The organism is Veillonella sp. AF13-2 (genome assembly GCF_003603295.1).
In the GTDB taxonomy this organism is placed as follows: Bacteria; Bacillota; Negativicutes; order Veillonellales; family Veillonellaceae; genus Veillonella; species Veillonella parvula_E.
Window position 1 is genome coordinate 1 of record NZ_QTMT01000002.1, and the last position, 115,343, is coordinate 115,343.

The 115,343-nt window shown below is 39.4% G+C and carries 96 protein-coding genes, 8 tRNA genes and 1 riboswitch (1 of these 105 running past the window's edge); of the genes, 23 read left to right on the top strand and 81 right to left on the bottom strand.

What is annotated here, in order from left to right:
• Positions 1-226 precede the first annotated feature (226 nt).
• The 15 genes from DWV85_RS03930 to hcp all read right to left on the bottom strand — a co-directional run bounded on the left by DWV85_RS03930 (position 227) and on the right by hcp (position 11,800).
• Positions 227-303: transfer RNA gene (locus DWV85_RS03930), tRNA-Met, on the bottom strand.
• Between the two features lie 5 nt (positions 304-308).
• Positions 309-384: transfer RNA gene (locus DWV85_RS03935), tRNA-Thr, on the bottom strand.
• Between the two features lie 31 nt (positions 385-415).
• Positions 416-491 (bottom strand) — tRNA-Met (locus DWV85_RS03940).
• Between the two features lie 5 nt (positions 492-496).
• Positions 497-581: transfer RNA gene (locus DWV85_RS03945), tRNA-Tyr, on the bottom strand.
• A 10-nt stretch (positions 582-591) separates the two neighbouring features.
• Positions 592-667 (bottom strand) — tRNA-Thr (locus DWV85_RS03950).
• Positions 668-1,113: 446 nt separating this feature from the next.
• The gene (gene brxF / locus DWV85_RS03955) at positions 1,114-1,578 is read right to left on the bottom strand and encodes a BREX-3 system P-loop-containing protein BrxF (RefSeq protein WP_004695092.1); all 465 of its coding nucleotides are present in this window, start codon (positions 1,576-1,578) and stop codon (positions 1,114-1,116) included.
• Positions 1,579-1,606: 28 nt separating this feature from the next.
• On the bottom strand, positions 1,607-3,028 hold the full coding sequence (locus tag DWV85_RS03960) for a hypothetical protein (protein WP_123138066.1): 1,422 nt from the start codon (positions 3,026-3,028) through the stop codon (positions 1,607-1,609).
• On the bottom strand, positions 3,025-3,678 hold the full coding sequence (hypB, locus tag DWV85_RS03965) for a hydrogenase nickel incorporation protein HypB (protein ID WP_123138067.1): 654 nt from the start codon (positions 3,676-3,678) through the stop codon (positions 3,025-3,027). The genes DWV85_RS03960 and hypB overlap by 4 nt, the downstream gene beginning before the upstream one ends.
• A gap of 15 nt (positions 3,679-3,693) precedes the next feature.
• The gene (locus DWV85_RS03970; RefSeq protein WP_008602471.1) at positions 3,694-4,035 is read right to left on the bottom strand and encodes a hydrogenase maturation nickel metallochaperone HypA; all 342 of its coding nucleotides are present in this window, start codon (positions 4,033-4,035) and stop codon (positions 3,694-3,696) included.
• The gene (locus DWV85_RS03975; protein ID WP_123138068.1) at positions 4,028-4,855 is read right to left on the bottom strand and encodes a bifunctional 5,10-methylenetetrahydrofolate dehydrogenase/5,10-methenyltetrahydrofolate cyclohydrolase; all 828 of its coding nucleotides are present in this window, start codon (positions 4,853-4,855) and stop codon (positions 4,028-4,030) included. Before DWV85_RS03975 ends, DWV85_RS03970 begins: the two co-directional genes overlap by 8 nt.
• Positions 4,856-4,973: 118 nt before the next feature.
• Positions 4,974-6,941, bottom strand: a complete 1,968-nt coding sequence (locus tag DWV85_RS03980) for a penicillin-binding transpeptidase domain-containing protein (RefSeq protein ID WP_207798794.1) — start codon at positions 6,939-6,941, stop codon at positions 4,974-4,976.
• On the bottom strand, positions 6,941-8,359 hold the full coding sequence (locus DWV85_RS03985) for a CCA tRNA nucleotidyltransferase (RefSeq protein ID WP_123138070.1): 1,419 nt from the start codon (positions 8,357-8,359) through the stop codon (positions 6,941-6,943). The genes DWV85_RS03980 and DWV85_RS03985 overlap by 1 nt, the downstream gene beginning before the upstream one ends.
• Positions 8,360-8,428: 69 nt before the next feature.
• Positions 8,429-9,301, bottom strand: coding sequence for an L-serine ammonia-lyase, iron-sulfur-dependent, subunit alpha (gene sdaAA / locus DWV85_RS03990; protein ID WP_081094595.1), 873 nt, complete (start codon positions 9,299-9,301; stop codon positions 8,429-8,431).
• An 11-nt stretch (positions 9,302-9,312) separates the two neighbouring features.
• Entirely contained in the window at positions 9,313-9,975 is a 663-nt protein-coding gene (gene sdaAB, locus DWV85_RS03995; RefSeq protein ID WP_060919016.1) for an L-serine ammonia-lyase, iron-sulfur-dependent subunit beta, read from the bottom strand.
• 259 nt (positions 9,976-10,234) lie between these two features.
• Positions 10,235-11,800: a hydroxylamine reductase gene (gene hcp, locus DWV85_RS04000; protein ID WP_123138071.1), complete on the bottom strand. Its 1,566-nt coding sequence runs from the start codon at positions 11,798-11,800 to the stop codon at positions 10,235-10,237.
• Between the two features lie 272 nt (positions 11,801-12,072).
• On the opposite strand from hcp, the gene DWV85_RS04005 reads away from it, so the two are divergent.
• Positions 12,073-12,798, top strand: coding sequence for a Crp/Fnr family transcriptional regulator (locus tag DWV85_RS04005; RefSeq protein ID WP_123138072.1), 726 nt, complete (start codon positions 12,073-12,075; stop codon positions 12,796-12,798).
• A gap of 165 nt (positions 12,799-12,963) precedes the next feature.
• Here the strand turns inward: DWV85_RS04005 and DWV85_RS04010 are convergent, their stop codons facing one another.
• The 4 genes from DWV85_RS04010 to DWV85_RS04025 form a co-directional block, all read right to left on the bottom strand.
• On the bottom strand, positions 12,964-14,727 hold the full coding sequence (locus DWV85_RS04010) for an LPO_1073/Vpar_1526 family protein (RefSeq protein WP_123138073.1): 1,764 nt from the start codon (positions 14,725-14,727) through the stop codon (positions 12,964-12,966).
• 9 nt (positions 14,728-14,736) lie between these two features.
• Complete coding sequence (locus DWV85_RS04015) at positions 14,737-15,288, bottom strand: TIGR01440 family protein (RefSeq protein WP_123138074.1); 552 nt, start codon at positions 15,286-15,288, stop codon at positions 14,737-14,739.
• A gap of 171 nt (positions 15,289-15,459) precedes the next feature.
• Entirely contained in the window at positions 15,460-16,020 is a 561-nt protein-coding gene (locus DWV85_RS04020) for a Fe-S-containing hydro-lyase (protein WP_004695073.1), read from the bottom strand.
• A gap of 19 nt (positions 16,021-16,039) precedes the next feature.
• Positions 16,040-16,882 (bottom strand): fumarate hydratase, encoded by an 843-nt coding sequence (locus DWV85_RS04025; RefSeq protein WP_004695072.1) that lies wholly within the window; start codon positions 16,880-16,882, stop codon positions 16,040-16,042.
• A gap of 740 nt (positions 16,883-17,622) precedes the next feature.
• Between DWV85_RS04025 and DWV85_RS04030 the strand changes: the two genes are divergently transcribed.
• From DWV85_RS04030 to DWV85_RS04045, 4 genes are all read left to right on the top strand, one after another.
• A tRNA-Asn gene (locus DWV85_RS04030) sits at positions 17,623-17,698 on the top strand.
• 4 nt (positions 17,699-17,702) lie between these two features.
• A tRNA-Glu gene (locus DWV85_RS04035) sits at positions 17,703-17,777 on the top strand.
• 5 nt (positions 17,778-17,782) lie between these two features.
• Positions 17,783-17,858: transfer RNA gene (locus DWV85_RS04040), tRNA-Val, on the top strand.
• A gap of 109 nt (positions 17,859-17,967) precedes the next feature.
• Positions 17,968-18,876, top strand: a complete 909-nt coding sequence (locus tag DWV85_RS04045) for a hypothetical protein (RefSeq protein WP_123138075.1) — start codon at positions 17,968-17,970, stop codon at positions 18,874-18,876.
• Positions 18,877-18,920: 44 nt separating this feature from the next.
• Here DWV85_RS04045 and atpC read toward each other — a convergent pair whose 3' ends face one another.
• The 16 genes from atpC to DWV85_RS04125 form a co-directional block, all read right to left on the bottom strand.
• Positions 18,921-19,328 carry an ATP synthase F1 subunit epsilon gene (gene atpC / locus DWV85_RS04050; protein WP_120056085.1) on the bottom strand — a complete coding sequence of 136 codons (408 nt, stop codon included), beginning with the start codon at positions 19,326-19,328 and terminating at the stop codon, positions 18,921-18,923.
• 3 nt (positions 19,329-19,331) lie between these two features.
• Positions 19,332-20,756 (bottom strand): F0F1 ATP synthase subunit beta, encoded by a 1,425-nt coding sequence (gene atpD / locus DWV85_RS04055; RefSeq protein WP_123138076.1) that lies wholly within the window; start codon positions 20,754-20,756, stop codon positions 19,332-19,334.
• 18 nt (positions 20,757-20,774) lie between these two features.
• Positions 20,775-21,629 carry an ATP synthase F1 subunit gamma gene (gene atpG, locus DWV85_RS04060; protein WP_120056081.1) on the bottom strand — a complete coding sequence of 285 codons (855 nt, stop codon included), beginning with the start codon at positions 21,627-21,629 and terminating at the stop codon, positions 20,775-20,777.
• Positions 21,630-21,632: 3 nt separating this feature from the next.
• On the bottom strand, positions 21,633-23,171 hold the full coding sequence (gene atpA / locus DWV85_RS04065) for a F0F1 ATP synthase subunit alpha (RefSeq protein WP_012864785.1): 1,539 nt from the start codon (positions 23,169-23,171) through the stop codon (positions 21,633-21,635).
• Positions 23,172-23,187: 16 nt separating this feature from the next.
• Entirely contained in the window at positions 23,188-23,739 is a 552-nt protein-coding gene (atpH, locus tag DWV85_RS04070; protein ID WP_120056077.1) for an ATP synthase F1 subunit delta, read from the bottom strand.
• A 4-nt stretch (positions 23,740-23,743) separates the two neighbouring features.
• Complete coding sequence (gene atpF / locus DWV85_RS04075; protein ID WP_123138077.1) at positions 23,744-24,241, bottom strand: F0F1 ATP synthase subunit B; 498 nt, start codon at positions 24,239-24,241, stop codon at positions 23,744-23,746.
• An 18-nt stretch (positions 24,242-24,259) separates the two neighbouring features.
• Positions 24,260-24,487: a F0F1 ATP synthase subunit C gene (gene atpE, locus DWV85_RS04080; RefSeq protein WP_004695064.1), complete on the bottom strand. Its 228-nt coding sequence runs from the start codon at positions 24,485-24,487 to the stop codon at positions 24,260-24,262.
• Positions 24,488-24,507: 20 nt separating this feature from the next.
• Positions 24,508-25,206 (bottom strand): F0F1 ATP synthase subunit A, encoded by a 699-nt coding sequence (gene atpB / locus DWV85_RS04085; protein ID WP_123138078.1) that lies wholly within the window; start codon positions 25,204-25,206, stop codon positions 24,508-24,510.
• A gap of 170 nt (positions 25,207-25,376) precedes the next feature.
• Complete coding sequence (locus tag DWV85_RS09370; protein ID WP_243632523.1) at positions 25,377-25,613, bottom strand: hypothetical protein; 237 nt, start codon at positions 25,611-25,613, stop codon at positions 25,377-25,379.
• A gap of 142 nt (positions 25,614-25,755) precedes the next feature.
• The gene (locus tag DWV85_RS04095) at positions 25,756-25,950 is read right to left on the bottom strand and encodes an AtpZ/AtpI family protein (RefSeq protein WP_012864790.1); all 195 of its coding nucleotides are present in this window, start codon (positions 25,948-25,950) and stop codon (positions 25,756-25,758) included.
• Position 25,951: 1 nt separating this feature from the next.
• Positions 25,952-27,094, bottom strand: a complete 1,143-nt coding sequence (gene wecB / locus DWV85_RS04100) for a UDP-N-acetylglucosamine 2-epimerase (non-hydrolyzing) (protein ID WP_123138079.1) — start codon at positions 27,092-27,094, stop codon at positions 25,952-25,954.
• 57 nt (positions 27,095-27,151) lie between these two features.
• Positions 27,152-28,303 carry an MraY family glycosyltransferase gene (locus DWV85_RS04105; RefSeq protein WP_123138080.1) on the bottom strand — a complete coding sequence of 384 codons (1,152 nt, stop codon included), beginning with the start codon at positions 28,301-28,303 and terminating at the stop codon, positions 27,152-27,154.
• Between the two features lie 34 nt (positions 28,304-28,337).
• Positions 28,338-29,696, bottom strand: coding sequence for a PFL family protein (locus tag DWV85_RS04110; RefSeq protein WP_123138081.1), 1,359 nt, complete (start codon positions 29,694-29,696; stop codon positions 28,338-28,340).
• A 9-nt stretch (positions 29,697-29,705) separates the two neighbouring features.
• Entirely contained in the window at positions 29,706-29,981 is a 276-nt protein-coding gene (locus tag DWV85_RS04115) for an ACT domain-containing protein (protein WP_012864794.1), read from the bottom strand.
• A 147-nt stretch (positions 29,982-30,128) separates the two neighbouring features.
• Positions 30,129-31,766 (bottom strand): phosphoglucomutase, encoded by a 1,638-nt coding sequence (locus DWV85_RS04120; RefSeq protein WP_123138082.1) that lies wholly within the window; start codon positions 31,764-31,766, stop codon positions 30,129-30,131.
• Positions 31,767-31,937: 171 nt separating this feature from the next.
• The gene (locus DWV85_RS04125) at positions 31,938-32,882 is read right to left on the bottom strand and encodes a YitT family protein (RefSeq protein ID WP_123138083.1); all 945 of its coding nucleotides are present in this window, start codon (positions 32,880-32,882) and stop codon (positions 31,938-31,940) included.
• Positions 32,883-33,087: 205 nt separating this feature from the next.
• Between DWV85_RS04125 and ispE the strand changes: the two genes are divergently transcribed.
• From ispE to DWV85_RS04145, 4 genes are all read left to right on the top strand, one after another.
• Complete coding sequence (gene ispE, locus DWV85_RS04130) at positions 33,088-33,984, top strand: 4-(cytidine 5'-diphospho)-2-C-methyl-D-erythritol kinase (protein ID WP_123138084.1); 897 nt, start codon at positions 33,088-33,090, stop codon at positions 33,982-33,984.
• Positions 33,981-34,673, top strand: coding sequence for a GntR family transcriptional regulator (locus DWV85_RS04135; protein WP_004697535.1), 693 nt, complete (start codon positions 33,981-33,983; stop codon positions 34,671-34,673). The genes ispE and DWV85_RS04135 overlap by 4 nt, the downstream gene beginning before the upstream one ends.
• Before the next feature lie 135 nt (positions 34,674-34,808).
• A complete protein-coding gene (locus DWV85_RS04140) occupies positions 34,809-36,269 on the top strand; it encodes an alanine/glycine:cation symporter family protein (protein ID WP_004697527.1) in 1,461 nt (486 codons plus the stop codon).
• Between the two features lie 353 nt (positions 36,270-36,622).
• Positions 36,623-37,879, top strand: a complete 1,257-nt coding sequence (locus DWV85_RS04145) for a Glu/Leu/Phe/Val dehydrogenase (protein WP_004695052.1) — start codon at positions 36,623-36,625, stop codon at positions 37,877-37,879.
• Positions 37,880-38,049: 170 nt separating this feature from the next.
• Here the strand turns inward: DWV85_RS04145 and DWV85_RS04150 are convergent, their stop codons facing one another.
• From DWV85_RS04150 to DWV85_RS04185, 8 genes are all read right to left on the bottom strand, one after another.
• The gene (locus DWV85_RS04150) at positions 38,050-38,541 is read right to left on the bottom strand and encodes a QueT transporter family protein (protein WP_123138085.1); all 492 of its coding nucleotides are present in this window, start codon (positions 38,539-38,541) and stop codon (positions 38,050-38,052) included.
• Positions 38,542-39,003: 462 nt separating this feature from the next.
• A complete protein-coding gene (queC, locus tag DWV85_RS04155; RefSeq protein WP_123138086.1) occupies positions 39,004-39,693 on the bottom strand; it encodes a 7-cyano-7-deazaguanine synthase QueC in 690 nt (229 codons plus the stop codon).
• Positions 39,694-39,859: 166 nt separating this feature from the next.
• Positions 39,860-40,615, bottom strand: a complete 756-nt coding sequence (locus DWV85_RS04160; protein WP_123138087.1) for an exodeoxyribonuclease III — start codon at positions 40,613-40,615, stop codon at positions 39,860-39,862.
• A 137-nt stretch (positions 40,616-40,752) separates the two neighbouring features.
• Entirely contained in the window at positions 40,753-40,980 is a 228-nt protein-coding gene (locus tag DWV85_RS04165; protein WP_123138088.1) for a hypothetical protein, read from the bottom strand.
• Between the two features lie 13 nt (positions 40,981-40,993).
• Positions 40,994-41,812: a sulfurtransferase gene (locus DWV85_RS04170; RefSeq protein ID WP_123138089.1), complete on the bottom strand. Its 819-nt coding sequence runs from the start codon at positions 41,810-41,812 to the stop codon at positions 40,994-40,996.
• 179 nt (positions 41,813-41,991) lie between these two features.
• Positions 41,992-43,032 (bottom strand): LPO_1073/Vpar_1526 family protein, encoded by a 1,041-nt coding sequence (locus DWV85_RS04175; RefSeq protein ID WP_123138090.1) that lies wholly within the window; start codon positions 43,030-43,032, stop codon positions 41,992-41,994.
• 12 nt (positions 43,033-43,044) lie between these two features.
• On the bottom strand, positions 43,045-44,334 hold the full coding sequence (gene dcm / locus DWV85_RS04180; protein WP_123138091.1) for a DNA (cytosine-5-)-methyltransferase: 1,290 nt from the start codon (positions 44,332-44,334) through the stop codon (positions 43,045-43,047).
• Positions 44,335-44,479: 145 nt separating this feature from the next.
• Entirely contained in the window at positions 44,480-45,865 is a 1,386-nt protein-coding gene (locus DWV85_RS04185; protein ID WP_123138092.1) for a Sau3AI family type II restriction endonuclease, read from the bottom strand.
• Positions 45,866-46,141: 276 nt separating this feature from the next.
• Here DWV85_RS04185 and DWV85_RS04190 point away from each other — a divergent pair, with 276 nt between their 5' ends.
• On the top strand, positions 46,142-47,071 hold the full coding sequence (locus DWV85_RS04190) for a DUF3829 domain-containing protein (protein WP_123138093.1): 930 nt from the start codon (positions 46,142-46,144) through the stop codon (positions 47,069-47,071).
• Positions 47,072-47,138: 67 nt separating this feature from the next.
• On the opposite strand, the gene DWV85_RS04195 is transcribed toward DWV85_RS04190, so the two are convergent.
• The 11 genes from DWV85_RS04195 to DWV85_RS04245 form a co-directional block, all read right to left on the bottom strand.
• Entirely contained in the window at positions 47,139-48,692 is a 1,554-nt protein-coding gene (locus DWV85_RS04195; protein ID WP_123138094.1) for an ABC transporter substrate-binding protein, read from the bottom strand.
• 403 nt (positions 48,693-49,095) lie between these two features.
• Positions 49,096-49,911 carry a dipeptide/oligopeptide/nickel ABC transporter ATP-binding protein gene (locus tag DWV85_RS04200; protein ID WP_123138095.1) on the bottom strand — a complete coding sequence of 272 codons (816 nt, stop codon included), beginning with the start codon at positions 49,909-49,911 and terminating at the stop codon, positions 49,096-49,098.
• A complete protein-coding gene (locus tag DWV85_RS04205; protein ID WP_123138096.1) occupies positions 49,904-50,701 on the bottom strand; it encodes an ABC transporter ATP-binding protein in 798 nt (265 codons plus the stop codon). Before DWV85_RS04205 ends, DWV85_RS04200 begins: the two co-directional genes overlap by 8 nt.
• 12 nt (positions 50,702-50,713) lie before the next feature.
• Positions 50,714-52,282 carry an ABC transporter substrate-binding protein gene (locus tag DWV85_RS04210; protein ID WP_123138097.1) on the bottom strand — a complete coding sequence of 523 codons (1,569 nt, stop codon included), beginning with the start codon at positions 52,280-52,282 and terminating at the stop codon, positions 50,714-50,716.
• Positions 52,283-52,435: 153 nt separating this feature from the next.
• Positions 52,436-53,257, bottom strand: coding sequence for a nickel transporter permease (gene nikC, locus DWV85_RS04215; protein ID WP_123138098.1), 822 nt, complete (start codon positions 53,255-53,257; stop codon positions 52,436-52,438).
• On the bottom strand, positions 53,257-54,195 hold the full coding sequence (nikB, locus tag DWV85_RS04220; protein WP_123138099.1) for a nickel ABC transporter permease: 939 nt from the start codon (positions 54,193-54,195) through the stop codon (positions 53,257-53,259). The genes nikC and nikB overlap by 1 nt, the downstream gene beginning before the upstream one ends.
• A gap of 144 nt (positions 54,196-54,339) precedes the next feature.
• Positions 54,340-54,527: riboswitch (cobalamin riboswitch) on the bottom strand.
• Between the two features lie 403 nt (positions 54,528-54,930).
• Positions 54,931-56,262 carry a putrescine-ornithine antiporter gene (potE, locus tag DWV85_RS04225; protein WP_123138100.1) on the bottom strand — a complete coding sequence of 444 codons (1,332 nt, stop codon included), beginning with the start codon at positions 56,260-56,262 and terminating at the stop codon, positions 54,931-54,933.
• 589 nt (positions 56,263-56,851) lie between these two features.
• Positions 56,852-58,279, bottom strand: a complete 1,428-nt coding sequence (argH, locus tag DWV85_RS04230) for an argininosuccinate lyase (RefSeq protein WP_123138101.1) — start codon at positions 58,277-58,279, stop codon at positions 56,852-56,854.
• Positions 58,279-59,490 (bottom strand): argininosuccinate synthase, encoded by a 1,212-nt coding sequence (locus DWV85_RS04235; protein ID WP_123138102.1) that lies wholly within the window; start codon positions 59,488-59,490, stop codon positions 58,279-58,281. The genes argH and DWV85_RS04235 overlap by 1 nt, the downstream gene beginning before the upstream one ends.
• 344 nt (positions 59,491-59,834) lie before the next feature.
• A complete protein-coding gene (locus tag DWV85_RS04240) occupies positions 59,835-60,536 on the bottom strand; it encodes a hypothetical protein (protein ID WP_123138103.1) in 702 nt (233 codons plus the stop codon).
• A gap of 123 nt (positions 60,537-60,659) precedes the next feature.
• Positions 60,660-61,466, bottom strand: a complete 807-nt coding sequence (locus tag DWV85_RS04245; protein ID WP_123138104.1) for a biosynthetic peptidoglycan transglycosylase — start codon at positions 61,464-61,466, stop codon at positions 60,660-60,662.
• Positions 61,467-61,797: 331 nt separating this feature from the next.
• Between DWV85_RS04245 and DWV85_RS04250 the strand changes: the two genes are divergently transcribed.
• Positions 61,798-62,076 carry a metal-sensing transcriptional repressor gene (locus tag DWV85_RS04250; protein ID WP_004697521.1) on the top strand — a complete coding sequence of 93 codons (279 nt, stop codon included), beginning with the start codon at positions 61,798-61,800 and terminating at the stop codon, positions 62,074-62,076.
• 93 nt (positions 62,077-62,169) lie between these two features.
• Here DWV85_RS04250 and DWV85_RS04255 read toward each other — a convergent pair whose 3' ends face one another.
• Both DWV85_RS04255 and ptsP read right to left on the bottom strand, forming a co-directional pair.
• Complete coding sequence (locus tag DWV85_RS04255) at positions 62,170-62,430, bottom strand: HPr family phosphocarrier protein (protein WP_004695032.1); 261 nt, start codon at positions 62,428-62,430, stop codon at positions 62,170-62,172.
• Positions 62,431-62,566: 136 nt separating this feature from the next.
• Positions 62,567-64,294, bottom strand: a complete 1,728-nt coding sequence (ptsP, locus tag DWV85_RS04260; protein WP_123138105.1) for a phosphoenolpyruvate--protein phosphotransferase — start codon at positions 64,292-64,294, stop codon at positions 62,567-62,569.
• A 318-nt stretch (positions 64,295-64,612) separates the two neighbouring features.
• On the opposite strand from ptsP, the gene dapF reads away from it, so the two are divergent.
• The 5 genes from dapF to DWV85_RS09335 all read left to right on the top strand — a co-directional run bounded on the left by dapF (position 64,613) and on the right by DWV85_RS09335 (position 73,488).
• Complete coding sequence (gene dapF / locus DWV85_RS04265) at positions 64,613-65,446, top strand: diaminopimelate epimerase (protein WP_123138106.1); 834 nt, start codon at positions 64,613-64,615, stop codon at positions 65,444-65,446.
• Position 65,447: 1 nt separating this feature from the next.
• Positions 65,448-66,845: a Na+/H+ antiporter NhaC family protein gene (locus DWV85_RS04270; RefSeq protein ID WP_123138107.1), complete on the top strand. Its 1,398-nt coding sequence runs from the start codon at positions 65,448-65,450 to the stop codon at positions 66,843-66,845.
• A gap of 28 nt (positions 66,846-66,873) precedes the next feature.
• The gene (gene pfkB / locus DWV85_RS04275) at positions 66,874-67,788 is read left to right on the top strand and encodes a 1-phosphofructokinase (RefSeq protein WP_123138108.1); all 915 of its coding nucleotides are present in this window, start codon (positions 66,874-66,876) and stop codon (positions 67,786-67,788) included.
• Between the two features lie 33 nt (positions 67,789-67,821).
• Positions 67,822-69,816 (top strand): fructose-specific PTS transporter subunit EIIC, encoded by a 1,995-nt coding sequence (locus DWV85_RS04280; protein ID WP_123138109.1) that lies wholly within the window; start codon positions 67,822-67,824, stop codon positions 69,814-69,816.
• Positions 69,817-70,263: 447 nt separating this feature from the next.
• Positions 70,264-73,488, top strand: coding sequence for a subtype B tannase (locus DWV85_RS09335; protein ID WP_207798795.1), 3,225 nt, complete (start codon positions 70,264-70,266; stop codon positions 73,486-73,488).
• 272 nt (positions 73,489-73,760) lie between these two features.
• On the opposite strand, the gene cysK is transcribed toward DWV85_RS09335, so the two are convergent.
• The 15 genes from cysK to DWV85_RS04365 form a co-directional block, all read right to left on the bottom strand.
• Complete coding sequence (gene cysK, locus DWV85_RS04295) at positions 73,761-74,696, bottom strand: cysteine synthase A (protein WP_012864824.1); 936 nt, start codon at positions 74,694-74,696, stop codon at positions 73,761-73,763.
• Between the two features lie 15 nt (positions 74,697-74,711).
• Positions 74,712-75,161: an Rrf2 family transcriptional regulator gene (locus tag DWV85_RS04300; protein ID WP_004695020.1), complete on the bottom strand. Its 450-nt coding sequence runs from the start codon at positions 75,159-75,161 to the stop codon at positions 74,712-74,714.
• 377 nt (positions 75,162-75,538) lie between these two features.
• A complete protein-coding gene (gene ahpC, locus DWV85_RS04305) occupies positions 75,539-76,102 on the bottom strand; it encodes an alkyl hydroperoxide reductase subunit C (protein WP_004695016.1) in 564 nt (187 codons plus the stop codon).
• Positions 76,103-76,290: 188 nt separating this feature from the next.
• On the bottom strand, positions 76,291-76,506 hold the full coding sequence (locus tag DWV85_RS04310) for a hypothetical protein (RefSeq protein WP_012864825.1): 216 nt from the start codon (positions 76,504-76,506) through the stop codon (positions 76,291-76,293).
• Between the two features lie 9 nt (positions 76,507-76,515).
• Positions 76,516-78,126, bottom strand: coding sequence for a CTP synthase (locus DWV85_RS04315; RefSeq protein ID WP_123138110.1), 1,611 nt, complete (start codon positions 78,124-78,126; stop codon positions 76,516-76,518).
• A gap of 15 nt (positions 78,127-78,141) precedes the next feature.
• The gene (argS, locus tag DWV85_RS04320) at positions 78,142-79,875 is read right to left on the bottom strand and encodes an arginine--tRNA ligase (protein WP_123138111.1); all 1,734 of its coding nucleotides are present in this window, start codon (positions 79,873-79,875) and stop codon (positions 78,142-78,144) included.
• Entirely contained in the window at positions 79,841-80,299 is a 459-nt protein-coding gene (locus tag DWV85_RS04325) for a DUF1934 domain-containing protein (RefSeq protein ID WP_004695011.1), read from the bottom strand. The genes argS and DWV85_RS04325 overlap by 35 nt, the downstream gene beginning before the upstream one ends.
• A gap of 51 nt (positions 80,300-80,350) precedes the next feature.
• Complete coding sequence (locus DWV85_RS04330; protein WP_012864827.1) at positions 80,351-80,602, bottom strand: GIY-YIG nuclease family protein; 252 nt, start codon at positions 80,600-80,602, stop codon at positions 80,351-80,353.
• 124 nt (positions 80,603-80,726) lie between these two features.
• The gene (locus tag DWV85_RS04335) at positions 80,727-81,368 is read right to left on the bottom strand and encodes a peptidylprolyl isomerase (protein ID WP_123138112.1); all 642 of its coding nucleotides are present in this window, start codon (positions 81,366-81,368) and stop codon (positions 80,727-80,729) included.
• A 226-nt stretch (positions 81,369-81,594) separates the two neighbouring features.
• The gene (locus DWV85_RS04340; RefSeq protein ID WP_004698282.1) at positions 81,595-82,503 is read right to left on the bottom strand and encodes a DUF3829 domain-containing protein; all 909 of its coding nucleotides are present in this window, start codon (positions 82,501-82,503) and stop codon (positions 81,595-81,597) included.
• Between the two features lie 136 nt (positions 82,504-82,639).
• A complete protein-coding gene (locus tag DWV85_RS04345) occupies positions 82,640-83,416 on the bottom strand; it encodes an HAD family hydrolase (RefSeq protein ID WP_004698247.1) in 777 nt (258 codons plus the stop codon).
• 8 nt (positions 83,417-83,424) lie between these two features.
• Positions 83,425-83,661 (bottom strand): DUF1653 domain-containing protein, encoded by a 237-nt coding sequence (locus tag DWV85_RS04350; protein ID WP_004698254.1) that lies wholly within the window; start codon positions 83,659-83,661, stop codon positions 83,425-83,427.
• A gap of 44 nt (positions 83,662-83,705) precedes the next feature.
• Entirely contained in the window at positions 83,706-84,779 is a 1,074-nt protein-coding gene (locus tag DWV85_RS04355; RefSeq protein ID WP_004698178.1) for an iron-containing alcohol dehydrogenase family protein, read from the bottom strand.
• A gap of 149 nt (positions 84,780-84,928) precedes the next feature.
• Complete coding sequence (gene brnQ, locus DWV85_RS04360) at positions 84,929-86,260, bottom strand: branched-chain amino acid transport system II carrier protein (RefSeq protein WP_004698182.1); 1,332 nt, start codon at positions 86,258-86,260, stop codon at positions 84,929-84,931.
• Between the two features lie 208 nt (positions 86,261-86,468).
• Positions 86,469-88,472, bottom strand: a complete 2,004-nt coding sequence (locus DWV85_RS04365) for a molybdopterin-dependent oxidoreductase (RefSeq protein WP_123138113.1) — start codon at positions 88,470-88,472, stop codon at positions 86,469-86,471.
• A 580-nt stretch (positions 88,473-89,052) separates the two neighbouring features.
• On the opposite strand from DWV85_RS04365, the gene DWV85_RS04370 reads away from it, so the two are divergent.
• From DWV85_RS04370 to DWV85_RS04380, 3 genes are all read left to right on the top strand, one after another.
• Positions 89,053-90,192 (top strand): Ldh family oxidoreductase, encoded by a 1,140-nt coding sequence (locus tag DWV85_RS04370; protein WP_004698291.1) that lies wholly within the window; start codon positions 89,053-89,055, stop codon positions 90,190-90,192.
• 295 nt (positions 90,193-90,487) lie between these two features.
• On the top strand, positions 90,488-92,125 hold the full coding sequence (locus DWV85_RS04375) for an L-lactate permease (RefSeq protein WP_123138114.1): 1,638 nt from the start codon (positions 90,488-90,490) through the stop codon (positions 92,123-92,125).
• Positions 92,126-92,514: 389 nt separating this feature from the next.
• Entirely contained in the window at positions 92,515-93,702 is a 1,188-nt protein-coding gene (locus DWV85_RS04380) for a multidrug effflux MFS transporter (protein ID WP_123138115.1), read from the top strand.
• A 709-nt stretch (positions 93,703-94,411) separates the two neighbouring features.
• On the opposite strand, the gene DWV85_RS04385 is transcribed toward DWV85_RS04380, so the two are convergent.
• The 8 genes from DWV85_RS04385 to DWV85_RS04420 form a co-directional block, all read right to left on the bottom strand.
• Positions 94,412-98,668: an acyl-CoA dehydratase activase-related protein gene (locus DWV85_RS04385; protein ID WP_123138116.1), complete on the bottom strand. Its 4,257-nt coding sequence runs from the start codon at positions 98,666-98,668 to the stop codon at positions 94,412-94,414.
• 514 nt (positions 98,669-99,182) lie between these two features.
• Positions 99,183-100,016, bottom strand: coding sequence for a MetQ/NlpA family ABC transporter substrate-binding protein (locus DWV85_RS04390; RefSeq protein ID WP_123138117.1), 834 nt, complete (start codon positions 100,014-100,016; stop codon positions 99,183-99,185).
• A 372-nt stretch (positions 100,017-100,388) separates the two neighbouring features.
• The gene (locus tag DWV85_RS04395) at positions 100,389-101,702 is read right to left on the bottom strand and encodes a DUF389 domain-containing protein (RefSeq protein ID WP_012864837.1); all 1,314 of its coding nucleotides are present in this window, start codon (positions 101,700-101,702) and stop codon (positions 100,389-100,391) included.
• Between the two features lie 9 nt (positions 101,703-101,711).
• Complete coding sequence (locus DWV85_RS04400) at positions 101,712-102,749, bottom strand: nicotinate-nucleotide--dimethylbenzimidazole phosphoribosyltransferase (protein WP_077707660.1); 1,038 nt, start codon at positions 102,747-102,749, stop codon at positions 101,712-101,714.
• Positions 102,750-103,038: 289 nt separating this feature from the next.
• Positions 103,039-104,358 carry a dicarboxylate/amino acid:cation symporter gene (locus DWV85_RS04405; RefSeq protein WP_077707661.1) on the bottom strand — a complete coding sequence of 440 codons (1,320 nt, stop codon included), beginning with the start codon at positions 104,356-104,358 and terminating at the stop codon, positions 103,039-103,041.
• Positions 104,359-104,555: 197 nt separating this feature from the next.
• Positions 104,556-105,422, bottom strand: a complete 867-nt coding sequence (locus DWV85_RS04410) for a hypothetical protein (protein ID WP_123138118.1) — start codon at positions 105,420-105,422, stop codon at positions 104,556-104,558.
• Positions 105,423-105,463: 41 nt separating this feature from the next.
• On the bottom strand, positions 105,464-106,294 hold the full coding sequence (locus DWV85_RS04415) for a hypothetical protein (RefSeq protein ID WP_123138119.1): 831 nt from the start codon (positions 106,292-106,294) through the stop codon (positions 105,464-105,466).
• A gap of 24 nt (positions 106,295-106,318) precedes the next feature.
• Complete coding sequence (locus DWV85_RS04420; RefSeq protein WP_123138120.1) at positions 106,319-107,491, bottom strand: iron-containing alcohol dehydrogenase; 1,173 nt, start codon at positions 107,489-107,491, stop codon at positions 106,319-106,321.
• A 148-nt stretch (positions 107,492-107,639) separates the two neighbouring features.
• On the opposite strand from DWV85_RS04420, the gene DWV85_RS04425 reads away from it, so the two are divergent.
• The 3 genes from DWV85_RS04425 (at position 107,640) to DWV85_RS04435 (ending at position 112,992) form a co-directional block, all read left to right on the top strand.
• Positions 107,640-109,199: a hypothetical protein gene (locus DWV85_RS04425; RefSeq protein ID WP_123138121.1), complete on the top strand. Its 1,560-nt coding sequence runs from the start codon at positions 107,640-107,642 to the stop codon at positions 109,197-109,199.
• 282 nt (positions 109,200-109,481) lie between these two features.
• Positions 109,482-111,764 (top strand): ribonucleoside-diphosphate reductase subunit alpha, encoded by a 2,283-nt coding sequence (locus DWV85_RS04430; RefSeq protein WP_004694965.1) that lies wholly within the window; start codon positions 109,482-109,484, stop codon positions 111,762-111,764.
• 199 nt (positions 111,765-111,963) lie between these two features.
• Positions 111,964-112,992, top strand: a complete 1,029-nt coding sequence (locus DWV85_RS04435) for a ribonucleotide-diphosphate reductase subunit beta (protein ID WP_123138122.1) — start codon at positions 111,964-111,966, stop codon at positions 112,990-112,992.
• 380 nt (positions 112,993-113,372) lie between these two features.
• Here the strand turns inward: DWV85_RS04435 and DWV85_RS04440 are convergent, their stop codons facing one another.
• Entirely contained in the window at positions 113,373-113,831 is a 459-nt protein-coding gene (locus DWV85_RS04440) for a DIP1984 family protein (RefSeq protein ID WP_101928504.1), read from the bottom strand.
• Positions 113,832-113,932: 101 nt separating this feature from the next.
• Positions 113,933-114,349, bottom strand: coding sequence for a GNAT family N-acetyltransferase (locus tag DWV85_RS04445; RefSeq protein WP_004694957.1), 417 nt, complete (start codon positions 114,347-114,349; stop codon positions 113,933-113,935).
• Between the two features lie 473 nt (positions 114,350-114,822).
• Here DWV85_RS04445 and aroF point away from each other — a divergent pair, with 473 nt between their 5' ends.
• Positions 114,823-115,343 carry the 5' portion of a 3-deoxy-7-phosphoheptulonate synthase gene (gene aroF / locus DWV85_RS04450; RefSeq protein ID WP_101928505.1) on the top strand. Its footprint extends 493 nt past the window's final position, so only the first 521 of its 1,014 coding nucleotides appear in the window; it begins with the start codon at positions 114,823-114,825; its stop codon lies off the right edge, out of view.

A 115,343-nucleotide genomic window follows, 5' to 3' on the forward strand; every position in this document is an offset into this window, starting at 1 on the left:
CGATGTTAACATGCGGTTTCGTACGTTCAAATTTTTCTTTTGCCATTAGGATTATATCCTCCTTCACAAAAACAAATTACATTCTAGTATTAATATAATATATTAACCCTAATTTATCAATGGAATATAAGATTTCCTTACCTATTATTATACCATATATACAAAGTCTTAGAATAGCATGTCATATGTAAAGAAATAAAAAAATCCCCACCAAGGTGAGGTTTAATGGTGGCGGCACACGGATTTGAACCGCGGACACACCGGGTATGAACCGATTGCTCTAGCCAACTGAGCTATGCCGCCATGTATGGAGCTAGTGACCGGGATTGAACCGGTGACCTTATCCTTACCAAGGATACGCTCTGCCGACTGAGCTACACCAGCACAATGAACGATCATTTCACTGTGGTTTTTATGGTTGCGGGGACAGGACTTGAACCTGCGACCTTCGGGTTATGAGCCCGACGAGCTACCAACTGCTCCACCCCGCTATGAATGGTGGAGGGAGAAGGATTCGAACCTTCGAAGTCGAAGACGGCAGATTTACAGTCTGCTCCCTTTGGCCGCTCGGGAATCCCTCCATAAATAAAATGGAGCTGGCGATAGGAATTGAACCCACAACCTGCTGATTACAAGTCAGCTGCTCTACCTATTGAGCTACGCCAGCATCATTACGACAAGATGAATTGTATCACCTAGCACACTAAGTGTCAAGAACCTTTTAAAAACTTTTTTGAAGTTTTTCGTTCACTGTGGTCACCCTTAGTGCTTAATCATAATAACATGAAACGATACCCTATGCAAGTATTTTGTCAAAAAAAATTTATATTTTATCAATCCTCTATAAAATGCCTTGTTTTCAGAATATATCTAGCAATCAACTTTTATTTACTAGTATATTCTTTATATACCTTTACATAGTTGCATTCCTTGCTAGTCCATACTAACTACCATCCATATTTCAGGTTTAGTAGAATCAAATAATAGGAAGTTACAGAACTATATTTTTACCTAATAACTGTAATTATATAACTAAAAAAGGAGATAGACCGCTATCTCCTTCTATACATTTATAGTTTTTTCTATATTCAACCAATATGTTCAAACATACCTTTAGTCGATTGCAATAACATGATCTGGATGTGCAATACTAACTACAGCATGTTTAGGATTATTGTTATGTTCTAAGTACAACTGGTCCCCTTCAATATGTCCACGCCAGCCAACGACAATAGGATACTTCTTACTAATAGTTTTTAACAACTCAAATGGTTTTAGATTTAAGATAGGTGCAAAGAATACATTAATACCATCTAGCAGAACTACTTCCGTATCGCTACGGCTAAGAGCACGGCAAATAACTTCTTCCGCTAATTGAGGCCGTTCATCACGAGGCACGAGCAAAAACTCTTCCTCGATGAGTTGCTTAGCTTCCAAGTATTTCCAGCCCTTCTGCTCAGACAGCTCACGAATTAGCAAACTTTTACCAGAACCTGGACCACCAACGATAAACAATATACGTTCATCATCACCTTGAATCTTTTCCCAACGTTCTTTTACATCTTGTACAGTAACCATACCCTTTGCCTCCTCGCTGTGACCTATCCTATTTTACAGGACGGTCAGATAACATAACGGATTTGATATATTGGTTTTTATCATCTAGGGCAAACTGTAAATAAGAGTTGCTTGCCGCTGGATTTTTATATTCATATACGGTAGACGTCCCCGCCTTTGTTGTAGATTCAACAATACGAGTTGGCATACCATACACAAAGAGCAATAAATATTTGGTATCACCCATTGCGATTCCACGACGTGTAGGCGTATACACATTTAATAATACGCGATTGATAAGATCTTTTTTATCTACACTCACACCGTATTCATTATAGCCAATAAAAGTGGAACCAAACAATATGCCTTGATGTTTCCAATCATTATTAGGATCATTAACAAAATGGTCATTCAACTTGAACCCACGCAATACAAAATCATCAGCCGTAAGTGTACCAGCTTCAAAATCATACACTTCAGCTTTCGGCAATCCAAATCTAGGCCATACTTGTCCACTAATAATGTCTACAGCCTCTATATTGCTTTGTTTAATGGTGAAAGCAATATATTCTTTTTGCTGACCAAGCATAGATTGTTGTTGGCTATTACTATTTGTATTCTCTACGGGACTCTTAAACTCCTTTTTTTGAGGCAATGAATTTTCGGAATGCCCCTCATAAAGGAAAATATACGTCTCATTTTTCTTATCACGCCACATCGCATTAGGACTGCCATAGGCAAATATCAATTCCATCCGTGTGCTACCAGGGCCAATGTCACGTACTGTATTAGCGCCTTTTTTCGTACTATGAATATTTGTAATAGTATTTGGTTCAAAGAAGTAAGTCGCCCCTTGACCGCGCAATTGATTATTAACCAACAATTCTTGAGCAGGTCCAGTATATACAGTTACTGCTACATCTTTCATGTAATACGTAGTAAAGTTATCACGTACCTCAGTTTTTTCTACATCTTTTGGAACTTCAAACTGATCTTCCAATCGGTATGTGCCGATAGCATAGTCATCCTGAGAACCTAAAGGCGGTAAACTGTTTGCCGTATAAGACTTACCAATATCAGCTAAATTATTCTGAGTGATACTCGGCAAAGGACCTTCGTTCTCACTAGCCGCTTGCCAGAATTGTATAGAATCACCAAATTCAGTTACAGCCATTTGCTCTGCGAGCCATCCAGTTTTAGAACCTTCCTGTTTCGTTTTTGGGTCTAGCTTAACAACTCTAACTGGTGCATTATCAAGGTAAGACAAGCTATCAACCTCACCAGTTCCATCTACACTACCATCATTGCTCGCATTAGCGGAATCTTGAGCTACAACGTTAGTGTCATCAGTAGTTTCTACTGCAACTGGGTTAACAGTGGAAATGGCAGGCTCTGCTGCATAACTGATTGTAGTAGCACACAAGCCCACAAGGAGGGCTGCTACAATACGGCTCTTCATAGAATAGTTCATCGATTATTCTCCAACTGTGCACGCAACCAATTCAACCATGTTTCAAGACCATTGTGGGCCGTGCAACTTACTTCAAAAATTTCTCCATTTGGATTTAAATTACGGATATCTTGTATTGCCTGCTCCTTTTTGAAAGGCACATAGGGCAATAAATCAATCTTGTTAATAAGGATGGCCTTAGACTCTTTAAAGATTAACGGATACTTAAGGGGCTTATCTTCACCTTCGGTAACAGATAAAACCGTTACTTTCATGCTTTCACCAATCTCAAATTCCGCAGGACACACTAAATTGCCTACATTTTCGATAATAATCATATCGAGGTCATCAAGATTCAGATCACCTAAGGCATCTTGAATCATCTGTGCATCGAGATGGCACCCACCAACCGTATTAATCTGGATAACAGGCACACCCAACTCATGAATGCGCTTGGCATCCTTTGCCGTAAATAAATCGCCTTCAATAACGGCTAAGCGATACTCCTTTTTTAAATCTTGTAGGGTTGCCTCCAAAAGGGAAGTCTTACCTGCCCCAGGTGAACCTAACAGATTAAATACAAATATATTCTTTTCCTTAAACAACTGTTGTAAAGCCTCTGCAATAGCATCGTTTTTTGCCAGTACATTAGTTTTAACTTGAACTTGCATGCCCTAACCTTTCTATCAATCGATATCCATAGAGGTCACTTGTAACTCACGACCGCCTATAGTTTGTACGAAATGGCTGTCACAATAAGGACAAATAAACGTATAATTTTTTACAGAAAATATTTTATCACAATCTAAACACTTTCCTTCAATAGGAATAGTATTGATTTCTATGCGTGAGCCTTCCGCAGGGGTTCCCTTTGTAATGGCTTCCCAACAAAATAACAATGAATCAGGTTCTACCCCACTCATTAACCCTAAGTCTAGTTGAATAGAATGAATGACTGTCGCATCGTGTTGACGTAAGGTATCGAGCGCTACATCAAGAATACCTTCTGCTATAGACATCTCATGCATGGTATGCCTCATATACCGCTTCTAGCATCATTGTCGTTGTTACGGATCCAACACCTCCTGGTACAGGAGTAATGGCAGATGCAATATCTTTTACCGCATCATAATCAACATCACCTACAGTTTTGCCGTCCAGTTCATTAATACCTACATCAATAACAACAGCACCAGGCTTAATCATATTAGCAGTAATCATATGAGCACGACCAGCCGCAGCAATAATAATATCACCACGCTTTACTTGCTCTACTAGATCAGAAGTTCTAGAATGGCACATTGTAACAGTACCATGTGCAGCGAGTGACATAAGCGCTACAGGTTTACCGATAACTTGGCTACGACCGACTACAACCACATGTTTTCCTTCTAAAGGAATATTATAGTGATTTAAAATAGCCATACAAGCCTTAGCCGTACAAGGAGCAAAGCCACCCTTACCAGCTGTTACTAAACCGATGTTATATGTTGTAAGACCATCAATATCTTTTTTAGGATCTAACATATCGATAAGAGCTTCTGTATCAATGTGTTTAGGCATTGGCATTAGCGGTAAAATTCCATGAATAGATGGATCAGTATTTAATTCATGCAACGCCGCTACTACTTCATCTTGCGTTGCCGTTTCAGGCAATTGCTTTAGCACAAAACCATAGCCAAAATTTTTAGCTGTTTTTTCCATAAATGTAGCATACATATGAGCACCGTGGTCTTCACCAACGAGTAATACTGCCATAGTAATTACAGAGTCGCCAACTGCTGCAACTTTTTCTTGTAAAATCGCCTTGTGAGCGTCTGCTACTGCTTTACCGCGTAATTCGATCATAAGTATCTCCATTCATTCAAACTATCTATAAAATAAGGTGCCTCCGGAGAGGCACCTAAGTCTCTTATTCTATTATATAACGAACTGTCTATAATTTCTAATTATGACCGAATTCGTTTTATCTACGGAAATGAACAGTAATTGCTGTACCAGCCTGAACAGTTGTACCGCTACTTTCATCTTGAGATGTAGCCGTACCAGTTCCATCCGGTTTAAAGGCAAGTCCCGCCTTATGTAACCAATCACGCACTTCACCATAGGTAAAACCAGTAAAGTTAGGCAATGTAACAGAACCATCACTTCCCGGTTTTGGTTCAGGTAATGTATTAGCAGCTTTAACAGCTACTGGTGTACTTTCTTTAACATACGGACTCATTTGGTAATACCGTACAAGTTGAGATACGATGTCCTTAAATACAGGGGCTACAATTTGACTACCATAAAAAGAACCCTTTTGTGGGTCATCAATAACGACAAGAACTACAAATTTTGGATCCTCTACAGGGCCAAAGCCAATAAAGGACGCAATGTATTGTCCGTCGAGATAACCGCCATGTTTGGTATCTAGTTTTTCCGCCGTACCAGTTTTACCGCCGAAGTGATAACCTTCTACCATCGCTTTTGTACCGCCACCTTCGGATACTTCTTTTTCTAGAATATCTACAATGGTTTTAGCGGTTTCCGCCGGAACTGGTTGTCCCACAACAGATGTTTCAGTCGTACTTGTAACATCGCCTTGAGAGTTACTATAAGACTTGATGATATGTGGTTTCATCATAGCCCCACCATTAGAAAGTGCACCAAAGGCGCGAACCATTTGTAATGGTGTAACCGCAATACCTTGACCGATGGACATAGTCGCAACGTCTAGCTTACTCATATCCTCTGGATTATACAAAATACCTGCTCCTTCACCAGGCAATTCAATACCTGTTTCAGAACCAAAGCCATAATCACGTACATATTTCGAGAGAATATCTGCGCCTGTTAATGTACCAATTTCAGCCATACCAGTATTAATAGAGTACTTCAAAATATCTAGCAAACGAACAGGACCATATCCCTCACCATTCCAGTTTCTAATGATATGTCCATTGGCAGCGAAGGCCCCTTTATCGTTATACACAGTGTCTAACTTCCATTTGCCTGCTGCAAGAGCTGCAGATGCAATGATAGGTTTGAATGTAGAGCCTGGTTCATATAAATTGGTAACCGCAATATTTTTGAAATCCTCTTCACCACTTTGGTTATAATTGTTAGGATCATAGCTTGGACGATTTGCCATCGCAAGAATTTCACCAGTCTTAGGATCCATAACGATAACGCTAGCATGTTTAGCCCCTGTATCAACCATCGCCTTATCAAGAGCGCGTTCTGCAATAAATTGAATTGTTGCATCGATGGTTAAGGTTACACTTTTACCCTTATCTGGTAAAAATTTAGATAGTACGGAACCAAAGATGGCATTCCCTTTATTATCAGTAGCTACAATTTCTTGTTGTACGCCCCCCTTTAATTCGTCATCAAGAACCATTTCTAGCCCATCAAGGCCTTTATCATCAGTACCGACAAAGCCTAATACTTGTGCCGCTAAGACACCATTTGGATAATAGCGCTTAGATTCTTCAACGAAATTAAGGCCTGCAATATTATTATCCTTAATAACTTGTTGTACCCCTTTTGATTTGTCTGCATCCATCATACGATTCAACCAGACAAAGGCGGTATCCTCTTGCAAAGCTTTCACAATATTCTCTTTTGACATCGTTACGTACGGTGAGATGAGATCCGCAATCTCTTGAGGAGACTGTTTAATCATCTTCGGATCCGCATATAAAGATTTTGTAACTACACTCATCGCCAAAGGCTTGCCATTACGGTCATAGATTGTACCGCGCGGCGATTGTAATTTTCTATCTACTTGAACTTGTAATAAGTTTTTCTTCTCTAGGTCAAAGGTATCAAAGACCTGTAACTGTGCTAAACGCCCGATAAGGACGAAGGCAACGGTCATGAGTATGGCAAGGCACCAAGTAGTACGACTCCAACCACTCATGCGTCGCAACGCTTTATTTAGTAAATTCATCATTTCTCCAATGGACGGCGTAACTTATGGTCTAATGCGTCATATAGCGCATCTGGTTTATTAGGAATCACCCCATTTTGAACCTGACCTAATAAATACTGCAATCCTTCCCCTACTTGTTTCCCAGCGAGCTTAATCACTCGTTCGTCATAATTTAAGTCCTTGGTATGTACAGGCATCTCTAAACTAAGATCTGCCATACATTCTCCAAAGGCTAATGTTCCGTCTGTAGACGAGTAAGGTTTCCCACAACCTAATACATCGGCAGCACAAACCTTAGCTAATTGCTCCCATGCAGTGCGCATAATTTGGCTATCTCGGAATTCACCACTACGGGCTTCCTTGCGAAGCCATTTTTTCTCATTTGCATCGCCATTTTGTACAAAATAGTGAAAGCGCATATGGTTTTTCACAATCCACGCCACGCGTTTTACAAAGGCCTTCGGATATCCTAGTCGGGTTAATAACGTTTCTGCCATCTCCGCTCCTAGTGTATCATGCCCACGATCCGTAAGGCGTCCATTGATAACAGCACGTACCGCTGGCATTCCCTTTGCCACATCATGTAATAAGGCCCCCCAACGCAACACCAAATCCGGCTCCGTATGGGACACAACGGCTAATGTATGGTACCAACCATCGAATTCGTGAAAGTCCTTTTCTTGGGGCAAATTCACGAGATGATATAGTTCAGGCAAAATGGGAACCTCCCGAGCCGTACCATTTTCTACAACACGACAAGAGCATTCTGCCAAGCGGGATTGAACAAGGACATCAAGGCCTTTAGCCACCGCAGGCTCTAACATGAGACGATTAATCTCATTTCGTACACGTTCTAAAGACAAACCAGGTACGCGATGAAAAGCCTTAGGCATAGCCTCTAATAGATCTTTACTCGGCAAGAAATCCAACTTCGCCACAAAGCGGCACGCCCTAAATAATCGCAATGCATCTTCTTCAAAACGTTCCTGCGCATTACCAATGGTGCGTAACGTTTTATGTTTGATATCACGTCGTCCACCTACAAGGTCTATAACCTCACCGTAACGATTCATAGCCATGCCGTTAACAGTAAAATCACGACGCAACACATCTTCTTCTAAGGTATCCGCATAGGTAATTTCTTCGGGACGATGGCTATCCGCTCCATATCGCTCCGTCCTATATGTAGCAATTTCGTATTGCTTGCCCTCTAATGTAGCCACCACTACACCAAAAGATTTGCCTACGAGGTCTGTCGTTTGAATATCATGTCCACGTAATACCTCAATTACCGTATCGGGACGTGCAGATGTCACAATATCAAAGTCATGTGGCTTTTGATGCATTAAAATATCGCGCACAGCGCCGCCTATGATATAAGCTTCATAACCGGCTTCTTCTAATACGGTCAATATTCGATTTGCTTGTTCCATCATACACGCTCCTTTCTGAACTAGTCTAATCTTTATTTTACTACAAATGAAAGCATGAAAAAAGTGCAATCCTTATAAGGATTGCACTCGTTCTGCAATAGCTGTACCTGTCGGTGTCACCGCAAGACCGCCATCACTTGTTTCACGCAATGCTGCCGGCATAGCACGGCCTATATTATTCATCGCTTCAATGACTTCATCTGGTGGAATTTGGCTTTCAATATTCATTAACGCCATTTCAGATGCAGTAATAGCATGGACTGCATAAAAGCCATTACGCTTAACACATGGCACCTCTACGAGCCCTGCTACCGGATCACAAGCAAGCCCCAATAGATTTTTCATGCACAATGCGATAGCATGACCTACTTGACGTGGTGAACCGCCCATCATTTCGACAATCGCTCCTGCTGCCATACACGCAGCCGTACCAATTTCCGCTTGGCAACCGCCAACAGCACCAGCAACACAAGCGCGATTTGCTACTACATTACCAATACCGGACGCAGCTAAGAAGCCTTTTACAACTGTAGCTCTATCTAATTGGTAGTGGTCCGCTACGGCTTTCACAGCACCAGGCATAACACCACAAGAGCCAGCCGTAGGACAAGCAACAATACGGAACATCTTTGCATTTGCCTCATTTACAGCAATAGCATACGTCATTGCCTTATACGCAATATCGCTCATAAAACGAGGTGTTTGCCCATTAAGCTGTGCCGCTTGACCACCGGACATACCAGAAGCCGTTTTCTCCGCATAAGCTATGCCATCTTGAATGGAGCTTTCAAAAATATCTAAGCGCTTCTCTATTTCACTAACAACCGCCGCTTCATTACGATCATAATTTTCTAATTCATAACGCAAAACTACTTCGCCAAAGGAGATATTATTTTCCTCACCTAGGCGAATAATATCTGCAATTGTATCATATGCATAACTCATCATTCGCCCTCCTATAATGCTTCAAAGGTCATAACATCTTGAATGCCTGGACATTCGCGCATAAACTGAACCGTAATAGGATTTACCACTGTATCCGTAGTAATAACCATGACTGCATCCTTATGCTTGCCCTTACGGAATACACGCATCGTAGCGATGTTAATATCGGACTCGCTCAATGCTTGGCTCACAAGAGAAATCGCACCAGGTCTATCCTCATGGAACACAACGAGCGTAAACTCATCTCCTGTAATGGACATATCATTTCCATCTACTTCGGTAATCATAATCTGGCCACCGCCGAGAGAGCGACCAATAACAGTCATATGACGATTATGTTCATCATACATATCAAAACGCACCACATTCGGATGCCCTACATCAAGAGGAGACTCAATAAAAGAAAACTCCATCCCCTCTTTTTTCGCTAATTCATGGGCAACTCGGATGTTCGCATCATCCTCTTTATAACCTAATAAGCCGCCAATCAAAGCACGATCCGTACCATGCCCTTTATAAGTTTTTGCAAAAGATCCATATAATGTTAAATCTACCTTTTTAGGAGTAGCACGAAAAATACACCGCGCCATCTTGCCTAGTCGCGCAGCACCCGCTGTATGCGAACTAGACGGACCAATCATAATAGGCCCTATAATATCAAAAATACTGTTCATACATACCTCTATATACACACAAATAATGTGAGAAATCTCTTACTTACCTATAGTATAACAATCAATATCGAGCCTTGTCTATATGCACATTAGAGGCATCTTTGTGCGTCTATGAAGGACTACTATTTATATGAAAACTATCAAAGAATAGTAAAAAAACGCACCTAAGGATAACCCTAGGTGCGTTATTTATAACAACAGTCCTAAATCATAAAAGAGAGGGGACGTAGGACTGTAGTTAACAGATTAATAGATCCTATTAGCCCAAGATAGCTTTCATGTCAGCTTCTGGAGTTGTAATTGGATGTAATTGGAATTTTTCTACCAAAATGTTCAATACATTGCTGGAGAAGAATTTAGGCAAGGAAGGTCCGATGTAAATGTTACGGATACCCAATGCCAACAATGTTAACAAGATACATACCGCTTTTTGTTCGTACCAGGACAATACCAATGTTAATGGCAAGTCGTTTACATCACATTCAAATGCACCAGCTAAAGCTACTGCTACTTGAATAGCGGAGTAAGCATCGTTACATTGACCCATATCAAGGATACGAGGGATACCACCAATTTCGCCGATGTTCATGTCGTTGAAACGGAATTTACCACAAGCCAATGTCAATACTACAGTATCATTTGGAGTTTGTTTAACGAATTCAGTGTAGTAGTTACGGCCTACTTTAGCACCGTCACAACCACCTACCAAGAAGAAGTGTTTGATTGCGCCAGCTTTTACAGCATCAATTACTTTATCAGCAATACCCAATACTGTACCATGACCGAAACCAGTAGTTACTTCATGCCCACCGTTGATACCAGTGAATTCTTGAGCTTCTTTGTAGCCGCCCAATTCGATAGCACGGTTGATAACTGCGGAGAAGTCTTTAGTACCATCTTCTTTTTCTTCAATGTGTGCACAACCATCGAAACCTACCATATCTGTAGTGAAGATATTAGATTTGTAGTTTTCTTTTGGTGGCATAATGCAGTTTGTAGTGAACAAGAATGCGCCAGGAACATCAACAAATTCTTTTTGTTGGTTTTGCCATGCTGTACCGAAGTTACCTTTCAATTGAGGATGTTTCTTCAATTCAGGATAAGCGTGGCAAGGCAACATTTCACCATGAGTATAGATATTTACACCTTTACCATCAGTTTGTTCCAATAATTGTTTCAAGTCATGAAGGTCATGACCAGTTACAACGATGAAAGGACCTGGTTCTACAGTCAAAGGAACTGTAGTTGGTACAGGGGTACCATATGTTTCAGTATTAGCTTTATCAAGAACAGCCATACATTTCAAGTTAATTTGACCAAATTCCATCAAAAGATCAAGCCATTCTTCAGCGCTGTGAGCTTTAGCGAATTCTACCATGCCTTTAACGAACCAAGCGTCAACATCAGCATCGTGGAAGCCAAGGCGAGCAGCATGCCATGCGTACGCAGCCATACCACGCATACCTAACAATAATGTGGAGCGAAGGGATACGATGTCTTCTTCACCTTTCCACAATTGTTCCCAATCAAAGTTTTGTTGAGCGCTATCCACTTTTGCATGGTAAGCATTTACTTCGTCAATGAATTCTTGAACGCGGTCTTCAGAGAAGTTTACGTTTGTTACACACATGAACAAACCGCGCATAATATAATCGATACCTTCTTTAGTATGACCCTTTACGTCTAAAGCGCGAGCCAAACCAACTAAGGCAGCAGTTAATTCGTCTTGTAAGTTAGCAACTGGTGCAGTTTTACCACATACACCTTGTACAGTACAGCCACCTGGTGCTGCAGATTGTTCGCATTGATAACAGAACATGCTCATTTGAAAATCCTCCTTTGCGAGACTTCCTCGCAGTCAATCTAGATAATATAAAACCTATACATTACACTGATGTTTTATCAGTTGTCTGATTGATTACATTTGAAAGTATAACGTAAAGATGATACAATTTCTGTAGCTTGAGCAACAAATAAAAACTTTTTCAAAAATTTTCCTGACTCCCCTTATGGAACAGGTAGACCATTTGGTCTTATACTTTTATTATACAATAATCATTTTTAATTGCTATAGACTTTATCACACCGGAGGTGCCTATGAAACAAATACTTTCAAACGATATCATTAATCAATATATGCCCACCCTCGTGAAATGTCCTTTATTCAATACATTAGGAGAGCCAGAGCTGCGTGGCTATTTAAATAATGCCAAAGTTATCATCCACAGTTACAAAAAAAACGATTTTATAGCCCTCGCTGGAGATCCTATGGAGGGTATCGGCGTCATCCTTGAGGGCAGCACTTTACTAACTCGTGAAAATGTAATAGGCCAACGGGTTATTATGGCAAACTTAGAGCAATCAGATATTTTCGGAGAAGCACTATTATTTAGTAAACAACCTTTATGGCCTGCTACCATTAAGGCGACAAAAGCAACTAAAATTATGTTTATTCCGCTTGAAACCTTTATTAAAACATTGCCGGATTGTCATCAATGCCAAACTAAAATCCTATCTAATCTATTAGAGGATTTATCTGAAAAAGCAATTCTATTAACCAGAAAAGTCCACTACCTCACATTAAAAGGGATGCGCGAAAAGATTTTTGCGTACTTAACAGATATTTATAAACGTCAGCATTCTAACACAATTCAATTACCCCACAACCGCGAGCAAATGGCTGAGGTACTCAATGTATCTCGCACAGCCCTTAGCCGTGAACTAGGACGCCTTCGCGATGAAGGTCTCATTGATATTACAGGGCGTACCGTAACAATTAAAAACATTGAAGACATTGAAGAATTCGGCTTTAACACCTTTTAATACTTAATGGCTATTAAATTTAACAAACTAAAAAGTCTCTCAAGATTATCTTGAGAGACTTTTTTATTACACGACTCATAAAGTATATAACGGTTTTAAATATATACCCATATTAATAACTATATTATATAATTTTTCAAACTATATAGTGCTTAAAATTATACATTAGAACCAATGAGACAAATCAAATTCTTCACCAATGGTTGCTTTCACATGAGCACGGCCTAAGTAAAGGCCTAACAATGTTAAGCTAATTTTAGACATTGACGTGCTATCAAAGACATCAGCTAAGTCCAATAGAACCGGTGAAATATCATCCATAATATCACGCGCCTCTTGGCCCCTGAAAGCAGTAGGTTTGCTCTTCATCAGAGCTAAAAGATCACGTTGAACCATAGCATTAGAAATTCGTGTTTGTCTAAAGAATTGTGGTGCCAAAGACTCATCTACCAAGGCTAATTTATAAAGATTGGAGTTCAAGCTACGCACCACATAACGTGGATCTACACCATGACCATCTGTAGCACGGAAGAGTTCTTCCTTAGAAAAACCACGATAGTTAAATACAAACGGATATGAATTAGATAACACTTGGCATAAAGTGATAGGCTCTTGTTCTTCTTGTGTACAGCGTAAATAGTCTAGCTGGCGATAGAAGGAATCATTTCGAGGCAAATCAGAGATGAATGGCTCAATATATTTTTCCACATAATGTTGGAAATGAATCAATCCATAGTTATTAGAGTTTCTAGAATATTGTAACAATAATGTTAAGGCCATAACTTGGAAGTGACCTAAAGTTAAATGAGGTAATACACGTAATGCATCAAAAGCTACGAGGTATGGCGTACTAGATTTAGGAGATTGAACCACATCTAGAAAAGCACCTAACGCAGCGGACTTCATCCACTCTGTATTTGTAGCGGCATATGCCTTTTGCATACTCATCAACGCTTCTTGAATAACAATATTCTCTAGTAATGCATTCACTTCAACAATTTTTCTAATATTGAGAGCTGCTAAAGCATCTCTTGTAATAGATTCTACATAGTGTTGCGTATCACCATGTAACACCCCAAAGGAATGAGCAAATGGTGCTATAGCCAACTCAACGCATTTATCCTCATGCGCCGCTTTTGCCCATTGACCATGCGGTTCCTCCTCTTCAGTTAAACTTGTTGCCGCCAATTGTGCTTCAATTTCAGAAGCATCAAACAAACGCGTTTCATCTAATACCGATGGACCTTCCGCGGTTTGTATTTCGTTCGCACCACCTATCATCTGCGTAGCATCTATGCTATCCGCTTCATCAGCTTCAAAGGCTTCCACAGATTCACCCATAGCAATTGTATCTTCAACAGAGTTTGCGTTATTGAGAAGTTCATCTGTAACAACATCGAGGACAATAGTTTTATCCACCAACGGAGTAACACCTTGATTAGCTTGATTAGCTTGCTTAAGATCTGATACGGCTGTCATCACAATGGTTTCATCCCCTATTGGTTTGCCATTATCCGAACCTATTGGTGTTCCATTATCCGAACCTAATGCTAACGCATATTCTCCCTCTGAAATATGACTTGAATTAGACTTTAGAGTACTTCTTCTATTATAAGAGGTATCTATAGGATCAACCAGAGGTTCAGCCGGTTCTCGCTCTTCACCGACCACCGTTTCAACTGTATCCGGAATTGATGCAGTATATACATTAGTCCCACTCGTATGTGTGATTGTTACATTGCCCTCTTGCGACTCCGTTGCAAATATAACATCATGATGCTCTTTAAGATTATTTTTATTACTTATGTTTTTATAGGATTTTTCTTTTGCCTTACTTTCACCATCACCACCGCTAAATACAGCATAGCAAACAGCAAAGAATCCCAATGCCACGACGGCTAATACAAAATACGGTATTAGGTTTGACATACTATCCCCCTACATCAATGCTTCATTATATGCAGCACGCTCACCGCCAATGCTCTTCGGACGAACACGACAAGCGGTCACATGTGCTTTCCCAATTTCTTTCACACAAAGACGTACAGGCACTGCAACGTGTTTCATGTGCATACCAATGAAAGTATCTCCAATATCGATGCCTACATCAGCTTGAATAAATTCAACCATCACAGGATCATCAAAATGTTCGTACGCCATCACAGCCAGGGCACCACCCGCATGACGTTGAGGGACAACATTAACTTCCTCCTCCCATGTCATAGCGCTACGGTCCATAACAAGTGCACGATTAATATGTTCACAACATTGAATCGCCAAGTTAAGTCCTTTAGCCTTAACAGCATTGTATATTTCATCAAATACGACCTGAGCCACATCAAGGTGAGAGTCAGTGCCGATTTTTTTACCTACAATTTCGCTAGTGGAACAGCCAACAACGAATAATTGACCTTCGCGAACCTTTGCTAAATCAAGTAATTCAGCCATCGCGTTGCGAGCTGACTGACGAATAGTTTCTACAGAAGTCATGTTATCGCCTCACTCAAATTGAATGTATAAAATCTATATGTATATTATCATAAAACCGACAGAATCGATAGACTAAACTCTACACGTAACGGATGAACGTCTTATGATTATGGCTTAACAACAAAAAGAGGCTTGCTAAAGCAAGCCTCTTTCAATCACTCAATGGTGATATTAGATTTTTCTGTAAGGTTTTTGGCCTAATTCGTAGAAGTTATTACCTTCAGTATCGCCAACTACGATGCAAGGGAAATCTTCAACAGTCAATTCAGCCAAAGCTTCTGGTCCAAGTTCTCCATAAGCAAGAACTTCGTATTTTTTGATGGATTTTGCAATCAATGCTGCAGCGCCACCAACTGCTGCGAAGTATGTGCAACCATTTTTCTTCATGGATTCAACTACTTCTGGTTTGCGGGAACCTTTACCAATCATGCCTTTGATACCTTGATCAAGCATTGTTGGTGTGTAAGCATCCATACGACCGGAAGTTGTAGGACCAGCGGAACCAATTGGATCACCAGGTTTTGCAGGTGTTGGTCCAAGATAATAAACAAACTTATTTGTCCAGTCGATTGGCAATTTTTCACCACGCGCTAAAGCTTCAGTCATAACTTTATGAGCAGCGTCACGAGCGGAGTAAATTTTACCAGTGATAAGAACGCTATCACCAACTTTTAATTTACGGGAAAACTCTTCATTATATTCTTCAGTATTAATGCGAATTGATTCAGCCATTGTTTTTACCTCCTATCGATTAAAGTACTACGTGAGCATGACGAGCAGCATGGCACATGATAGTAACTGCAACAGGAAGACCTGCGATGTGAGTTGCACCCCATTCGATGTTTACACCGATACAAGTTGTAGTGCCACCCAATTGTGGTCCAATACCAGTTTTGTTAACCATTTCCATAATTTCTTCTTCTAATTTTGCATAGTCTGCATCTTTATGAGGTACACTAATGTCACGAAGCAACGCTTTTTTGGACATAACAGCTGCTTGGTCCATAGTACCGCCAATACCTATGCCGAGTACGATTGGAGGGCATGGGTTAGGGCCTGCATGTTTTACGATTTCAAGGACTGCATTTTTAACACCTTCCACACCATCAGCAGGTACGAGCATAGCTACATCGGATTTATTTTCAGAACCGAAACCTTTTAATTCCACTTGAATATCTACTTTATCGCCAGGAACGATTTCAGTGTAGATGATTGCAGGTGTGTTATTTTGTGTATTTTTACGATTGAACAATGGTTCAGCTACAACGGATTTACGAAGATAACCTTCAACATAACCAGCTGCAACACCAGCATTGATAGCTTCTGTAAGGTCACCACCAACGAAATGAACATCTTGACCAACTTTTAAGAATACCATAGTCATACCAGTATCTTGGCAGTATGGACGATCTTCAGCATCGGCAATTTCTGCATTTTTAATAATTTGATCAAGAACGATACGACCTACTGAAGACTCTTCTGTTTCACGGCCTTTTTTCAAACCTTCATAGATGTCTTTTGGCAAGTGGTAAGCTGCGTCCATACACATTTGACGGACTGTTTTTGTGATTTCAGATACTTGAATCTCGCGCAAGATAATCCCTCCTCAGGAAAATAGTTGAATATTAATTCTAATACCGATGAGATAAATTAAAATTCTCAAACATATGAAAGAATATCTATCTCAAACCGATGAGATTAACTCTATACATAAATCGTAGCACACAATATAGGGGGATTCAACGCCCCACCTATACAGTTTTCTCAATGCTTTTTCGATTTTTGAGAATTGTTTTCATGAATATTTTTGTATATATTTCGGTTTTTCAATAGGCTATATAGACCTTATTTTCTAGTCACTAAAATAGCCCTTCATTGTGATAAAAGTCATAGTCTATCATATATCAATAAGATTTTTATATCTTATATTTTTACCTACTTTCTTATATATAGATTTGGTTTAAAATTAACCACAAACATAGGCTATATCTAATAAGATAAATACACTTCTCTTTTAACTGATACTACTTTTCAACTAAATCTTATAAACTTTTCTATAATGCATATGTATACCGATTATCTTCAATATACTTATATTGCTAACTCCCATGCATTTGGAGTCATACAATCACCTTAGAACACAGTAAATACCTATAGTTAATAAGCTCCATAGATTTTATTAATTTTAATGACTTTCTCATCAAAATTATTGATAACTAATTTTATCTATAAAGTTATGTCTTTTAGTCATAATTGACAGTATCTATTTTATAGTGTTTTAAAAAAAATGCTTGCTTTTATAATTAATCTAACATATAATAACAATCGTACCATTCCTCGATAGCTCAGTCGGTAGAGCAATCGGCTGTTAACCGATCGGTCGTAGGTTCGAGTCCTACTCGAGGAGCCATTCTGGCCCGTTGGTCAAGCGGTTAAGACACCGCCCTTTCACGGCGGTATCCCGGGTTCGATTCCCGGACGGGTCACCACATATGGACGATTAGCACAGCTGGGAGAGCGCCTGCCTTACAAGCAGGATGTCGGCAGTTCGATCCTGTCATCGTCCACCAGACTAAAGGAGCAAGCTGTTAAGCTTGCTTCTTTTTTTTATATATATGATATAATAATATAAATTGTATAATTTGTAATTTTAAAAGAGTTTTATTAAGAGGAGGAATTATGTTACATAACTTCGGACTCTATAAACGTCCACTACTTACAGTACTTGCTGTACTACTCACAACTGCATTTACAACAGCTAGTGCCGCTATGATCGATTTGAGTCAGCTAACACCAAATACAACGCAACCTGTGGCTCTTAGCACTATACAAAGTAATACAAGTAATGAGGCTTCTACATTGACCCCTAAAACAAATATGGAGCCTGTCATAAAAGTAGCTGCAACACCAACATCTACACCAATTTCTGGAGCTTCAGAAAAAGCAACTGTTAATGCTACTAGTACAAGTCATGATGGTCACTTGGAAAACTTTCCAAGCCGCAAAGTAACTATTGTTGTACCAGCAAATTTGCGCAATGAAAACACAGCTCAATTTGGTCACTACATGACAGATCGCTTATCAAATACACTTAAATATCCTTACTATGATACAACCATTGTAAGCACTAACACACCAACTGCAGAAATTAAAGCCGCTGATCTTGCTCAAATTGCAGAGGCCCAAAATTCTGAAATTGTTATTATGCCTGTGCCATTACAAGATGTATATGTACAAGTTAATACTATTAACAGCTCAGATTCGTACAATAATGATAATCATGAAATTTATATCGCTGCAAAGGTTAATGCCCTTTTATACTATTATGATGTAAACGATAAGATAATCCATACTGTTCGTACGGGCTTCAACCAAACTGATGACTCTTTAACTATGCCAACACATAAATCAGTTTGGAACAAAGTTATGACTATATTACTTGATAAATTACCATACAAACGAATTCCAACAGACCATGACCGTTACCAAGCACCTGGTATTAATTCTGAGGCACCTGTTGTACTCGATTTCCAAGTAGAACAACCTAAGAATACTGCATACTCCTTAAAAGGTGTGAGCGTCTTGTAGATAAATTTCTTAAAAAAAGGCTAGCCATCTGGCTAGCCTTTTTCTTATAACATTTTTGTAACATGCAAGCGCAGTAAAGCACGTTGCAATGCTGCTTCTGCTCTTTCTACATCAATATCAGGTGTAGGATTTGATAACCGACCTTCAGCACGCTCTTTAGCACGCTGTGCACGATCCACATCAATAGATGTAGGATCTTGACAGTCAGGGGTTACAATACTCACCTTATTATGTTCAATTTCACAGAAGCCACCAAATACGGCAAATTCACGAGATGTTCCATCTGGTTGATCAATGCGTAAAGGTGCTAAGTCTAATGCAATAATCATAGGCGCATGATTTGGCAAAATACCAAAAGCACCATCGATAGCTTTACCTACAAAGAATGTAGATTGGCCTTCGAATACGATTGCATCAGGTGTAATTATCTGTAGGGTCATAGGTTCCGCCATGGATTATTCCCCCTTCTCTTGCATTTCCTTTGCTTTTTGAACGGCTTCATCAATGGTACCAACCATGTAGAATGCACCTTCTGGCAATTCATCATATTTACCATCTAAGATTTCTCTAAAGCCTCTCAATGTTTCGGACAATGGCACATATTTACCAGGAGAACCAGTAAATACTTCTGCTACGAAGAATGGTTGACTCAAGAAACGTTGAATCTTACGAGCGCGAGATACAGTGAGTTTATCTTCGTCAGACAATTCTTCCATACCGAGGATTGCGATAATATCTTGAAGATCGCGATATTTTTGCAATACTTCTTGTACGCCACGAGCTACTTCGTAGTGCTCTTCACCAAGTACATGTGGGTCCAAAATACGGCTTGTAGAATCGAGTGGATCCACCGCCGGATAGATACCAAGTTCCGCAATGGAACGAGACAATACTGTTGTTGCATCCAAGTGAGCGAATGTCGCTGCTGGAGCAGGGTCAGTCAAGTCATCGGCAGGTACATATACAGCTTGTACAGAGGTAATAGAACCTTCTTTAGTAGATGTAATACGTTCTTGCAATGCCCCTACGTCATTAGCCAATGTAGGTTGGTACCCTACGGCAGATGGCATACGACCTAAGAGGGCAGATACTTCGGACCCCGCTTGGATAAAGCGGAAGATGTTATCGATAAACAAGAGCACGTCTTGTTTCTTCACATCACGGAAGTATTCAGCCATTGTAAGGCCAGTAAGACCTACGCGCATACGAGCCCCTGGTGGCTCATTCATTTGGCCGTATACGAGAGCTGTTTTGTTGATAACGCCGGACTCTTTCATTTCGTTCCACAAGTCATTACCTTCACGAGTACGTTCACCTACGCCGGAGAATACGGAGTAACCGCCGTGCTCTGTAGCAACATTGTGAATCAATTCCATAATCAATACGGTTTTACCTACACCGGCACCACCGAAGAGACCAATTTTACCACCTTTTACGTATGGAGCGATAAGGTCAACGACCTTAATACCTGTTTCCAAGATTTGTGTATCCGGAGAAAGGTCATCAAATTTAGGTGCTGGACGATGAATAGGCCACTTTTCATCAGCCACAACTGGAGCTGGATCATGGTCTACCGTTTCACCAAGTACGTTAAAGATACGACCTAATACGCCTTCCCCTACAGGGATGGAGATTGGAGCGCCAGTATCTTCCGCTTCCATATTACGTGTCATACCGTCAGTAGAACTCATGGCAACGCAACGAACTGTATCGTCGCCTAAGTGTTGCATAACCTCTACTACGATTTTTTGTCTATCGTGTGCCTTGTGGTCATGGTAGATGTGGATGGCGTTGTAGATAGCTGGTAAATGACCAGCATCAAAGCGCACGTCTACAACTGGGCCGATGACCTGCACAACTTTACCAATATTATTACTCATCGACAGATGTCTCCTTATCTATTGCAAGGCATTAGCGCCACCAACGATTTCAGAAATTTCGTTTGTAATACTAGATTGACGCAACTTGTTGTATTCAAGGCCTAAGGACTCAATGAGTTCCCCTGCATTATCTGTAGCAGATGTCATGGCCGTCATACGAGCGCCCAATTCACTAGCTGCAGATTGCAACAATCCATTATAAACTGTAATTTCTAAGTATTTTGGCAACAACGCCTCCAAGACGGATACAGCAGATGGCATGAAATCATACTCTTCTCCTTTTACCTCATCTTGTGGTTGCTCTATTGGCAACAAGCGCTCAGCCTGTGCAATTTGCGTCATAGAATTTACAAAACGTGTATAGATCATGATGACTTCGTCAACTTCATGACGTTCGTATAGTGAAAGTGCTTCATGCATAATGGTACGCGCATGTTCATAGGATGGTTTATCAGAAAAGCCCGCATAGGACTTATCGATATGAATACCTCTAGATTTCATGCTATCTCTAGGCTTTCTGCCTGCCGTGATAACACGGTACGTGTCAGAAGATTTACCATGTAATTGTTCCATGGCAAATTTCAACACATTAGACGAAAATGCCCCTGCCAGACCTTTATCTGCACCTACTACAATATAGCAAGTACGCTCTACAGGTCGCACATCTAAGAGAGGACTTTCAAAGCCTTCTAAATCACTATTAGACATATGACGCAAGATTTGCCCTATCTTCTCTGCGTAAGGACGAGTAGCTTCCGCTTTTGTTTGTGCCCTACGAAGACGAGCAGAAGCTACCATCTTCATCGCTTTTGTAATTTGTTGCGTATTGGTAACACTTTTTATGCGTTTTCGCAAATCTTGTGCACTAGCCATACATTACGCCTCCTTACGAGACACTAATGTATGTGTAGAGCCAAATGCTTCAACACATTCTGGGATTGCTTGCTTCAATAGATTTTCAGTTTCTTCGTCAATTTTCTTAGACGTTTCAATGTTAGTGATGATTTCAGGGTAATTTGCTTTTACATAGCGTAAAAGTTCAGCTTCAAAGGACAATACATCTGCCACTTGAATATCTGCTAAGTACCCTTTTGTACCAGCGTAAAGGTTAATAACCATTTCCGCTACGCTCATAGGCTCATATTGACCTTGTTTTAACATTTCAGTTAAGCGTTCACCACGATCAAGTTGAGCGCGTGTAGCCGCATCAAGGTCGGAACCAAACTGAGCGAAAGCAGCCAACTCACGATATTGAGCAAGGTCCAAACGTAATTGACCCGCTACTTGTTTCATCGCTTTAGTTTGAGCACTACCACCTACACGAGATACAGATAAACCTACGTCAACAGCTGGACGAATACCAGAGTAGAACATATCTGTACCCAAGAAAATTTGACCATCGGTGATGGAAATTACGTTTGTTGGGATGTATGCAGATACGTCACCTGCTTGTGTTTCAATGATTGGCAACGCTGTAATGGAACCTCCACCAAGTTCAGGTGAAAGTTTCGCAGCCCGCTCTAATAGACGGCTGTGTAAGTAGAATACGTCGCCTGGATATGCCTCACGCCCTGGTGGACGGCGCAATAATAGGGACATAGCACGGTATGCAGCCGCTTGTTTTGTTAAGTCATCATATACGCATAATACGTGTTTACCTTGGTACATAAAGTATTCACCCATGGCAACACCAGCGTATGGGGCAATGTATTGAAGAGGTGCACCAGTGGAAGCACTCGCAGAAACTACGATTGTATATTCCATAGCCCCTGCTTCTTCAAGTTTTTGTACTACACGAGCAACCGTAGATTCTTTTTGACCAATAGCTACATAAATACAAATAACATCTTTGCCTTTTTGGTTCAAAATAGTATCTAAGGCAATCGCAGTTTTACCTGTACCACGGTCACCGATGATAAGCTCACGTTGACCACGGCCGATTGGTACCATCGCATCAATCGCTTTAAGACCTGTTTGCAATGGTTCATTTACGGATTGTCGATCCGCAATACCAGGTGCTGGATGTTCGATAGGACGACGTTCTGTAGCTTGGATAGCACCCTTGCCATCAAGAGGTTGACCAAGAGGGTTTACTACGCGACCAATCAAGGCATCTCCAGCAGGAACGTCCATAATTTTGCCAGTACGGCGCACTTGGTCTCCTTCTTTAATCAAGAAGTCATCACCTAATAGTACGGCACCAACATTATCTAATTCTAAGTTCAAAACCAAGCCATATACGCCGTGTGGTAATTCTAGCAACTCACCGGCCATGGCTCTTTCAAGACCATAAATATGGGCGATGCCATCCCCTACGTCGAGAACAGTACCCACGTCATCGACATTGAGGTCAACATCATAGTCCTGAATCTGCTGTTTGATTATAGCAGTGATTTCTTCAGGCTTCATTTTCATATATACCCATTCACCCCTATCTAATAGAGTTCGTTCTTAATAAAGATTTTTCTAATTCCTCTAAACGACGAGATACAGAGCCATCAATGCGTTTATCCCCTACTTGGATAACGATACCACCCATAATAGATGGATCTTGACGCACAGATAAAATAACATCTTTCCCTGTTACTTCTCGTAATTTAGCTTGTACAGATGCTTCTACATCAGCTGTGATTGGTTCTGCTACAGTTACAGTAGCTTCCAAAATACCACGAGCCTCTCGTGATTTTTGAATAAACGCTGCAATGGCCTGCGCAATATAACGATGGCGACCGCGTTTAATCATCACATAGATAAAATGTAAAGCAACTTTGTCGATACTAGATTCAAAAATAGAACCAACTAACTTAATCTTTGCATCTTCTGTAACGATTGGATTTTCAAGGAATGAACGAAGTTCAGGCTGTTCCGCCATAACGGACGCTACATAACCTAATTGCTCCTCCATGAGTTCCAAATTATTTTGTTCTTGAGCTAATTCAAACATAGCCGAACCGTATTTATCTGCTACAATTTCTATGCTCATCGTATCACAACCCTATCGTTTTACTATCAAGTTGACGAATAGCGTCTTCGATCAATTTTGTATTAGTTTCGCTGTTCATATCTTTAGCAACAACTTTACCAGCCATAGCTACAGACAAAGAAACAACTTCATTGCGTAAACTATTCATAGCACGATCACGTTCGATTGCAATATCTTGGCGAGCACGATTTTTTTCTTGTTCAATTTGTTCGCGTGCTGTCACTAATTGTTCGCGTGTTGTATTTTCTGCTTCTTGAACTGCTTTTTCAACAATTTGTTGTGCTTCTTGACGTGCTTTAGCAATTTGAGCAGCATAATCAGCTTTAAAGCCCTCTGCCTCTACACGAGCTTTTTCTGCAGCTTTTAAGTCTTTAGCAATTCGTTCTTTACGTTCTGTCATCATCGCCAATAATGGTTTATATGCAAAACGAGCTAATAGCCAAACTAATATAAAAAAGTTCAACATTTGAGCAAGAATCGTTCCAAGGCTTAAGTCAACCAAGGTTATTCCTCCTCGTTATTATCTGAATAACAAAATAAATGCTACTACTACACCGATGATAGGCATCGCTTCGATCAAACCAATCGCTACGAACATAGTAGACATCAATTGACCACGCAATTCAGGTTGACGCGTAATGCCTTCAATTACTTTGCTAGATACAAGACCGTCACCGATACCTGCACCAATGGCACCACAACCTACTGCGATTGCTGCTGCTAATGCGAATAAACCTTGAGCTTCCATAATATATCCTCCGTAAAAAATTAATGTTCCTCACTAAGAGCCATCCCCAAGTAGGAGGCAGTAAGAACGGTAAAAATAAAGGCTTGAATAATACCAATAAATAAACTAAAAGCAATCCATACCCATGGTGCCGGTACAAACCAAGGCAAATTGTACAATACTTCTAACAGAATTTCACCAGCTACGATATTACCAAATAGACGGAAGGCAAGTGTAACAGGTCTAGCAATCTCTTCAAAAATATTCAGTATTAGCAAAGCCTTATAAGGTCGTACGAAATGCTTGAAATAGGATAAGCCTTTAACTTTAATCCCCATAACCCATACTACTAATGTGCTACATAGAGCTAATGCAACAGTAGTATTAATATCGGATGTTGGTGATGTTAAAGCCTTAAACGTAGGCATTAAACCTAATTCGTTTCCTACAAAAATAAATAAGAAAAACGTAAATAACAAGGAACTCACCATCGGCCAATGACGACCTAAGTTCGGAGCTAATTGCCCCTCTAAGCCTTCCAATATAGATTCAACTATATTTTGCAAGCCTACAGGCACCAATTTTCGTCCCCGGGTGGCTAGTACTGTTATCAGTATTACAATAGCCATAGTAACCCATGTAGCAATTAGAGTATCCATATTAAATGTCAACCCTAACCACTGCACGACTTCATGGTGTCCCGCATGTAATTCCACGTTCTCAACCCCTTCCATAGACATAATAAAAAACTAATATATTTACAATAAATATAAATATAATATATATGTATCATCATACATCGTTATAGATATATAATCAACACTTGAAAGGTAAACAATTCTAATTACTCATGAATGTATTGTGTATAATGCATTATTGGAATATATCTATAATTTAACACATCATAAGATTAGAAATGTCGACTAAGCCACCAGTAAACAACATATAATGCAGGCTGAATAAGTGCCACACCAACAAACACGCTAATAGCCTCTATGCCGGGAATCTTTAATCCTAAGACTACTAATGAACCTACTAACATAAGACGCCATATCATCTGTCTACGAGCTTTACGAACGGCTTTGTAAGGATCCCCTGATACAATGGATTGACCATGCAAAGCTAAACTTAACAAGTAGAGCACCATTATAAAAATGCCCCACAACCAGCCCCATACATATTGTTGCAATCCGCATGCAATCTGTATTATTACTCCGAAAAAGGCAATAAAAAAACAAGTCAGTAACACGCACACTATGAATTTTATATATTGATTCATACATACCTCACTACTTAACTTGTTTATATAACATATAAAACCCTGTTATAGCGCCTATTAGACCAAATATGACCATACAGAGTGGTTCCGTTTGAAGCCAAGTATCCAATTTATAACCTAGCCAAATAAAACCTCCAATACAGGAGACCAGTGTGACCCCCGCTGATGTTGCCATGGCGAGGGCTTTCACAAGATCCTTATCCATATTATTTACCAAAACGTTCAGGACGACGCGCATCACCTAAGAATTCATGTCGCAATGCTTGGATAATACGTTCAGATGCTTTCCCATCACCATAAGGATTGACGGAGTTAGACATCAATTTATAAGCCTCTGCGTTGCTCAACAATTCATGAGCCGCTGCGTGTACTGCATCTTTATTAGTACCTACTAGACGAACTGTACCAGCTTCAACAGCTTCAGGGCGTTCCGTTGTATCGCGCAATACAAGAACTGGTTTACCAAGAGCTGGGGCTTCCTCTTGAATTCCACCTGAATCAGTCAAAATCAAATAAGATTTAGCCATTAAATTAGCAAATGGTTCATAATCAAGAGGGTCAATTAATGTAATACGTTCTACAGAACCAAGTTCTTCTTGTACAACTTGTCGAACCTTAGGATTCTTATGTACAGGGAAAACAACTTGAATATCTTCAAATTCATTAATTAAATCTCGAATAGCTTGATATACATGACGCATAGGTTCGCCTAAGTTTTCTCGACGATGTGTGGTAACAAGGACCGTGCGTTTTTCAGAATCAAGAGCATTAATAGCTGCATCATCGAATACATAGTTGTCTTGCACCGTCGTATCAAGAGCATCAATAACAGTATTACCCGTTACATAAAGATGTTCTGTATTAATATTTTCTTTTTTTAAATTGCTTTCAGAACTAGAAGTAGGCGCAAAGTGATACGTCGCAATAGAGCCCGTCAATTTGCGATTCATCTCTTCAGGGAACGGAGAGTAAATATCACCTGTCCGTAATCCTGCTTCCACGTGACCTACAGGAATTTCTTGGTAGAAAGAAGCCAAGGCCCCAGCAAAGGTAGTTGTAGTATCACCATGAACGAGTACCACATCAGGTTTTGCTTCTTCTAATACATCTTTAAGGCCCATCAAAGCACGATTAGTTACATCATATAGTGTTTGACCTTGACTCATAATATTTAAATCATAGTCTGGGGTAATATTAAACAAGTTTAGTACTTGATCGAGCATATCTCGATGCTGTGCCGTAACGGTTACGATAGGTTCCATATCTGGTGCTGCTTGTAACGCTTTTACAAGAGGAGCCATCTTGATAGCCTCAGGTCTTGTACCAAAGATTGTCATAACTTTTAACATAGTTGCCTCCAACGTAGTAGGATAGAAAAAATGGGGCGCCAAGCACCCCACAGATGGTTATTCCTTATGAGAATCATCAGTATTCTCCAAAGCTTTAGCCAATTCATCGCGATCAAAGGATATGGTATCATCCGAGTCGCTGCGTTCAATTGTAGGACGTGGTAACGGATGCCCTGCCGCATCACTATGCATGATAACACCAAGGCGTCGTGCAATATAGATACTACACAAGAAAATTACTAATACTAAGGTCGCACCGACCCAAGCATTAACCTCTGCAACGATAACAGATACACCACCGAAAAGAGCTGTTACTGCATACATCAACAATACAGCTTGCTTTTGTGTTAATCCTTGTGCCAATAAGCGATGGTGAACATGACCTTTATCAGGTTTAAAGATGGGACGTCCACTGATTTTACGGCGCACAATGGCAAATAAGGTGTCCAAAATAGGCAAGCCTAACACAATGGCAGGTACCACTAAAGCAATCATAGCAGCTGTCTTTACAGCCCCCATAACAGAAATAGCCGCTAATGTATAGCCGAGAAGCATAGAGCCCGTATCACCCATAAAGATCTTTGCAGGGTTAAAGTTATACCGTAAGAAGCCTACCGTTGCACCTGCCAAGGCAAGAGAAATACAAGCGAGGTCGGTTTGACCAAGTTGCAAAGTCATCGCACAAACAGCGATACATGCGATAAAGGAAATACCTGCAGCCAAGCCATCAAGTCCATCAATTAGGTTTACAATATTTGTAAAACCAACTATCCAGAAAATAGTCAATGGAATAGCCCAATACTTGAGATATACTACACCCCCCCAAGGAAGGTTAATGAAGTCTACTCGAATATCATAAGCCACCAGAATAGCAGCTGCTATAATTTGTCCCATTAACTTAGTTTTTGGCTCAATTTGTTTAATGTCGTCCCAAATACCAACTAGCACCAAAATGACCGTACCAAGGACAAACCCAAACAATTTATGATCATGCGGGATAGAATTGTTAAAAAGAACCGATCCCACATAACCGAGAAAGATTGCTAATCCACCAAGTCGTGGAATCGCACCATGATGCACCTTTCGAGCATCAGGCTTATCTATTGCCCCAACAGCAACGGCAAAGCGTTTTACCAATGGGGTAAGTGCAAAGGTTATGATGAGCGCTAGTGCAAAGGCCCACACATAATCGAGCACATATTCACTCATAAGACACCTCCAACAAGTAGGTTGTAAAAACGGATTAATTCGTTAAGCTACGAATAGGAGCAGGAATTCTTCCACCACGGGCAATGAACTCGGCTGCACTATATGGACTCACTTCAATAATAGGAGCATAGCCTAATAATCCACCAAACTCGACAACCTCTCCAACAGTCTTACCAGGTACAGGAATTACACGAACCGCAGTTGTCTTATTATTAATCATACCAATTGCTGATTCATCTGCAATGATAGCAGAAATGGTATCAGCAGTAGTGTCACCAGGAATAGCAATCATATCAAGACCTACAGAACATACACATGTCATGGCCTCTAATTTATCAAGCGTCAAACTGCCACAGGATACAGCATCAATCATGCCTGCATCTTCTGAGACAGGAATGAATGCACCACTAAGCCCACCTACGTGAGAGGAAGCCATAAGACCACCTTTTTTCACCGCATCATTAAGTAATGCTAGTGCTGCTGTAGTGCCATGACACCCACAAGAGGACAAGCCCATTTCTTCAAGAACATGAGCTACAGAGTCACCTACAGCTGGTGTTGGCGCCAAAGATAAATCGATAATACCAAATGGTTTACCAAGACGACGAGATGCCTCTTGCGCTACCAATTGACCTACGCGCGTGATTTTGAAAGCAGTACGTTTAATCGTTTCTGCTACAACGTCAAAGGATTGTCCTCGAACGGATTCAAGCGCATGTTTTACAACACCCGGGCCAGATACACCCACAGAAATAGCACTATCCCCTTCTGTTACCCCGAAGAAAGCACCCGCCATAAACGGATTATCCTCTACAGGATTACAGAAAATAACGAGTTTAGCACAACCAAGAGCATCATTATTCTTTGTAAGTTCTGCGGTTCTCTTAACGATGATACCCATATCGCGCACTGCGTCCATGTTGATACCAGTTTTAGTTGAACCCACCGCAACAGAGCTACAAACAATATCCGTAGTTGCCAGCGCTTCAGGAATAGAGTCAATCAAAATACGATCAGCTCGTGTAGCGCCCTTTGTTACAAGCGCAGAAAAGCCGCCGATAAAATTAACACCTACAGTTTTTGCAGCACGATCCATAGCTTCCGCCACAGGAACATAGGATGTTAAATCACTACCACCTGCTACAAGAGAAATAGGTGTTACAGAAATACGCTTGTTGATAATAGGGATTCCAAACTCGCGTTCAATATTTTCACCCGTAGATACAAGGTGTTCTGCCTCTTTTGTAATACGGTCATAAATACGGTCACACAACTCTTTACCAGAACTAGATGCGCATTCGAGCAAGCTGATCCCCATCGTAATAGTACGCACATCAAGCTTGTTATCATGAATCATCTGATTCGTTTCTAAAATATTGTCGATAGATAACATAAGTGCCTCCTATCCTACACGGTGCATGCTCAAGAAAATATCAGCATGTTGTGCACGGATTTCAACACCTAGTTCTTTACCTTGAGTCGTTAAAGCCGCTTGGATAGCTGTAAGATTTTTCATATCTTCAGACTTGGTTTCACACATCATAATCATATTGAAAACGCCATCAAGGATGGTCTGATTAATGGACATAATATTTACACCGTAGTTAGCGAGCACGGTACTAACCCCAGCAATGATACCAACGCGGTCTACGCCGACAACGGTAACAACTAATTTCATAACATCACCTTCTCTAAGCACTACAAACTATATAGCCAGTATAGGGCATTCATATAAGGCATTCAATAAACTATATTAATATATTATAACACATTTATTATTTTTCATGAGTGAAATCTTTATGAGTTTTCTAGTGAAAACAACATGTTACACTTCGTCAGACAAAGCACTTGTTACAATCTCTTCACCAGCAGTTAACAATGCGATAAGACCTTTGTCCCCTTTATAGCTTTCACCATAAATTTTATATAAATCTTCAGTACCAGATGGACGTGCTACAAACCAGCCTGTTTCTGTTTCTACACGAACACCATCGATAGGCATATCCTTGTACAAGGATGTCGTGCGTACATTCGTAATAGCATCACCATCGACCTCTGTAGCTGTAATAGAGCTAGCATTTAACTGTTTCAACTTAGCCTTGGCCTCCTTTGTACAAGCCGCATCAATACGACCAAATCGAGGATCTCCACAGCCTTCCACAATATTGTTATACAGTCTCTCAACAGTGGCGCCCATTACAGCGTACATCTCCATCGCTAAGAGAGCCATTACCATGCCGTCTTTATCTGTGGTCCATACTGTACCATCTTTTTTGAGAAAGGATGCCCCAGCAGATTCTTCGCCTCCAATGCCAATTTCCCCATCGAATAATAGAGAGCTAAAGTATTTAAAGCCTACTGGAACTTCATACACGGGAATTTCTTTAACGGATGCCCACTTATCAATCATGGTTGTACAAACAACCGTTTTACCTACCCCTTTATCCTTCCAACCACGAGTTGTGAATAGATAATCAGCAGCAGCTACGAGGAATGCATTTGGTGAAGCAAGCCCTTCTGCACTAACAATACCATAACGATCGTAATCGGGATCGTTACCAACAGCCAAATCGTAATTACCTATTTGCTTAATAACATCGGCCATAGCGTATTCTGAGGAACAATCCATGCGGACCTTACCATCATGGTCATACGTCATAAAGCTAAAGGTAGGATCATATTCATCATTGATAATATCCATATTGAGATTATAGCGCTCTTTAATAGCTTGCCAATAACCTAGTCCACTACCACCAAGGGCATTAACGAGAACCTTAGGTTTTGCACTTTGTATTGCCTCCATATTAATGATAGAAGACAGTTCTTCAACATACAGGCCTTTATAGTCATACGGAACTTGTTGATCAGGTTCAATATTGTCGATGCTAATACGTTTAAACCCTTCTAGTTCACAATATGCACGAACATATTCATTAGCTCGAGTTTCAATCCATTTTGTAACAAGAGTATCCGCCGGACCACCATTAGTAGCGTTATACTTGATACCACCATTATCTGGAGGATTATGAGATGGCGTAATCACGATACCATCCGCTTTGTCATCGTGGCTTTCATTATAACGAATAATGGCACGAGATATAGATGGTGTCGGCACGAAATCCATATCGGAATCAACCATTGCCGTTACGCCATTGCCAGCAAGAACCTCTAGAATTGTTACAAGGGCTGGCTGAGATAAAGCATGTGTATCTTGACCGACAAAAATCGGACCTGTAGCGCCGAATTGGCCACGGCCATCACAAATAGCCTGTGTAATAGCGGCCACATGTAAATCTGTAAAAGTACCATTTAAAGAAGTACCGCGATGGCCAGATGTACCAAAGGATACGAGTTGTGTCGGATCTGTAATATCCGGAGCATTATCAAAATAGGCATCCACAAGGGTTTGCACATCGATAATATCTTGTTCTTGTACAGGCGTACCTGCTAATTTGTGAGTCATAGAAACCTCTAATCTTATCTTGAGGGCAAGCCCTCTCATTTTACAACCTTGATATTCGATCAATTACATTAAATTATTTTCAAAATGTATGTATCATTCATAAAATATTATATTTACACATAATTAATATAAGATGACAACAGCCAGAGATTTTATCATAATTCTTTATTTTTATCTGTTACAACTATTTTCATCTATTACAACATTATTGTTCGCTTCGGTAGTTATATCTTGTGATTTTAGCTGATTAGATATTTCCGCAGGAACAATAGGTTGAGTAAAACCTTGACCGATAACCTCTTGAGCATCAGTAATCAAAATAAACACATTTGGGTCCGCTTCTTGAATAACCTCTTTCAATTTATTTACCTGCAGCAAGTTAACTGCAACCATCACAATCTGCTTAGGCGTCCGAGTATAAGCGCCAATGCCATTGATAATAGTAGCGCCACGACCGACTTTATTAATGATACATTCACATACTTCATCAGTCCGATAGGTAATAATAAAAGCAACTTTGCGTTGATTAAAACCAATTACCACCTTATTTGTAATAATAGTATATACATACACACTGATAAGAGTTACGGCTACCGCTTCAAGTCCAACAACGCCGACAGCAACTAAGAGGATAGCACAGTTGATGGCACTATTAATAGATCCCATTTGAAGGCCATAATATTTGCGAACGATAAGTGCAATTGGATCAAGGCCACCTGTATTACCACCTACACGGTAGACGATACCAAGCCCCAGTCCAGTTGTGATACCCGCCATCATAGAACTGAGTAGCGGATCCTTAATAATCATGTCATATTGTAAGAAACTAAACAGATCAATCATCCACGATAGCATGAGCGTGCCATACAAGGTATTAAGTACAACACGTTTGCCAAGCCACTTCCAAGCAGCCCAAAAGATAGGGACGTTCAAAATAACGTTCCAAGAACCAACAGATAATCCCGTTAGATAATACAGAATCAATCCTACCCCACTAATACCAGTACTAACCAGTTTATGAGGTAGTACAAAGGCGTCTAGACCAGCACCAAAAATTGCACAACCAATAGCAACTATGACACATTGATAGACAACATCTTTATACTTGGCGAACATAGCTCCCTCCAAATTGCCATTTCACTATAAATATTCTATAATGAACTAATTAAAACATACGCTGTTTACAATGCTTTTAATAATCAAACAACAGGTATATACAAAATCATCATAAACCACTTAATGGTTATTTTCAATCACTTTATAACAGTATAAAATAAACATATTAACTGCATATAATTTGTACATTACAAACGAGGCTATTATGAGTAAAAGTTTTGAGCAACTTGGTTGCAGCAAAATTAATATTGGGCTTGCTATTACAGATAAGCGTGACGATGGATACCACAACATCGATTCCATATTTCAATCGATTCGCCTTAGTGATTCTATTTATTTCGCTAAGCATCATTCCGTAGTATTTTCTGGTGGCGCTCCCGAATTGCCCGATTACATGCAAAAGCTCGTAAGCTATGGAGAAGATAATCTCGCACTCAAAGCTTTACGCGCCATACAGGCCTATACGGGTTGTAAAGCCGGTGCCGCCATCCACCTATTAAAACGCGTTCCTATACAAGCGGGTCTTGGTGGCGGTAGTGCAGACGCAGCGGCCATGTTATTAGGTCTCAACCATTTTTGGGACTTACGTCTTACGCAAGAGGAACTTTTAAACATCGGTACCTCACTCGGATCTGATGTACCGTTCCTACTACAAGGTGGTACAGCTCGCGGAACAGGTCGTGGTGAAGTGTTAACCTATAGTCAATCGCCAGAAGCACATTGGCTATTATTAGTAAAGCCAAAGGTATCTATTTCTACAGCGGTTGCTTATGGTCGTTTCAGCGGTAAATCTAAAGCCACCACAAAAACAATCGATACCGTTCTGAATCATCTTAAGAATAATGATTTACAATCTGCTTTCACCAGTAGCGCTAATACCTTCGAGGAATTATTATTCCCAGATTACGACGAACTACCAATATGTAAGGAGTTCTTCACTAGTCGTGGTTACTCAACTATCATGACAGGAAGCGGTCCTACAATGGTGGTATTACTCAACAAACCAATGGAAGCCTTGCAGTTGCAAGAGGAGATTAAAGCAGCTGATCACGATTGGCTATCACTCATTACTAAAACATGTACACAGGAGGACTTAGTATGACAAAACGGTTACAACCTATACGACTCGATGCGTATAAACCACTAAGAGAAGTTGTAAGTGAAACATTGCGCCAAGCCATCCAAGATGGAGTGTTAAAACCCGGGGAACGTCTTATGGAAATCCCTCTCGCCGAAGAGTTGGGCGTAAGTCGTACCCCAATTCGTGAAGCCATACGCAAACTGGAACTAGAAGGCTTTGTCGTTATGGTTCCTCGCCGCGGCACTTACGTTGCCAATATTTCTTTAAAGGATATCACTCAAGTATTTGAAATCCGCTCTGCCCTTGAAGAACTTGCTGCAGGCCTTGCGGCAGAACGCATCACGGAAGAGGAAATCGAAACCTTAGAGAGAATGCTCGTAGAAATCGGCGATCATATGGAAAACAAAAATATGGAATCCGTCGTCGCTGCGGATGTAGAGTTCCACGAAGTCCTCTACCGCGCTTCTCGTAACGAAAGATTAGCAGACATCGTTCACAACTTGCGAGAGCAAACCTACCGCTTCCGCAGTTTTTCTATGAACCAACCAGGTCGACTTAGAAAAACTTGGGAGGAGCATCGCCAATTAGTAGAAGCCATTGCCTCTCACAATGCAGCGCAAGCTCGAAAACTAGCTCGAATTCACATGGAACATTCCGAACAAACCTTGTTGCAAGGAATGGAAGAATCGCAAGAATTTACTAAAGCATAAAAAACATCCTACAAAAATATTATATAAAGTAAAAATCCTTCCTATTTGTGAAGGATTTTTGTTTTACATAGTCTATAGAAATTGATACAATATCATTGATTATTATATGAATTTTTTATAGGAAAGGGAGTTTTTATGGAAGCAATGCTCAATGATGCTATATCTACCATAAACGGTTATTTATGGAGTTATTTCATCATTTTTATTCTCATCGGTGCAGGTCTCTTCTTTACGATGACAACGAATTTTGTACAAATTCGCATGATTAAAGAAATGATTCGCCTCGTAATTAACGGCGCAGGTAGTTCTACAGAAAAAAATCATGTATCCTCATTCCAAGCATTCTGTGTCAGTACCGCATCTCGTGTAGGTGTTGGTAATATCGCAGGTATAGCTATTGCCGTTGTACTTGGTGGCCCTGGTGCCATTTTCTGGATGTGGGTTATCGCACTTATCGGTGCTGCCACTGGCTTCATCGAATCTACATTAGCACAAATCTACAAAGAACCTGTTGCTAAAGGCGGTTTCTACGGTGGACCAGCTTACTACATTCGCTATGGTCTAAACAATAAAGCATTATCTGTTCTATTCGCTATCTTAATCAGTATTACATATGGTTGGATTTACAATTCTGTACAAGCCAATACATTGGCTGCATCTCTCCAGGTTTTCAACCTTGATGTATCCTATACAGGTGCCGTAGTAGCAGTCCTTCTTGGCATTATCATTTTTGGTGGTATCAACCGCGTTGCAAAAGCATCTGAAATCATCGTTCCTATCATGGCGATTCTATACATTGCTACTGCATTATTCGTGGTAATTATGAATATCACTCAATTCCCACATGTAATCTATACTATTTTCTCCTCCGCGTTTGAGCCTGTTGCAGCAGGTGGTGGCTTATTAGGTGCGACTGTCATGAATGGTATCAAACGGGGGCTCTTCTCTAACGAAGCCGGTGAGGGTTCTGTTCCAAACGCAGCCGCTACTGCAGCTGTTAACCACCCTGTGGAACAAGGGCTTGTACAAGCATTCGGCGTATTTCTTGATACTTTCATCATTTGTACAGCTTCTGCTTTCATCGTACTCATCGTGGGTGATTACAGCACTACAGGTCTAACAGGTATTGCTCTTGTACAACATAACCTAGCTCAACAGCTTGGTTCTTGGGCTCCTACAGCCGTAGCCATTTTCATCGTTATGTTCTCCTTTAGCTCCTTAATTGGTAACTATTACTACGGTGAAATCAATATTAGCCACTTAACAAATAAACGATTCTACCTACATTTGTTCCGTATCGGCGTAATTCTTATGACATTTGTGGGCTCTATTGCCTCTCTAGATCTTGTATGGAATCTAGCCGATTTATTTATGGCTTTCTTAGTATTAACTAACGTAAGTTCCATCGTACGTATGGGGCGCACAGCAGGTCTTGCTCTTGATGACTATATTAAACAACGTAAGGCAGGTATTGAAACGCCAGTATTTAACCGTTCTATTCTAAATCACACGTACGGCATCGTATGGTGGGGTGATGGTCAAACAACAGACTCCTCCGTACCTCCTACTCCGATTGAAGATACTGTGGAAAAATAAAATATATCGACGTATGAGGCTGGTGAAAGTATATTTCACCAGTCTTTTTCGTATAATCTTTAAAATAGTTTATTAGTACATACATAAAGGTCTATATTGTTCAGAATATAGATCTTTATTTTTTTTGTAAAAGTATCCATTTTCATAGATAAAAATATCGTTCACTAGCAGATTGTACTGTGATAAAGATCATAGTAATTATCTATATTTTTACAACTTTCAACGGTCAAAAACTATAGAATATATTTATGAAAATATAAAGGGTATTCTGTTTACCATGTCGAATACTTAAGTATGCGATAAAATTAGCACTAATTAAACTATTAATTTACTCTATTATCCAGGAGGTAATTATGAGCGGTTATAACCCATATGAAAACATGTTAAATACGTTAGACGTAGCAGCTGAAAAGCTCGGCTATACTCGTAGTGAATACGAAGTGTTACGTCACCCAGAACGGGAACTAAAAGTAGCGGTTCCTCTTCAACTCGACAATGGTGAAGTTCGTGTATACGAAGGTTATCGTTGCCAACATTCCACATTGCGTGGTAGTGCTAAAGGCGGTCTTCGCTTCCATCCGGATTCTGATGAAAACGAAGTGCGTGCACTTGCGGCTTGGATGACTATTAAAAACGCTATCGCTAACATTCCTTATGGCGGTGGTAAAGGGGGCATCAAAGTCGATCCAAAAACTTTAAATCCTCGTGAATTAGAGCGCTTAACTCGTAACTTCGTACGCCGTATTGCACCTATCATCGGTGTTAATACAGACGTTCCTGCACCAGACGTAAATACAAATGCTCAAATCATGAGCTGGATTGCTGACGAATACAGCACATTAAAAGGCGAATGGAGCCCAGGTATCGTTACAGGTAAACCTATTGAAGTTGGCGGTTCCTTAGGCCGTAATGAAGCGACTGGTCGCGGTTGCCTCATTGCATTGCAAAGCTACCTCGCTAAGAAAAACTTGGATATCAAAAACCTTACGGTAGCAGTTCAAGGCTTTGGTAACGTAGGTTCCGTAGGTGCTCGTCTCATTGCACAAGCAGGTGCAAAGGTTGTGGCTATCGGCGACGTAAGCGTTAACATCTACAATCCTAACGGTCTCGATGTTGAAAAAGCATACGAATATGCTAACTCCCATGGTCGTTCCCTCGAAGGTTACAGCGAACCAGGCATGACTACAATTGGACCTCAAGAGTTATTGGCTCAACCAGTTGATGTATTATACATGGCAGCCCTTGAAAACCAATTAAACAAAGACAACATGGAAAATATCCAAGCTAAGATCATCTTGGAAGGCGCTAATGGCCCTACTACTAATGATGCGGATAAATACTTCTATGAAAAAGGCATCGACATCATCCCTGACGTTCTTGCTAACGGCGGCGGCGTAGTTGTATCCTACTATGAATGGGTACAAAATAAAGCAAGCTTCTACTGGACTGAAGAAGAAGTTAATGAAAGATTAACTAAGAATATGCAAAATAGCTTCGAAGCTGTTTGGGAAATGCAACATAAATACAATGTACCTCCTCGTCAAGCAGCGTACATGGTTGCTCTTGAACGCCTCGTAGTTGAAACTAGATGGCGTGGCTATAATTGCTAAACTCCTATACCTCCATACATTTTAGCCATAAAAAAGGCGTAAGCTCGATTTGAGCTTACGCCTTTTTGTTTGCCTATAAACCTTTTTATTTACCTGCAAGTCCCAGTTGAAAGATCTAAAGATGTTCAATTACTTACTTAGTTTTATTAGCAAACTACTTATTATTAGTTTTATTTGAAAGCACCTAACAAAGCTGCCATGCTAGGACGACTGATTAAAGCTTTCACCAATACAAAACCAAGAATAGCTGGAATAGTTTGACCAACGATAAGATTCAACACTAATGGCCAGTACGGTAGCCCAAGTAATGGGCTGAGCCACAATGGAACACATAATGCAGGCACAAAGACGATTGGAAGTATTACCCACCAAGCGCTGAGGCCAAGCTTGCGCATTCCTACGATGATGCCAGTCGTCAATACGCCCACACCAAAGCCTCCCATCATATCAAAGATGCCAAGACCACCGAATAGGAAGTTAGAAATGAGGTTGCCAATCCCCATGGGAATCACCAAGAACGGAAAGGCATAAGCAAGTGCATATAATGATGTTGCTATACGAATTTGATAAGCCCCGAAGGAAACGCTTTGCGTTACATACAAGACAACGATGTACAATGCCACAACCATGGCAGAAATAGTCAATTTGCGTGTAGAAATCATAACACTCACCTCCTCAAAATAAAAAAAAGCATGGCAAAACTACCATGCTATAAATGCTTATGAATTTCCGTAGTTTTGTTTAGAGACAGGATGGTTTCAAACTGTCTTATTTAGTTGTGCGCTTATATTATCATATATTTTCGATATTTACAAGTCACGGGAAAATTAAAGTGGCCTGTGACAGTAACTACTATCAGTGCAATATTGGCAAGGATGGGGTGTCAGAAAATACCTTTCCTCATCGCTCCACTGGCGAACCGGTCATCGGCCGAGGGCCTCGACCTGCCAAAGTCGCTCTTTGAAAAGGTATTTTCTTCCACTTCGAATTTAGCAAATCAACATTACAGTTATGTAGTGACTCAAAAGGCCACTTTAAATCAATATACTTCTATGTATTATTTAATATCTACACTATATTATCTTACAGCCTGCCCACAACTTGTCTAAGCCAGTTTATGGGAGTTATAGTGCAGGGTCTTCGACTCCGTTTGCGTGGAAGGCTTTAGCTCTGTCGATGCAGGTACCGCAGTGTCCGCATGGTTTGTCTCCGCCTTCATAGCAGGACCAGGTTAAGTGGTATGGTACTCCGAGGCGTAGGCCTTCTTTTACGATGTCTGCTTTATTGTGGTTAATGAATGGTGCTTCTAAGGAGCATTCTTTACCGGATCCTTCAAAGATGGCGTCGCCCATGGATTTGTAGAAGTGTTCTGTACAGTCAGGGTATGCATTGCCAGCCGCATCATCACTGTGAGCACCGTAGTAGATATAGCCACAGTCTAGAGATAAAGCCAAGGATGCTGCCGCAGATAGGAATAGACCATTTCTAAACGGTACATAAGTGCTCACCGTACCTTCCCCTTCTAAATCTTGTTGTTCTTTGTAGGAACCTTGCGGAATGTCTTCACTAGATTGTGTTAATAAAGAGCAGTTACTAAAGGCAAATAGCTTGGTAACATCCATCGTTTTACCTTCCATACCATAGTACTCTAAAATAGCTACGGCAGCTTCTAATTCTTTACTATGTTTTTGACCATATTGAATCGATAAGGGCACTACATTATCTTTGTCAAATCGTTCAATGGCAAGGGCCAAACAAGTAGTACTATCTACGCCACCGCTAAAAAGAACGACGGCCTTTTGTTTTTGAGCCATATTATCTCCTTATTCTGAATAACAGTTTTCAAAATATCTCGAACAATAAAGAATACAAACATAGATATATATTTCAACAATATATGTATTTCGATAGTAAAAGTCCTAACGCTATTACAACAGCCTCATCCGTAGATGAGGCTGCGCATTTACATTCGCTGAAATTTTATAGATCAATAACCAATTCTACTGGACAGTGATCAGAGCCAAAGATTTGTTGGTAAATCTTAGCTTCTTGGATTTTATCGTCAAGACGTTTAGATGTGATGAAATAGTCAATTCTCCATCCTGTATTTCGTTCACGAGCTTTCCCCATGTAGGACCACCAGCTGTATTCTTCAATCGCATCTGGATAGAGATGGCGGAATGTATCTGTAAAGCCTGCACCTAAGAGCTCAGTCATTTTAGCACGTTCTTCATCGGAGAAGCCCGCATTTTTACGGTTTGTCTTAGGGTTCTTAAGGTCTATTTCCTGATGAGCTACGTTCAAATCACCGCAAAGAATCACTGGTTTCTTCTTATCTAGTTCAAGCAAATAATTACGGAACGCATCTTCCCAAGTCATACGATAGTCAAGGCGTGCCAATTCTCGTTGGCTATTAGGTGTGTAGCAGCATACTAAATAGAAATTATCGTATTCAGCAGTGATAACACGGCCCTCTTGATCATGCTCTTCAATGCCGATACCGTTAGTTACAGACAAAGGCTTAACGCGCGTGAATACGGCAGTACCACTATAACCCTTTTTCACAGCGCTATTCCAATATTGCTCATACCCTGGCAGCTCTAAAGAAATTTGGTCAGGTTGTAATTTAGTTTCTTGCAAACAAAAAATATCAGCATCTAATTCGTTAAAGGATTCCATAAATCCCTTTGTTACAGCGGCGCGGAGGCCGTTTACATTCCAAGAAATTAATTTCAATTCTTACTCCTTTGCGATCATTCGCATCAATCTAATAGTATTCACCGTATGTAACTTGGTAAAAGTCTCTTTCACATAAAATATAAGCAAAGTATTTGCTTAATGTAAGCTAATCTAAAGATTATATATTAGCGATATTACTGCTTTTTATGTTTCTTAGCATGTCTTGCTTCAGCACGAGCCTTACGAGCGTTTTCGTTGGCCTTAAGGTCGCTTTCACGTTTTTCACGGAAATAATTAGCCATTGTTGACAAGATAAGAATCACCAATACTGTTACATTAAACATACCTGGTCCAAAGGTATAGATATGATAACACATATAGCCAAAGGCAACGACCGTTAATAGTTGTTTTAAAAGATTCATTTGCCCTCCTATATTAGTTTAATGTTTCTACGCCAGTATTAAGTGGGAAGCCTTCATAGGTTACCCAGTCACTAGAACTACCAACATATAAAGCAGACTCAAGGCCTACTTCGCTCATGGTTAACAACGCATTACAAGCCGTTACACCAGAGCCACAGTACGTTACAACTGGTCGATTTTGGTAAATTTCGTTGTAATACTCAGCCTCTAAGTCTTTCAAAGACTTAGGACCATCTACAGTATAACCGCTTTCAAAAAAGTGATTAACAGCGCCAGGGATATGGCCTGTCATGCCATCCATCGTATCTACTTGAGATCCATCATAGCGGAATGGCGCACGAGCATCAATGATAACATGATCTCCGCTTTCACTAGCCTTGAGAACCTCATCACGGCTCATAACCATATGCGTTTGCAACTCGTAGTTAAAGATAGATGGTTCAGCAGGTAATGGAGTAGGCTCTTTAGTTAAAAGATGGCCCTCTCTAACCCAACGTTCAACACCACCAGACAATACACGTACATCAGTTAAACCCATGTAGCGTAGCGTCCACCAAAGACGGCCCGCTAAAAATAGCCAAGAATCATATACTACAACCTTGGAGTTGCGAGTAATGCCATAAGACTCAAAGGTATGAGCCAATCGTTCCATGTCTGGCAACGGATGACGACCACCATGCTCGCCCAAAGGACCGGTTAAATCCTTATCCAAATCCACCGCATAAGAACCCTTAATATGGCCCTTTTTATAATCTTGATACCCTCGAGCATCTAAAATGATGACTTCATCGAGACAAGCTAATAATTCTTTAGGAGTGATAAAATTTGACATGTTGTACTCCTTTCATTGATTATATCGAAAAATACAAATCTGATAATATTATTATATAACGATTCATATTTTAGAAACAACATATAAGACGCTAATATGTAAAGTACTAATTCAAAAAAGGTGGTACTTGATTTTAGTAAAACAACCAAAACCAAGTCCACCTTAACTTTATATACCTTTTAAAATAAACAATCATAATTAAATTTATTATCTTTATTTTTCAGATTCCATTGTGATAATGCTATAATTCTACCTACACTATTTAGGGATAAATGACTTAAAGGATGGTTGTTCCATATTATCTCCATTTCTTTTAATCCAGGATTTCCAGCGACATAACTCTCATAATCATTATCATCATTCAATTTTATATTATTGCTTTCTATAGTAGTTTCCAAGAAACCAGAAAAAGCTGTAATTCCTACTCCATAACTAAAAACACATCCGGTATACAACAAATGAGCTATATCCATATTGGTAATGCTCAAAAGTTTTAAATCATTAATCACTTTTTCATAATAACTTATAATACTTTCTAAATCACTATTTTTTGGTCTCATAAAAGTCATCTCTAATAATATTCTTAATGCTTCTATTTGATTTGATGTTATCAACCCAAGTTTATCTATAGCTTCAGATAATAGTATTTGTTTTAACTCATTATCATTAGTATTTAATTTTTCTTGTAATAACTCTATTAAATACGCCTGATTAAGTTCACCATTTAACACATATGCACGTTGCGCCAAATAAATTGCATTCTGCATTGAAGGATTTTTTAGATTCTTAACATGTAATGAGCTCTTTATATCAACAATTGGTAAAAATAATGTAATAAATTCATCAACTCTATCATTTACAGTTTGTAATGCTTCATCTCTTAATTTAGTAAAATTATCAGCCATTAGTTCTCTACAAAGAGCTTTTATTGCATCTTCGGAAGGCCCCAATTGAATTATAGAGCCTTGAAAATTATAAGTATCTGCCGCAGAAGAGCTAGCAATCCGATTTGAACCATCAATATAGTTACCCTCATTCAATTGAATATTATTAGATTTTTCTCCTGCTGTTATCTTTAGACTTTTGTCATTACTATTAGCTCTTTTATTCTCATAATACTTCCACCCCCAAAAAATGATAATAATAGCTAATAAAAAAATGATGGAAGGGATTTTATATTCACCTTGTATATCAAGCAGTAATCTTGAAACAATATCCATATCGCTATACTCCTAAATTATTTTTTGAAGCTCATCTCCAATACGTTTTACGATACCAGTCACCAATGCATTTCCCATAAAGAACATACGCATACGATCAGATACTTCTACTACTTCACCTTTCCCATTACGTTTATAACGCGTCCAATCATCAGGGAAGTCTTGCAAACGCTCTGCTTCAATCGGTGTAATGAGTCGATATTTACCATCAATTTTCAGAAGATGTGTAGAGCGATTTACACTACCTTCAGAAGTAAGCATTGTCCGCCCAGGTAGCTCAAGAGAGTCATATTCACTCATACCACCCTCAGAGAAGGTATATGTATGTCCATTCGCTGCTGTCCGTGTAATTTTCTTGGGTCCACGAAGGTATTTAAACTTTTCTAATTTTTCACCATCGATATAATATTCTTCTGGTACTTGATAAGGTTCAACTACAATTTCTTTCATTGGAATTGGTTCTTCATCACCTTTAGGTTCAGTTTCAATCGTATAATAGTACCCATTTGTCATGAGTCCAGAGTTCCACATTTTACCATCTGAGAAATTTGCAGAAACTTCAGCAATATCTTCGTCAAGCTTATTTGCATTAATACGTTTTTTCACAGCTTTACCCTTAACGGGGAACTGACGGCCAAAAAGTCCATCTTTAAAAATATATGGTGCATAACAATCTAAACGAGCATTTAAGTCTGCATCAATAGGTAAAGCAGATTCATATTTAGTATGTACTCGTTTTCCCCACTTTGTATCATTTCTAAAAGCAAAGAAGAATACACGACGTCTACGTTGAGCACGACCATAGTCAGCAGCATTAATAACACGCCATTCAACAGAATAGCCTAATTGATTAAAAGCCGCCAGCATGATAGCAAAGTCACGACCACGTTGGTTAGATGGAGCTTTCAATAAACGGTCAACATTTTCTAATACTAAATATTTAGGCTTAATGACCTCAGTAGCACGGATAATTTCCCAGAAAAGAACTCCTTTTTTCCCTTCAATACCAAGCTCATTCTTTTTACTACGTGCAACAGAATAGTCTTGGCAAGGAAAGCCTCCAACAATCATATCTACACCGTTGGCTTTCATTTCCTCAAACTTTTCATTAGGAATTAAAGCTACATCGGTTGGGATATGTTCCATATTAGGAAATCTATATAAGCCTACCTCATAGGCATCTTGTGTCTTACGAGATGGCTCATATTGGTTAGAATATAGCGTTTTAAAAACCTCTTTAGATGAGTTTTCTAGCCCTACTATAAATCCACCTACACCATCAAACATAGAGAATATTTTCATTACTTTACCCCTTAATTTATCACATTCATAGATCTTTATTATAGCAAAAATAATAAAAAAGATCAAGATCAAAATTAATTACTTTAATGCAAACCCTTAGGGTATTCTTATAATTAGACTCTAATAGTACGATTTATTTCTAGCTCTATTTCACGTCTTTAACTATTTCCGCTATATACTCTCTATTTAACCAATAGCACTGTTTTGTTATCGCTTGACCATCTGGCAATACAACCTTATCTGTTCCATCTTTCCCCTTAGGTCGTATATGGCAAACACCATTGAATTTAGTTCCTGGCAAATTATTTGATACACCATTGCGTACAGATTTGAGTTCAACGCCAGTTTTCAAAATTGATTTTGTAGTTTTCCAAAAATCTTTTAGTTCATGTTCTATAACTACTTCTGGCATATTCCAGAGCATAATTCCTTTTAAGTAAGGCTCTCTGTTTTTATTTTGTGCCATTGTTTCATCATATTGGAATACTACAAATAGATATTTTGTATACTCAAAATTCTCATAAACTTGAGACTCTTCCCAATTATCTCTAACCCAACGATTAAAATCGATTTGTTCAAAGGACATATGTTCACGAGGAACTCCATTAGGCTCGAGTCTTATAGTCTTAAATTTAATATTTGCTTTATTAAACTCTCTAAGGGATTCTAACTTAGTTCCTTTTACGCCTAATACGGCACTTATAAGGTTAGCATTAAAGGCTTTATTTTTGGTAACTGGAATATCCATAAGTCTAGCAATCTCAGACACTCTTTTACCAATATATGGAGCAAATCGCTCTTGCAATAGCTGTAAGGTACTCTTACTTTTAAGCTCATCAACGTTAAAGAGTGAAGGAATTGACTGCTTATCAATAACACGTCGAGCAAAGGCAGTCATATAGGAGTTTTTAAGGGAAAAAGCACGTTGTTTTGCTGGTATATCTGAAAACGGCTGTCTTCTTACCGATTTGGCGTTAATCCCCTTAGTGCATGCTGCTAAATACATTGTGTCACTCTCAGAAATATTATGTGCTTCCCCTTGCTTAATTTTATCTATAATTGTTTCCCAATCCTGTTTTATGATTTCCAAATCAGCTGGATCAAATTCGTGTAAAACAGATTTAACAATAGGAAATTCCTTTTTATCTACTTCATCCTTATATAGATAAAATACAACTAATAAGTTCTTATTTTTTTGCCAAAAGGAAGAATCGTAAAATGAGTCCTTATAATCCTCTTCGTAATTAATTATATTAAGCACTAGTCGTTCTTTTGCTGAGAACTTATTCTTCTTATTTTCTTTTATAGCAGTTACTTTTAACTCTAACCCCAAATTTACAAAATCAGCTTCAGCACGACTATTCACAGCAATTTTAAAAAGACCTTCTTCTAAAATCTGACCAATGCCACCCTTATTGCCTTTGCTATCTAAACGCTTATTTATATCAAATTCACCTACTGTTTTACCTTCCGCAGATTCTGCCACCTCTAATACATCTTCAATAGAGTTATATATCTTATCCAAAGTCATTAGAACCGCCTCCCATCGCATATACATAAATTATATCAAAGGTATAAAGAATTATACTAATTTAACTTTCAACTAGCTCATTCATCGTTTAATCGCTAATTACAAATATTAATACATGTTCAAATCAAACATTTTCATCTATTCCTTATAATTATCGTATCTATACGTCTTTTTTGCCACGTAAAGTTGTGATATAATGTAAATAATTACTCTTAGGACATTAGTCTGTCCAAATGGATCCAAAAGAGTTAGTGTGTTTTCAAGGAGCGTGCGCAGTTGAAAAAGGGGTACATCAAGTTAATAGCAGCCATTGTGCTTGGTGCTGCTATTATCGGTGGTGGGATCTATGGGGTGTATACACTCTTATCATCCAATACAACGACAATTTTATATCGATCAACCGTTGACGATAAAATCAACGCCATACGACCTTATATTGTTGCATTAGATGCATATAACTCCTACAGTGTAGCCTATGCTAGCCAATTACAGCCAACTCTTGAAGAGTTGCGCAATGGGTCTCATAATACGACGATTACCTTACCTAAATATAAGGAACTTAAAGCTGCATTAGAGGTAGCAAAACAAGATAGTTCTACGCCCTACGAAGATGTAAACCAAGCAACAAATGATGTCCTCGTAGTACTTGATCAAATTATTCCTATTGCTGATCAGTTGCAATCTTACTATGTGGAACGTCGTTATGAAAAGGATAATTATAAAGGTAGCGATGAGCTAGCAGCTCAATATGTACCTTTAGCAGAACAGTTCTACGCTACATATAATGCATTAGACTTAGCTTTAGATAATCGTAATAATGAGCTTTATAACGAACGCATGACTGAGTATCAGAGAGAGAAACGGGAAAATGCGGTTAACTTTATAGAGATAAATCTCATAACAGCACAAACTATTGACCTTATTGATCCAGATGGGAATACAGACACCCAAAAGGTAGAATCAAACTTACAACAAATTACACAACGCCTCAATAAATTACAACCTGGTACTACACCAGAAGTACAAAATGCGGTAAGAGAGTATCAAGACTCAGTAAAAGAATTTGTTGCAGAGGCACGCAACTACATTATTATCAACTCATCTTATGGCGAAGCTTATACGCAATTATTTACCAAGTATAATAAAATGATTGGCAAGGCCAATGCAGTTAACATGGCAGACTTAGATGTAACAGAAAAAAAATAATATTTAGATAACACAAAGGACTAGCCCATGCGAGCTAGTCCTTTTATTTTTATGTAAGCAGCAAACTTTATTTCTTTTTCAAATCTTTTGTAATGATGTAATATTCAGACGGTGTTATCTTGATACCATCAATATGTTTATTACCTACAATATTAATTTTAGGATACCCAAGGAATAATGCTACAGCGTTATCTAACATCAGTTGTTGCGCATTGATAACCGCATTACGACGCACCACTGGGTCGCTACTGCTTTCACCAAGAGCCAACAATTCATCGAAACGAGGATTAGAGAAGCCAGACCCATTAGTTTCAACGCCTGTACCCCAATATTGTTTCAAAAACCATACTGGTTGACCCGTATTAGCAGTTACAACACTGGAGATAATCATATCATAATCACCAGATTGAGATAATGTGTCAATAACCGCATAATCTACGATTTTAATTCGTAAATCTACACCGATTTTTTTGTAGTCCGCTTGCAATGCTTCCGCATATAATGGCAATTCAGGACGAGTCGTGTAGGCATAAAAATCAAGTACGAGGTTTTCACCATCTTTATCGACAATGCCATCACCATTCGTATCTTCATAGCCTTCTCGTTTAAGTAATTCTTTAGCGCGCTCTACATTATATTTATTAGGATCACGTAATTGGTTAAAACCATAATCGATGGATGGTGGCAATGGAGCCTTACCAGCTACGAACGTATCTTTCATGAGATTTTTCGCATAAGACTCACGGTCTGCTGCTGCAATGAGGGCTGCACGAAGATTTGGATTTCGTAGTTTCCCCTTTTGCCCCATACGAACAAATACGTCACGCAAGGAAGACATTTCATAGATCGTAAAGTCCTTATCATTTTGGAAGATACTATATTCACCAGGTCCAATGCTAATAGCCATATCTACATCACCAGATTGTAATGCCATAGCACGCGTATTCGCATCATTAATGGAAGGGATCTCAACCTTGGCAAAGCCTGCTTTACCATCCCAGTAATTATCATTACGTTTTAGTTCAGCACGCTCTTTTGTGAAAGAGGATACTACATATGGACCAGTACCAATAGGACCTTCCTTTGCAATATCACGACCATTCGCCTCTGCTGTCACATCCATAATCAAAAACAATGGATCTCCTAGCAAGTTGGGCAAGTTATAATATTCCTTGTCAGTCTTGATGGTCAACTCCTGACCGTTAGCAGTAATTTCTGTATAGTTAAAGAACGTTTTTGCTCGTTTACTTTTAGCAAAAGTTCGTTCTAAAGATGCTTTTACCGCCTCAGCTGTCAAACTATTACCATTTGAGAATTTAACTTTATCATTGATGGTGAAAGTCCATGTTAACTTGTCATCACCTTGCTTCCAAGAGGTGGCAAGCCAAGGCGTTGCTTTCATTTGATCATCAAACTTGATAAGCGTTTCACCTACGCCAAATCGTACAACGGCCCAACTAAAATAATTTTCCGTTGGTTCTAATGTGCCAGCAAAACTAATAGCCCCTACCTTTAATACATCATTAGATGAAGCAGAATCTTGATTCATACAACCAATAGTTCCGAGCATAGTCACACCAAGGGTCATACCAATTAGTAAAGCCTTGCGTAATCCTTTCATTTATACACCTACCTTTCTACACACATTAACTATCTATTTATACTCAGATACTCACTATTTTTTGCATTAACATAATCTAGTAAATATAACCTGCTTTTACAATAGTTAATATAAAAAAATCTATGTACATCACTTCATATGAGCATATCTTGTTATACCCATAGGGGTATATTTTATACAGTCAACTATACTATATATTAGGTGTTAACACAATGTATAATTTGAGAAACATTTCAATATATCTATTAAAAAATTTCATATCTTAACTATGCATAAAAATAGCAGTTAGTCTTGAAACTAACTGCTATTTTAATTTACCTATACGATTTAAAACTCTACATTTTAAATCTATTCGCTCGAAGTCTAACATTCAAAATCTATACATTTGAATGAGTTTCTTACATTATGCTTCTAATACAGCCTCATCCAAGGTAATCGGCTTATGATCTTGACCAATTTCAAAGATAGAGCTCAATAAAACCTTTGTATATGGATGTTTTGCATCCGCCAAGTGGAAAGCATCTAGTTCTTCAACGATAGCACCTTTGTACATTACGACCACCTTGTGGCACATCGTACGAATAAAGGCAATATCATGAGCAATAAATAGGTATGTTAAATTTTTCTTTTTTTGTAAACGCGCCAAAAGGTACGCAATGGAGTCTTGTACAGATACGTCTAGAGCACTAGTAGCCTCGTCTAACACCAGGATTTCGGGCTCTAAAACGATAGCACGAGCAATGGCAACACGTTGGCGTTGACCACCAGACATTTCATGAGGATAGCGATGCATAAACTCGCGAGGTAAATCTACCATTTCCAGGTAGTCACCTGCGATTTGCTCTTCTTTTCCCTTTTCAAGAAGACCAAAATTATAAAGTGGCTCAAGAATGATATCTTTAACCTTCATACGTGGGTTAAAAGCTGCAGATGGATCTTGGAATACCATTTGAATCTTTTTACGGTATTCTTTCGTTTGTTCGAAGTTCATATGTTGAATCTCTACACCATCTACATAAATCTCGCCTTCCGTAATAGGAAGCATCTTCATGATCATACGAACCAATGTTGTTTTCCCTGAGCCAGATTCCCCTACAATACCAAGGGACTGACCTTTTTCGAGAGTTATATTAATATCCTTACATGCTTCAAGCTCACCACCAGTAGGAAGTGGGAATCGTTTATATACATTCTTAATTTCTACTGCGTAATTAGTCAATGTAACGACCTCCTCCCAATGTTGGCACAGCGTCTTTTAGTTGTTTCGTATATTCATTAGATGGATTTTCCAAAATATCTTGTGGGGTTCCAGCATCTACAACACAGCCCTTTTTCATAACAATAATATAGTCAGACATATACGCTGCTACACCAAGGTTATGAGTTACCATGACTATTGCAGAATTATGCTCTTTAGCTAGTTCAAGCATTTGCATAACCACTTGAGATTGTGTTGTTACATCGAGTGCAGATGTCGGTTCGTCACCGATGAGTAATGCTGGGTCCAATGCTAACGCCATAGCAATACCAACACGTTGGCGTTGACCACCAGATAATTCGTGTGGATAACGGCGCAATATATCCGCTCCATTAGGAAGAGATACAGATTCTAATAACTCAATTGCTCGTCGATCACATTCATCATTAGTGATTTCAATATGAGATGTAAACAATTCTCTAAATTGTTTACCAATGCGAACAATTGGATCTAATGCACTACCACTATCTTGGAAAATCATAGCCATATCTTTACCACGTATGGCTCTCCATTCTGACTTAGATAGGGTACGAAGGTCGTGACCGTTAAAGATCATTGTACCGTCTGTAACCTCACCACCTACAGGTAATAAACCCATGAGGGCCCGGATTACAGTAGTTTTACCGGATCCGGACTCACCTACAATGGTTAATACCTTACCGCGTTCCAAGGTAAAGTTCACATCCATAACAGCAGGCACACCTTGGTACGCAATGTTAAGGTTTTCTACAGTTAGTATGTTTTCTGCCATTATAGCTCCTCACTATTTTGTAATTTTGTTAGTAATCCAGTAGTAATCACTTGGGTACATTACAGCACCTTTCAAGTAAGAACCTGTAACGATATTAGTTTTAGGATAGCCTAAGAATAATGCAGCACCATCATTCATCAACAATTGTTGAATTTGGATTGCGTAATCACGACGTTTTGCAGGATCGAATTCTGTTTCAGCTGCATCTAACAATTGGTCAACTTGTGGATTGGAATAACCAGAACCGTTTTGAGGGTTGGAACCATTGTCATTTGTATGCCAGTAGTTAGCCAAGAACCAGATTGGATCGCCTGTATTAGCCGTTACGATGTTGGAAATAAGCATATCATAGTCGCCATCTTGACCCATTTTATCGATCAAGTTGTAGTCAACTGTTTTAATTTTCATATCGATACCAACTTTTTTGAGATCTGCTTGAACAGCTTCTGCGTAAAGTGGTAATTCTGCACGAGAGTTATATACTACGAAGTTGAATGTTAATGGTTTGCCATCTTTATCAAGGATCCCATCGCCATCAGTATCTTTCCAACCATCTTCAGCCAACAATTGTTTAGAACGTTCAGGATTATACGCATTAGGATCTTTCAAATCGTTGAAGCCATAGTCCATGGATGGTGGAATTGGAGCAGAACCAGGAATAAATGTACCTTTTAACAATACATCAGCATAGTTTTTACGGTCTGTTGCAGAGATAACTGCAGCACGAACTTTGTCATCCCCAAGAATACCTTTTTGATTAATACGGGCCAATACGACACGAAGAGATGCGATTTCATCTACTTTGAATTTATCATTGCCTTGGAATAAACCAATTTCACCAGGGCCGATGTTAACAGCCATATCTACGTCGCCAGATTGTAAGCTTATAGCGCGAGTATTAGGGTCATCGATGGAAGGAATTTCTACAGTTTTAAATGGTACTGTACCATCCCAGTAGTTTTCGTTCGCAGCCATTTCAGCACGTTCTTTAGTGAAGGATTTAACTACATATGGGCCTGTACCGATAGGGCCTTCCTTCGCAAAGTTACGGCCATCTTTTTCAGCTTGGACATCAACAATTAAGAATAATGGATCGGCCAAAAGACCAGGCATATTAGGATATTCTTTCGTCGTATGAATTACCAATTGTTGACCATTTGCTTCGATGGAATCATATTCAAAGAACGTTTTTGCACGATTGGATTTTTCAAAAGCACGTTCGATAGATGCTTTAACAGCTGCAGCATCAACCTTTTTACCGTTGGAGAATTTTACTTTGTCATTGATTGTGAAAGTCCACGTTTTATGGTCTGGGGATACTTCCCATTTAGATGCAATCCATGGTTGAGGTTTCATTTGTTCGTCAAACTTAGCCAATGTTTCACCTACACCATAGCGCATTACAACCCATGCGAAAAAGTTTTCTGTAGGTTCTAATGTGGATGCGAAGTTAGTAACGCCTACTTTTAATACATCTTTGTTAGCAGCACCATTATTATCAGATCCACAACCTGCTATGAAGGAACCCATCATTACAATACTAAGACCTGCTAATAGAGCCTTTTTCCAAGATTTTTTCATTTAAAATCTCCTTTTACAACTATATGTAAATCATAAAAACATTTAACATCATCACTATCTAAAATAGTTGTGATGGAAAAACCATAATTTCTTACCAGTCATAATGAAACTTTCACTAAATAAAGATTCAAATTTATGAAGGTAAAAACAATTTTATCCTTGATTTTTTGGATCCACTACATCTCGTAAGGAATCAGACCAAAGATTAAAAATAGATACCACGATTAAGATCGACATACCAGGGAATACCATAAGCCATGGACTTGTTTGCAAGTACTGGCGGCCTTCGTTAAGCATAAGGCCCCATTCAGGTGTTGGTGGCTGTGCACCAAAACCAAGGAAGGAAAGCCCTGCCACCTCAATCATGATGGCCCCAATATCAAGTGCACCTGTAGTAACAACAAGAGGCATAATATTAGGAATAATATGTCGTCTTAAGATAGTTGCCGTAGACGCCCCCATCATAACCGCAGCCGTTACATATTCTTCACCACGTACTTTTAACGTCATAGAACGTACTAAACGAGCATATTTTGCCCAACCTACTACAGATAAGGCCAAAATCGTATTCACAATGCTACCACCCAAAATACCAGCAATAGCGATGGCTAAAACAACACCTGGAAAGGATAACATAATATCAGCAAGGCGCATGAGAACCATTTCGACTTTGCCGCCGAAATAGCCTGCTATAGCACCGATGATAGTACCAATACTCACCATGATAACGACGATGGATACGCCCATGAACAAGGATAATTGAGTACCGTAAATGATACGAGATAATACATCACGTCCTAATTTATCTGTACCAAACCAATGTTGGCTGCTTGGTGCTTGCAATGCCTGACTTATATTTGAGGTGAAAGCATCGCCCGGTGCAAGCCAGGGTGCAAAGATAGCGATGAGAACAATGATAATCATCAACCCACTATAGAAAGAGAACAATTTATGTTTTTGAATAAATTCTGCCATTATGCTCTCTCCCTTTTCAATCTAGGGTCTAATAAGATATATGATGCATCAACCAATGCGTTAATACACATATATGCTAAAGCAACCCACAACACAAAACCTTCGATCAATGGATAATCGCGCATGGTAATAGCATAAATTGCCATATTCCCAAGTCCCGGCCAAGAGAATACCATTTCTACGACTGCCACACCACCTAGTAACCAACCGATAAGAACACCAAGAATAGTGATGAGTGGTAACACCGCATTAGGTAAAATATGACCGAATAAAATTTTTATCTCACTAACACCGCGAGCACGAGCGCCAATAACATAATCCTTTTGCATTTCCTCAAGGATAACGAGCCGCACTTGACGCATGTATTTAGACCCAACAACAACTGCCAAAGTAATAGCGGGCAAAATAACACCAGACGCAGTCACGCGAGAGGATGCAATCGGTACAAGGCCTAATTTAAGACCGAAGATGTAAATCAGTATAAGACCTAACCAGAACGTAGGCATAGATACGCCTACGAAAGATAGAAATCTCAACACATAATCAACCCATTTGTTACGATTTAAGGCGCTTATAATACCTGCAGGCAATGCATAGAGCAGCGTAAATACTAAAGCCGTACCCGCTAACATTAATGTACCTGGTAAAGCCTCCAACATACGATCTACTACTGGTTTTTTAGCAGAATAACTCATCCCTAAATCACCTTGTGCGACATTGACGACCCAGTTTGCATACTGTACTACAAATGGTTTATCTAACCCAAGCTGAGCTCGAGTTTCATCGATAAGCTCCTGAGATACGATAGAATCTGCCGTTTCAAGTAACATCGTTACTGGGTCACCTGGTGCTAAATAGGTGAGACAAAATGTCAAAAATGTGATGCCAAACAAGGTAACAATAAATTGCCCCAATTGTTTGACAAAGCGTTTGCCCATAGGCGCCTCCTAAACTCTCTAAACACTAACAACAATTCAAATGACAAACTAATGGTACTAGCTTTTTTATATAGCGTTGAAGCTTAAAGGCTAGGGAACGAAAAAAGGCTAGTCGCCCGACTAACCTAAATTAAGCACAGCATATGCATACCATACCTTTAGAGCAGGCTTTCTGACTCTGATTCATCGCAACATTTCGGCCTTCCCAGTTTCCCAGTGACCCTATAATGAAACCTTGCTCCTCATTACAGCTATTTGCATAGTATGGGTTTTTCACCCATTTTCCTCTTTTACGCTCGGTAAATACCGACACTCACTAGTTCATTCATTTTTATCGATTATAAATATACTATATTAATACTCTATTTGCAATACATATACCCCTTATGGGTATATGTATTTCGCGTATTTTCAATATAGTTTTTATACTGATAAAAAATATTAATTAGTGATTAAATTCATAATCCTGCATAAAATTATATAAATTAACTTATATAAATAATTTTTTATTTATATTTACTGTATATGACGGTATATATATTAATTTTAATAATAATAAAATAATGTAAAACTTTATTATAAAATCTTTTTATACACAGCGAAAATTTGATTAATAATAATACTCTTTATGTTTTTTCATATCTGGCTCGCATTAATTATAAGTCTAATGCATGATTATGATAAAAAAAGAGGCTATACCAAGTAATAGCCTCTAATAAGACGAGATATATTCAGTTAATCAATACTTTGTTGTAAGCGGTGTGCTCTGCGTGTATCCCACGCTTTACGCAAAACATAAATCACCAAACCTATGCTTACTGCCACCGCACTACCTACCATAGCATCAAAACCACATGCGTAGATTGCATATAGACAATAAAGAACGCCTATACCGAACAAGTAATTAGAGCGTTTAATACGACTTTCAGCTACGCCAGCCATACGCATCATTGTAGGTACTGCCAAAATGCACAATACATACGGTACTACGTTAGTTACAACCGCTAAGTTTACTAAGATTTCAAATTGCTCACGCAAGGATTCGCTTGCAGTGAACAAAGTAAGTAATGTTTCAACAGCGAGTAAAATCAATACGCCACGAACAGGAGCATCTTTGCTATTTACACGGGCAAATATTTTAGGGAAGTAACCATATTCTGCTGCGCTTTTGAATACACGGGACAATGTGAATTGCCAACAAAGTAAAGCACCAAAGCAAGAAATAACCATAGCAGCCATAACAATGTTCGCAATAGTATCATTGAACATGTATACGAATGTCAAACCGAATGGTGCGTTAGAATTTAATAAGTCAACGTTCGGCACAATACCTGCCATAACGTTTGTGGACAAGATATAAACCACTGCCACTGCTAATGTACCTGCCACTGTAGCGATAGGTACATTTTTCTTTGGATTCTCAACAGCATCAGCATTAGCCGCTGCGGACTCAAACCCTAGGAAGCCCCATAAAGTTAGGGAAATAGATTGTTTTACCGCATCATAAAGCGGAAGATCATTTGGGTTCCATGCCGCCCAATAGATAGATGGATCGAACCAATGCCAGCCAATTGTACCGATTAATAAAACCGGAACAATAGAACCCCAAATAGTCATGTTGCTGAGTCGACCTGTAAAGCGATTACCTCTAAAGTTTAAAATCGCTGCAAACCACAAGAGCACAATTGTTACTTGACTTGTTTGTGTCGCATTGAGGTCAACACCAAAGAAAGCTGCGCCATAACCTACGGCAGATACCGCGATGGCGATATTAGCAATGATGAGAGATATGCTGTAAGCATAGCTCGCCATAAAATGTCCAGTTTTACCGAAGCGATGTTCTGCATAACCGCCCATGCCCCCTTGTTTTTGGGAGAACATACCCGCTTGAGCAAAAATATACGCTAGTAAAAGCGCACCCACAGCTGTCACGAGCCAAGATAAAACTGAAATAGTACCAACTTGAGCCAAATTAGTTGGTAACATAATGATCCCAGCTCCTAGCATATTGGCTGCTACCATTGTGGTTAGCTGGAATACAGACATTTTTTTAGCGGTGGTTTTCATGTATCAATCCCCTTTCACTAAGGTGAATTTTTTCTCGTCCATAATTCACTTAAAATATATATACCGCTAAGTAAATCCAGTTCGTGCTGTGATGGGCTTGAATGTGAATTTACCGTTTTTATTCTTATTACGAGTTAAATAATAACACCTATGAAACCAAAATAAAAGTACTTTATTGGCGGACAAGCTATATTACACGAATTGAATAAATTATAGGTAATTTATCAACTAAAACGAAGAGAACTCATTTTAATTGCGGCAAAGTATATTTTTACCCTATTTTATTCTGTGTATAGATGTAATTTTTCCTATCTATCACGGTTATAGTTTCCTAGTACAAGACTATTATTTCCTCACAGTCCACTATATGTGTACACGCAAATACATCATTTTAATAGTTAATTATCAATTAGAATTATGGGATTTATAGGTATCGTCTAGCTTTTAAATAAAAAATCGATATACATATAAGTATAATAGGCAATATTAGCCCCTTAATGAAATCCTTATATGTATATCGATCTTATTTTTTCAGATTTTATTGATAACTATTCTTTATTTTTATCTACTGCTTATTCCGCACTAAGCTCTACTCTTGTACAGATTCAACGATTGCTTTCCATTCAGCAATTTGTTTTTCCTCAGCAGCGATAATAATTTTACCATTATTGCGTTGTCGTTCCACACATTCTGGCGCCGTACCAGAGTAGTTATTACGACCTGCAACACAAGCTTCAATGGAAATGGCATCAAGAATATCCGCATCAAAGTGATGAGAGATTGCTTTAAAATCCTCTACGGATAGATCAAGGAGTACACACCCTTTTTCGATGCAATGATGCACCGCATTACCTACGATTTCATGGGCTTCACGGAATGGGACGCCTTTCTTCGCAAGATAATCTGCCATATCCGTGGCATTGGAGAAATCGTCATCAAGGACTGCTTTCATATGAGCCCCATTGACCTTCATACCGCGAATCATAGCCGCATTGATGGACAATGCGAAGTGTACCGTATCGATAGCATCAAAGATGCCCTCTTTATCTTCCTGCATATCCTTATTGTATGTAAGTGGTAATCCTTTCAAAGTTGTTAAAAGACCTAACAAATGACCATAGGTACGGCCTGTTTTACCACGAACCAGTTCGCAAACGTCAGGATTTTTCTTTTGAGGCATGATGCTAGAGCCTGTGCAGTGCGCATCATCGAGTTCAATAAAGTTGAACTCGTTTGTGGACCACAAAATCAATTCTTCACTGAGACGGCTCAAGTGCATCATCACGAGAGACGCAAAGGACAAGAATTCAACTACGTAATCGCGGTCAGATACGGCATCCATACTATTTTCGTAAATACGAGAGAATCCCAATAATTTTTGTGTGTACGTTTGATCAATGCCATACGTAGAACCAGCTAAAGCACCCGCACCAAGAGGCATGATGTCAGCATGTTTGAATACCATCAAGAGACGATCAAAGTCGCGTTCTAACATGGAGAAATAGGCCATCATATGATGCCCAAACAATACAGGTTGAGCCCGTTGTAAATGTGTATAACCAGGCATGATAACGTCACTATACTTTTCAGCTGTTTCGATGAGGGCCTTTTGCATATCTACGATGAGTTCGCCCATTTCCACAACAGCTTTACGCACGTACATGTGCAAGTCTACTGCGCATTGGTCATTACGGCTACGGCCGGTATGTAAACGACCTCCCGCTTCACCGATGTCATCGGTAAGGCGTTTTTCAATATTCATATGAATATCTTCAAGAGCCACAGAGAATGGAAACTCTCCTTTATCGATCTGACCTTTAATCTTCGTTAAACCTGCTAAAATAGCATCTCGATCTGCGTCGGAGATAATATTTTGTTTTGCTAGCATAGTCGCATGCGCCTTGCTACCCGCAATATCTTCGGCGTACATCCGCGCATCAAAAGCGATAGAGGATGTAAAATCCTCTACCGCTTTATCAGTGCCTTTTGTGAAACGCCCGCCCCACAATTTAGCCATTATTTACCTGCTTTCTCTTTCATCAATGCATTAATTTTGAGAGGTAAACCGAACAAGTTGATGAAGCCTTCTGCATCCGATTGATCGTATACATCATCCTCTTCAAATGTTACGAAATCTTCGCTGTACAAGGAATATGGGGAAGTGCTGCCCGCAGAAATGATATTTCCTTTGTACAATTTAAGTTTTACTTCACCGGTTACAGTTTTTTGAGTTTCATCAACAAACGCTTGTAATGCATTCATCAATGGTGCAAACCACATGCCATCATATACGAGTTCAGCGTATTTGTTAGCAATGAGTTCTTTGTAGTGGTATGTAGCTCTATCTAAGCAGAGGTATTCAAGTTCTCTATGAGCATACATGATAATAGAGCCACCTGGGTTTTCATAAACGCCACGGGATTTCATACCTACCAATCTATTTTCAACGATATCTACAACGCCCACACCATAGTGTGCACCAATTTCGTTGAGTTTTTCTAATATTTGTAATGGGGTGCCTTCTTGACCGTCTACGGCTACAGGTACACCTTCTTTAAAGTATACAGTGACATAACCAGCTTCATCTGGAGCTTGTTCAGGTGTATGTGTTACCAAGTACACATCATCTTTAGGAGCATTTGCTGGATTTTCAAGATCGCCGCCTTCATGGGATAAATGCCATACGTTTTGGTCCATGGAGTACGGATGTTTTTTTGTGGCTACAACTGGAATGTCATGTTTAGCAGCATATTCCATGCAGTCTGTACGGGATTTCAGATCCCACTCTCTCCAAGGAGCGATGATTTTCATGTTAGGAGCTAATGCTTTGATAGTCAACTCAAAACGAACTTGGTCATTACCTTTACCAGTCGCACCGTGAGCAATTGCATCAGCGCCTTCTTTTTCGGCAATATCTACAAGAATTTTACCGATTAAAGGTCTCGCGAAGGATGTACCTAATAAATATTTACCTTCGTAGATTGCACCAGCTTTTACTGTAGGCCAAATATAATCTTTCACAAACTCTTCCTTAGCGTCAACGATATATGCTTTAGAAGCACCAGATTTGATCGCTTTTTTCTCAACTGCATCATAATCCTCAGGTTGGCCCAAGTCTACACACACAGCAATAACTTCAGCGCCATAGTTTTCTTTCAACCAAGGAATGATAACAGAAGTATCTAAACCACCAGAATATGCGAGTACTACTTTATTTGCTTTACCCATGATAACACCTCATAAACCACTATCTATTTAGACTCATATAATCAATACAATATCAGATAATTGTGAAAGCACCGTGGTATCTTCTATCACCGACAGGCATTTTCTCCTTCTGACAAAAATTAGTATACACCTGTATAATTATAAATGCAAGCATTATTTTTATACAATTATATAATATTTTTCGGAACGTAACTATTCGAGAGTAATAAAGCTACAACATTTTAACCCCGCATATATTATAGCTTTTTTTTGTATTTACTAATTATTAATACCTGTAAATCATTTATTGGTTCAAGCAAATCATTATTTTTATAATTTTAATTACCACTTGGGAATATATGGTCTTAAATTATATCAATAGGTGAAAATTGGTAATCTAAAGCTACTTTATAATCTGTAGTTGTATTAATTGATGCTTTTAAAGTATTAACTATTAAAGACTGAATTTCACCTATAACCGAGTAAAGCTCATTTTGATCTTCATTAATAATCGCTTCAATGCGAACATCTAAATCATACGACCTAGAAATTCTATAATCGCCTGTACTGTAGTCTACATTTCTAAATAACTTTAATATATTCATCTTAGATATTGCTGTATCGAAGGTATTTATAGTGTCTAGAAGATTACTTTTTTCTGTTTTACTTACACCTATAACGGTTTCATTATTAATATGTGGAATGGAAGCAACAATGCATTGTCCTCTAACAGCAACTCGCAAAGACTCATCATTCATTATTTGCTCTCTATCTAACGCTTTGTTCCAAAAGCAATGTCTAAGGGCCATACAATTATGTTCATCATCGTAATAAACTATCCAGTTTTCTATTTTATTAGCATCAACCTGTTCAATATAAAAAATTTCACGGGCATAGGACTCAACATCATAAACCTCAGATTTATAATCTAATCCTCCAGGGCCTCTTAAATAATAGGATATAAAATTCTCCAATCTAAGCATGGCAAACTTAATAATAGGTTTTGCCCCTATATAAATAGAGGAAAAATTACCATGCTCATACTGCTTTAGTACAACATTATCCAATACACAATCTCCTAACAGTAAAACACTCATGAAAGTTTATTATTGATAACACTAATGTAACAAAAAAATCCTTGTTAGCCAATTCAACTTAACTAACAAGGATTTGATTCTTATATATATTTTTTACTCTTCCACAAGCTCCAAATCTTGTTCATACGCATAGTCTGCCTCGGCTTGTGTAATCATGCCTTGGTCTACCATTTGTTCTAGCACCAGTTTTTGTCGAGCTTTAGCCCCTTCATAGTTCGTATAAGGATCTAAATAGGACGGTGCATTAGGTAATGCTGCGAGTAAAGCGCTTTGCCCCAATGTTAATCGACTTGGACTCGTACCGAAGTAACCATAAGAGGCTTCGTAGATACCGTAGTAATTATGTCCATAATATACGGTATTCAAATACATGGTGAGAATTTCTTCCTTAGAGTAGTAATGTTCCATTTCACTAGCGAGAATCGCCTCTTCTACCTTACGACTCATAATGCGCTTTGATGAAAGGAACAGATTTTTTACGAGTTGTTGTGTAATAGTACTACCGCCTTCCAGCGTTTCACCTGCTATGGTATTTGTGTACAAGGCGCGAATAATACCGAGTACATCAATAGCTCCATGTTTATAATACCGCTTATCCTCAATAGCGATTAATGCATTTTTTGTATACTCAGGAATAACATCCCTTTTCACCCAATGCTCTTTTGAAACACGTTGATTAAGAGCTATCTGTACTTTATCTCTAAATGTAAACAGGCGTATAATTCGATCTGTACGACTGAGCGTGTCTTCACTTTGTTCTATTTGTTTTTCAACAAGTGTATGAGCTTTACTCTCACGATTTGTCCCTTGAAAGCTATGGTATCCGTCATAGATAAACATAGCCAAAATCATGACCACCACGAATACAACTAGGTTTCGAAGGTAGCGAAATACTTTCATTTCTTTCACCTATTTCTTAAAGGTCTGTAATATAAGCACATGTAAATATAGGTTTATAATCTAGCCATCTATACAATACCTTATATACATATACAAATATAAAGTATATTAAATGTATTGTATCACATCAATCAAGAAGATGATATGTAAAACACTAGTTTCTGACGACCACTCATACTACAAATATATTTAATATATCTTATAACGGCACGATACTATATATCTATAAATACCGATTAATGCATATTAGTTATACTTATTAAGTTGTATTAAAAACTTTAAATAGAGTATAATATATGAGATGATAAAAACATGCCTATGGAGGAGTAATATGAAACAGTGTATGGATTCAGAAAATCTGCATCGTCGATTGCGTAAAATCTTAGGTCAAGTGCAAGCTATTGATCGAATGATTGAAGAAGACATTCCCTGCGAAGATGTGTTGAGCCAAATTAATGCAGCTAAATCTGCACTACATAAAGTAGGGCAAGTAATTCTTGAAGGACATATCAACCACTGCGTACGAGATGGTATCGAACATGGTGACGTGGAAAAAACCATTAGCGACTTTACAAAAGCTGTAGAGCGCTTTGCAAATATGGGTAAATAAAAAAGGACTCTACAAATGAATTGCACCCAAAAAATTGGACATAATTTTTGGAGGTGCAGTTCAAAATGTAGGGTCCTTTTTATTACCCTCATATTAATCGTGGTTAGTTGTTAAGAATTCGCTCAATGCAGCGAGTGCCTCGTCTTCGTCAGCACCGTCAGCCGTCAAGGTAACGGATGTGCCTTTTGTAGCACCCAAGGTCAATACAGTTAAAATGGATTTAGCATCTGCTGTTTTGCCATTAGCAGCGATAGTCACTTTGGAAGCGAACTTAGCAGCCAATTGTGTGAAAGCTGTAGCAGGACGAGCATGTAAACCGGATTCGTTAGTAATTTCTACTGTTAATTCTTTCATGATAACCTCTTTCTATCTCGATAGGCGGTGCCTATCCATACGTTCTAATAGATATATTGTATCAATATCAAGCATTTCAATTCAAGTATATTACATCCTATTTACTATGTAATAATCCTATTTAACAAAAGTAAAATTATAATAAACCTTTTTCAGCTAATACAGATTTAGCGTATTCTGTAATTTCTTCTGCTGTGTCCATAGTAAGTGCTTTATTTGCTACCTCTTCACATTCTGTTTTGGAAACAGAACGCAAAATATTTTTAATAAGAGGAATCGAAGAAGCCGTCATGGAGAATTCGTCGAGGCCAAGGCCCAACAGAATCATGGTCGCCACAGGGTCGCTAGCAAGCTCACCACACATGCCTGTAAATTTACCTTGTTCATGACTAGCATCAATGACGTGCTTAATAAGACGTAACACACCTGGATGCAATGGTTGATACAAGCTACCAATTGCTTCGTTCATACGGTCTACTGCCAATGTGTATTGGCAAAGATCATTCGTACCGATACTAAAGAAGTCTACATATTTAGCAAGAATTGGAGATATAACAGCTGCCGCTGGTACTTCGATCATGATGCCAACCTTGATATCCTTGTTGAAATCCTTACCCTCAGCCTCCAGTTCCTCCTTACATTCACTAAGCATAGCATTCGCTTGCTTCACTTCCTCAACGGAAGCAATCATAGGATACATGATGTGAATATCACCAAACGCACTAGCTCGTAATAAGGCACGCAATTGTACCTTAAAGATGTCTGGACGATTTAAGGATATACGAATAGCGCGATATCCTAGGAATGGATTCATTTCACTTGGTAAATCAAGGCATTTCAATTCCTTGTCTCCACCGATGTCCATGGTACGGATAATAACAGGCTGCCCCTTCATATCTTGGGCTACCTTTTTATACTCTTCGAATTGTATTTCTTCTGCAGGCAATTCGTCATTTTCCATGTAAAGGAATTCTGTACGATACAAACCAATACCTTGTGCGCCCATAGTGAGCGCATGTTTAGCATCCTTCGCCTTACCAATGTTGCCGAATAGTTCTACATGATGACCATCAATGGTAGTAGCTTCAAGATTAGCGGATTCGCGTAACCGTTTTAACTCTTCTTGGAACGCCAACGCTTGATTTGTATACTCCGTCCAATCCGCATCAGATGGATTGATTTCCACGATACCATCCGTACCAAGAACGACTGCCTTATCGCCATCTGCAAAGCTTTCAATATCACCAACGCCCATAACTGCAGGAATCTCTAAGGTGCGAGCCATAATAGCCGCATGAGATGTAGGGCCACCTGCTGCCGTAACGATACCTTTTACTACCGCTTTATCAAGGGATGCCGTATCAGATGGTGCCAAATCATGAGCCACCAAGATAACCTCGCCAGAAATATGTGATAAACCGCGAGGGTTCATGCCTAACATATTACGCATCAAACAATCACCGATATCCTTAATATCTGCGCCTCGTTCACGCATATAGGCGTCTTCCATGCCGAGAAAGATATTTGCAAAGGTTTCAATTGTTTGAGCCGTAGCCGCTACCACATTCATATGGCTAGACTCAACAAGGGATTTAATTCCGTCAGATAAGGATGGGTCTTGAGCAATTTGCATATGCGCTTCAAAAATAGCCGCCTCTTCTGGCCCCATTTCATCCAATGCTTTTTTACGAATAGTATCCAATTGTTTTAAGGTAGATGCCATAGCAGTTGCAAACTTGCCAATTTCTTCTTCTACCTTGTCTTCCGTTACATTGTAATCAGGAATGACAATTTCCTCTTGAATATATCTATATACATTGCCTACTGCAACGCCACGAGATCCAGAAATCCCTTGAATTCGCATATGTGTTCCTCTTTCTATTACGATTAACTACATTACTCTTTATTTTATCATTTCTCTGTTAAACAATAAAGTAATCCAAATACCTATACTCCCTTAAATAACCGTCCCATATGGGGCATTTTTTGTTTTACTATAACTCTCAATAAACGTTGTAAGCTTTCCTTATTTTCCCTTTATTTTGCTATAAATTTATACGATTCCATGCCATGCTTAGGACCTATTTATGATATAATATTATAATATAGAATATATAATAATAAACATATGAGACTTTCACGGGCTTCATGGTGAAAGTCTTACTTATTGATAGGAGACTTTATGAAATTAACGAAAATGCATGGTCTCGGCAATGACTTCATCCTCTTTGCCGACCCACAAGGGACGTCTAAAGACTACACAGACCTCGCCATCCACCTTTGCGATCGTCGCACGGGTATTGGTGCTGATGGTCTTGCTATCCTAGTTCCTTCCGAAACCTGTGATGTGCGCATGCGCATCATCAACTCCGATGGTAGTGAAGCAGAAATGTGCGGCAACGCCATCCGTTGCTTTGCCAAATACGCTTATGAACACGGTGAAACAACGAAGGAGACTTTCACCATCGAAACCTTAGCTGGCGTAATGAAGCCTACATTGACTATCGAAAACGGTATAGTCACACAAGTTACTGTAGACATGGGCAAACCATTTTTTAAGTCCCAAGACATTCCTATGAATGTAAACCTGGATAAGGTTATCGACGTAGACCTCGATGTAAACGGTGAAACCGTAACAGTGAGTTCTGTATTGCTCGGCGTGCCTCATACGGAGGTATTCATCGACGACATTACAAAGGCCCCTATTACGACACAGGGCCCAATCCTTGAAAAGCACGATATATTTCCAGCTAACACCAATGTAAACTACATTGAGGTGGTAAATGACAAACACATCAAGGTGCGCACTTGGGAACGCGGCGCTGGTGCTACCTTAGCTTGTGGAACAGGATCTTGTGCCTCTGCCGTTATGTCCTTTGAAAAGGGCTTAACAGGCCGCGAAGTAGATGTGGAACTCTATTTAGGAACATTGCATATTTCATACTTGGAGGATGGCACGGTGCTCATGACAGGCCCGGCTGAGGAAGTCTTCGAAACAGAACTTCCTATCGATTAAAATGAAGTGGTTACAACTTATATTAAATGCGTTCCTAAGGTACCAACAGGGCCGCACACTCATGCCACGGAATATAGAGCCCCTTTTGGGACTACTTGCATCCATTCTCGTCATCCTCATAGCCGTAGCCAATAGCATCACTATTGGTTATGCCTTGATTGTCGTATGGAGCATCATGGCCTACGTGTTCTACCGCAAAGGATATACACTAAAAGAATTATTAAACCTATCTTGGACAGGTGCGAAAACATCCATCGTAGTGATGCAAATCTTCCTTCTCATCGGTTGGCTCATCGCCATGTGGCAAGCAGCAGGCGTTATTCCTATGATTATCGCCACAGGTATCGATTTAATTGATCCATCCATCTTTATCGTCTGTGCCTTTTTAATAACAGCTATAGTGAGTATGTTGTTAGGTACTGCACTAGGCACTGTAGGCACGATAGGCATCGTACTCATCACCATGGCAAGAGCTGGAAGTATTCCAGAAAATATCGTAGCTGGTGCCATTATTGCAGGTGCTTACTTTGGTGATCGAAACGGTCCACTATCCTCTAGTGCATCTCTTGTAGCGGCCTTGACCCATACAAAGGTATCGACGAATATTCCCATTATGTTTAAAGATGGTATTCCAGCACTCATCATCTCTACAGTGTTGTATCTATTACTATCTCAGTGGTACCCACTCAATTACGAAAATAGTTTACTATCCGATACAATTCACTTTATTTTCAACATCGATTGGACATTATGGATTCCAGTCATCATCGTCATTGGTCTATTGCCTTTGAAAGTATCTATCCGTTGGCCTATCGGACTCAGTGCATTAGCGGCGGCCATTCTAGCCTATACCAATCAGGATGCGAGCCTCTCAGAGTTGGGATGGTATACCTTAACAGGCTTTGAACTACCGCACTATAATCCACTAGCTAATATCATTCATGGCGGCGGTCTACAAACGATGTTTATCCCTACCCTTTCAATTTTTATGGCTACTGCCATTTCAGGCATGCTCGAAGGGGTTGGCTTCTGGAACGATATACGACAACTGTTAGAGCGAGCTAAAACACGGAGCGATGTATTTGCTGCCAATGTAGGTCTTGCTTTCTTAACAGGTGCGGTTGGATGCAGCCAAGCTATTGCGGTAGTTATGACGCACTCTATTATGCGTATTACCTACGCACAGCGAGGTATTCAAGACGAAGATGTAATGCTAGACTTTGAAAATAGTGGCATTCTCATCGCTCCATTACAACCATGGAATATCGCTGCCTACGTGCCCATTGTCATGATGGGTACAAGTTCAACAGGTTATGTACCATTTGCCTTCTTCCTATATCTAGTACCACTCATCTATTGGTTACGATTACGGAAGCAAGATCAACCAATCATACGCTAATTAGTATTATCTCAAAAGGGGAAATTGTATGATTTATACCATTACCTTTAATCCGGCTCTCGATTATATCGTACGCCTTGATCACCTCAAGACAGGTACTATTAATCGCACCATCCAAGAATACGTTCTCGGTGGCGGCAAAGGTATCAACGTATCTATCGTGCTCAACAATCTTGGCATGGATACGACAGCACTCGGCTTCATCGCAGGGTTTACAGGCGAAGAAATCGTAACACAACTCAAGAAATTCGGCGTGAAAGAAGATTTCATCCGGCTTCGCGAAGGATTAACCCGCATCAATGTTAAGGTAAAAGCCTCTGATGAGGAAACAGAGATTAATGGCCGCGGCCCAATCATTGCTACCGACGAATTAGAAGCTCTATACAAACAGCTTGATGCGTTGACCGAAAAGGACACCTTAATCCTTGCTGGCAGCATTCCTTCTAGCCTACCAAGCGATATGTACGAACTCATTATAGAGCGCTTACAACATAAAAATATTCGTATCGTAGTTGATGCTACAAAAGATCTGCTCACAAGAGTCTTACCTTATAAACCATTTTTAATTAAGCCAAATAATCACGAACTTAGCGAAATCTTTGGTCGCACTCTCGCTACAAAGGATGACCTTGTAGAAGCTGCCAAAGCATTACAAGAGAAAGGTGCACAACACGTGCTCATCTCAATGGCTGGTGATGGAGCAATCTTGGTATCCGCTGATGGCACGGTATATACCAGTCCTGCCCCTAAAGGAACACTCGTGAATTCCGTAGGTGCTGGCGACTCCATGGTAGCTGGCTTTATTACGGGCTATGAAAAGACGGGTGACTTACAAGAGGCGCTCTACTGGGGTATCTCCAGTGGCTCTGCCTCCGCTTACTCTGAAAACCTCGCAACCCTTGAAGAAGTAGAAGCACTGCTTTCACAAGTACGAGTTAAATAGTTTTATATTTTATGTGCATCAAGGAGTACACATATGAAAATCACTAATCTATTAAAACCGCAATCTATCCTGCTGAATGCAGATCCTGTCACAAAGGCTGACGCCATTTACACCTTAGGTGAATTGATGGACAAAGGCGGCCACTTGACAGACAAGGCAGAATATTTAAAAGCAGTGTTCGCTCGTGAAGAGTCTGGTTCTACAGGCCTTGGCGACGGTATTGCCACACCACACGCTAAATCTGCAGGCGTAAAAGAAGCAGGCCTAGCCGCTATGGTCGTGCCTAACGGTGTAGATTTTGAAGCGCTTGATGGTCAACCTTCCCGCCTATTCTTCATGATTGCGGCTCCAGAAGGTGCGGCTGACACTCACGTAGAGGTATTGAGCAAACTAGCAACTATGGTGATTGACCCAGACTTCAAAGAAGCCCTAATTCAAGCGGCTACTGTTGATCGATTCTTAGATCTCATTACAGCTAAAGAAGAAGGAAACTTTGACCCATCTGTAGAAGGATATATCAAACCAGCAGAGTTTCAAAAAGCAACCAGCATTACCGATGCTATCGAAGCAAAGGCTACAGAAGCAATTGAAAAGGTAGCACCTAAGATTTCTGTAGATAACCCGCATTATGATGTACTTGCTGTTACTGGTTGCCCTACAGGCATTGCACATACTTATATGGCGGCTGAATCTTTAGAGCGCAAGGCTAAAGAAATGGGCATTGCTTTAAAGGTTGAGAAAAATGGTGCATCTGGCGTTAAAGACGCTCTTACAACAGAAGAAATCGATCACGCTAAATGCATTATCGTAGCTTCTGACCGTCAAGTAGAGATGGCACGCTTTGATGGCAAACCTATGATTCAAACTAAGGTTGCGAACGGCATCAATAAAGCGGAAGAGTTATTGCGTGAAGCTATAGCTGGTACAGCACCTGTATACCATGCTTCCCCATCTGATAAAAATGGTGCAGTGGCTGCATTCGATGCGGCAGATAACTTCGGTCGTCAAATCTACAAACATTTGATGAATGGTGTCTCCCACATGTTGCCATTCGTTATCGGTGGCGGTATCTTAATTGCCCTTGCCTTTTTATTTGATGTATTCGACCCAGCAAATCCTAAAAACTTTGGTTCCGGTACACCTCTTGCAGCTTTCTTAATGCAAATCGGTGGCGCTTCCTTTGGTTTCATGTTACCCGTATTAGCGGGTTACATCGCTATGAGTATTGCGGACCGTCCAGGTCTTGTAGCTGGTTTTGTTGGAGGCTTATTAGCTAATCAAGGTGGCTCTGGTTTCCTAGGTGCATTGATTGCCGGTTTCGCAGCAGGTTATTTGGTATTATTAGTTAAAAAATTAGTATCTGGTTTGCCTCAAGCCTTAGAAGGTACAAAACCAGTTCTCTTCTACCCTGTGCTTGGCGTATTATTCATTGGTATCGCCATTACCTTTATCATCAACCCTCCTGTATCCGCACTTAACCACTGGTTGATGGACTCCTTGCAATCCATGGGCACAACGAGCCGCGTATTGTTAGGACTTATCTTTGGTGCTATGATGTCCGTTGACATGGGCGGCCCTGTAAACAAAGCGGCTTATGTTATCGGTACTGGTGCTCTTGCAACTGGCGAATACGGTATTATGGCGGCTGTCATGGCAGGCGGTATGGTTCCTCCATTGGCAATTGCTCTTTGTACTACATTCTTCCCTAGCCGCTTCACAGAGGCTGAACGTAAATCTGGTATCACAAACTACATCATGGGCCTTTCCTTCATCACAGAAGGTGCCATCCCATTTGCAGCAGCCGATCCAGTTCGCGTATTACCAGCTTGTATTATCGGTGCTGGTACAGCCGGTGCGTTATCCATGTTCTTCGAATGCACACTACGCGCTCCACACGGCGGCATCTTTGTAGTACCAACAATTGGTAATCCACTTCTATACCTTGCATCCATCGCAATTGGTTCCGTTGTGGCTTGCTTTATCTTAGCACTTGTAAAGCCAAGCTTAAAAAATAGTATCACAAAATAAATCATTAAAATTAACCATCAATTATAGCTTATATATGATTGATTGATGGCTGATAATTATTAATTGTTTATGATGAGTTTCGACGATTAGCGGTTAGTAACTAATAGTTAACATTTAGCAACTAATTGATTAATGACTCTTATCGATGGTGAAAGCTGGTGTCACACCAGTAGATATAGTAAAAGGACTAGAATATACGTATTCTGAACTGACCTAAAATTGGACACAATTTTGGAACAACAGTTCAGAGGTATACGTGATCTAGTCCTTTTCTGATATTCAAAAATAATTAATATTATTTTATATTTTATAATCTAGACTACTTTCAAAAGTGGAAGCAAGTCCTCAAAATTGTACAATCACATCGATTTATGTTAAACTATATAAATATTAATAAACTTTAAAATTATAAACTATTATTAGAAATCTAGTTCGGAGAGCTAATTCATGAAATCATCCAAAAATTGTAAGGTCACTGCTGCATTTCTTGCTGCAGCTGCATTGGGTGGTGTTGCCCATGCAGAGCCTACACTTAACATGAATGATTTAGTAGGTACGAGTACCAGTGCTGAATCAACGACACAGAGTCCTACAAGTATAGCAACTCCAGTCGTGAAACCAATGGCAACTCAGCCAGTCTTACCAGCTACACCACAACCGGCCACCGTTGTACAACAACAAACACCACCGATGGCACAACCTCAACCATCCTACGTGATGCAACCAGCAACGGTTAGCCCTGTACAAACTCAACAAGTTACACCATTGCAATCAGTACCGCAACAAGTAGTACCAATGCAATCTCAGCAACAGGTTCAAACTCAACCTCAGTATGTTGTCAATAAAGATACAAAAACTGTCATGGAGCCTACATTAGCAATGCACAGTTTGATAAATGTACAACGAAAAACTGAACCCATTACTGTAGAGAAACCAGTGGATGGTAAGCAACAAGTACAAACTACACAAGTACAGCGTACGCCTGTTGTTATTCAACAAGAATCCATAGCTCCATTAACTGTATCAAATACTACAGTAACAAAAGCCGTAGTAGCAAAACAGAGGCTTACGATTCGAGATATTCAACGAGCTGAGCGTGAACGTTTAGCTCAACTAGCCGCGGAAGAAGCAGCTCAACAAGAAAATGTATCACAAGTTGATCAACAACAACTTGCTCAAAAGCAAGCTGAAGCACAACGGCAAGCCGCACTACAAGCACAACAACAAGCAGAAGCCCAACGGCAAGCAGCTTTGCAGGCGGAACAAGAACGTGTGGTAGCTCAACAAGCCGAGGCTCAACGCCAAGCGGCTTTACGTGCTGAGCAGGAACGTATTGCGGCTCAACAAGCTGAGGCTCAACGTCAAGTGGCTATTAACGCAGAACAAGAACGTATCGCCGCTCAGCAAGCCGAAGCGCAACGCCAAGCAGCTATTAAAGCTGAACAAGAGCGTATTGCCGCTCAACGGGCTGAAGCTCAACGCCAAGCGGCTTTAAAAGCTGAACGTGAGAGTATCCTCGCTCAACAGGCTGAAGAAGAACGCTTAGCGGCTGAAGAAGCAGCTCGCCAACGTGCTGAAGCCGCCGCTAAAGCTGAAGCCGAACGACAAGCAGTTATTAGAGCAGAACAAGAACGTATGGCAGCTCAACAGGCTGAAGCTCAACGCCAAGCAGCTATTAAAGCAGAACAAGAACGTATCGCCGCACAACAGGCTGAATCTCAACGGCAAGCAGCTTTAAAAGCTGAACAAGAGCGTATCGCGACCGAGAAAGCTAAAGCTGAACGCGAAGCGGCTATAAAAGCAGAACAAGAACGTATTGCTGCTAAACAAGCGGAACTTGCAAGACAAGCTGCGATCCAAGAAGAACAAGAACGTTTAGCTGCTGAACAACTAGCAAAAGAAGAAGCGGCAGCTGCAGCAAAAGCTCAGGCTGAAGCCGAGGCAAAAGCTAAAGCTAAAGCAGAAGCAGATGCTGCTGCTAAAGCGCAAGCTGAAGCCGAGACAAAAGCTAAAGCAGAAGTAGATGCTACTGCTAAAGCTCAATCTGAAGCCGAAGCAAAAGCTAAATCTGACGTAGAGACTAAACAGGTTCAAGAAAGTAAATTACCGCAATCTTATGTAAACGCTCGTAATGAAGCTTCCACAAAGGGCTCTACTGTTACAGAAGAGAAAAATATTCTCTCCCAACCAATTGAACCCCCATTGCAAGCTGATGCGTCTGCAAAGATTAGTCTTGCTTTCGACGCGAAAAATTATGAATCCATGTCTACCACAGTAGATAATAAGGAAATCAAATATCGCGCCTTCGAATATATCCCTTACGTGGCTAATCCAATCGACATAGATCAGCAATACATGAACATTTATGTACCAGAGGAATATTTCAACAACGGCACAATCAACGGTTACAACACCCAAACAGCCCCTATCTTCATGCCAAATGCAGTAGGTGGTTACATGCCGAGCCAAGCTATGACGCCTAAGGTAGAAAATGGAAAACCTAACAGTGTTCTTTACGCATTATCCCGTGGTTATGTAGTAGCTTCCCCATCTACTCGTGGTCGTACCAATAAAGCTTCCGATGGCAACTTTATCGGTAAGGCCCCTGCAGTAATCGTTGACTTACAAGCGGCTACAGCCTACTTACACGCTAACGATTCCGCTATGCCAGGTAATGCAAATCGCATTATCACAAATGGTACAAGTGCAGGCGGTGGTGTATCCTTATTACAAGGTGCAACTGGTAACAGCTCCGACTTCCAACCATATTTACAAGCATTAGGTGCAGCTACAGCGGCAACTAATGTATACGCAGTATCTGCATATGCCCCTATCACTAACCTTGATGCGGCAGATATGGCTTACGAATGGAGCTATAACGGTATCACAGCCTTTAACAAAGTAACTATGGGCCAAGGCGAATTACCACAAGCTAATGTAGGTGGCAACTCTGCTCCACCACAACGTACGATGCAACGTGTAAACTTGAATACAGACGATTTATCATACTCTAAAATACTCAGCGAACACTTCCCTGATTACGTAAATAACTTACAATTACGTGACTCTCTAGGTCGTATACTAAAACTCGACAAGAATGGTAACGGGACTTTCAAAAACTATGTAAAAGAGTTTATCGTTGCTGCCGCTAATAAAGCAGCAGCTCAAGGTACTGATTTATCCAAGCATACATACCTTGTACGAGATAATAAAACAGGGGCCATCAAAGACATTAACTGGGAAGCATATAACCACTTTGTAAGTCGCTCAAAAGCGCCTGGTGCCTTTGACTCTCGTGCTAATGATACAGGTGAAAACAATCTATTTGGTACAAGTACTACAGATAATAATCACTTTACCATTACTGCTGCATTACACGATTCAACAGCTAACCAAGATGTATACGTAGAAAATGCTAAGATCGTTACTATGATGAATCCAATGAACTATCTCGGTTCTCCTGCTGCGACAAATGCACGATTCTATCGTATTCGTTATGGCACAGCCGACAGCAATACATCTGTTGCAATTCCTTTAATCGTAGGTACACGTGCTCAAAACCTTGGGTACAGAGTAGATATGGCAACACCATTTGATGTAGATCACTCTGGTGACTACGATTTAGAAGAATTATTCAACTGGATGGATAATATCGTTAAAAACGGTAGATAATTACAATTAAATACCAAAATACTAAAGGAGCTACCTAGTAGCTCCTTTTTCATATACAATTATAAATTTTTTTGTGTTTTCAATTATAAATGTTATTGTGAAAGTCCCTCTCCGACTATCAATAATCTGCACCATTATCTACTCAGTACATCACCCTATTATAATAACAAAAGAGTTCAAACAAAAAAGGATGCTCCCTGTAAAATACAGGGAAACATCCATGTGTTTGAGCCAGTAGAAAACAACTGTTATGCTTTCACCATGATAGAAAATTAAACTTCAGGGAATAAAGCTGTAGATAAGTAGCGTTCGCCTGTATCAGGGAGAATTACTACAATATTTTTGCCTTTATTTTCAGGGCGTTTTGCCAATTCTTGAGCCGCCCAAAGCGCAGCACCAGAGGAAATACCTACCAATACACCTTCTGTGTGACCGAAAGCTTGAGATGTAGCAAAAGCATCCTCGTTAGAAACTTGGATTACTTCATCGTAAATGTTAGTATCCAATGTATCTGGAATAAAGCCAGCACCTAAGCCTTGGATTTTATGAGGGCCTGGTTTACCATTAGACAATACAGGAGAATCTGCTGGTTCTACGGCAACCACATGTACATCAGGGTTTTGTTCTTTCAAGTAGCGACCTGCACCTGTCAACGTACCGCCTGTACCAACACCAGATACGTAGATATCTACGGTACCATCAGTATCTTGCCAGATTTCAGGACCAGTTGTTCTGTAGTGAATTGCAGGATTAGCTTGATTTACGAACTGACCGGCTTCAATAGCACCAGCTGTAGCCGTTACGATTTCCTTAGCTTTTGCAATAGCGCCTTTCATACCAAGAGAACCGTCAGTCAATACGAGCTGAGCACCATAACCAAGCATTAATTTACGGCGTTCAATGGACATTGTTTCAGGCATTACGATTACAACTTTATAGCCAAGCGCAGCACCTACAGCAGACAAGCCAATACCAGTATTACCAGATGTAGCTTCTACGATTGTGCCGCCTGGTTGTAATTCACCAGATTCAACTGCAGCTTGAATGATTGCTGCTGCGATACGGTCTTTTACGGAACCGCCTGGGTTAAAGTATTCCAATTTTGCGAAAATATTAGCGTTTGCACCATATTTTTTACCAAAACGTGTAGCAGCTAATAATGGTGTTTTACCAATTAATTCAACAAAAGATTTTGCAATTTTAGACATAGTGGTCACTCCTTATTAAATAGAACCATCCCAGTTATCATATTTTGTATCAAGTTTTGCGTAAGTCCCATCGATTACATCTTGAAGGGTTACGTTTTCTAAATAATCATGGATATAGTTTTGTAATCCTGCCCAGAAACCAACGGTACGTTCGTTGATCACTGTATCAGTACTCACCCCTTCATCAAGGGTAGAGATGATAGCCATAGATTCCTCTGTAGCAAGTAGAATTTCAATAATTGTATATTCTTTAGGGCTTTTAGATAAGCGATAGCCGCCATACTTACCGCGGATACTATCCACTAGTTTTGCAGCGCCTAAACGAGCTACGATACCTTCTAGGTATTTTTCAGATATGCCTTGTCGTTCTGCTACAGATCGCAAGGAGACAGGTTTATCTTGACCTTGCTCTGCCAAATCGATGAGGACCATCAATGCATACCGACCTTTTGTGGAAATCCTCATATATTTTGCCTTTCTTTGTAAACGTTAGTGTTAAACACACCCATATTAAAAAGTGCCTATATTATATTTATAAAGCTATTTATAAAACCTTTCACATTAATAGGAATTAATTTCATTATAGACCACTCACTATAAAAATGCAAGAACTTATTTCCTACTTTTATAAAGGGATATTAACAACACAAAAGGACCAGCCCGAAGGCCAGTCCTTTTGCGTATAGTTTGTAGTTTGTTATATGAGGTTTACCATGATGAATTGGAGAGGGTTCATCTGGTATTGGGACTTACCGTATCGTCAGGAAAACGATGCGCGCCCGTGTTTATGTCATTTGAGGAGTTATCTAGATTACTCTAGCATTTAAGTATAAGTTTCTTAATTAGATTTTACCTACAAGATCAAGACCTGGTTTCAAAGTGTCTTTACCTGGCTTCCAACGTGCAGGGCACACTTGATCGCCATGTTTAGCTACGAATTGAGCAGCTTGTACTTTGCGAACCAATTCTTCAGCGGAACGGCCGATACCCATATCATGAATTTCTGCTGTACGCACGAAGCCTTCTGGATCTACTACGAATGTACCACGGTAAGCCATAGCAGATTCTTCTTGGAATACATCGAAGAAGTCAGCCAATTCATGTTTTTTGTCAGCTAACATGTAGTACTCGATTTTATTGATGCTTGGAGAAGCATCAGACCATGCTTTGTGAACGAATTCGGAGTCACAAGATACGGAGTAAACTTCGCAACCCAATTCTTTCAACTCTGCATAAGAGTTTTGTACGTCTTCCAACTCAGTAGGGCATACGAATGTAAAGTCTGCTGGATAGAATACGAATACAGACCATTTACCCAACACGTCTGCAGTGCTAACTTTTACCAATTCAGGTTTTTTGAAAGCATCAAGTGTAAATTCAGGAAGTTGTTTACCAATAATAGACATGTTATGTCCTCCTTATTTGAGTTCCATATTTAACGAATATATTTACATTGGTGTACTTAGCACCATATCTATATCTATCTTTGTCTATATAATAACAAATATCATTCAATATTGCAAGCGTTATTTTTAAATTTATCGATATATTTTCCCAACTTTTTTCGATGTAAGCAAAAAAAGAAGAAAGATGCTCATTTCTGAGCACCTTTCTTTTTTTTACGTACTACAATAGACTTACTGTTCACAGTAGCGTGATCAAAAGCTATTAAACCCGCTATATTAGCAAGCCCTCTCCGTGCTATGTGACCAGTTGTAGATTGTTCTTTTCCCGATTTACCATATACAAACTGCTCTAGTTTGAGTGCAGCTAATATAAATAAACCTATAATAGATAAAACAGATCCCATCGTTTTAATCTATTTCTTAAGTTTTAAGATTGCATCTACGAAACCACGGAATAATGGGTGTGCATTATTTGGGCGAGATTTAAGTTCTGGATGTGCTTGTGTACCAATAAAGAATGGATGATTTTTTACTTCAATACTTTCAACAAGACGGCCATCTGGAGATGTACCTGAAATCACAAGACCTGCATCGGTCAATTGTTGACGGTATTCATTGTTGAACTCATAGCGATGACGATGACGTTCATAAATCAAATCTTCCCCATAAGCTTCGTGAGTTTTCGTACCGGCTTCCACTTTGCATGGATAGATACCTAAGCGCATTGTACCGCCTTTTTTATCTACATCAACTTGATCACTCATCAAGTCAATTACTTTGTACTTAGCATTTTCATCGAATTCGCTAGAGGTTGCTCCTTCCATGCCACATACGTTACGAGCAAATTCCATTACTGCAGATTGCATGCCAAGGCATAGGCCAAGATATGGAATATTGTTTTCACGAGCGTATTGGATTGTGCGGATTTTACCTTCTACACCACGGGAACCAAATCCACCAGGTACGATGATACCTTCAACACCTTCAAATACCTCTTTAGGATCTACAGATGTATCATCAAGTTCTTCAGAGTCAATCCAACGAATATTCACTTTAGTACCCGTAGCAATACCAGCATGATCTAGAGCTTCAACTACGGATAAATACGCATCATGCAACGCTACATATTTACCAACAATAGCAACTGTAATATCTTTATTAGGATTCAAGATCTTATGAACCATTTCTTTCCATGCAGTCATATCACACGGACGATCTTCAAGGCCTAACTTTTTGATAACAATATCGTCAAGGCCTTGATCTTGCATCATCAATGGCACTTCATAGATAGAGCTACAAGTTTGATTTTCAATAACTGCTTCAGGTTCTACGTCGCAGAACAAAGCAAGTTTTTCTTTCATATCATCAGAGATATGTTTCTCACTACGACATACCAAAATATCTGGTTGAATACCAATGCTACGCAATTCTTTTACACTATGTTGTGTAGGTTTTGTTTTCAACTCGCCTGCGGCATTGATGTAAGGCACTAATGTAACGTGAATATAAAGTACGTCGTTACGGCCTACCTCTTTTTTCACTTGGCGAATGGCTTCCATGAATGGCAAGCTTTCAATATCACCTACGGTACCACCGATTTCTGTAATAACTACATCAGCATTATCCTCTTTACCTACACGGTAAACATTTTGTTTAATTTCATTTGTAATATGTGGAATCACTTGTACAGTGCTACCTAGGTAATCACCTTTGCGTTCTTTATTGATTACAGACCAATATACTTTACCAGCTGTAATATTGGAACGTTTACTAAGGTTAATATCGATAAAGCGTTCATAATGGCCCAAATCAAGGTCAGTTTCGGCGCCGTCATCTGTTACAAATACTTCACCATGTTGGTAAGGGCTCATCGTACCCGGATCGATATTAATGTATGGGTCAAATTTTTGAATCGTTACATTGAAACCACGGTTTTTTAGTAAGCGACCCAAAGATGCTGCTGTAATTCCCTTCCCAAGAGAAGAAACAACGCCGCCAGTTACGAAAATATACTTAGTTGCCATGATGCCTCCCACCTATTACATTTTTTCCGGAGCGGAAATACCTAAAATACCCAAGCCTTGACGAAGAACGAGGGCAATCGCTGTAATTAATCCAAGACGAGCTTGTTGTAATGCTGGATCTACGCCAATGATACGACCTTGACGGTAGAATGAATGGAACATGCTTGCCAAATCATATAGATAACGAGCAATACGATGAGGTGCACGATGTTCGGCAGCTTGAACGACCTCTTCCGGATATTCAGCTAATTTCTTAATTAATTCTAATTCCATTTCACTTGTAAGTGTTGTGAAATCAGTTTCACTATAATCGCCAAATGCAATGCCAGCTTCACGCACTTGGTTGTAAATGCTGTGAATACGAGCATGAGCATATTGGATATAATACACTGGGTTGTCATTACTGCGAGATTTTGCCAAGTTAATATCGAAATCAAGTTGGCTATCTAAGGAGCGCATCAAGAAGAAATAGCGAGACGCATCTACGCCAACCTCTTCAATCAATTCATCTAATGTAACGCTATCACCACTACGTTTAGACAATTTAACAAGTTGTCCGTCACGGAACAATGCTACCATTTGTAATAACAATACTGTTAATTTATCAGGGTCATAACCAAACGCCGCCATAGCCGCTTTTACACGACATACATAGCCATGATGGTCAGCGCCCCAAATATCAATCATCTCTTTGAAGCCACGATCATATTTATTGCGATGATATGCAATATCTGCCGCCAAATACGTAGGAACTCCATTATCACGGATAACTACGCGGTCTTTATCATCACCATAATCAGTAGATTTTAACCATAAAGCACCGTCTTTTTCATAAACTTTGCCAAGGGCCTTTAACGCCTCTACGGAATGATGAATCTCATCAGTTTCATGAACTGTACGTTCAGAGAACCAATTATCGAACGTAACGCGGAAGTTTCTTAATGTTTCTTCTAAGCGAGCTAATTTTTCTTTTAAGCCCTCTTCCTTGAACAATGCTACGCGATCAGCTTCAGTCATAGCGTTTAGTTTATCAAAGCCTTCTCGTTCTGCAATCGCTTTCGCTGTTTCAATAATATCTGGGCCACGATAGCCATTTTCAGGGAACACTAAAGCCCCTTCTGGAATATCGAACTCAGGCATAGAACCGTCTTCATTGCGTTTAGGTGGGAATACTAATGTAGCACCTTGTAACTCTTGGAAACGGTACTCAATAGAAATAGCCATGTTGTCGATTTGATTACCCGCATCATTGATATAGTACTCGGATTGTACATTATAACCCGCTGCACGTAACAAGTTTACAAGAGCACTACCGTACGCAGCACCGCGACCATGACCAACATGCAATGGACCTGTTGGGTTTGCACTTACGTACTCTACTTGAATTGTATCGCGCGCACGCAATGGTTGAACACCATACTCAGTACCAGCATTCAAAATGGCTTTTAACGTATCGTACACCATATCAGATTTCAAAAAGAAATTAATAAAACCTGCGCCGGCAACCTCAGCACGTTCAAGCCAATCAAAATTCATATGACTAATCAAAGCTTCAGCAATGGCTCGAGGATTTTGACGAGCTACACGAGCGGATTGCATAGCGATGTTTGTAGAAAAATCACCGAATTCCTTTTGAGGTGGCACTTCGAGAACGATTTCTGGATATTCCCCAGCCGGCAAATCACCGCTGTTAATCGTATCTTGTAATGCCTGTTCAATCCCCGATTTCAGGATTTCCTTCATGTCCATGCTCTATATCCTCCCGCACGTCTATATCTAACTGATTATAAAATTGCCATTCACCTTCAACGGAAATATCATATCCTAAATGAACATGACCTACGCCATCATGAAAGTCTACTGTTAATTCATGAGTATTTACAGCCATATGTAAATCACCATATGGTGTTTCATATACGGCTTCACGTTCTTCACCACGGACGTATTGATGACGCATATTGACAGCCCCTGTTCGGAGCAACACGATAGAATCATCATGAATTTTAATGGTCGTCTTAACCCCATCCAATCCAGTCACACTAGATTCTTCATAACGCACATATTGAGCATTACCTTTTTCATGTGACGTACCTGGGGAAATCAGTTCCACTACGGTATCCTTGCCATCCATATCTCGTTGTACACTCTTTACGGACACTAGAACCCGCTTCATTTTCAACCTCCGTGGTAGTAATTAATCATCATATTATACCATAATCAAGGACTATTTTGCACCCTTAATGAGTCTCAATTTCTTAGTCTTCGTCATCCGTTTAATAGCATATTCCCTGCGTTGTGCTTCTTGTTTTTGGTGAAAGCTTTCAGCATATACCAAGGTCACAGGACGACGTCCTCGCGTATATTTTGCACCGCCTGGGATATGTCCATTGTGAGCATCTATTCGACGTTTGAGATCTGTAGTCCATCCACAATACAAAGAATCATCAGAGCAACGCACTAAGTAAATATAGTGCATTTCTTTTGATTCATCGCCTTGAACACTAGCGTCGTTCAAGATTGTATCACAATCTACAATTATACCTTGTACCTCTTGTGTAGATGCGCATTCACCAGAAAGAGACTCTTGAGAAGTACTTTTCTTATTTGCCATTTTTCGCATCATCAGTAATCGGCTCCAATGTAATGGTATTGATGATTACTGGTTCTACTGGCTTATCATTGCGACCGGTTTTAACCTTGCCGATTTTTTCAACTACATCCATGCCTTGTACTACAGTACCAAAGATGGTGTGTTTATTATCTAACCAATCCGTAGGTCCCAAGGTAATAAAAAATTGAGATCCTCCTGTATTAGGACCACGGTTAGCCATGGCTAGAACGCCCATTTTATTGAAGTGTAAATCATTGGAGAATTCATCAGGAATTGTATAGCCTGGGCCACCAGCACCTGTGCCATCAGGATCTCCACCTTGAATCATAAAGCCTTCGATAACACGGTGAAATGTCACACCATTATAGAAGCCTTTTTTCACGAGATAATCAAAATTTTTGACCGTAATCGGCGCTTTAGACCCTAACAAACGAACCTTAAATTGACCATAGTTTGTATCAAAGATAGCATATTCATCAGTAATTGGTGCGTTTGTAAAATTGGGCATAGCTACAGTTTCTGCTTTCACGGTGTTACCTTGTGGTTGTTCACCACTGTTTGTACCGCATGCAGTTGTACCAAGCACTGTAATCCCCAACATTGCGCATAAAGCCAAGCGTTTCCAGTTCATATGTCCCCCAAAATACTAATATTATATTTAACTAAAGTGTAGATTTAAAATTTACATAGAAAAACCGCTCAACCCATGAGCGGCTCTTTTTTAGTATATCATATTATGGCACTATTGAGATTAAAAATATAAAAAAATAATATAACAATAAATAATAACAACAAAAAACAGAGCTTCAAAGGAGCTCTGTTTTTGTAATCCTCAGATAATCACGTAGTTAATTCGATTATTTAGAGTCAAATTGGTCTGGAGTTGTATTGTTATAAGACTCAATATAATTATTGAAATTCTCAATCATGTCGTTAAGGTTGTTTTCATTTGCATCGTTAAGTACTTGACGAACAGAACCAACTACAGAGTTATAAGAGTTAACAAGCACTTCTCCACGATCATTATTTATGCTCTTAAGCAATGTTTGAATTTCATTAAGTTCTTTTTCTACAGCTTGTTTGTCTGCATTTTTAGGAGCTTTTTCTACATTTTCTACAAGAGTAGTCAAGCGAAGCGTAGATTCCATTGCTGCTGCATAGCCTTTTTTACCGTCTTTTTTCAATTTTTCGATTTGTTTCTTAGTTTGTTCGGTGTTAGCTTTGTTAAGAGCATCATTGAACTTCGCATAAGCTGCATCAAATTTTTCTACTTGTGCTACGTATTTAGCTGCTAGTTCTTTACCTTTAGCACCACCATCATTCATATAGGCTTTAGAGTCATCATAAGCTTTCAAATCTTTGAATGTTGGTACTAATTCATTAAGAATATTTAATACATTATCGCGTTCTGTGTCAACTTCTTTAAATGTAGAACCTTCTTTTTTAGATTTTTCCAAAGCATCTTTTAAAGTATCATAGTGAGGTTGACGACCAATAGCACCTTCTTGGAAACCACCCTTTAGTTTAGCCAAACTATCTGCATAGTTTTGACCCCAAGTTGCATTATCACCATTGAAGCGATTTGTTGCATCAATAAGTGTATTAAGCTTAGCAGCTGCTTTCTCATCGCTACCGCCATCAACTACGGAGGATACTACGGAGCCAATGCCACCCGCTTTATCACTGCCACAACCAGAAACAAATAAACCTGCTGTCAATGCCGCTACACAAAGTAAAGTTGAAAATAATCTGCGTTTATTGTTCATATCTTCTCTTCTCCTTTTAACACATGAATATTGAACTAAGCGCATTATACTAACTATACTACACCAATTCTGTAGCCGCAGCTACAAAAATAAATCTTCATATAAACTTCACCTGGCTTAGGGGCATTAGCGATAATTAATCAATCCATTTAAAATGCTTACACGCATTATAAATGCCATCTTTATCACAGTCTGTAGTAATATAATCAGCCTTTGCCTTTAATTCAGGGCGCGCATTACCCATAGCAATATTTAGCCACTCAGGCCTAAACATAGACAGATCATTATACCCATCACCAAATACAACAGCTTGATTTGGCTGCATTCCAAAGTGTTCAAGCATATTACGAATACCCAACGCCTTTTCCATAGGCTCATATAGAACACAGCCATCACCATAACGAATGAGCTTATGTGTCATATGCTCGATATCCTTCTCCTCTTCCTCTCCTTCCTTGAAAAACACATAAATCTTATAAAATTCTTCAACACTATGAAAGTCAAAATTAGGGTCTACAGTTGTTTTAAATACATCCCAATTTGGATGCCACTCTAAAATTTCCTTATACGGCGTAATACGACCGAGTTTATTACGATCCGTTACGGCCCAAGGAATATTATGTGATTCTAAATACTCTAAATATTTAATACATGCATCACGATCCATACCTATCATGGATACCAATTCATTATTAACAGTGATACTATGACCACCATCTGCTACGAAATCAGTAAGGCCTGCTTGCTCTGCGAAACGCTTAGCATCCACTTGAATACGACCAGTTGCTAAGGCTACACGATGACCACGACGCTTTAACTCATCTAAACTGTATTGAGCACTTTCAGGGATTTTACCTTCAGGCCATACAGCTAAGGTATTATCGATATCGAAAAAGAAAAACTTCTGTTCCACAGGCCCTCCTAATCGCGTCCACTCATCAGCTTAAACCGCTCTTTTTGTTTTACATCTGGATATTTTTCATGGTCCACATCACTCAAAAACATATCTAGTGGTCGTACATATAAGTCACGTTGATCATATAATTTTTGATATACCACGAACTGTTCACTCGTTTCCGAATGAGTTGCAACATCTAACACGTAATAGTACATGCCTTTAAAATGACGATATAAGCCACCCTTTACAATTTCTTGCATTTATAACCTCATCACATAACATACACAAATAGTTACAAACCATATTAATCAAGAGATTCCATATATTGAATAGCCTTAGTCAACATATCTGCTGTAATTTTATATGGAGATACATCAATATCATGAACAGATGTAGCCTTTTCAACAATTTGAGGAATATGCGATGCAGTAAGATCTAATTGTGAAAGTTTAGTAGGCCAACCTAATTCGCGATATACTGGCAACCACCGTTGTAACTCATCCATTTGTTGGTCAACGGTTAACAAAATAAGTAAGCCATAAGCTACTATTTCACCATGCAAATGATTTTCTTCTGTTTCTTTATTAGTAACACAGCCATAACATACAGCATGAGCCATGTTGCTATTATATGCCATAGGAACACAACCTGATACAACACCGGTAGTAAAGATAACAGTCATAGCAATGGTATCAAAGGCATCACTACGTTTATTAGCTTGACTATCTTTATAGGCTTGTATACCATGTGCTAAAATTGGTTCACTACACATAGAAGCTAGAGTAAGGCCTAACTGAGTATTATAGTCTTGCTCGCGACTGCGAGCAGAAAGATGAGTTTCATAGTGTTTTGCAATAGTATCTCCCATTCCTGCCCACAAGTAACGGCTTGGTGCTTCTACGAGAATATCAGCATCAATAAAGCAGTGCACAGGAGGATGATTTACAAAAGCTACGTCATCAAAAGTATGATCTGCCGTGTATACAGCTGCCACTTCTGACGTTGCCGCACAAGTAGACGCAATGGTTGGAATTGTAAAGAATGGTTTATCATCTAACTCTATAGCTACTACTTTTACCGTATCCATGGCCTTACCACCACCAACAGCAAACAAAAAGTCCGCATCTTTTACAGATGCCATTTGTGCAATTTCCTTGCCTCGAGCAAAAGTACACTCTCCACCAAAGTGGATAATATCTAGCACCTTAATCCCCGCTTTATCAAGCACTGGACGAATGTGTGGCAAAGCTTTAGAAAGAGCTGTTTCGCCACCGATGATAGCTACAGACTTGCCATATAATTTTGTAAACTTTGGAATAGCGTCAAATACATCATGACCTCCAAAACTATAACTAGGTAAACAATGAGTACTACGCATAAAATTTCCTTCCTTCTTTTATCATTTATATCCTTATTTATCCTTATTATAGAAACTTCTACACACAAAATCAATTTTATATGACAACAATCAAAACATAAAAAGGCTCTATACTCTCACAAAATGAAAGCATAGAGCCTTTATCTTTATTACTTATTATCGGAAGCAAGACCTTTATGGATAAGACCCACAACAAAGCCTAATACCGCAAAGCTTACCCAGCCCATACCAGCACTTTGAAATGGAATATATTGAGCAAAGAGCTGTTCCAAAGCTGTAGGTGCAATACCTGCAGTTTCAAGACCAGTCATGAGGGCAGAGATCATTGTGAAAGCCATAGTCCATGCATATACGCAACGACGACCACCAAACACATTATGAAGAAGTGCCAACAAGATGATTACGATAGTCAACGGATACAAGAGCATCAACACAGGAATTGCTGCACTGATGATTGTTTTCAAGCCAAACATGCTAAGACCAAACGCCGCTACAGAGAAAATTACTACATATAATTTGTAACTAATCTTTGGCGTCAACTTGTGGAAATATGTACCGCAAGAAGTGATAAGACCAATACTTGTAGACAAGCAAGCTAGCAAAACGATGATAGCCAAGATGATTTGACCGAACTCACCAAACAAATAGTTAGCACTTACGGACAATACAGGAGCCCCTGTCTCGAACAAACCAAAGCGTTCAACACTAGTAGCACCGATATTAGCGATAAATACGTAAACAATACCAAGAAGACCTACCGCAATAGCACCTACCTCCATTACCGTTTTTGTAATCACAGCACGAGATGTAGCACCGCTAAGACGAACAAAGTCGATTACAAGAATAGCAAATACTACGGAAGCTAAGGCATCCATTGTATTGTAGCCATCTAGGAAACCCTGTAATACAGCCGTTGGCGCATCACCATATGCCGGTTGTGGCACCGCATAACCACCAAGTGGAGTAATAAAGGATTTAACAATTAACAACAGAATTACAAGTAGTAAAGCTGGTGTCAAAATATTGCCGATACGGTTAACAAGTTTTTGCGGACTAATAGATAACCACAAAGAAATACCAAAGAATAATGCCAAGAAAATTGGTTCCATATTCATGCTTAAACCTTCAGCAAAAGGTTTAATTGCGATTTCATAAGCTACAGTACCAGTACGTGGCGTCGCAAACATTGGACCAATACTCAAGTATAAAGAAATTGTGTACAACAAGCCATAAATCGGATGAACACGACTTGCAAGTTCTTCAACATCTTTACAGGAAGAGTAACCCATCGCTGCAACACCTAAGAGTGGAAGGCCTACACCAGTTAATACGAAGCCGAGCAAAGCCCAACCTACATTATCACCAGCATGTTGCCCTAAGGCCGCTGGGAAAATCAAATTTCCTGCCCCAAAGAATAGAGCAAATAACATCATACCTATAGCCAAATAGGCACGGGTCGACAGATTGTCGTTACCATTCATAAATGTAACCCCCTTTAGGTCAATAAAATAATATTACCATTATAATCTAAAGGAGCTAAGGTATACAAGAAAAATATCCTCACTATTCTATATCCGTATAATGTTATTCCCATAAGTAAAAGGATTTAATTTTTAAATATAGCTGTAAAAGCATGTGACATCACACATCTTATACATATTCGTTCATGATATGGTAATAAACTATTATCTATGAAAGGTTTCTTATATGAACTTGCACATCATAGAAGGTACTACCCCAGCCTTGATCTGTGGGACGAGCTGCGGTAAGCGCATTGATTGCCACATGAGGATCACTCGATTGGGATTGCCACCATACACCTAGCGTTACCAAAGTCCCCCGTTGCACTTCATCCTCGTAGTAGGCTTTAATTTTTACACTGCCACGATTGTTATAGATTTCTACCTCAGCACCATCGTTTATGTTATACATTTTTGCATCTTCTGGATGAATGCGAAGTTTCATCAACTCAGGATCATTAAAGTCTAATTCGCAGAAGCTAGAGTCCAAAATTCGAATATCATTACCGATTATGAGCCAAAACGGTGCATTGTCACCATATGGAGGCATATACCGAATTAATGGTTCTACATCTTGCGGATTATATAATTCAATTTTTCCAGACGGTGTTTTGAAATCCATCTTATAATTTTCAGGTACCGTCATCTCCACAGGCTCACCGTTTAAAATCAACTCTTGGTCCCTCTTGGATATACGACTCGAAGTGTGCACAATTTGTTCAATAAGCTCTCTTTCACTAAGGTTAAAAAATGCATCCTCCAACCCCATACGTTTTGCTAACTCGGCGATAACTTGCCAATTGGAACGAGACTCCCCAACTGGATCAATCAATTTGTAACCCGTACCAATTGTGTAATGACCATAAGAATTATAAATATCATCATGCTCTACAGATGTTGTGGCCGGCAAAATAATATCCGCATATTTACAGGTATCCGTAAAAAAACGCTCATGCACAATTGTGAATAAGTCATTACGCATCAAACCTTTACGAACCACATTTTGATTAGGTGCTGTAATAGCAGGATTTGAGGAAAACACATATAAGCTATGGACCCCAACTCTTTCGGGATTTGTAAGCATCTCCCCAAGTTTAATCATAGGCATCAATCGTTTAGCTGGCGCATGAACATGAGCCTGTTGCATCATATCTTTGCCAATAAATTTACTACCACTAGCACTCGACAACAATCCCCCCCCAGGATATTGCCATGCTCCAACCACAGCAGGCAAGGCATTAATAGCACGGCATGTCATAGCACCATTACCATATCGAGACAAACCACTGCCGAGACGGATAAACGGCGCTTTTGATGTAGCGTATGCATGAGCGAACTCAGTCATACGATCCACGGAAACACCACAAATATCAGATGCTTTCTCCGGCGTAAAATTAAGCAACACCTCTTTTACCAGCTCATCGTAGCCTTGGACATGTTCCTTAATAAAATCTGTATCCGCCAAACCGTCACGATGAATGATATGGAGCATACCTAATGCTAGCGCTCCATCACTACCTGGTTTAACGTAAATATGCTCATGAGCTTGGCTAAAAGTATAGGTTTTATGAGTATCGATAATCCAAACGCGGGCACCATTCTTTTTTGCTATGTTCACATCGTGTAAAATATGAACATCTGTGGCTGTCGCATTTATCCCCCACAAGACGATACAGTCGCTATGTTGCGCCTCTTGTGGTTTAATACCTAATGTTTCACCATAAACGGACCGGAACCCCGCTTGTTTAGCAGGAGAGCAAATACCTCGATCTTGGTCTGTAGCACCAATACGGCGAAAAAAATAATCTGCTGCAGGACTCTGAATAACCCCCATTGTTCCTGCATAAGAGTAACGCAAAATACTTTCACTGCCATAAGTATCAATAGTTTCTTTGAAATTATTGACAATTGCATCAAGGGCTTCATCCCAACTAATACGAGTGTACTGAGCTTCACCAATTCCCTTTTTAGCGACACGCTTCATAGGGTACTTCAAGCGCAACGGAGAATGGATTACTTTTTCATAATGTGCCATCTTAGGGCATAGTGTACCTCTTGTGAAAGCATGTGCTCTATCCCCTCGAACAGATATTACTTTATTATTATCGACTGATACAATGAGTCCGCATGCATCAGGACAATCGTAAGGGCATACAGATTTATATTCTTTCATGATAAGCACCTCGCTTATAAATTGTATAAACTATAGGATGTATATTTATATTATATTATAGTATGACTCGTATAAGTATAACCTTTTGCACATATTCTGAATTAAAAAGGTTTTAGAAATGATTATTTTATGTATATCAATGCATTCAATTATCACATTACATTTATGACCTCATCATTTATTTTGATATATGTAGTTAAACATTTCAAGTTTTATCGATATCTATCCATTATCATTCTTGTCCAATGCCTAAACAGATATACTAATAAGTTCTATAAAAATACCAAAATTCTTCAAAAAAATCATGTAATCATTACTAAAAGTCATAACCATATAGTTTTAGGTATAATCAGACATTTTAATAGTGTCGTATAGATTATGTGACAAAAATCACCGGTACGTATGCGTATTTAGTAATGTCGTTCAGACTGTAAGACTATTCAATCTCACTTGTTTCTGTGCTATACTGACAGTGTCATTTGAGAGGATATAGAACTCACAAGAAATCATTTTGAATTCATGGTTATCTAATGTGAAGTAGCTATATCAGGTACATATTTTCTGAAAAGAGGTTTTAACGATGGCAGACGCAAAAAACACTGTGTTATTCCCTTATGAAACACTAAAAAAATTGAGCATGGACGCTTTCCAAAAATTTGGTTTCTCCGAAAAAGAAGCTGACATCATCCAAGACGTACTTTTGACTTCTGACTTGTTCGGTATTCAAAGCCATGGTATGCAACGTATGGTTCGTTACCATAAAGGTATCACTAATGGCTTGATTAAAATCGATGCTAAACCTGAAATCGTAAAAGAAACTCCAATTTCTGCAGTTATCGACGGTCATGACGGCATGGGTCAATTATTGGGTCATAAAGCTATGGAAATGGCTATCGAAAAAGCTAAAAAATCCGGTGTTGGTATCGTATCTGTACGTAACTCCAACCACTACGGTATCGCTGGTTACTATGCTAAAATGGCATCCGACCAAGGCTTAATCGGTTTCTCTTGTACAAACTCCGAAGCAATCATGGTTCCTACATATGCTCGTAAAGCTATGCTTGGTTCTAACCCTATCGCTTGGACTGTACCAGCTGATCCAGTTGACTTCTTCTTCGATTGCTCCACTACAGTAGTAACTCGTGGTAAACTTGAAATGTACAACAAAATGGGCAAAGCTACTCCAGATGGCTGGGCTGTTAATAAAGACGGCGTTCCTTCCACTGATGCAGCTGAAGTATTGGGCAACATCTCCCGTCATGAAGGTGGCGGTATCCTTCCTTTAGGTGGTGCTACAGAAGTTCTTGGCGGTCACAAAGGTTATGGTAACGGCATGATTGCTGAGTTGTTCTCCTCTATCTTGTCCCAAGGTGGTACTTCCAACAAATGTATGGTTGGTGGTAAATCCAACATCTGTCATGGCTTCATGGCTATCAACCCTGAATTCTTCGGTGACCCTGCGGAAATCAAAAAACACTTCTCCCAATTCTTACAAGAATTACGTGAAGCACCTAAAGCTCAAGGTCAAGATCGTATCTATACTCATGGCGAAAAAGAACATGAATCCGTTGAAAAAGTTAAAGCTGAAGGCATCCCTGTACTTAACGGTACAATGCTTGAAGTTCAAGACCTTTGCAATGAATTAGGTCTAGACTTCAAATCCTACTTCGGCGATTATGTACCAGAAGCTCCTGCTACAATGTTCAAAGGTAACTACTAATACCTAAACTTAGTAATGGCCCTAACAAGGACTTGTAGTTAGTACAGAAGGGGACATAAACACTGTTTATGTCCCCTCTCTTATGTTTTTAACCTCATAGGCTATGAGGTTAAAAAATTTTATGTACTATATCAATTTTTATGATAAGTATATCTGTTATTTTATTGTAAGCTTTTATTTTAACTGAACTTTTACAAATTAACATCATAGCGATTTATTCATCAATTAAATTGATTAAACTACGTCGTCCTGTTGAGCATATATTTTTGTTTTACTTGAAAGGATGATCTTAGAAATGAGTGCTATCACCGTTCTATTAGCGCTATCTCCAATCATTTGGTTGATTGTAGCGTTATCCATCTTGAAATTACCTGCATGGCAAGCAACAAGTGTTGCTGCGATTGGTTCTTTCATTATCGCTATTACAGCATTCCAAGCTGACCCATTTATTATGGTCACTGGTGCCCTTGAAGGTGCCGCATTGGCAATCTGGCCAATCCTATTAGTTATTACAGCTGCTATCTTCGTTTATAACTTGGTAGTACATACGAAAGCAATGGAAACTATTAAAACCATGCTTTCTTCTGTAACATCTGATACTCGTGTACTTGCATTACTACTTGCATGGGGCTTTGGTGCCTTCATGGAAGGTATGGCTGGCTTCGGTACTGCCGTTGCAATTCCTGCAGCTATGATGGTTGCCGTAGGTTTTGACCCACTTAAATCTATCATTGCATGTCTCGTTGCAAACTCCGTACCAACAACATTTGGTTCTATCGGGATTCCAACAACTACATTGGCATCCTTAACAAACCTTGATCCAAGCCATTTAGGTACATTCATTTCCGTACAATTGTTCTTGCTTAACCTTATCGCTCCATTCTTTGTTGTTATGATTATTGGTGGCGGTATTAAAGCGTTAAAAGGCGTATTCCTTGTAACATTGCTTTCTGGTTTAGCATTAGCAGTTCCTGAAACTGTAATCAACGCTGTAATGGGGCCAGAATTATCCGTAATTTCTGCATCCATCGTTATCATGGCAGTTATCATTGGTTGTGCAAAAATCATGCCTCCTAATGATCCTAAATACGCAGTTAAACAAACTGGCGAAGTCCCTAAAGTTTCTGGTGGCGAAGGCCTTGTAGCTGCAATGCCATTCATCTTAATCTTCGTATTATTGTTATTAACTTCTAAATTGTTCCCTGCAATTAATGGTCCTCTTGCGTCCATTAAAACATCTGTACCTATTTATCAAGGTGCTGGTGCAAAACCTTACACATTCGTATGGATTGCAACTCCTGGTATTATGATTTTTATCGCTGGTATTGTTGGTGGTTTCATCCAAAAAGCAAAAGCTGGCGAAATCTTCGGTACATTGGGTAGCACAGTTAAAAACTTGAAATTCACATACCTTACAATCATCACAGTTGTTATGACAGCTAAATTGATGACTTACTCTGGTATGACTGCAGACATTGCAAAAGCAATGGTTGCTGGTACAGGTACTTTATACCCTCTATTCGCTCCTATCGTAGGTGCGTTGGGTGCATTCTTGACTGGGTCTGGTACAAACTCCAACGTATTGTTTGGCCCACTCCAAATTGCCGCAGCTCAAGGCTTAGATCCTACAAACTTCGAAGACCTTGGCTTCTGGTTGGCAGCAGTTAACTCCGGTGCAGCTGGTATCGGCAAAATGTTGTCCCCTCAATCCATCGCGATTTCTATTGGTGCCGTAGGACCTGCTTTGAAAGCATACCTAGAAAATCACAAAGAAATCAGCTCTGAAGAAGCTCATAAACTAAAACATGAAATCGAAGCAAGTGTTATCATGAACAGTGCATTCAAATACTTTATTGTATTCATCGTAATGCACGGTTGTATTTCCTTCTTCGGTCAACATTTCATCCATGAAATTCACCACTTTTTCTTCTAAGAACTGGTAACAAAAAAAGAACAGCTCTTCACGAGCTGTTCTTTTTTGTTGCCACATATGAGAATACTACATATAACATGGTTTAATGATATTGCTTCTACAGATGAAACCGTAGCTGTCCCGATTACTACTATTGCAGCTAACACAAAACCTTTTAGTTAATATTTCATATAATTCTCCCATCGCCAATAAACACATTGATATTTTTAGATATAATTAATATACTAATTGTAATCTATAAATAGAGATATAGCAAACTCAATATTTCATATAGATATTTTTTCTCAATCATGGTAAAATACATCGTATCAAATAGAAAAAATTAAATGCAGTCTGCGAAGTGCGATTCGCAGACTTTTATTTTTCTCACTTTAGTATAGGAGGGTTTTATGACTCAAGAAAATTCTGCTAAGGTCTCTTTCATCTTAGTAGTATTCCTTGGTCTGTTGACAGCCATCACACCACTTGCAACAGATTTATATTTACCAGCATTACCAATTATGCCTAGTGAACTAAATACATCTGCATCAAATATTCAAATGACCATTGGTGTGATGACTTTTGGTGTTGCATTAGGTCAATTATTTGGAGGTCCTATTAGTGATACTATGGGCCGCAAGTTGCCTCTTATAACAGGCAACTTACTTTGCGTTATCTCTAGCATAATCTGTGCTTATGCACCAAGCATTGAAATACTTTTACTAGGACGCTTTCTACAAGGTTTAACAGGATCTGTGGGCGTTGTAATTGCTAAGGCCATCGCTCGAGATTTTGCATTTGGTCAAGAATTGACTAAACTCTTTGCATTGCTCATGATGGTTAACGGTTTGGCGCCAGTAATCGCTCCGCTCATCGGCGGTCAATTATTACTATTCACTACATGGCGCGTTATCTTCGTTATTTTAGCAATATTTTCTGCTATTCTATTAGCGGGATCTCTTCTCTTCCGTGAAAGCTTACCTAAAGAAAAACGCGTTACAGGTGGCGTTGCAACTGCTACAAAGAACTACATTACGCTTATTAAAGATAAGCGATTCCTTGGGCAAACACTAATCCAATTCTTTGCTTTTGGTGGATTCTTTGCGTATATCTCAGGTTCATCCTTTGTATACCAAAACATCTTCCAACTATCTGCACAAGAATTTAGCTATCTCTTTGGTATCAATAGCTGTGGTATTATCTTAGCTAGTGCCATAAGCGCTAGATTAAGTAATGTAATCACAGTTCGACAATTACTAACATTTGCCCTCTGGCAACTAACAATCGGCTCCTTGCTATTCTTAATAGCTATGCTTTTCGAATGGCCACTTATTCCTGTAACGGCCATTCTATTCTTTACCGTATGTACAGTATCCCTATTTGGCTCTGCCTCTTTCTCTATGGCAATGGCTAAATACGGTAAAATGGCTGGAAGTGCCTCTGCAGTACTTGGCTTTGCTAGCATGTTCTCTGCAGGAATCGTATCTCCATTAGTTGGTATTGGTGGGGAATATACAGGGATTCCCATGGGGATTACAATGCTAGTATGTTCAGCGCTTTCCTTATTGTGCCTATATGGTTTGGTAGAAAAAGAGTAATCTCTTTTACACATTTGTATAAGCCCCACAATGGGGCCCGACTACAACAAAATAATATTAGTATATAAATAAGATACCCCTTTCCTTGCTCAGTACTTCGTAAAATCGCTTCGGAAAGGGGTATCGTATTTATATTAACATTATCTATAGAGGCGTCCCATTGTTGGGCTTTACAAGCATATTTCAAAATAGATTAATTCTTTAACTCTACAAACACCTAGGCATAATAACGAAAACCACCTACACAACTGATTGTAGGAGAAAGGAGATGTGCCATAGGCACATCTCCACATTTCTTCCCCCTCCTCTATCCAGTTATATTTTCAATGGGACATCTTCATAATTAGCGTATATAGAAAAGAATACAGCCCTCTCTGCAGCGATTTTACGGAACGTAGTGACGTACTGAGCCAAGAGAGGGCTGTATTTTTTCTATACTAGTAATATGCAGTTGTATTCGGGCCCCATTATAAAATGTAAGGGACCTTATCGCTTATTCACTAAATTCCATCCCAACTTCTCCCCACTGCACTAGTTATATTTTCAATGGGACCGCTTCATAACAGGTGTATATAGAAAAGAACACAGCCCTCTCTGCAGCGATTTTACGAAGCGTAGCGCCGTACTGAGCCAAGAGAGGGCTGTGTTTTTTCTATACTAGTGTTATGTAGTTGTCACGGGGCCCCATTGAAAATATAACAGAGCACCCTTATTCAAACATTGTCGATAGTAGTAGTTTCAATCGGTTTGCTTGGTTAACCGCACTGGATCCTGGATCGTAGTCGATAGCTGCGATTCGCACGTCTGGGTAGGCAGCGGATAGTGTTTTCACCATGCCTTTACCTGTTACGTGGTTTGGTAAGCAGCCAAATGGTTGTAAGCATACAATTTGCTTAGCTCCTTTTTCGATAAGGTCAATCATATCTCCTGTGAGGAACCAGCCTTCACCACATTGGTTACCAAGTCCGATGAATTGGGCTGCTTCTTTTGCTACTTCTGTCATACGTTGTAGCGGGTCAAAGTGTTTTGACGCTGCTACGGCTTTTGCATATGGCAAGCGGTAGAGCTCAAGGGCTTCACGAGCCAATGTACCAAAGAAGCCAGATAGCCATGTACCATCAAGGTGCTTAGCACGGTATGTGCTATCCATTGCACAATACAAGAAGAAATCTAGCAAGCCAGATGTAACGACTTCGCCGCCTTCCTTTTCGATAAGCTCATTAATATGATTGTTAGCACTTGGATGGAATTTAACATAAATTTCCCCTACGACACCAACACGAGGTTTTTGTACATCTTTATTAATTGGTAAGTTATCAAAATCATGGATGATTTCTTTGATGTACTTATTATATTGTCGAAGACTGGCAGATGTAATATTATCACGTAATTTTTTAATCCAATAATCACATAATGCATCGGTAGAACCAGGATTTGTCTCGTATGGCCGTGTGGCAAGAACACATTGCATGAGCGCATCACCGTATACAACAGCTTGAATCATGCGATGTAAGAAACCTTTTGTCAACTTAAAGCCTGGTTGGCGTTCCATATCACTCGCATTAAGAGATAGAATAGGTACTTGTTTCATACCAGCATCAATCAATGCTTTACGTAAGTAACCGATGTAGTTTGTAGCACGACAACCACCACCAGTTTGAGAGATGATAACAGCCGTCTTATCTACATCATATTTACCGGATAATAGTGCGGACATGAGCTGCCCTACAACGATAATCGCTGGGTAACATGCATCGTTATTAATGTATTTTAAACCCACTTCGATATCGTCACGCGTAGGCGCTGGCAACATTTCAAAGTCATATCCTTCATTTTTGAGTACTGGCTCTAAAAGGCTAAAATGCAATGGTGACATTTGTGGCACCAAAATTTTATAAGTCTTACGCATTTCTTCTGTGAAGACAACGCGATTGTAATCGTAAGTTGGTAATTTCTCTACCACTACCTCTTCCGGCGCCTCAGGATTATGATGACGACGCAAGCTACGTTCCATTACAGATTGCAATGAACGCAAACGGATTGTCACGGCTCCAAGGTTTGTACCTTCATCGATTTTGAGCAAGGTATGGATTTTATGATTTGCTGAAAGTATATCTTTTACCTGATCTGCTACGATAGAATCAAGGCCACAACCAAAGGAGTTAAGCTCTACAATTTGGAATCCTTCAGTTCTACTTGCAAATTCAGCGGCACGATATAGACGGCTATGATACGACCATTGGTCTACAACGCGTAAATGCTTGATATCATTACCGAGTGGCGCAACGCCATCTTCCGTAAGAACAGCCATCCCAAGGGATGTGATTAATTCTGGAATACCGTGGTTGATACCGGAGTCCAAATGGTATGGACGACCAGCTAAAACGATTGTTGGAATTTGTTCTGCTACGAGGCGAGATACAGTTTTCTTTGTCGTTTCACGGTAAGACGCTTTACAGTTTTCCTGCTCTTCCCAAGCGAGGTCTACAGCCTTAGCAATATCCTTCTTCTTTAAGTTTAAAAAATCCAATGCTTTCACAAGGGCCGGAACAAGGGATTTTTTATCAGCTAACGGCAAGAATGGTGCGTGGAATGGAGTATCGCCCAATACCTCTTGCATATTATTTTTGATAAGTTCTGGATAGGAAATAACCATTGGACAATGGTAATTATTGTCGCGACTAAATTCCTTAGGGCCATGTTGAATACAAGGGTACCAAATAAAGTCTACCTGTGCATTCGCTAAATCTCGAATATGACCATGTACAGCTTTTGCAGGATAGCAAGCTGTATCGGATGGAATTGTATCGATAGCCTTATTGTATTGCTCCTTAGTCGTATAATCTGAAAGGATTACTTCATAACCCAAGCTATTGAAGAATGTGAACCAGAATGGAAAATCCTCATACATGTTGAGAACGCGAGGAATACCTACGCGCATTTTACCTTCAAACTCGGGAATATTTTTCTTCAAGTAGTAATCAAAGTAACGACGTAATTTTACATCTACCAAGTTAGGAACTGGCTTACGTTTCTCTTGAATCATATCGCCAGCGCCACGGTCACAACGGTTGCCCGTTACGTATGTACGACCATCGGAGAAAGCATTGATAGTAAGCATGCAGTTATTTGGGCAAAGACCACAATTGCGCATTGTCGTAGATACTTGTAAAGAATTAAGGCCTTCACTATCTAGCAATGTACTTTCACCCTTTTGTAACTCTTCCGCCGTTTCCGCTGCAAGAAGAGCCATACCGTATGCACCCATCAAGCCAGATACATCAGGGCGAATCACCTCTACGCCCATCAATTTCTCAAAGGCACGCAAAACAGATTCATTATAGAACGTACCACCTTGAACAACGATATGATCGCCTAATTCTTTAGGGTCTTTCACCTTAAGAACCTTATAAAGGGCATTTTTAATTACAGAATAAGCAAGACCTGCTGCGATATCTTGTACCGTAGCACCTTCTTTTTGAGCCTGCTTAACCTTAGAGTTCATAAATACAGTACAACGAGATCCTAAGTCGATTGGCATAGGTGCCAATAATCCTTCTTTTGCGAATTGATCGATAGGAATGCGTAGACCAGATGCAAATGTATCAATAAAAGAGCCGCAACCAGAGGAGCAAGCTTCGTTCAACACGATATCTTCGATGTACCCATCACGAACCTTACAGCATTTCATATCTTGACCGCCAATATCCAAAATAAAGGATACATCAGGGCAGAAGAATCGGGCCGCACGATAGTGAGCCATCGTTTCTACTTCACCAATATCGATGCCGAGGGCGCGTTTAAGAAAGGCCTCACCGTAGCCAGTTACGCCAGAGTGTGCAATATAGGCGCCTTTTGGCAATAATTCATATATTTTCTCGATGATTTCACGAGATTTTTCTAACGGTTTACCATGGTTAGGACCATAGTGAGAGAAGATAATTTCCTTGTTGCTATTGATAAGAACTACCTTAAGAGTAGTAGAGCCAGCATCAATACCAAGGTAACAAGGACCTTGAGCATCCTCGATATTCGCCTTTGGCGTTACCGCCTTAGCGTGACGAGCTCGGAACTCTTCTAATTCTTGTTCATTTTTAAACAGCGGATCCACACGGTCTGTAGTTTCCATAGGAATACCAATAAGTGCACCGATTTCCTTTGTCAATTGACCAACCGTAATCTCACGGCACTCATCTTTCATCAATGCCGCCCCTAAAGCGATGAATAATTCACCATTTTCAGGGATAATGCGATGCGCTTCATCTAGCTCTAAGGTATCACAGAAGCATTGGCGTAATTCAGACAAGAATGTCAACGGACCGCCAAGGAACGCTACATTACCTTCGATTTTATGACCGCATGCAAGGCCAGCAATCGTTTGATTTACAATTGCTTGGAATACAGATTTTGCAATATTTTCATGAGATGCACCTTGGTTTAACAAAGCTTGTACGTCTGTTTTAGCAAATACGCCACAGCGTGCCGCAATTGGATAAATCGTATCAGCATTCATGGCTAATTGGTTAAGGCCAGATGCATCTGTCTGCAATAAAGTCGCCATTTGGTCAATAAAAGCGCCCGTACCACCAGCACAGGAGCCATTCATACGATGTTCTGCAGTTTGACCTAAATACGTAACCTTCGCATCTTCACCACCAAGTTCGATGATAACGTCTGTCTCTGGATAGAGGGCTTTCACAGCTCGCGTTTCAGCAATAACCTCTTGTACGAATGGGATGCGCACCTTTTCGGCCATAGCCATCCCACCAGAACCAGTAATACATACATGAACAAGAGCGTCTTCATGACCAACTTGAGCCTCTTGTAGCAAGGTATATACTGTGTCCAATATGTTTGCATAATGGCGTATGTACTTTTTATACAAATAATTATCGTGTTCGTCCAATAATACAACTTTAACCGTTGTAGACCCCACGTCAATCCCCATGCGTAGCATGTGCTGCATAAATACCTCTCTTTTTAACGACCGTATGACCACCTAAGTGACCATACTTATTTTTGTGAAAGTCTCACATGTAATATGTACAACATATATACTGTACTAAGCATCTAAAATAAAAATTAAATTAGATAAGGATATAATACTTTCACCAAAATATCTAAATTTTTAAATATCCTATCTTTATTATACAACAACAGCAGTTAAAATCTAAGTTATTTCTATATCTAAAATGTTATAGAAAATATGTTAAGATTTAAATTACAAAGTCATATATATAATAGGATGTAAAAAGTATTATACCATTTTACAATGAAAAATAACGTAACTTTTGCAACATAACAGGACAAATCAAATATATTAACTGCATTAGACAATATGCAATAGATAAAAACTAACCCCCAAAATGGATTCCAATTTGGGGGTTAGTTCATAAGATAGTATATCTTATTCGTATCTATAAAGTTATGTCATGAGAGAGTATTGTATTAAATACATATATGTTATTAACGATCATTGATTAAAACGCTGGAATAATAGCCCCTTTGTAATGATCTTCGATGAACTTCTTAACTTCTGGAGATTGTAATGCTTTAGCTAATTTTTGAATAGCTGGTTTATTTTCATCACCAGGGTTTACGGAAAGAAGATTTGCATATGGAGAATCCGCTTTTTCTACGAATAAGCCATCTTTTGTAGGATTAAGACCTGCTGGCAATGCATAGTTAGCATTGATTACAGCTGCATCTAAGTCTTGAATGGAACGAGGAATTTGAGCTGCTTCCAACTCTGTAATTTGAATGTTTTTAGGGTTGCTAGTCACATCAAACGGTGTGTTAGTCAAACCAGTTGGGTCTTTCAATGTGACAAGACCTGCACTTTGCAACAAGAGAAGTGCACGAGCACTGTTTGTCGGGTCAGATGGAATCGCTACTTTTGCGCCATTAGGCAAATCTTTCAAATCTTTAATTTTTTGAGAGTAAATAGCTAATGGTTCGATGTGAACTGGTGCAAAGCTTACGAAGTTTGTACCATGATCTTTATTGAAGTTATTTTGGTAAGGCACGTTAGCAAAGAAGTTTGCATCTACTTCATGGCTAGATAATGCCATGTTTGGTTGAATGTAGTCTGTAAATTCAATGATTTGAAGATCTACACCTTCCTTAGCCAATAAAGGCTTGATTTGATTTAAGATTTCAGCATGAGGTACAGGGTTCGCTGCCACTTTTAACACCTCTGCTTTAGAGCTACCAGCATTGCTGGAACTTTCATTGGTTGTGGAAGAACCACAACCACTAATCAATAAGGACGCCCCTAGTACGGCCGTCGCTGCTAATGCTAACCATTTTTTCATGTAATCCTCCTATCTACGATGAACACCTGCATCTATTGACGAGGACTCACGCGTATACAACACACGTAGATATTGTAATAAATTTATATTTTCTTATTCATGTATCTACATTTAATTATTTAATAATTTCGATGTTGTAAGTATAGCAATTTAAATCCTACTTGCATAATAGATTTTATATATTAATCTTTATAACTAAAATCTATAGCAAGGATAAAATAATAACGTTTAACTATACCAAGCAAATAAAAACGGTACTAAGATGATTTCCCGTACTACTAGGTAATATACCTAATAGCTAAAATCAAACTTAGTACCGTTATAAATGTCGCTCTATATAATAAACAATCTAATCAAAATCAAAAAATCAACTTATAGAGTTGACGTTGTTTGCTCGATAGAAATAGTTACAGGTGCTGATAATTTAGCTTCTAGCCAAGCTTTTATTCGTTCCAAATCTGCATCAGATACAGTGGACGTGGTATAGATAATCACCATATAGCGACTCGCTTTAGGCTGTTCTAAATTATCTATCAAAGGCATGCCTTCCACTTTACTTACAAATGGGAACAACGCCTTTGCTTCAGCTTCTGTCGTTTTCATAGTGTTTATAGTTTCACTTACTAGTTGATAAGTCGGCTGGTACAGATTACTCAAGTTTTTATATGTTTCAAGATTCTCTGAAGATTTATTCAAGTTCGTCTTATCCATAGTAGATTTTTTCTCATCTACGCTATTAACAAATCGTAATGTATAAGGCTGCAAGTACTCATCCTTCTGTAACTTGTCATCCAACTGGGCTTGCTCCTCTAAATTCACAGGAGCTCCTATAACTACTAAGTCTACTAGCTTATTCGTTCGATCCAATGAATAATCAATCACTTGTCGACGTCCATCTTGATTAATATCGTTCTTAATAAACTGCTCTATATGATTTGACTCAGAATACTTGATGGTCATATCATAGCCTGCATAAATACTTGGTATAGCCATAATAAGACCAATCACAAGAAATATTAGCTGATTACGACGAATAAGCTCTTCTGCTTGTTTATGGAATGGCAAACTATATACACCCTTTAAAACAATAAAAGATGCAAAGAAGATGAAGAATGCATTTATAAAGAATAGATAGCCCGCCCCAAAGAAATAGTTCCAATTTCCATTAGCAAGGCCATACCCTGCCGTACATAGTGGTGGCATAAGTGCAGTTGCAATCGCAACCCCTGGTATAACATTATCTAAGGTCTTACGCGTTTGTCCAATAATCCCAGCTAACCCACCAAATATAGCAATAAAGACATCAAAAATACTCGGTTCTGTACGCGCTAATAGTTCAGATGTAGCCGTCTGAACGGGGGAAATATAAAAATATAAAGTAGATGCCAAAACAGCAATCGTAATCTGTAAGGATAATCTTAAAATAGCGCTTTTCACAACTGTAAAATTAAGCGTAGCGAAGCCAAAACCAGTTGCTAGAATAGGTCCCATCAACGGCGATATAAGCATAGCACCAATAATAACTGCCGTACTATTCATATTCAACCCAATAGAGGCAATAAACATGGAGAGGATCAGGATAACCAAAGCAGGTCCCTTAATCTTAGCCCCACCTATCAACCTTTTAGCAATGGTTGCATCATCGGCTCGCTCAAAATGTATATCAAAGTATTTATTTATTTCCATTCTTCTTCCTTATAATTTCATCAGCTCTGCAAAGGTGCCCACATTTACAAACATATGCTGCGTTGTTTTTAGCATTTGCACCATCAAAATGGCTCCTGTGCCTTCTCCCATCGACATTTGTGCTTGAATAGGAACCATGTCTTGAGTGATTCCCACCTCAGCTAAAGCGATTTCCGTACCTTTTTCTTTAGAATAATGCGATGGCAATGCATAGTCCTTAACACGAGCGTTTATGTGCGTTGCACAAGCAGCTGCCACAGATGTTATAAAACCGTCAATAACAAAAGGCTTTTCAAAATCTACACAAGCTAGCATCGCCCCAAGAATAGCAGCAATATCAAAGCCTCCTACATGAGCTACGATTTTACGAACTCGGTCAGACTCATGTTCAGAAACTATATTGTTCTTATGATGCTCTAAAACAGACCGAACAAAATCAATTTTACGCTTCATCAGCTCTGGTTTGTCTGGCCAGGAACCAGGGCCTACGGTTTCCGTTGGCTTGGCTCCAGTTAATGCAGACAAAACACAAGCAGAGGTTGTTGTATTCCCTAACCCCATTTCACCAAAGGAGAACAGATTGATTCCTTGTTCTACATAATGTTGAATCCGTTCATATCCAGCTTGAAAGGCGCTATTAAATTCATCGTCAGCCATGGCAGGATGGTTCAAAATATTCTTTGTACCCTTCGCTACTTTGCGATCCACACCAATACCATCATCTGAGGCAATTCCTACGTCTACAACCTCATAAGGAATATTGTTAAAGTTACAAAATTGTGTCGCCGATGAACGCCCTAGTAACATATTACGAGACTGCTTTTGTGTCACCTCATAGTTATAACCTACATAGCCTTCCATGTTACAACCATTATCGGCAGAAAATATGATATGCTGTGGTCGAATTTCACCATTAATCTCGCCCCAAGCCGTGCAAATTTTGCGAAAATACATTTCCCATAAACCAAGACCTCCTGGGATGAGACATTTCGGTTGGAGAAATTTATTTAATTGTTTCTCTATAGGTAATACTGACTTATCTTTCATTCTAATCTCTAGTCCACAACTAATGTGCCAACTAGCCTTCTATTAATTCGATATTATTCTATCTGAAAGTATAACATAAAATACATACCTAGTAATATGACTATTGTTAGTTTTTAAAAATATAATTTAGTTTTGAATTTTAGTCTTTTAGCATCTATATTTTTAGTTGAAATTATCATTATATAATTACAATCAATCTAGCAGATAAAAAAGGTTATCCCCTCACAGGATAACCTTTTATTTGAGTTATATAATTAGGTATTTTCTTAAGCTTATCTAACCTACGAAATTAAGCACCTTGGAATTGTGGCATATCGTCGCCACTAGAGTCGTCCAATTTACCCTGAAGGTCATGGTCAACCATGGCACACACAGATGCATCAGACCAAACGTTTTCAGCGGTTTCAATCATGTCGATAATCGTATAGATTGGCAAGATGATACCCAGCAAGCCGATTGGTGCTCCGATGGAGCTCATCAAGGACAAGGTCAAGAAATAGCAGCCCATTGGAACGCCTGCATTACCAATAGCAGCGAGAACTGCAATAAATAACCAGGCTGTCATTGTGCCAATCGTTAATTCCATGCCAGCATTTTGCATTACGAATAAGGATGTAACAAGAATGAAAGCAGCACAGCCATTCATGTTAATTGTTGTACAAATTGGCAATACAAAACGAGCTACTGCAGGATGCGCTTTCAAATTATCCTCAGCAGATGCCAATGTAACAGGCAACGTTGCTGCAGAAGATTTTGTGAACAACGCAACAGCTACGGCTGGAGACATTTTACGGAATACGTCTACAGGGTTTAAACCACGGAATAACAAGAACAATGGAATTACGATAAAAAATTGGATTAAATTGCCGCCAATAACAACAGCCGTATATTTACCTAAGGCACCAACAATGACACCTGCTTCGATTTGTGCAGATAATTGACCGGCAAAGGCAAGGATGCCGATTGGCAATACATAAAGCAATGCTTTAATCAACGTGAACAATAACTCTTGTAAACCAAATAACACTTTCAACACCGCTTCACGATTTTCTGTGCGTGGCATGAAAGCAAAGGCTAAACCAACGGATGCGGAGATGAACATCACGGACAATACATTAGCTTGTAAGTAAGGTTGCAAGATATTGTTTGGAATAACGGATAAGAAATGATCGTAATAGGTAACGGTACCGAGTTTTTCTGGTACTTGGGATGCGCCAGCACCAATTACATCAAGTGGTAAGTTACCTGGAGCAATCCAGAGGTATAAGCCAAGACCAACAGCCGCTGCACAAATGGTAGTAAGTAATGTATACACTACGGCATGACCAAAGATGCGACCTGTGTCCTTTTTAGCACCTAGCATAGATAATGTAGTAATAACCGCTAAAGACACTGTTGGAATCGCAATGAATTGGAACAAGCGAGTAAAGACTGCTGCAATAAAATTAAAGAGCTCATTTAGAGCTGGAATGTGTTGCCATCCTAAGATAGCGCCTATGATGAGAGCCCCCATCCATAAAATGAACTGACGCAATTTTCCTTGTCCACGACTTTTCAAGGTAATCTCTTGCGCTAAGGCATCCACATTTTTATTTTTTTGATCTGCCATAATAACACCTCTCTACAAACTAAACTACTAGAGACTAAAAAAAGAAATCCCAGCCCTAGGGCTGGGACAGTGAATATCCGAGTCTCTCTTTAATTCACATTATAGAGATATGATTTAAAATTGTCAATTCCAATATTTGAACACATTATAATATATTCAAGTATTATTTCAATTTTTTATAGACATTCTAATAAAAACTAATGATACATATCTATATCTACAGTAATCATTCGCGTTCGCTCTGGATTAAACATAAAGTAAATGACTCTAGGCTGATCATGATTAAAGTTATGGTAAACAACATATACTATATATTTCTCAGCTGATATCCGAGTACTATAATAATAATCTTCCTTAGGATCATCACCGATACTCTGTGTACCATCAATTACCCAGGGAAATAATTTCCAGTTTTGTCGTTGAACGGTAATAATCTCATAATATTCATTCACGTCACTAACTAATAAATTTCTATCCTTTGGATATGTAAATGAATTAAGTGCTTTAAAGGTACTATCATTTTTCCTGCCATTTACAAACGAATACCAAGCATGAGATTTAACAGTTTCCTCATACTGTGAAATAGTAGCTTCATCACCATCTAATACCAAGCAACTATAACTCCCACCCAATCCAATTACCTCAGCAGAAGAAACCACTTTCAAGCTCTCTGGTAAAGACTTAGGTGTTTGTAATGGAGCCGGAATATACCCCGCTTTAGATGAGGGCCATGTAGAGTGCCACTGTTTTGTATCATAATGAGATACCCCTATAGCAGAAAATGCTAAATTAACAGCTAATGTGGGAAGCATACACAGAAAAAAGATTACATAAAAATATGTTAAAAATCTTTTTCGTATAGCTTTCTCACTATCGATTACTCCACATTTTTCAAACAATAACACAATCGTAGCTACTAACAAAATCAAATAGTATAACCCAGAATATGATATCTCATCCGAAAACAAAAATGTTAGTACCCAAAGAATTATAAAGAACCATATACTTTTTCTATATGGAGGCTCAGTAAACAAATTCTTTAAATACATTAAACACTGTCGCATATACACTCTCCACAATCGAATTTGTAAAAGTCTTAAGTATTTTAATTCGACTGATAAAACACAGCTCGAGTCCCATCATCATTGATTAACAGTTCTACAAAATGAGGCCTTTTTATATCACCATTATCTACAAATACATATAGTCTATGATTACGAACGGAGCTAGTACTTTGATTAACCACCGTTTTTGTTTCTTTTCTAGGTGCAAAGCGCAACCATTCAACAAAATCTCGCTTAGGTAGATTTATTGGCTCTTCATTTATACTTTCAATAATATTATATTCACTCGGATGAGATATTGACGTTTTTCGTTCTCCCGTATTTAAATCACGTAAAACACCATGCTTATCGATTTGTACTTGATAAGTAGCTTGTGCCTTTGCAATTTTCTCATACTGTGCAATAACTGCAGGGTCCCCTTCTAAAACGGTATATTTCGTAGGATATGCACCCGCCCAAGCTAAGTCATCACCAGATGCTGAGGCTCTAATAATCCCTTCTGGAAGTACACTAGGACGCTTTAATCCTTCTGGTAATTCATCACTATCAGGCCAACCACGTTTCCAATCCATCGTACTAAACTCAAAACCATCAGTTTGATCACGAGTCGTTTGAATATCATATTTAAGCCAATCAGCTACGAGCCAAGATATACAAAGGGTTATGACAACAAACAAACCACAAGCCAATCGATTATAGGCTCTTTCAGATATAGTTCGTTTCTTAAAGCGACCATATTGCAGTAACACACTCAATACTATGGCTATACCAAAAACCATGTATGTAATAGGTGCTATGTTAAATAGCGCTACCACAATTGCAAACAACACGCATAGCATAACCGTTAATAGGCCATAAAATCCTTGGAACAAAATTCTCTCCTATCATGACAATACTTAGAACATTTTCTTATACAACATTTCTATATCTTCCCGACTCACGTCGGCCACTGTATTAGCAATATTGCCGGTAGCTACGACATACACGTTATCGACAAGCCAAGGAATGTCTTCTTTTGTAAAACCTAGTTCTGTAAGGTTTGTGGTAAGGTCTAACTCATGGACGATTAAACGCAGTGCTTCACCCATTTCGGAGCCATCTCCATGGTTAAATATACGTGCCAATGTAGCAAATTTATCGGGGTTAGCACTCCATGTATATTCCACTGCAACAGGTTCAATAACGGCAAGGCCTACACCGTGGGTAATATCCTTAAGCCCACTAGCAGGATGTTCCATGCCATGAGCAAGTGTTACACCGGCGGTATTAATAACCATGCCTCCAATTGTGCTAGCCAATGTAACGGACTCCCAAGCTTTTGTAAGTTGAGTTTCGTTGAGAACAGCTGATTTGCCTTCATCCATTGCTTTCACATGTTTATATAGAGGCACAAGATATTGTGCTAACAAAGTTACAGCATAATGAGCTAATGCATCGGTAAAAGGTTGTGCCGTTTTAGAAGTATACGCCTCGATATTATGACAGAGTGCATCAAATCCCACAGATGCCAATACATGGGGCGGCATTGTGCCCATCACTGCGGGATCTACGATGGATACTTTTGGTACGATGGCGTTACATCGCAAGGATTTCTTGTCTCCTGTTTCGGGATTAGTAAGTACACCAAAGCCATTACCTTCGGAGCCGGTGCCACAGGTTGTGGGAATTACAATAAGAGGCAACGCCTTATCACTGGTTTTACGGTTAAATATATAGTCGTTAATGTCACCATCGTTAACGGCCATAAATGCAATGCCTTTTGCACAGTCCATGATAGAGCCACCACCAATGGCAATGACCATATCACAGCTTTCAGATTTAGCTAAAGCAGCACCGTCCAACGCAGTCGTCGTTAAGGGGTTTGCATCCACTTGGTCAAACAACACATGTTCGATATGTGCCGCATCAAGTTTAGCCGTCACACGGTCATATAGTCCAGATTTTTTGGCACTTGTCCGCCCTGTTATGATGAGTGCTTTATTGCCATAAGGCTTAACAAAATCAGCAACACTATCGACTTTATCCCAACCAAATTGGATATGTACTGGTAAAAAATAAGAGAACTCCATGTGAACGACCTCTTTTCTATAAATACTAGCTCTTAATGTTATTGTAATGTAAATTCAGACGCCTGTAAAACCTCATAGGACTTTCACTAGAAAACATGTATACTACAGATAAGAGGGGGGCATTTATTTTTATAAAGGGAGAGAATCTATGAAATCTGCAATTACACATTTATGGTTTTCGCTGCGTGACCTAGCAACGCAGTCACCTATATTACTGGCATTAATTGCCGTATTTTCATGTACACCGTTTTATCTAGAGCAAGATTGGTTTGCCGATATAGACCTTTGGTTCTATGGGCTGTATTTCTTCATCGTCATACTACAATCATATATAACACGAGATCGAAAGTTCTCCATAGTATATACATTATTAAGCATAGGTATCAGCGTTGGTCTATATACGATTCATGAAACGTACCATCACATACGAGGCATCGAGCTAGCCACAGAAAACATATCATATCTATGGCTGTACTCTATGATTGCTCTATATTTTACATCGCCTGGAGAATACTACATCGGCGAAATCATCAATCGCCTGAAACGGATTGGTATTACCATTGTTACATCAACACTGTACAATGTCGTCATAATCATGACTCTATGGTTTTTCTTCATCATTCTGAACAAACCATTTACCTTTGATGATCTAATCTTTAAAGCACTAGCCGCTATTAATATTTTTATCTGTATGTCCATGCTGTGCACTTATAAAGAGGAGCTTGATGGACCGCCAGAACCAAATACATTCTATAATGTTGTTTTTGGAATCATACTACCAAAAGCTTCCATCATTACAGGTATTCTAGCTAATATCTACTTGGTATTGATCCTCTTAGGCCTCCGTGAAGATGCACGATTCCTTTACACATATTATCCGTATGTAGCCATTTTCTATCTATTTTACTTGGCTAGTTTCAGGTCTAGTGAAAGCAGCAAGACACAAAGGATTCTATGTTTCTTATTTATTACGATTACAATATTGTGTTTAATCCTGATTGGCAAGCGCGTAATAAATGAGCCCGTACTCTGGCTCAATACGATTTACGTAGCCGCATTCAATCTAATCTTCTTAGCACATAATGTATACTCCTTTGTAAAGCGTTTGACTCCATCGATCCATACAACAATTATGGCGCTCGCCCTAGGTGCAGTCCTTTTAATGCCTTTTATCGGTTACACATCCCATCGAGAATTTACAAACTATACGAAAATTGACGGTCAATGGCACGTATACTTGCCTATTACAGAAACATTTAACCCTGATTTTACAGACTATGGCAGGACGATTATACAGGGGGATTCTTCAAAATCAGGAGCAACGGAAATATATAAGGAACGAAATATTCAGTTTATCAGCTTTACGGCCGTTGAAGAACCTCATGTTATTTCGCTTGTAGGATATAATAAATTCATTTCTAACATCGAATTAGAAGTACGTGAGCCTTCTGATAGTACAGCTGACATACCAACAGCATCCTATGAATCTATCAACTTTAGATTCATCAATGAAGGCCTTGATTTAGAGGTATCTCTACCAAATGGCGTGACCGAGGTTCATCATATATATGAAAAATTTCTCACTGTTCCTAAAACGGCTTCAGATTCAGTCATTATAGAAGGCACGGGATACAAACTCTTAATCCACTCCTACTACGCATATCAAGACAGCGCACGAAGAATTATTTTTAGCGTATTATATAATTAATTATGAAAGCTAGTAATTTAAGGCATCTTCAGCCATATCGACATTTTTTGTAAAACTATATTAAAAAATTTCCAAATGTCAATATTGAATATATAGATTTTTTTCGCTATAATCGTAACATAATGTATAAGCCAAATAAGAAAACTACCATATATAGTAGTTTTCTTATTTTTCTGATTAGACTCAACTTAAAGATATTTTATATAATTCATTCTAATCTTATATATGCTTATACGACTATATTAACAGTTTTATGACTTTTTGCTCTCAAGGGGAACAGTAATGGAGATTATGATCAAGAAACGGGATGGCCATTTCGAGCCGTTGTCCGTTGAAAAAACGAAACGAATGATAGCCTTCGCATGTTTGGGGTTAGATTCTTGTGATCCACTAGAATTAGAAATGGATGCGAAGTTGCAATTCGTTGATGGCATGACTACTAAAGAAATTCAAAAGACTTTAGTCCAAACAGCTATCGAAAAAGTTATATCTAAAAAAGACGACGGCTTCGGCAACCAAGTTAATAAAATGAACCAAGATTGGCAATTCGTAGCAGCCCGCCTATTCTTGTTCGATCTCTATAAAGAAGCCGCTATTACTCGTCGTTACAAAGCATTTGGCTACGGAAACTTCCCAAATCTAGTCAACATGCTTGTAAAAGAGAAAAAATACGCAGACTTTTTCGTTACAGAGTACACAGCTGACGAATTGCAAGAATTAGGCGATTATATCAAACCTAAGCGCGACTATCTCTTCAACTATGAAGGTCTCAAATTATTGGCTGACCGTTACTTGGTAAAAGGTTTTAACAAAGAAATCTTTGAATTACCTCAAGAACGTTTCATGGCTATCGCAATGCATTTGGCTCTTGTAGAAGGGGAAAATAAAGTAGAATACGCTAAGAAATTCTACGATTTGATGAGTCAATTAAAAATGACGACAGCTACACCTACTTTGGCAAATGCTGGTACACCATTCCACCAATTGTCCTCTTGCTTTATCTCTGGTGTAGATGATAACTTATGGTCCATTTACGACGTAAATAGCAAGTTCTCTCGCGTATCTAAACACGGTGGTGCTCTTGGTATCTACCTTGGTAAAGTTCGTGCATTGAACTCCGATATTCGCGGCTTCAAAAACTCCTCTGGTGGCGTTATTCCTTGGATCCGCTTGTACAATGATACTGCAGTTGCGGTAGACCAATTGGGTAAACGTAAGGGCGGCGCTACAGTAACACTTGATATTTGGCATAAAGACTTCTACGAATTCGTAGAGCTTCGTACAAATAATGGTGATGATCGTCGCAAAGCGCACGATATCTTCCCTGCTATCTCCGTTCCAAACATCTTCATGGAACGTATGTTAGCTCGTGAAAACTTCACCCTCTTCGATCCTCATGAAATCTTGGCTGTAAAAGGCTATTCCTTAGAGGACTACTACGATACTGATGACAATAAGGAGTTCACAAAACGTTACCTCGAATGTGAACAAGATCCTAACTTACACGGCATCGAAGTACCAGCATTAGATATGATGAAAAAAATCATGCGCTCCGCTGTTGAAACTGGTACACCATTTATCTTCTTCCGCGATACTGTAAATGCTGCCAATCCTAACAAACATGCAGGTATGATTTACGCATCCAACTTGTGTCATGAAATCGCACAAAACGTTGGCTTCACTAATCTTGCTGAAGAAATCATCAACGAAGACGGTACAATTACTACTAAAACAAATACAGGCGACATGGTTACATGTAACTTGAACTCTATCAGTCTTGGCCGTATTACAGACGAAGAGTTGGAAGAAAACATTGCCCTTCAAATTCGTATGTTAGACAATGTTATCTCCATCAACCAAGCACCAGTACCAGAGTCTCGCATGACTTCTGATAAATACCGCGCTATCGGTCTTGGTACGTCTGGTTATCACCACTACCTTGTAAACCATGATATCCAATGGGAATCTGATGAACACATCGAAGTAGCGGACAAATTATTTGAAAACATTGCATTCTATGCGATTAAAGCTTCTATGGAGCTTGCAAAAGAAAAAGGCGCGTACCCAGCATTCAAAGGTTCCGAATGGGAAACTGGTGAATACTTCACACGTCGTGGTTACACATCTGATCGTTGGAAACAATTGGCTGCGGACGTTGCAAAATACGGTATCCGCAACGGTTACTTGATGGCCGTAGCTCCTACAGGTTCTACATCCAACATCGCTAATACAACAGCTGGTATCGACCCTATCTTCAAAAAATTCTTCATCGAAGAGAAGAAAGGTTCTTTCACACCAAAAACGGCACCAGATTTGAACGACAAAACATTCTGGCTATACAAAGAGGCACATACAATCGACCAACAATGGTCCATCAAAGCTTGTGGCGTACGTCAACGTCATATTGACCAAGCACAATCTTTCAACTTGTATATCACGCCTCAAATGAAAGCGAAAGAAATTCTTGACCTTTACGTAGAAGCCTACAAACAAGGGATCAAAACGATCTACTACATCCGTAACCAATCCCTTGAAATGGATGAATGCACAAGCTGTTCCTCCTAATATAGGATAGATACACGCTACATTCTATAATACAATTTAAGCTATGGTAAAAGTTGAAGATATCATTGCCATAGTTTACAAAAAATATACTCTATAACTAGAGAGCACTAAACCTGTAAAAGATACTTTCACCAACATTATAAATCTGATGACGACCTATAGAAGTATAGGTCGCATCATCGTATAAAGGAGTCCTACTATGGATAAAAAACTGATTTTCAATGAAAAAGGTGACCGTGGCACTCAATCTATGATTGGCGGTAATACCACAAACCTTCGCGAATGGAACCGTATCAAGTACGACTGGGCAAATCAAATGTACCGTACAATGCTCAACAACTTCTGGATTCCAGAAGAAATTTCCTTGAACGAAGACGTTAAACAATTCCCATACTTAACAGATTACGAGCGTCGTGCCTTCGATAAAATCATTGCGTTCTTGAACTTCCTTGATTCCATTCAATCTGAAAACTTGCCTAATTTGAGCCGCTATATTACAGCATCTGAAGTGGCATCCTTATTGAATATCCAAGCATTCCAAGAAGAAATTCACGCTCAAAGTTATTCCTACATTTTGGACACTGTAACAAATCCTATTACACGTGACAAAATTTATGACGAATGGCGTACAGATAAAACATTACTTGAACGTAATCGCTTCATCGCCGATGCATACCAACGATTCAGCGACGATCCTAGCGAAGCAAACCTTATTCATACAATCATTGCGAACTATATTTTAGAAGGTATTTACTTCTACTCTGGCTTTAGCTTCTTCTACACATTGGCACGCCAAGGTAAGATGACAGCTACATCCACTATCTTCAAATATATCAACCGCGATGAAGTAACTCACCTCGTATTGTTCCAAAACATCATCCGCGAGTTACGCCGTGAACGTCCTGACTTGTTCACACCTGAACTAGAGGCGAAAATTACGGACATGATTCGTCAAGGTACGGAAAATGAAATCGCTTGGGGCCAGTACATCACTGATGATAAAATCCTCGGCCTTAACAACGTTCTTATCGAGCGCTACATCAAATACCTTGCGAATATTCGCTTAGAAGCAATCGGCTTGCCTCATCTATATCCTGAAATCAAGGATAATCCAATGGAATGGATCGAAAGCTTCTCCAACTTGAATAGCACAAAAACTGACTTCTTCGAAGCTAAAGTTACAAACTATACAAAAGCAGCGGCATTTGATTTTGACGATTTAGAATAATAGACGTTATAAAATACAATATCTAGGGACGTACGAGCCAATAGAAAAGAGCTAATAGCTATAACGCTATCAGCTCTTTTTTCATGATTATTTAAACCTTAGTTATGAGGAATTGCTGCAAATTTAAACAGCTCTCTCCTATTTATCTCTAAAAAACAAAAAACTATCATATCAGTGTATATGTTGCTAGAAATATAGTCCCCAAACGCCACCCTCGTTTTACAGTTGACACATGGTTATACATTGTAAATTGTATCAATACATTTGTGCGCAAATAGGCCTACACCGTAGATTTTCATTCGCCCCATGAATGTATTCATAATAAGCTTGGTAAAAGCAAAAGGTTTTGTGTCCACCCTGTTTCAAACTACCAACTATTATCAGCTTTCAATCAATTCAGTTGTCCAGTTAGCAGACTGCAATAGATTGTCTAATAAACGTACTTGTTTTGCGATATGATCAGCTTCTTTTTGGATGTCTGCCACATTCACAGTCGGCATTAGCTTAATCTCAGACCCTCTCGCACGGAAATTAATACTACCTGCGCTAGATGCCAATGTTCGATAAGCAGTTAGGCGCAAAGCAGCGCAATCTTTTTCGGCAATGATTTCAGTAATAGATCGACCTTCTATAATAGTTTTGCAATTTGTTAAATTAATATCTGCAATTAATTTTTGAAGTCTATTTACACATTGTTCTAATGTTTTCAAAAGTTCTTCAGGGTTCTCATTCGGTACTTCCCCTTCTTGCACTAAACTATTTTGAGTTAAGCGAAGCTCTAAATCGCTTATTTTATAATTTAAATCAGATCGTTCTTGTAATGCTTCTGCTAGTTTCATAAACTCTCACCTCTCAAAAAGATATATCAATTTACTTATAAAATACTATGTACAATAATAATATATCCATCAATTCTTATTATACAACACTATTGAACGGCTTATAATACTTTCCGCATCATCACATGCGGACAGCCTTCATCAAGGTATTCGTCCCCTTCAGCACGATATCCAAGGGATTCATAGAATGGTTTGGCCTGTACTTGCGCTGACAAGGAGCACGTCTTAAAGCCGTCACGACGAATAGCATTTTCGGCGGCCATCATGATCTTAGTACCTAAATGTTGTCCACGATACAACTTGCGTACCGCCATACGCCCAATATGTGCATCTCCAGCTGTGTCACTGGGAAAATATCGACACGTACCAGCCGCTTTACCATCAATGGATAAGAGCACAAACTTTGCAGTCTCATCGATTTCATCAAACTCGTCTTCAAACCCTTGTTCTTTTATAAATACATCGACACGAATTTGTTTTATTTCCTCTGTTATATGATCTAAGATTTGAATAATCATAGGTGCCCTTTCTGATTATAAGCATATTTATAAGAATCGATTTAGGCGTATTACGAAATATCCTATAAGCAATAAAAGCTTCTTATTTTTATTATATCAAAAATACGCTTAATACCACAAAACGTCTCAGTTCCTGTTAATTCCCATATCAAAAATATTTTAAAACTTCCATGAAATTCATTTTTAGGTATTGCATAATTTTATCATTTGGGTTTATACTATACCCAACATTTTAGAAAGGAGCAACCAAAGATGACTAACCAAATTAGCCTCACAGCAAAACAATACTTTTATTGGTTCTTTATCCAACGTACGGGTAAGGAACTATTTGTGATGCGCTAATAAAGGATTATTCAACATTAGTTGCTTAGAATAGTAAAAGGGCTACCCGTATTAGATTACGGGTAGCCCTTTTTGTTTGCTATCCGTATGGTCAGCCCAACTATTCACTGTAGTTACAAGGAGGAATTATCATGATTATTACATTGAAACAAAATGCAGCAGCAGAAGAAGTATCTCGTTTACGCAGTGAATTAGAGGCTCAAGGATTTGTTATCCACCCAGTAGAAGGAACGCGATACAATATTCTAGGTCTGATTGGTGATACTGCATCTCTTGATGCGCGTCAAATCGAGTCCCTAGATTTCGTAGATAAAGTAACTCGCATTCAAGAGCCATACAAAAAAGCAAACCGCAAGTTCCATCCCGATGATTCTGTAATCAATGTAGGTGGTGCACTTATCGGTGGTGGTCACTTCGCAGTAATGGCCGGTCCTTGCTCTGTAGAGACACCTGAACAAGTATTAGCCACTGCTAAAGCTTGTAAAGAAGCTGGTGCCACAATCCTTCGGGGTGGCGCTTTCAAACCTCGTACATCCCCATACTCCTTCCAAGGCATGGGCCCAGAAGGCTTAGAGTTATTAGAGCTTGCTAAAAAAGAAACAGGTCTTCCTATCGTTTCTGAGGTTATGGATATCTCCCAATTACAATACTT

Excerpts from the sequence above, each read along its gene's own strand:
- DWV85_RS04110 (WP_123138081.1), bottom strand. The coding sequence starts at position 29,696 with ATGTTATCTATCGACAATATTTTAGAAACGAATCAGATGATTCATGAT.
- nikB (WP_123138099.1), bottom strand. The coding sequence starts at position 54,195 with ATGGGCAAACGCTTTGTCAAACAATTGGGGCAATTTATTGTTACCTTG.
- DWV85_RS04015 (WP_123138074.1), bottom strand. The coding sequence starts at position 15,288 with ATGACTTCTGTAGAAACTATTCGTCAGTCAGCTCGCAACGCGATGGCT.
- dapF (WP_123138106.1), top strand. The coding sequence starts at position 64,613 with ATGAAATTAACGAAAATGCATGGTCTCGGCAATGACTTCATCCTCTTT.
- ahpC (WP_004695016.1), bottom strand. The coding sequence starts at position 76,102 with ATGTCTATTATTGGTAAACAACTTCCTGAATTTACACTTGATGCTTTC.
- DWV85_RS04350 (WP_004698254.1), bottom strand. The coding sequence starts at position 83,661 with ATGCAAGAAATTGTAAAGGGTGGCTTATATCGTCATTTTAAAGGCATG.
- DWV85_RS03975 (WP_123138068.1), bottom strand. The coding sequence starts at position 4,855 with ATGATCGAATTACGCGGTAAAGCAGTAGCAGACGCTCACAAGGCGATT.
- DWV85_RS04365 (WP_123138113.1), bottom strand. The coding sequence starts at position 88,472 with ATGAAAGAATATAAATCTGTATGCCCTTACGATTGTCCTGATGCATGC.
- DWV85_RS04335 (WP_123138112.1), bottom strand. The coding sequence starts at position 81,368 with ATGAACTGGAAACGCTTGGCTTTATGCGCAATGTTGGGGATTACAGTG.
- DWV85_RS04120 (WP_123138082.1), bottom strand. The coding sequence starts at position 31,766 with ATGACTCACAAATTAGCAGGTACGCCTGTACAAGAACAAGATATTATC.
- DWV85_RS04135 (WP_004697535.1), top strand. The coding sequence starts at position 33,981 with ATGACAAAACGGTTACAACCTATACGACTCGATGCGTATAAACCACTA.
- DWV85_RS04245 (WP_123138104.1), bottom strand. The coding sequence starts at position 61,466 with ATGAAAGTATTTCGCTACCTTCGAAACCTAGTTGTATTCGTGGTGGTC.
- brnQ (WP_004698182.1), bottom strand. The coding sequence starts at position 86,260 with ATGAATGGTAACGACAATCTGTCGACCCGTGCCTATTTGGCTATAGGT.
- hcp (WP_123138071.1), bottom strand. The coding sequence starts at position 11,800 with ATGAGCATGTTCTGTTATCAATGCGAACAATCTGCAGCACCAGGTGGC.
- DWV85_RS04150 (WP_123138085.1), bottom strand. The coding sequence starts at position 38,541 with ATGATTTCTACACGCAAATTGACTATTTCTGCCATGGTTGTGGCATTG.
- DWV85_RS04140 (WP_004697527.1), top strand. The coding sequence starts at position 34,809 with ATGGAAGCAATGCTCAATGATGCTATATCTACCATAAACGGTTATTTA.
- atpG (WP_120056081.1), bottom strand. The coding sequence starts at position 21,629 with ATGGCTAGTGCACAAGATTTGCGAAAACGCATAAAAAGTGTTACCAAT.
- DWV85_RS03970 (WP_008602471.1), bottom strand. The coding sequence starts at position 4,035 with ATGCATGAGATGTCTATAGCAGAAGGTATTCTTGATGTAGCGCTCGAT.
- DWV85_RS04430 (WP_004694965.1), top strand. The coding sequence starts at position 109,482 with ATGGAGATTATGATCAAGAAACGGGATGGCCATTTCGAGCCGTTGTCC.
- dcm (WP_123138091.1), bottom strand. The coding sequence starts at position 44,334 with ATGAAAATATTCTCTATGTTTGATGGTGTAGGTGGATTTATAGTAGGG.
- ptsP (WP_123138105.1), bottom strand. The coding sequence starts at position 64,294 with ATGCGAATTCAAGGGATTTCTGGATCTCGTGGCGTTGCAGTAGGCAAT.
- ispE (WP_123138084.1), top strand. The coding sequence starts at position 33,088 with ATGAGTAAAAGTTTTGAGCAACTTGGTTGCAGCAAAATTAATATTGGG.
- DWV85_RS04095 (WP_012864790.1), bottom strand. The coding sequence starts at position 25,950 with ATGGATAAGGATCTTGTGAAAGCCCTCGCCATGGCAACATCAGCGGGG.
- DWV85_RS04395 (WP_012864837.1), bottom strand. The coding sequence starts at position 101,702 with ATGGAAATAAATAAATACTTTGATATACATTTTGAGCGAGCCGATGAT.
- DWV85_RS04440 (WP_101928504.1), bottom strand. The coding sequence starts at position 113,831 with ATGAAACTAGCAGAAGCATTACAAGAACGATCTGATTTAAATTATAAA.
- DWV85_RS04115 (WP_012864794.1), bottom strand. The coding sequence starts at position 29,981 with ATGAAATTAGTTGTTACCGTTGTCGGCGTAGACCGCGTTGGTATCATT.
- pfkB (WP_123138108.1), top strand. The coding sequence starts at position 66,874 with ATGATTTATACCATTACCTTTAATCCGGCTCTCGATTATATCGTACGC.
- DWV85_RS04280 (WP_123138109.1), top strand. The coding sequence starts at position 67,822 with ATGAAAATCACTAATCTATTAAAACCGCAATCTATCCTGCTGAATGCA.
- DWV85_RS04445 (WP_004694957.1), bottom strand. The coding sequence starts at position 114,349 with ATGATTATTCAAATCTTAGATCATATAACAGAGGAAATAAAACAAATT.
- potE (WP_123138100.1), bottom strand. The coding sequence starts at position 56,262 with ATGAAAACCACCGCTAAAAAAATGTCTGTATTCCAGCTAACCACAATG.
- DWV85_RS04195 (WP_123138094.1), bottom strand. The coding sequence starts at position 48,692 with ATGAAAGGATTACGCAAGGCTTTACTAATTGGTATGACCCTTGGTGTG.
- argH (WP_123138101.1), bottom strand. The coding sequence starts at position 58,279 with ATGGCTAAATTGTGGGGCGGGCGTTTCACAAAAGGCACTGATAAAGCG.
- DWV85_RS04310 (WP_012864825.1), bottom strand. The coding sequence starts at position 76,506 with ATGGGATCTGTTTTATCTATTATAGGTTTATTTATATTAGCTGCACTC.
- wecB (WP_123138079.1), bottom strand. The coding sequence starts at position 27,094 with ATGTTAAAAGTTATGACAATCTTTGGTACAAGACCTGAGGCTATCAAG.
- DWV85_RS04325 (WP_004695011.1), bottom strand. The coding sequence starts at position 80,299 with ATGAAGCGGGTTCTAGTGTCCGTAAAGAGTGTACAACGAGATATGGAT.
- DWV85_RS04125 (WP_123138083.1), bottom strand. The coding sequence starts at position 32,882 with ATGTTCGCCAAGTATAAAGATGTTGTCTATCAATGTGTCATAGTTGCT.
- sdaAB (WP_060919016.1), bottom strand. The coding sequence starts at position 9,975 with ATGAACAGTATTTTTGATATTATAGGGCCTATTATGATTGGTCCGTCT.
- atpH (WP_120056077.1), bottom strand. The coding sequence starts at position 23,739 with ATGAGCATAGAAATTGTAGCAGATAAATACGGTTCGGCTATGTTTGAA.
- DWV85_RS04005 (WP_123138072.1), top strand. The coding sequence starts at position 12,073 with ATGAAACAAATACTTTCAAACGATATCATTAATCAATATATGCCCACC.
- atpC (WP_120056085.1), bottom strand. The coding sequence starts at position 19,328 with ATGGCGGAACCTATGACCCTACAGATAATTACACCTGATGCAATCGTA.
- DWV85_RS03980 (WP_207798794.1), bottom strand. The coding sequence starts at position 6,941 with ATGAATTTACTAAATAAAGCGTTGCGACGCATGAGTGGTTGGAGTCGT.
- brxF (WP_004695092.1), bottom strand. The coding sequence starts at position 1,578 with ATGGTTACTGTACAAGATGTAAAAGAACGTTGGGAAAAGATTCAAGGT.
- atpB (WP_123138078.1), bottom strand. The coding sequence starts at position 25,206 with ATGTCTATGGAAGGGGTTGAGAACGTGGAATTACATGCGGGACACCAT.
- DWV85_RS04390 (WP_123138117.1), bottom strand. The coding sequence starts at position 100,016 with ATGAAAAAATGGTTAGCATTAGCAGCGACGGCCGTACTAGGGGCGTCC.
- DWV85_RS04105 (WP_123138080.1), bottom strand. The coding sequence starts at position 28,303 with ATGAGTGAATATGTGCTCGATTATGTGTGGGCCTTTGCACTAGCGCTC.
- cysK (WP_012864824.1), bottom strand. The coding sequence starts at position 74,696 with ATGTCTAAAATTGCAAAATCTTTTGTTGAATTAATTGGTAAAACACCA.
- DWV85_RS09370 (WP_243632523.1), bottom strand. The coding sequence starts at position 25,613 with ATGGTGCTCTACTTGTTAAGTTTAGCTTTGCATGGTCAATCCATTGTA.
- DWV85_RS04270 (WP_123138107.1), top strand. The coding sequence starts at position 65,448 with ATGAAGTGGTTACAACTTATATTAAATGCGTTCCTAAGGTACCAACAG.
- DWV85_RS09335 (WP_207798795.1), top strand. The coding sequence starts at position 70,264 with ATGAAATCATCCAAAAATTGTAAGGTCACTGCTGCATTTCTTGCTGCA.
- sdaAA (WP_081094595.1), bottom strand. The coding sequence starts at position 9,301 with ATGAGTTATGCATATGATACAATTGCAGATATTATTCGCCTAGGTGAG.
- atpE (WP_004695064.1), bottom strand. The coding sequence starts at position 24,487 with ATGGAAGCTCAAGGTTTATTCGCATTAGCAGCAGCAATCGCAGTAGGT.
- DWV85_RS04010 (WP_123138073.1), bottom strand. The coding sequence starts at position 14,727 with ATGTCAAACCTAATACCGTATTTTGTATTAGCCGTCGTGGCATTGGGA.
- DWV85_RS04425 (WP_123138121.1), top strand. The coding sequence starts at position 107,640 with ATGAAATCTGCAATTACACATTTATGGTTTTCGCTGCGTGACCTAGCA.
- DWV85_RS04435 (WP_123138122.1), top strand. The coding sequence starts at position 111,964 with ATGGATAAAAAACTGATTTTCAATGAAAAAGGTGACCGTGGCACTCAA.
- DWV85_RS04370 (WP_004698291.1), top strand. The coding sequence starts at position 89,053 with ATGGCAGACGCAAAAAACACTGTGTTATTCCCTTATGAAACACTAAAA.
- DWV85_RS04185 (WP_123138092.1), bottom strand. The coding sequence starts at position 45,865 with ATGACTTTGGATAAGATATATAACTCTATTGAAGATGTATTAGAGGTG.
- DWV85_RS04145 (WP_004695052.1), top strand. The coding sequence starts at position 36,623 with ATGAGCGGTTATAACCCATATGAAAACATGTTAAATACGTTAGACGTA.
- DWV85_RS04375 (WP_123138114.1), top strand. The coding sequence starts at position 90,488 with ATGAGTGCTATCACCGTTCTATTAGCGCTATCTCCAATCATTTGGTTG.
- DWV85_RS04175 (WP_123138090.1), bottom strand. The coding sequence starts at position 43,032 with ATGGATATTGTTTCAAGATTACTGCTTGATATACAAGGTGAATATAAA.
- DWV85_RS04255 (WP_004695032.1), bottom strand. The coding sequence starts at position 62,430 with ATGAAAGAATTAACAGTAGAAATTACTAACGAATCCGGTTTACATGCT.
- nikC (WP_123138098.1), bottom strand. The coding sequence starts at position 53,257 with ATGGCAGAATTTATTCAAAAACATAAATTGTTCTCTTTCTATAGTGGG.
- DWV85_RS04420 (WP_123138120.1), bottom strand. The coding sequence starts at position 107,491 with ATGGAGTTCTCTTATTTTTTACCAGTACATATCCAATTTGGTTGGGAT.
- DWV85_RS04045 (WP_123138075.1), top strand. The coding sequence starts at position 17,968 with ATGTTACATAACTTCGGACTCTATAAACGTCCACTACTTACAGTACTT.
- DWV85_RS04315 (WP_123138110.1), bottom strand. The coding sequence starts at position 78,126 with ATGGCAACTAAGTATATTTTCGTAACTGGCGGCGTTGTTTCTTCTCTT.
- DWV85_RS04410 (WP_123138118.1), bottom strand. The coding sequence starts at position 105,422 with ATGCGACAGTGTTTAATGTATTTAAAGAATTTGTTTACTGAGCCTCCA.
- DWV85_RS04250 (WP_004697521.1), top strand. The coding sequence starts at position 61,798 with ATGAAACAGTGTATGGATTCAGAAAATCTGCATCGTCGATTGCGTAAA.
- DWV85_RS04210 (WP_123138097.1), bottom strand. The coding sequence starts at position 52,282 with ATGAAAAAATCTTGGAAAAAGGCTCTATTAGCAGGTCTTAGTATTGTA.
- queC (WP_123138086.1), bottom strand. The coding sequence starts at position 39,693 with ATGGCTCAAAAACAAAAGGCCGTCGTTCTTTTTAGCGGTGGCGTAGAT.
- atpA (WP_012864785.1), bottom strand. The coding sequence starts at position 23,171 with ATGAAAATGAAGCCTGAAGAAATCACTGCTATAATCAAACAGCAGATT.
- DWV85_RS04380 (WP_123138115.1), top strand. The coding sequence starts at position 92,515 with ATGACTCAAGAAAATTCTGCTAAGGTCTCTTTCATCTTAGTAGTATTC.
- DWV85_RS04340 (WP_004698282.1), bottom strand. The coding sequence starts at position 82,503 with ATGAACAATAAACGCAGATTATTTTCAACTTTACTTTGTGTAGCGGCA.
- hypB (WP_123138067.1), bottom strand. The coding sequence starts at position 3,678 with ATGCAAGTTCAAGTTAAAACTAATGTACTGGCAAAAAACGATGCTATT.
- DWV85_RS04300 (WP_004695020.1), bottom strand. The coding sequence starts at position 75,161 with ATGAGGATTTCCACAAAAGGTCGGTATGCATTGATGGTCCTCATCGAT.
- DWV85_RS03985 (WP_123138070.1), bottom strand. The coding sequence starts at position 8,359 with ATGATGGAACAAGCAAATCGAATATTGACCGTATTAGAAGAAGCCGGT.
- DWV85_RS04385 (WP_123138116.1), bottom strand. The coding sequence starts at position 98,668 with ATGCAGCACATGCTACGCATGGGGATTGACGTGGGGTCTACAACGGTT.
- DWV85_RS03960 (WP_123138066.1), bottom strand. The coding sequence starts at position 3,028 with ATGAACTATTCTATGAAGAGCCGTATTGTAGCAGCCCTCCTTGTGGGC.
- DWV85_RS04170 (WP_123138089.1), bottom strand. The coding sequence starts at position 41,812 with ATGTCAAATTTTATCACTCCTAAAGAATTATTAGCTTGTCTCGATGAA.
- DWV85_RS04020 (WP_004695073.1), bottom strand. The coding sequence starts at position 16,020 with ATGGCTGAATCAATTCGCATTAATACTGAAGAATATAATGAAGAGTTT.
- DWV85_RS04355 (WP_004698178.1), bottom strand. The coding sequence starts at position 84,779 with ATGCGTAGTACTCATTGTTTACCTAGTTATAGTTTTGGAGGTCATGAT.
- DWV85_RS04400 (WP_077707660.1), bottom strand. The coding sequence starts at position 102,749 with ATGAAAGATAAGTCAGTATTACCTATAGAGAAACAATTAAATAAATTT.
- DWV85_RS04205 (WP_123138096.1), bottom strand. The coding sequence starts at position 50,701 with ATGGCAGAAAACATACTAACTGTAGAAAACCTTAACATTGCGTACCAA.
- DWV85_RS04235 (WP_123138102.1), bottom strand. The coding sequence starts at position 59,490 with ATGGGTAAAGCAAATAAAGTAGTACTCGCATATTCTGGTGGTTTAGAT.
- atpD (WP_123138076.1), bottom strand. The coding sequence starts at position 20,756 with ATGAGTAATAATATTGGTAAAGTTGTGCAGGTCATCGGCCCAGTTGTA.
- DWV85_RS04330 (WP_012864827.1), bottom strand. The coding sequence starts at position 80,602 with ATGCACTATATTTACTTAGTGCGTTGCTCTGATGATTCTTTGTATTGT.
- argS (WP_123138111.1), bottom strand. The coding sequence starts at position 79,875 with ATGGACATGAAGGAAATCCTGAAATCGGGGATTGAACAGGCATTACAA.
- DWV85_RS04165 (WP_123138088.1), bottom strand. The coding sequence starts at position 40,980 with ATGAATCTTTTAAAACAACTATTAACGGTCGTTGCCTTTGGCTATATG.
- DWV85_RS04405 (WP_077707661.1), bottom strand. The coding sequence starts at position 104,358 with ATGGCAGATCAAAAAAATAAAAATGTGGATGCCTTAGCGCAAGAGATT.